Genomic DNA, 115,343 nt, shown 5'->3' on the forward strand with positions numbered 1-115,343 from the left:
TGCTGTAGAGTACGCTTTAACTGAATTGAGAATGGCTCACCAATCTCAAGACATTCCAGCTATTCAAACTGCTCTTGATAACATCAATGCAGCTTGGAAAACAGCTACAGAAGCTATGTATGCTCAAGGTGATCAAGGTCAACAAGCTGCTCCACAACAAGAGCAATCGCAAGGTGACAATGTTGAAGACGTTGAATTCGAAGAAGTAAAATAATTCTTCTTTAAACTATATGAAAAACCGAGTCAGAAATGGCTCGGTTTTTTTTTTATTCAAAACTGAAATGATTCCCATCAAAATGACAATTGTCATTTCCCATTCAGATTCTTTTTCGTAATATTACTATATAATTCATTTTGTGAATGAGAAAGATAAAATACAAGAAAGGGCGCAAGCTTCAACATATTACTTTAGAGTATACAGGAACGCACAAAGAGCATGAAACAGAAATGCAGCTTTTTGTATATGATGATGCCGATGTTATTGAATATGATAAATTTAGCATTCAGGCATTAAATACCTGTATTGATTATTCTAAAAATAACTGGCTCAATGTTCATGGCTTAAATGATATTGGTTTACTTAAAACCATTGGAACACATTTTAAAGTTGATGATTTTTTATTAGCCGATATTTTAAATACGACCAAAAGAACGAAGTTACAGGAACAGCAAGACATTTTATTTTTTAATATAAAATCACTTTTGCCTTCTGAATATTCAGATAATATTAGTGTAGAACAGCTTAGTTTTATTTTGAAAGACGGAATTTTAATTTCTTTTCAGGAAAAGAGAAGTGATTTTTTTACGCATATTAGAGAGCGACTTCGCACACATGCCGGAATTGTTCGAACAAAAAAAGTCGATTATTTACTGTATTTATTATTAGATGCCGTAATAGAAAATTTTTACATTACGATTGAAGACGAAGAAGATAAAATTGAAGAATTAATCAATTTAACCAAAAAAGGAGCAGATCCTGTTATTCTGGAAAAGATTGAAAACCATCGTGATAACTTTAATTTTTTAAAACGTTCTATTGTACCGCTTCGGGATTCGTTATATTATTTGAAAACGATAAAAGATGATGATACCAATAGTCTGATTCAAAAAGATACCTTTAATTTTTTCATTCGATTGCATCAAAAAAGCTTAGAACTTTTAGAACAGATAGAGTCGGATATGAGTTCATTGGAAAGCGCTTCTAATTTTTATTTTTCGGAACAAAGCCGAAAAATGAATGAAATTATGAAAACGCTGACTATTATTTCGGCCATATTTATTCCACTAACTTTTATTGTTGGTGTTTACGGAATGAATTTCGATTATATGCCTGAACTGCGTGCAAAAAACGGCTATTTTATTGTCATGGGAAGTATGATTTTATTGGTAATTGCCTTGATTATTTATTTCAAAAAAAGACGTTGGTTTTAGCGTTTACAGCATTAAAAATATAAATTATGAGTAAAGCAATATATATAGCCACGAGCGATCAAAATAGCGGAAAATCGATTGTTACACTCGGTTTAATGAGTATTTTGATTGGCAAAACGGCCAAAGTAGGCTATTTTAGACCTATCGTAGAAGATTTTGTTGATGGTGAATTAGACAATCATATCGAAACTGTTCTTTCGTATTTTAACCTTGATATTAAGTTTGAAGATGCTTATGCGATCACAAAAAGCAAACTGATCAAGAAAAAAAATAAAGGAAAAATAGGAGAGGTTTTAGATCTTATTATCGAGAAATACAAAAAGCTGGAAGAGCGTTTTGATTTTGTTCTCGTAGAAGGAACAAGCTTTACAGGCGAAGGAACTTCAATCGAATTGGATTTGAATGTTTTAATTGCCAAAAATCTTGGAATTCCAACCATAATTATTGGTTCAGGAGTTGGAAAAACACTCGAAGAACTTGTTGATAGTCTTTACCTGATTTATGATTCTTTTAAAGTAAAAGAAGTTGAGGTTTTATCTGTTATTGCAAATAAAGTTCAGCCTGAAAACATAGAATTGGTTACTAAAAGCCTGCAAAAAAGTTTGCCGGCGAACGTTTTGGTTAATACAATTCCCCTAATTTCGAGTTTAAATAATCCAACAATGCAGGAAATTGTTAATCAGCTTGATGCAAAAGTATTGTTTGGAAGCGCGTATTTAAATAACGAAATCGGGCATTTTAGCGTAGGAGCGATGCAGCTTCATAATTATCTGGTTCATTTACATGATAATGCTTTGGTAATTACGCCAGGCGATCGTTCAGATATTATTCTGGGAGCATTACAAGCCAATGAATCGGCAAACTATCCTACCATTTCAGGAATTATTTTAACCGGAAATATTATTCCCGAAGATAGTATTTTAAAGCTTATTGAAGGACTTTCGGCAATTGTTCCAATTATTGCAGTTGATGGCGGAACGTACCATATCACCAATAGAATTGGTGCTATTAAGTCTGAAATTTATGCCAACAACACGCATAAAATTGAAACCTCAATAACTACTTTCGAGAAATATGTAGATAATGATGCGTTATCTGAAAGATTAATCACTTTTATACCGGAAGGAATGACGCCAAAAATGTTCCAGTACAATATGGTAAAAAGAGCAAAACAGCATCGTAAACATATTGTTTTACCTGAAGGAAATGATGACAGGATTATTATCGCGACTTCAAGATTATTAGATATGGATGTGGTTGATATTTCGATAATTGGAGATAAAAAACAGATTGAAAATAAAGTTACTGAACTTGGAATAACTTTTGATTTTTCGAAAGTTAATATCATAAATCCTATCGAATCAAAACTATATGAAGATTATGCTAATACATATTACGAACTTAGAAAAGCGAAGAATGTAAGTATTACAATGGCAAGGGATTTAATGGAAGATGTATCTTATTTTGGCACCATGATGGTGTATAAAGGTCACGCAGACGGAATGGTTTCCGGCGCGGCACACACTACACAACATACTATTTTGCCGGCATTGCAATTCATTAAAACAAAACCAAATTCATCTGTAGTTTCGTCGGTATTTTTTATGTGTTTAGAAGACAGAGTTTCGGTTTTTGGCGATTGTGCCATTAATCCAAACCCGACAGCAGAACAATTGGCAGAAATTGCTATTTCATCGGCAGAATCAAGTTCAGCTTTTGGAATTGAACCAAAAATAGCCATGCTTTCTTACTCATCAGGTGCATCAGGAAAAGGGGATGAAGTTGATAAAGTAAGAGCAGCAACCGAAATTGTAAAACAAAAACGTCCTGATTTAAAAATAGAAGGCCCAATTCAGTATGATGCCGCTGTGGATCGCGCTGTAGGTAAAAGTAAAATGCCGGATTCTGAAGTTGCAGGGCAGGCGAGCGTACTTATTTTTCCGGATTTAAATACAGGAAATAACACCTATAAAGCAGTACAAAGAGAAACGGGAGCATTAGCAATTGGTCCAATGCTGCAAGGTTTAAATAAACCTGTAAACGATTTAAGCCGCGGCTGTACCGTAGATGATATTATAAATACAGTTGTAATAACAGCAATTCAGGCGCAGGGACTTTAAATAATTATCAATTATTAATTGTTAATTGTGAATTAAAAAGTAGAACGCGGATGATACTGATTCGCCAGCGCGAAAACGCAGATTTACACGGATTTTATTTTTGGTAGAATAAAAAATCCGTTTTAATCCTTGTCTTTACGAAGTAAATCAGCGTCATCCGCGTACTAGTGTCAACAACAAGAAATAAAAAAAATGAAAATATTAATTATCAATTCAGGAAGTTCATCAATAAAATATCAATTAATGGTTATGCCAACAAACGAAGTAATTTGTAGCGGTATGATTGATAGAATTGGGCTGGAAACTTCAAATATTACGTTTAAGACTTCCTCAGATTCAATAGAAGAATTACTTGCAATTCCTAATCATAAGGTAGGTTTGCAAAAAGTAGCCGATATGCTTTTAGATGCAGACAAAGGCGTGATCAAATCAACATCAGAAATTGGAGCAGTTGGGCATCGCGTAGTTCATGGCGGAAGTTATTTTTCCGATACAACAATTATTACTGATGAAGTTAAAGAAAAAATAAAAGAACTTTCAGAATTAGCTCCTTTGCATAATCCGGCGCATTTAGTTGGAATTACGGTTGCCGAAGAAATTTTTTCGGATGCAAAACAAGTCGCCGTTTTTGATACCGCTTTTCATCAAACGATTCCTGTTGAAGCTTATAAATATGCGATTCCTAATTATCTTTTAACCGAAAATAAAGTGCGCGTTTATGGTTTTCATGGAACGAGCCACAAATATGTATCTGAAAAAGCGATTGCTTATTTAGAAAACAATTCTAAAATAATCACAATTCATCTCGGAAATGGCTGTAGTATGACAGCAATTAAAGACGGAAAAAGTATTGATCATACAATGGGTTTTTCACCGTCAAACGGTTTAATTATGGGAACCCGTGCCGGAGATATCGATCAATCTGTGATTTTTTACCTAATTAAAAATTTAGGATATTCTGCCGATGAAGTAAATGCAATTTTACTAAAACAAAGCGGAATGTTAGGACTTACCGGTTACAGCGATTTGCGTGATATTGAAGCCGAAGCTGAAAAAGGAAATAAAGATTGTCAACTGGCTTTATTAATGAACGCCTACCGTATTAAAAAATATATTGGTTCTTACACAGTAGCTTTAAATGGTTTGGATGCCATTATTTTTACGGCAGGAATTGGAGAGAATTCCTCATATATGCGCAAATTAGTTTGTACTGATATGGATTATTTTGGAATTGAATTGGATGATGAAAAGAATCAAATTCGATCTAAAACGATTAGAGAAATCAATACACCAAATTCAAAAACAAAAGTTTTAGTTGTGCCAACAGACGAAGAATACGAAATTGCCAATCAGGTGTACCATTTGCTTGAAAAATAATTCTAAGAAATAATTTCAATTTAAAAAAGCTTCTCAATCGGGGAGCTTTTTACTTTATAGAAATTAAATATTTGTGAGTATCTTTGACTATAAATCCGAATACTTTGAAATCAATACTTTTAAAATCATTTTTTTTCTTTTTCATTGCTTTTCAAATCCAAGCACAAGAATTACTTCCTTTCGTAGAAAATTATAATAAATCAGATTATCAGGGTGACAACCAAATATGGAATGTGGCTCAGGGTAATGATAAAGCTATGTATTTTGCCAATAATCATTATTTACTGCGGTATGATGGCGTAACCTGGGAAAAATATGCTTTGCCAAATAAAACCATTATTCGCTCGATTATGATTGAAGGCGATAAAATCTATTCCGGTTCTTATAAGGAATTTGGTTACTGGTACAGAAAAGAGGGTAAAATGCGTTATGTTTCGATTACCAAAAACCTGCATTTATTTGATGAAAAAGACAATGAAGAAATCTGGAAAATTTTCAGGTTTAATGGTTCTATTTATTTCCAGTCTTTTAATGATATTTTTATTTATGACGGAACGCATATTCAGAAAATCAAATTTCCTTTTTTAATTTCCTATTGCTTTGTAATCAACAATAATGTTTATGTTGCTTCGGTTGAAAAAGGTCTTTTTAAAATGGATGGTTCAAAAATATCGAATCCAAAAGGATGGAATGTTTTGAAGAATACAGTGGTGCATGCGATTGAAAAACATCAGGACAAATATTATATTTTCACTCAGAAAAAAGGGATTTTTATTATTGAAAAAACAGGTTTAAAACCATGGAATAATCCTTTAAATGAAATTTTAAAAGCAGCAACAATCAACGTTGCCAAGTTTATTAAAGCAAATAAACTCGTTATAGGAACAGGAAACAGAGGCGTTTTTATTTATGATTTTAATACAGATACGTATAAAAATATCAATAGAAGTAATGTCCTGATGAATAACTCTATTTTGAGTATTGGTTTCGATAAGGAAAACGATTTATGGCTTGGACTTGATAACGGAATTGCACATGTTGAAGTAAATTCTCCAATATCGTTTTTTTATGATAACTCAGGAACTTTAGGATCTATTTATTCCGTTGCGACAACAAATAAAGGCTATTTAATTGCCTCTAATCACGGTCTTTTTGAATTTGATTCAGGCAAGTTTAAAATGATACCAAATACTCAGGGACAAGCCTGGAATATTACTAAAATAAATGATAAGTATATCATTGGACATAATGATGGTACATTTTCGTATGAGAATGGTTCTTTATCCAAAATTAACAAAGTAAGCGGCGGTTGGAATTTATCCAAAAGTAATATTAATAATATTTATTTTCAGTCAACATACAGTGGGATTCTTGTTTATGATAATCCTGCAGATCTGACGCAATACAAAATAATAAATAATCTTTCGAAGCCTATAAAATATGCCGCTCAGAATAAAAAAAATGAAATATGGGCAGCAGATAATTATCGTGGTTTGTATCGTGTTTTATACGACGATAATTATAAAACAAAAAAAATAGAGAATATAACACAGCAAAGTAAGATTAATAATGATTTTGGAGTTAAGATTTTTGAATTCAGAAATGAGATCCTGTTCTTGATTAATAATGCCTGGTATACCTATAATTCAATCACCAATCAACTTGAAGAGAGTGAGTTGTTTAATCAAAATTTCAAGAATGTTTCTGATGTTATTAGCATCGACGAAGATCATTTTATGGTACTTCAGGACGGAATTTTATATCATATATATGTCAAGGGAAATAAATTTGTGTGGAATATAATTCAGGAGAAATATTATAAAGGAAAACTAATCAACGATAATTTAAGAATTTTCAAAAACAAGAATCATTATCTGTTAAATCTCGATGATGGTTTTATTTCTCTGCAGTTAAAGTATGAAAACAAACAAAACACAGAAATAAAAGTTGAGGCTTTTAATGATGAAAATTTGATTCCTGATGATTCTAAAATTAAATATAATACAGAATTAAAAATCAATGTTATATCAGGAATTTATGGAGCCAGTAAACCTAATTTATTTTACAAACTTAATAAAAGCAAAGATTTTACTCCAATTTCAGATGGATTGATTTTGCTGAATAATTTAAGCAGTGGTTATCATGCTATAGAAATTTATAAACATGATGGAGCGAATTATGATAAAGTGTCCAATTTTGAATTTAAAGTAGCGCAGCCCTGGTATTTTTCTTTTTGGATGATTCTATTATACTTGCTGGTAATTGGAGGAGTTTTATTTTTCTATTATAAATGGAATAAACTTCGCTATATGCAGAAATTAAAATTGCAGGCAGAGGAATTAAAGCACCAACGAGAAATTCTTGAAATGGAGTTGAAGGCAGAGAACGAACTAAATATTCAGGAATACGAAAAACATATTTTAGAACTCGAACTGCAGACAAAATCATCAGAAGTTGCCGGAAAATCATTGTCTATAGCCAAGCAAAGTGAAATGATCGAAAATATTCAAAATATTCTGGATTCTGAAAAAGACTTTAATAAACTTAAAAGTGAAATCAAGAAAACCATTAAGATAAATGAAGTCAATAAACACGAATGGGAAATTTTTGAGACTAATTTAAATCAAATACATAATGAGTTTATCATTAACCTTTCAAAAAAGTTTCCAAATCTAACTCCAAAAGATATAAAACTCTGTGTTTATCTTAAAATGAATCTTTCTTCAAAGGAAATTGCACCTATGATGAACATCTCATTTAGAGGTGTAGAATTGCACAGATATCGTCTAAGAAAGAAATTAAATCTCGCTCAGGAAGAAAACCTGTCAAAGTTTTTATTAAGTCTGTAAGATTCGTATTTGTTTTTTACAGATTTTATATTTTTCCACATCATTTTTTATATAATTCAAATACATCATTACTACATCATAAGGTTATGTTAAGGAAATAAAATTAACATTTAAAATGTTGATTATTAGTAGTGTATATAAATGATTTAACATAATGATGTAGCTATGTAGTAGTGGTATTTGATGTACTACAACGTTGTAATTGTTTAATTTGGCTCTACTAACTTAAACGATTACGAACTGTATGAAAAATTTTATTTTTAGCTTTTTAGCACTCTTGCTGCTTCCGGCTTATATGTCTGGACAAGCAATTAAAGGAAAAGTAGTAGACAGTAGTGGAATGGGAGTACCTGGAGCTGTTATTAGTGCTCCAACTTCAAGAACTTCTGCTGATGCTGATTTTGATGGAAATTTTACAATAAACGCCAAAGAGGGTGAGATTATAAAAATCTCAATGTTGGGTTTTGATGCTGTCTCTGTGCCGGCAACAACAACACCAATGACAGTTACATTAAAAGAATCTGGTGATACAGCACTAAAAGAAGTAGTTGTAATTGGTTACGGAACCAGAAAGAAAATTGATAATACTTCGGCTGTAAGCTCAATTAAGTCTGAAGAAATTACTAAAATGAAAGTTGCTAATGCTTCGCAAGCCATACAAGGTAAAGCAGCGGGTGTTCAGGTATCAACTTCAGATGCTCCGGGAAGCACGCCTTCAGTTGTAATTAGAGGAGCCGGTACGGCATTAGGAGGAAGAAATCCTCTTTATGTTGTAGATGGTATGCCTACAGAAAACATCAATAACATTAATACTAATGATATAACATCTTATGAGATTTTAAAAGATGCTTCTTCCTTAGCTATTTATGGTACCAGAGGTGCAAATGGTGTAATCATGATTACAACTAAATCCGGAAAAGGAAAAATGAATGTAGAGGTTGAAAGCTTTGCAGGTGTTAGAACTCCTTTGAAAACAGTTAAAATGGCAAATAGCGAAGAATATGTTCGTTATAGTAATGCTGCTTTTAGTAATGATTTTCCACAAGGAAGATTCTCTGCTAATCAACCTTATAATACTGATTGGCTGGACGAGATCACAAGAACAGGATCTTATACTCAAAACAATATCGCAATCTCAGGATCTTCAGAAAATGTAAAATATTTTTTTAGTGTTGGAAATTACGAAGAAAAAGGAATCCTGAATGGATCTGATTACGGACGTACTACTATTAGAAGTAATAACGAGTTTAAGCTTTCAGATAAAGTTAGAATAAGCCAAAATTTAAGTGTAAGTACTATAAAAAACACACCAATGCCTTTGAGCGCATTTACTAATGCTTACAGACAAGCCCCAATTGTTCCTGTACGTTATGCCGATGGAAAATATGGTGTACCATTTGTTTCAAATGGAATTGTAGCTGAAACAGGAGCATCCTTTAACAATGTTGGAAATCCTGCTCCTCAATTAGATTATACTAATGAGCAGCAGCAAAGTGTTATTTTACAGGGAGGTTTGAAATTAGATTATGATATAATTAAATCATTAAAATTTACATCACAATTTAATGGTGAGTTTTATACTTACAAACAGTATAATTATGTTGATAATACAGCACTTTGGCTATCGGTAGACCCTACTCGTACAGAAGCAGATTATCCAACAAGTTTGAATATAAATACGTTAACCAGAGGTAGAGACCAATACTTCAATTGGAATTTATCTAACTATTTTACTTATAATAAAGTTTTTGCAGAAATTCACGACGTTGAAGTTACCGCAGGTATTGAGGCTAATGTTCAAGGAACGAGAGAGAAGTTAACGATTGATAGAAAAAATGTAAATCCAAATTCTAATTATTGGTCTTTAAAAGATGTAAATGTTGCAAGCTCTGTAACTGGTTATAAAGATGAAGCTTTGAATCAAAGAAGATTAGCATCTTATTTTGCACGTTTTCAATACAAATTGCTGGATAAATACTTGTTTACCGGAACAGTAAGACGTGATGGATCATCACAATTTGCTGAAGATAAACGTTGGGGAACATTCCCGTCAGTTGGTTTGGGTTGGATTATATCGAAAGAAAGCTTTTTAAGTAATGTTGAGCCAATTAATTTGTTAAAACTAAGAGGTTCTTGGGGTAGATTAGGAAATCAAAATGTACCGCTTAATACTCAGGTATTTACTTCTGGATTAGATTATCCGGATCTTGGTCCCGGTACCACAATTAATTCTCAGGTAGATCCTAATTTATCATGGGAAATTGTCGAGGAACTTTCAGGAGGTTTTGATTTTGAATTATTGAATAACAGATTAAAAGGGTCTTTTGATTTGTATGATAAAAAAACAACAAATACAATTTTAAATGTTACCCCGTATTCAACTTCAGGAATTACATTAGCGACACCGGCACATGTTGGAGAAGTTTCTAATAAAGGATATGAAATCGCGTTACGTTGGGATGATAAAATAAATGACAATTTAAGCTACTGGGTTGGAGGTAATTTTTCTCATAATAAAAATGAACTTACAAGCCTTAAAAATGTTAAACTATCTCCGATAATTGGAGGAAGTTTAGGAAACGGTCAAAATACCAAAATTCTTGATAATACTTCAGTAGGACATCCTTTAGGCAGTTATTTTATGTATGAATATGCAGGTATTGACCCAACAAATGGCCAAATGCTGTACTATAAAGCAAATGGAACAAAAGTTGTTCAAACAGCTTTAGATGAACTTGAAGACAAGAAATATGCAGGTTCACTTTTACCATCTTCTACTTACGGGGTTACTTTAGGATTAAATTATAAAAATATTGATTTTTCTGTTGACGGGTATGGAACAGGAGGAGCAAAAGTATATAATGGGAAGAAAGCACAAAGATTTGGAGGAGAAAACATAGAAGCATCTTTAGCTAATGATTTTTGGACACCTACAAATACAACAGCTTCTAATCCTGCACCTTCAAACGTGACACCATTTGCTTCAACTTATTATCTTGAATCAGCAGATTTCTTTAGAATCAATAACATTACTTTAGGGTATAAATTACCTCTTAAAGAAGATCAGTTTATTAGCTTTTGCCGAATATATGTAAACGCAATCAATCCGTTTATTTCTCAAAAATTCTCAGGATTTTCACCAGACGTTACAAGTGATGGTAAACTTGTTGAAGGCACTCAGGGGGTTGAGCTAGATGCTTACCCGTCATTGAGATCATTTGTTGTAGGTGTTAATTTAAAATTTTAATATTATGAAAAGATTATATATATCAATATTTGTGCTTTCTGGATTGTTTTTTTCCGGTTGCTCAGATGATTTCTTAGATGTAAACCCTACAGAGTCAGTTCCTGCAGATGTAGAGTTAGTAAATAATGATGCAGGAGCCAAAACTTTTGTAACAGCGATTTATAATCAGTTTTTAGGCTGGGATATGTCTTCTTTTGGTTGGAATGCCGTTTCAAGTATTATTTCAGATGATGCTGATAAAGGTTCAGATCCGGGAGATGCAGGTGGAGATAAAGATATTATCGATGCTTTAACCTATAACGCTTCAACTGCATCATTTCAATCTACGTGGAATGCTAATTATGCAGGAATAAACAGATGTAATCAGGCTTTAGCTATTTTTCCTAAGATGACTAAAGTTACACCAAGTTTAAAAGTAAGATTAGAGGGAGAGGCTAAATTTATGAGAGCTTTTATGTATTTTACTTTGGTAAGAGGATATGGTGGAGTTCCTATCGTTGACCACTTACCAGTTCCCGCATCAGAAGAAGACAGAATTATGCAGCTTACGCGTAAAACACCGGCAGAAGTTTATGCTTTTATAGAAAAAGATTTAACTGATGCGATTGCAAATTTGCCAGAGAAATCGGCTTATGGAGCAGAAGACAGAACACGTGTTTCTAAAGGTTCAGCTTATGCTTTACTGGCAAAAGTGAATTTATATCAAAAAAACTGGCAAAAAGTAATTGACAATTGTGATAAAGTTACAGGATATTCTTTAGTAGCAGATTACTCTTCTCAATATAAAAAAGAAGGAGAATTTGGTCCGGAATCTATTTTTGAGATTGATGGAATTGGAGGAACTTCTACTCGGGATTTGGAATTGGTAATTATTCAGTTTCTCAGGCTCCACGTGGTGCCGGAGGCTGGGGTTGGGGTTTTAATACGCCAACAGCAGGTTTAGCTAATGCTTATGAAGCAGGGGATGTGCGAAGAGCTGCGACTATTATTTTTAGAGGTTCAGTTTTATATGATGGAACACCAGTACCAGAATCTGTAGCAAATGCAAGATACAATTATAAAGCATATTCATCAGAATTTTATAATCAGGAATTTACAGATACTAATCTTAGATATTTAAGATATGCTGAAGTAATATTGATGAAAGCAGAGGCTTTGAACGAATTAGGACAAACACCATTGGCTATTCCGTTAATAAATCAAATTCGTAAAAGAGCAGGTTTAGGCGATACGCCTTTTACTTCTCAAGATGATATTAGAAAAGCAATCTATAAAGAAAGAAGATTAGAATTAGCTTTTGAACATGACAGATGGTTTGATATCGTTAGAACAGGTCAGGCTAAAGATGCCATGGCTGCAGATGGAAAAATATTCATTGTTGGAAAACATGAATTATGGCCTCTTCCAACTTCATTCATGAGAGAAGCGGATGGACTTTCGCAACAAAACCCTGGTGGTTACTAATTAAAATACTAAATCACTTCCTTCAAATCGAAGGAAGTGATTATTTATAAATTCCATAAATTTTTTATAATGATTAGAATTTCGGTTTTACTAATAGCTTTTACCTTTTTTGGTTGTGGTTCAAATACGGACAAATCAAAAGAGAATGCAGAAGGAAATACTGCTACTGAGAAATTATCTGATGAGCAACTTTTAAACGTGGTTCAAAAAGAAACCTTTAAGTATTTCTGGGATTATGCAGAACCAAACTCCGGATTAGCAAGAGAACGTTATCATCCTGATGGAGTTTATCCTGATAATGATGCAAACATTGTAACTACAGGAGGTTCAGGTTTTGGATTAATGGCTATTGTTTCCGGAATTTCACAAGGATATATTACCAAAGAACAAGGTGTTGAAAGACTAAACAAAATTGCTGATTTTTTAGGCAAAGCCGATCGTTTTCACGGAGCATGGTCGCATTGGATAGACGGAAATACAGGAAAAGTAAAACCTTTTGGAACCAAGGATAATGGTGGAGATTTAGTCGAAACTTCATTTTTGGTTGCAGGGATGATTACGGTTCGCGAATATTTAAAAGACGGATCCGAAAAAGAAAAAGCAGTAGCTCAAAAATATGATGCACTTTGGAAAGGTGTTGAATGGGATTGGTATACAAACAACAAAAACGTTTTATACTGGCATTGGTCGCCAACTTACGACTGGCAAATGAATTTTCCTCTAGAAGGATATAACGAATGCTTAATTACTTATGTTTTGGCTGCATCATCGCCAACACATACAATTGACGCTAAAGCATATCACGAAGGCTGGGCAAGAAGCGGCGGAATCGTTTCATCAAAAACAAAATATAATATTCCGTTAGTTTTAAAACACAACGGAGCAGAAGAATTTGGCGGACCATTATTTTGGGCTCATTATTCTTATGTTGGACTTGATCCAACGCAATTGAGCGATAAATATGCAAATTATTGGGATTTGAATGTAAATCAAACTAAAATCAATTATGAATATTGTGTAGAAAACCCAAAGAAAGGTTATAGTCCTGATTATTGGGGATTAAGTGCTTCATATTCAAGAAATCCTGACGGTTCGATAGGTTATAATGCACACATGCCAAGTAACGATCAGGGTGTTATGTCGCCAACGGCTGCAATAAGTTCAATTGTTTACACACCAAAAGAATCGATGGCTGTGATTCGTAATTTATATGATAATCATAAAAAAGAAACCTGGGGAACTGCCGGTTTTTATGATGCTTTGAGTTTACAGAATAATAACTGGGTTGCAAAACGTTATTTAGCAATTGATCAGGGCCGGAAGTTGTGATGATCGAAAATTATCGCACAGGATTATTGTGGAAATTATTCATGAATGCTCCCGAAGTAAAACAAGGTTTAGTAAAACTTGGATTTAAATCTGGAAAATACGGATTTTAATGGTGTTAAAAATTAAAAACAATATAGCGTTAATAATGCTTCTTTTTTCTGCGATGTGTTTTGCACAAAAAGAGACAAACGGAAAAATAAAAACAGTAATTGTAGCCAATTATGAATTAGGTTACGCTTTACATAAACCGGCTAATACAAAAGAGAAAAAGCCATTAATAGTTTTTATTTCCGGCGATGGAGAAAAAGGAACTGATATTGAAAAAGTAAAAATTCACGGACCTTTAAAATATATAAAAACGCATGCATTAGATGCTTATGTTTTAGCTCCGCAATGTAAAGAAGATGAAAAATGGAGCATTGAATCTATATATGAATTGATTTTAAAAATTCAGAAAGAGAACAAAATAGATCCTGACAGAATATATGTTACAGGTTTGAGTTCCGGAGGATGGGCAGCGTGGAATTTAGCGCTTTCATATCCTGAAAAGTTTGCTGCAATCGTGCCAATTTCCGGTTTTGTTGATTTGATAGAACAGGAAAACGCCTGTAAAATTGCCGCTATTCCAACCAGAATTTATCACGGATTATTAGACGATGTGGTAAAAGTAGATTATGCAATTTCGATTTACAAAGAATTGAAAAAATGCAATGCCAAAGATGTTCAATTGACCATTTTTGATGACGCAGGTCACGATAGCTGGACAAGAGTTTATGACAATCCTGAAATTTATGACTGGATGCTTAAACAGATTAAAACAAATACAAATAAATAAAAACAATAGAATGAAAAAGAAATTAGTCTTACTATTTTTAGGATGTGCTGTTTTGGGTTACGCCCAAAAAAGAACACTAAAAATGCCGTAAAAATTAAACCGAAATCTGAGTTTGTAGCCGAGTTACTTTCAAAAATGACTTTAGACGAAAAACTAGGGCAGTTAAATTTACCAACTTCCGGAGATATTACTACAGGACAAGCTAATAGTTCTAATGTTGCAAAAAATATTGCCGAAGGAAAAGTTGGAGGTTTATTCAACATAAAATCGGTACAAAAAATTAAAGAAGTTCAAAAAATTGCAGTTGAACAAAGCCGTTTAAAAATTCCATTACTTTTTGGTATGGATGTAATTCATGGTTACGAAACTACATTTCCAATTCCGTTAGGATTATCATGTACCTGGGATATGAATTTGATCGAAAGAAGTGCACAAATCGCAGCGCAGGAAGCAAGTGCCGATGGAATTAACTGGACATTTTCGCCAATGGTCGACATTTCTCGTGATCCGCGTTGGGGACGAGTTTCAGAAGGTTCAGGTGAAGATCCGTATTTAGGAAGCCAGATTGCAAAGGCAATGGTAAACGGATACCAACAACACGATCTTTCTAAAAACAACTCTATTTTAGCCTGTGTAAAACACTTTGCTTTATACGGAGCACCAGAAGGTGGACGTGATTATAATACGGTTGATATGAGTCATATCAGAATGTTCAACGATTATTTTCCACCTTACAAAGCCGCTGTTGATGCCGGTGTAGGATCAGTTATGGCGTCTTTTAATGAAATCGACGGAATTCCTGCAACAGGAAACAAATGGTTAATGACCGATGTTTTAAGAAAACAATGGGGTTTTAAAGGTTTTGTGGTAACAGATTTTACAGGAATTCCTGAAATGATCGAACACGGAATGGGTAATTTACAAGATGTATCCGCTTTATCTCTAAACGCCGGTGTAGAAATGGATATGGTTGGAGAAGGTTTTTTAACTACTCTAAAAAAATCATTAGACGAAAACAGAGTTACAATTTCACAAATAGACAATGCTGTAAAACTTATTTTAGAAGCAAAATATGACTTAGGATTATTTGAAGATCCGTATAAATATTGTGATGAAAAAAGAGCAAAAACAGAAATTTTTACAGCAAGCAGCAGAAAAGAAGCAAGATCAATTTCTGCACAGTCATTGGTTTTATTAAAAAATCAAAATCAGGTATTGCCTCTTAAAAAATCTGGAACTATTGCACTTATCGGACCATTGGCAGATGCTAAAGAAAACATGCCGGGAACCTGGAGTGTGGCGACAAAAATGGAAAATGCTATATCATTATTAGCAGGAATTAAAGAAGTTGCAGGAACTTCTACAAAAATATTATATGCAAAAGGAAGCAACTTAGATTACGATGAAACTTTTGAAACAAACGCAACAATGTTTGGTAAAACGTTACATAGAGATGGACGTTCTAAAGAAGAATTATTGGCAGAAGCTTTAAAAGTGGCAAATCAATCAGATGTAATTGTGGCAGCACTTGGAGAATCTGCAGAAATGAGCGGAGAATCAAGCAGCCGTACAAAATTGGAAATTCCGCAAGCACAAAAAGATTTATTAAATGCATTATTAAAAACAGGAAAACCAGTTGTTTTAGTATTATTCGACGGTCGTCCGTTAGTAATAACAGATGAAAATGCGACAGTTCCTGCTATTTTAAATGTTTGGTTTGCAGGTAGCGAAGCAGGTTACGCTATTGCCGATGTTTTATTTGGAGATGTAAATCCTTCCGGAAAATTGACTTCAACTTTCCCAAGAAGCGTTGGACAATTGCCAATTTATTATGCGCACAAAAATACAGGAAGACCACTTTCTAATACAGAAGGAAAATTTGAAAAATTCAGATCAAATTACATCGATGAAAGAAACGAACCATTATTTCCATTTGGTTTTGGTTTAAGTTATACATCTTTTGATTATTCAAACCTGAAAATTTCATCTGATAAAATGAACTTTAGCGGAAAATTAAAAGTAACTGTTGATGTTGCTAATACAGGAAATTACGACGGAAAAGAAACCGTTCAGTTATACATCAGAGATTTAGTTGGTTCAGTAACAAGACCGGTTAGAGAATTGAAAAACTTTCAAAAAATAACCCTTAAAAAAGGGGAGAAACAAACAGTAACATTTGATCTTACTGTTGAAGATTTAAAATTTTATAATTCTGATTTACAATTTGTAGCAGAACCGGGCTGTTTGATGTTTTCGTTGGAGGAAATTCAAATGCCGATAAGAAAGTTAGTTTTGAGTTAACTAAATAATTGGTTTGTTAATTAGTTATTGCCCTTCGTACTGGTTATACGGAGGGTTTTTTTATAGTTTTTTAGTCTGAAAATGTATTAAAAATAGTACGGATTTCAGATCAAATCTATGTCTTAATTTTTGCACCATTATCAATTTTAATTTTTGAAACACAAAACATAAAAAATAAAAGAAATGTATAAACTATCGTCTATATCGCTTTTGTTGCTTTTGATAGGATTTAATACCAATATCGCGGCACAAAAATCCAGTATTCCTGGCAAAACAGAATGGTTTGATCCTAATAAACCCGCATCAACGTATTGTAATCCAATCAATATTGGTTACAATTATACGACTTTTAATCACAACAGAATTCCGGAATCCCGACGTTCAAGTGCTGATCCTGTGATTATTACTTATAAAGGCGAATATTATTTATTTGCCACAAATCAGGCTGGTTTCTTTTGGAGTAAAGACATGTCTGACTGGAATTTTGTTTATGGAAGTTTTCAAAGACAGCCGGGAGATGATGATCAATGCGCGCCAGCTGCGTGGGTTGTAAACGACACTTTATTTTATGTAGGTTCAACATGGAAAAAAGATCATCCGGTTTGGAAAACAGCCGATCCAAAATCAGGAAAATGGGTACGACATGTTGATAAAGCAATGCTGCCAACCTGGGATCCTGCAATTTTTCAGGATGATGATAAAAAAGTCTATATGTATTATGGTTCAAGCGGAAAATTGCCTCTTGTAGGCGTAGAAGTAGATTATAAAACATGGCTTCCGAAAGGAAATCAAGCCGATTATGCACCATTATATGCCGCAACAGAAGTCGAAGATATTCAAAAACCATACGGTCAGGCAAAAGCAGTTGTTGGTTTAGACCCAACTTTGCACGGTTGGGAGCGTTTTGGACCAAATAATGATATGGAACCTGCGCCTTGGGGTAATTTTATTGAAGGCGCCTGGATGACCAAACACAACGGTAAATATTATATGCAATATGGCGCGCCGGCAACAGAATTTAAAGGTTATGCAAACGGAGTTCACGTTGGCGACAATCCGTTAGGACCATTTGTATATCAAAAACATAATCCGATGTCGTATAAACCCGGAGGTTTTGTAATTGGTGCCGGACACGGAAATACTTTTGCAGATAATTACGGAAATTACTGGAATACAGGAACATGCAAAATTTCGATAAAAGACCGTTTTGAGCGTCGTATTGATATGTTTCCTGCCGGATTTGATAAAGATGATGTAATGTATTCGAATACTTCTTATGGAGATTTTCCGATAACGCTTCCAACAAAATTGCGTAATCATGAACAGGGAGCTTCTTCGGGCTGGATGTTATTATCGTATAAAAAACCCGTGACAGTTTCGTCTTCTGAAGAATGTATGGAAGTGGAAACGCACAGAATGGATAACGGAGGAAAAAAAGTCTATGAAAAATTTTGCTACGGCGCGAACAATTTAACAGATGAAAATATTCAGACGTATTGGTCTGCAAAAACAAGTAATCCGGGCGAATGGCTGCAACTTGACTTAGGCAGAAAAATGCAAATAAATGCGTTGCAAATCAATTATGCCGATCACAAAGCAACGCAATACAATAAAGCAATGGATATTTATTATCAGTATAAAATCTATATGTCTGATGATGCTGTAAACTGGACTTTGGTGGTTGATAAATCTCAAAATGATAAAGATGTTCCGCATGATTATGTCGAATTATCAAAAGCAATTGAGGCCCGTTACATCAAAATGGAAAATATTCATAATGCTTCGGGATTATTTGCTGTTTCAGATTTCAGGGTTTTTGGCAACGGATTAGCCGCAAAACCAAAACCGGTTTCCAGTTTTAAAGTAAACAGAAATGCCAAAGATTCCCGTAATGCAATGATTACATGGAAAAAACAAAATGATGCCATTGGATATAATATTTATTACGGAATTGCTCCGGATAAATTATACAATACAATTATGGTTTATGATGAAAGTTTGTATGACTTTAGAGGTCTGGATAAAGGCACTACATATTATTTTACAGTTGAAGCCTTTAATGAAAACGGTATTAGTACAAAAACTAAACTTATTGAAGTAAAATAATTTTGTAACTAATTTTCAGAAAAAGGTTCACTAAATCTCCATGAGTTATTAAAAGAATTTTGTTCCTTTGTACAGCTATCAATAGCAGATTAAGTAACCTGAAAAAAGCCATTAACCTATGAAAAAAACGATTCTTTTAACTGTTTTAGTTTTAAACGGATTGACATCTTTTGCGCAATCAAATGATGAAAAAAACATTAAATTATTTTATAAAAAAGCCTTAACCGAGTCTAAATGTTATACTTGGTTAGAGTATTTGTCTAACGATATTGGAGCCCGTTTATCAGGATCTCAAAATGCACAGCTGGCAGTTAATTACACCAAGTCTCAATTAGAAAGTTTAGGACTTGACAAAGTGTATTTACAAGAAGTTATGGTGCCGCATTGGGTACGTGGTGAAAAAGAAACAGCTTATATTCTTGACGGAAAAATTAAAACTGTAGTGCCAATTTGCGCTTTAGGAGGTTCTGTAGCAACAGCAAAAACAGGACTTACGGCAGAAGTTATTGAAGTTCAGGGTATAAAAGAACTTGGTGAATTAGGAGATAAAGTAAAAGGTAAAATTGTGTTTTTTAACAGACCAATGGATCCGGAAAATATTGAAACTTTTAAATCATACGGAGCTTGTGTAGATCAGAGATTTGCAGGAGCAAAAGAAGCTGCAAAACTGGGAGCGGTAGGAACAATTGTTCGTTCTATGAATTTACGTTTAGACGATTTTCCGCATACAGGAGCTCAAAGTTATGGCGATTTGCCAAAAGAGCAATACATTCCAACAGCTGCAATAAGTACAAATGGAGCTGAGTTGTTGAGTAAATTCCTGAAAAGCAATCCGGCTTTGAAATTTTATTTCAAACAATCTTGCGAAACTTTACCTGATGCTTTATCATACAACGTAATTGGTGAAATAACAGGAACAGTAACTCCGGAGAATGTTATGGTAGTTGGCGGACATTTAGATTCTTGGGATTTGGCAGACGGTTCTCATGACGATGGAGCAGGGGTTGTGCAAAGTATGGAAGTAATTCGTATTCTTAAAAACTTAAACTACAAACCTAAAAATACGATTCGTGTTGTTCTTTTCATGAATGAAGAAAACGGCGGAAAAGGCGGTGCGAAATACGAAGAAGTTGCAAAACAAAAGAACGAGAATCATATTTTTGCTTTAGAAAGTGATTCAGGAGGATTTTCTCCAAGAGGATTTTCTATTCAGGCAGATGATGTAAACTTCAAAAAAATACAAGGGTTCAAAGACTTTTTTGAGCCTTACTTAGTTCATAGTTTTACAATTGGGCACGCCGGATCAGATATTGATCATTTAACGTCTAAAACGATCGTTAAAGCAGGTTTAAAACCAGATTCTCAACGTTATTTTGATTATCACCATGCAGCAAATGATAAATTTGATGCTATTAACAAAAGAGAATTAGAACTTGGAGCTGCAACAATGACAAGTTTACTTTATTTAATAGATCAAACAGGAATTGTACTTCCAACAGCGAATTAAGATTCTTAAAAAAAATAAACAAAAAGCCGTCTCAAATTATGTTTGAGACGGCTTTTTAATTGGATATTGATTATAATAATAGTCGTTTAAAATAGTTATAACTTCAAATTTAAGGCAATTTATATTTCTTCTTTTTAGTATTTATGTACTATTTATCCTATTTTTTTTATTTAAATTTGAAACATTTCTTTAGCGTTTTTCTATGATGACACGATTATTTTCTATATTATTTCTTCTTTCTTTTAGTATTCATTCACAGTCAACAAAAGAACTCATTGATAGCGTGAATAGTATCAGTGATCATCAAAAAAAGGTTGAACTGTGCAGTAAGATTGCATTAAGACTGCAAACAACAGATTGGGACAGAGCTATAAAGTACCTTGAATTAGCTGAAGCTGAAGCAAAAAAAACAAAGGAACCAGATCTCGCTTTAGCACAGGTTTACACTACGACGGGCAAAATGTATAATTCAAAAGATGTATTGGATATTGCTTTAAAATATTACCTAAAAGCATATGATATTTACAAAAATAATGATAACACTGAAGAAGTAGCAAAACTAGAAAACAATCTGGCGATTATTTATGCAGTAGGAAATAATAAAGAAAAAGCATTACAATATTTCTTAAATGTATATCGCTATCAACAATCTAAAAATGATTCGGTCAAGCTTATAAAAATATTAAACAATATAGGTACCTTATATCTAAAGAAAAATTTAGATTCTTCACTTTATTACTATCAAAAAGCTTATTTAATAAATAAGACGATAAAAGACAATGACCTAAAGGTCAATGTATGTACTAATATAGCACGTGCTTATGGTTTAAAAAAAGACAATAAAAATGCAGATTATTATTTTAATGAAGCCTTTTCTTTAGTAAACAAAGGGGTTAATAATACAGTAGAAGCTTTTGTATACGAGTCTTTTTCTGAATACAATCTAAAAGAAAAAAATTATGATGCTGTAATTGTAAATGCAAAAAAAGCACTGGAATTATGCAAAGAAAATCAGTACAGTTATTCCGGTTTAAACCTGAACAAAATACTGTATCAGGTATATGTTAGTAAAGAAGATTATAAAAATGCGGTTTATTATTTTCAGAAATACAATGCCATTAACGACAGTATAAATGTCGAAGAAAAGGCTGTAAACATAGAAAGAATAAAACTGGAGCAGGATTATAAAGTTCGAACTCAAATAAAAACACTTCTTGAACAAAAAAAGCGATTTAAGTATTATGTAGTTGGATTGATATTGGTTGTTGGCATATTGATTTTAATTATTTTACTGATAAAATTCCGAAACAGGAATATTAAAAATCAACTTGAAAAAGAGAAATTAAATACAAAGATGCAAGCCTTAAACGAAAGCCTTGAAGCCAAGAAAAAGGTTCTTATAGGGAAGGCAATGGCAGAAATACATCGTACCGATAATATTAATGAAATCCTTACTGATCTTAAACAGATTAAGCTTAAAACGGTTAATAAAGAAATGCAGCAAGCTATTGATATAGTTTTAAAGCGTTTGGAAAAGAATTTGAATACCGATATCTGGAAAGAATTTGAAATAAGTTTTGAACAGGTTCATAAATCTTTTTTTGACAAATTAACCGTCGATTATCCTTCACTAACTCCAAAAGACCGCAGGTTATGCGCGCTCTTATATCTCGATCTTACTACAAAAGAAATTTCTCAAATTACAGGGCAATCTTTTAAAGCTATTGAAAATGCCCGAACCAGACTTCGTAAAAAGTTTGATCTGACCAATGAAAAAGTAAATCTCTCTACTTATCTAAATACCATTTAGACCACATTAACTATCAATTTAAATTTAAGCTAAGTACTTGGTCTAGTTTGTTTTGTCTTATTTTGAGTGTTTTTTGGGTGATATTTTTTTGCCCGAGAGTGTTTTTGTAATAGTCCTTTTTTTCAAAAACCTATGCTGTCATTCTACATTTACTAAATCGATGTAAATAAAATTAGAATGAATCGGAAGAAAAAAAATAAACCTCCTAAAAGCTTAGAACAACTTTTAGAAGAAGCAAAAACAAAAAAGAAAACCCTCTTAAAGATTCTGGAAAAAATAACAAAAGGAAATTCTGAAAATCAACCTCCAAATTGATTTTCAGAAACCGCTTTTTTGGTTTTGCTATGAGCCATTGAAGTGTAATTAACCAAGCAAACTAGAATATTAATTTAAATTTAGAAAAATGAACCAAATTTACTACAAGACAAGGTATTTGTTTATTTTGTTAGGTTTCTTTGTCTGTTCCGTTGGAATGGCGCAGTCACCTTTACCAAATAAACTAAAAGGCAATGTAATAACAGCTCTAGGATCGCCTGTTACAAGCCAGAAAAAAACGGTTTCTACGAAAACCAATGATCCAAATTCGAATCAGAATAATAATCCAAATAATCTCTTTACTCAAAAAGAAGAAAAGATAAACGGAAAAGAACTTTCAGCCGAAGAAAGCGAATCAGTGTTGAAACAAGCACAACAAAGTCAAAATTTATTTGAGCAAAAACTAACGAATAGTATTGCGAAAACAAACGCACAAGATTCAGTTAATACAAAGGTGAGATCTTTTGCTAAATCATCAAATTTGACTGCAAAAAATATATTTGAAGTCAAAAAAGGAGAGTTTGATTTATCTGCATCTGATAAAATGCAGTTAAAATCAATTTCTGATAATCATGGCAGAACGCTGGCAACTTATCAGCAAATGCATAACTCAGTTCCTGTTGAAGGAGCAATATATAAGGTTAGAGAAAATAAAACTAAAATTGATGCATTTGGGGCTACAGCTAAGAAGTTGACTGTAAGCAGCAACTATAAAATAAGTGCAGCAGCAGGTTTAGAGATTGCCCTGAAAACGGTAAATGCCAAACAATATATTTGGGAAAGTAAAAAATTAGGAGCCTTATTAAATAAAGATATAAGCACGAAACCGAAAGGTGAATTGGTGTATGTTGGACCTAACTTTTCTTCTGAACTAAAAGATTATTATCTGACCTGGAAATATGATATTTATGCTATAAATCCACAATCGAGCCAGACCATTTATGTAGATGCAAACACAGGAAAAATAATTCTTATCATTGATTTAAACCGGGATTCAAGTATTAAAGGTTCAGTTCAAAGTATTGGAAAAGGTAAATCTCGATATGCCGGAGAAGTTACTTTTAATACGAAACAATATGCTGATGGATACCGATTAGAGGCGCTACAGGGAAAATACAATGTGCCAATTGTAACCTGGAATATGAATCATGCAAATCAGGCTTCAGATGAAGTAATCACGGAGTTTATTGATGACGATAATATTTGGAATGAACTGCACAATAAAGATAACGATGAAGTTGCCATCGATATTCATTGGGGAATGCAAAAAACCATAGAATATTATGGTGAAAAATTTAATCGAAATAGTATCGATAATAAAGGAATGACCATTATTGGTCTGGCACATTTAGGCACTAATGTTGAAAATGCTTCGTGGACTGGAGGCTGGGCACAATTTGGAGATGGTTACAACACGCCTTATGTTGGTTTAGGAATTACTGCCCACGAATTAACTCACGGTGTAACACGTTTTACAGCCGGTTTAATTTATCAGGGAGAATCAGGTGCTTTAAACGAATCTTTCAGCGACATCTTTGGCGTAGCCGTTGAATTTTATGTTGGGAGAGAATCAAGTAAAAATATTTGGCTGCTGGGTGATGAATTGTACACTCATGGAAGCATGAGAAATATGGCGAACCCAAAAGCGCAGGGTCAGCCTGATACTTACGGAGGTAAAAATTGGGCAAATCCGCTAGACATAACGTATGATAATGGAGGAGTTCACATTAACAGTGGAGTTACAAATTACTGGTTTTATCTTTTAAGTGAAGGAGGTCAAGGTGTAAATGATCTTAATAACAGTTATGATGTTAAGGCTATTGGTCTTGCAAAGGCAGAGAAAATTGCCTACATAACGCTTACGGAGTATTTGTCTCCGTCTTCAAACTTTAGCGATATGCGCCAGGCGACCTTAATGGTTACAGAAGATTTGTACGGATTAGGTTCTGAAGAATACAAACAAGTTACCAATGCCTGGTATGCTATTGGTGTTGGAACTGCTTTTACAGATAAGCAAATAGTAATTGTTTCAGTTGAGAATCCTGTTGAAACTTGTGGTTCTTTAAAAGGGAACGAACCTTTTTATGTTAAAATTAAAAATACGGGATCTGTTGTAATTAAAGCAAATGAGATTTTAAATTACAAATTGAGATTAATGATGATTGGTTTTGGCAACAGGCTGACTACTCAATACACTAACGATAGTACAATTAGCTTTGCTAAAGATCTGGCGATCGGTGAAGAAACTACCATAAAAATTCAGGAAAATATTCCTTACATAACAAGCGATACGAAGTTAAACTATGTTGAAGTTAAATTTGATTTTAATCCTGTTATAGAGTTTGGTGCAAAAGACGGAATTTCTTTTGTTTCAAGTTTTATGGTTATTTCTCCGCAAAAAGATTTCGATCTTAAAGTTGTGGGATTAAATCTTCCGTCATACTCCGGTACAGCATTGTCAGCAAAGCACGCATTATCAGTTACGGTTTATAATTTAGGATGTCAGGATTTACCTGCCGGATCTAAATTAAAAATAGGATATGCAAATACACTTGCCGGGAATGAAACAATCTGGAAAGAAATTACATTGAGTGATGTTTTTAAAGGAAACTCAGAAATGACAATTCCTTTTGATAGTACGATCGATTTATCACCAATGGGTTTACATACTTATGAAGCTTTTGTATCCTACAGTCAGGATCCTGTAGCAACTAATAACAGTGGCATAAGTGCTGTTTACAGCGGTATTGTAACTCAATTTCCATATACTCAGGATTTTGAAAGAACATCCGGAGGCTGGTATTCAAAATCGCTGGCTACAAATCAAAAATTTGTATGGCAGGCATCTTCTCATACGTTTAGAGACACTAAGTCTAAATATTTATGGGCGACTGTAAATCTTGCTAATCCTTCTGAAAGAATGGAACTAAATGCAGATTTTACATTGCAATCGCCAGTATTTGATTTTACGAATATTGCTTTTCCGTATGTTGAATTTGATATTGCCACTTTGTTTCATAACGGATATGATGGATTAGTTGTAGAATATTCTGAAGATAATCAAAATTGGAAAAAAGTTACAGGTATTGATTATCCTTCAACTTTACATTACGATGAAAAAGGTCTCTTGTCAGGACCATGGTTTACAGGAATTGAAATTGATTATAAGAAAATGCCAATTGGAATGCGTTTAAATGACCTTGCAGGTAAAAAAGGCGCTATTCGTTTTCGTGTTGCCACAGATAATTATAGGGATGGATTCATAGGTGCATATATAGACAATATTCATATAGATAATGCACCTTATGATTTAGTGCTTTTGGATGCAAGTATAGATGCTGGCAGTTGTAAAATTGATAATAATAATGCAAAAATAACGACCAAAATCATCAATAATTTTGCAACAGCGGCTGAACAGGTTAATTTTACAGTAAAAATTCTTGATAGTGCAAAAAATGAAGTTTTTTCAAAAACAGAAAAAGCATCATTAGTCTTTACTAAGTTTAGAGATACCATAACGTATTCTATTCCCAATATTGACTTAAAAAGCATTGGTGATAATACCATTACGGTTACTGTATTTCCTGATGATGTGACTCAGGATGTTAGACCACAAAATAATACTTATACCTTTAATTACGATAATTGGGACAATGAAGATATGAAAATATCGGTGCTTCCATATATAATGGATTTTGAAGATGTGACCAAATATAAAGGCTGGAGAACTTCTGAAAACAAAGGCGCTGCAGGCTGGAAACATGGAACATATTTAGAGTTAAGATCTCCAAGTTTTTTCTTAACAGAGCACACAAAATTTATGGCGAGTAACGATGATATTTGTAATTGTGACTCATCAAATGATATGCTAACCTCTCCTGTGTTAGATTTGAGCAATTATAAAGAAGCACACTTAACATTTGATGCTTTTGGAGATGGCGCGAGACTTTCAGACGGATATGTAAAAGTAAGTACAGATGGAGGTAAAACCTGGGAAACGGTTTTTAAAATGTATTATATCAATAATTGGATAGAATATCACGTAGATTTAACCCCGTATGCAGGAAAACCTTGTGTTCTTGTAGCATTTCAGCATGATGATAACGGATTATTTGCAGATGGTTTTGCAGTAGATAATATTAAGTTTACAGAGAAATCAGAATATTTGCAATTATCTAATTTAAGTGTACCTGAAACTGTTTATGAAGACTCACCTTCGCACCAATTTTTTATAGCGGCAAGAAATGTATTTTATAAAAAAGTAGAAAAAGCTGAAATCGAATATCAAATTACTCAAAATGGTAAAGCTATTGGTGAACCGGTTACGTTACAAAGAAATGATCAGATACAGCAATATCAAACTATTGTTTATACACTGGACAATATCCCGCAGTTAGCAGCAGGAAATTATGAAATTACGGTAAAAATAATTACAAACGGACAATCAAAAGCTGAGGCAGCAACCCTTACAAAATCTTTTGAGGTTATTGCAAAAGCACCAGGCTTAGATATTGAAACTTTCTCAAATGTAGCCCAAGGCTCACTATTTGGATCAAAAGGATATACATCAAATCAAAGTGATGAAAATTATCCTTGGAGAAATGTTACACAACCTGATAGTGCAACCGTAACGATTCCTCGAAAAGATCATACAGAAGATGCTTCTGCAATGATGCTTTACAGTCAGCTTGAATATTATGCTATGTACGGAGAATTAGTTTCTCCAATGTATAAGTTATCTGAAAATACAACTGCTTTAGAATTTTATTATGGAATGCAATGCAATTATATCAATTCTTTTGGTATCGATATTAAAACTGCAGGCGGCGAATGGACTGAAATATGGAAAGACTCTAAGCAAGGAAGTTATGTAGACACCGAATGGCAAAAAGGAGCAGTAAACTTAATTAAATATGCAGGAAAATCTGTGATGCTGCGATTTAGACATGCTAAAGAAGGTGGATATTCTTATATGGTGTTAGATGATTTAAAAATAATCAGCGAACCTGTTTTAGATGTATCAGTAGAAATATTGTCGCCAAGAGATGTATGTGGCGGATCTGAATTTAAAGTGAAGTTAACCAATGAAGGACAAATTGCAATTGCAGCAAATACAATTCAATTAGATGTAGAATATAGCAACACAAATGAAGCTATTTCAGAATCTGTTGAAGCTGGAATTCCGGTTGGCGGAAGCATAGAATATATTTTGAAAAAACAAATAAAACTTGATGATAGCGGAGACTCTCATGTATTTAATGTGAATGCAAAATTAGAGAATGATGCTATCCAGCAAAACAATGAAATAAAAAACTATATCTATCAGGGAGTACCATCAGATTTTAAAATATTTGATAATACGGTAATTCATGGGTATACAGGTAAAACTTTATATGTTGATGCTCAAACTAATATTAGTGCTAAAAAATTAAAAGCTGTTTCGTACAAATGGAGTACAGGTGATGTTTCCAACGGTATTGAAATAACCAAAGCAGGAGATTATACGGTAACATTAGAAATGAAAAATGGCTGTACACTTACCGAAACAATAACGGCAACATTCGACACTTTCGAATCTGAATTAGTAAGTGGAGTTGCTTGTGGTCCTGAAGTTGTTTTAAATCCTGGAAAATATAAATCGTACGAATGGTTTGATGGTTCAACGGAACCAACTATTACGATAACAAAAAGCGGGGATTATTTCGTAACGGTTTATAACGAAAATGGAATTGGTAAAACGTTTAGTACGACTGTTTCAATTGATGAAAACGTTGTACCTGAAATTCAGATTGCAGGCGATAAAAAACTAACCGCTTCCATTAACGCAGCTTCTTACCAATGGTTTTTAAATGACAGACCAATACCAAATGCAACTGAAAAATCGATAATTACAGTTTGGGAAGGAAATTACAGCCTACAGGTAACAACTAAAAACGGATGTAATAATGTTTCGGCTTCATTTGATTCAAAAGGAATGCTTCTTGGAAAAATAACAAACCTTTTCAGAGTGTTTCCTAATCCGGCTGTTGATATTGTAAACATTTTTCTGGCTGATAAAATTGAAGGAGAAATACAAATCAGCATTTACGCAATAGACGGTAAATCAGTGTGGAATAAAACGTATACGAGTTTACCATCAACTCTAAATATAACTGCTTTAAGTCCCGGAGTTTATGTTTTAGATTGCAGTATACAAGGGAAGAGATACACAGCCAAGATTATTAAGAAATAAAAATAAAGATAAAAGAATGGTAACTCTCATTTTTTGGAGTTACCATACTTAAACAAAGAAATACTATGAAAAAATCTATAATAATTTTATGCACACTATTTTTGAGTGTGACTGTTATAGCTCAGACCAAAAAGGTTAAACTGGGAGTAAAAGCAGGTTTAAATATTGCGAGTCTTACTTTTGATGAAAGCGAATTAAATTCATCAGGCAAAACAGGATTTAGAGCAGGAGTTATGGTCGAAATTCCTATGTCGAAAAACTTTTCGCTTCAACCAGAATTGTTGTACAGCCAGCAGGGAACAAAAGTTTCCTTTTCTGATCAGGACGTTACAAATTCAAACTATAAAAGCACCATTAAGCTTAACTATTTAAACATTCCGGTAATGTTAAAATATTACGTAATAAAAGATTTAAGTCTACAAGCCGGACCTCAGATCGGAATACTTTTAAAAGCCAATAATAAATACAAGGATAATTTTTTAGGGTATGAAAATCAGGAAAGTTTTAATTTAAAAGAGTATTCGAGTGGTATAGATACATCAGTAAATTTTGGATTGGGTTATCAATTTAAAGATAAATTTTATACAGATTTGAGATATAACCTTTCTTATTCTAATGTTTTTAAAAAAGGCGATATAAATCATTTTATTGACAATGATATGAAGAACAGAGTTTTTCAAATAACGATTGGTTACTTTTTTAAATAATGGATTATTATGTTTTGTGGAAAAGAAAGCCGTCTCATGAGACGGCTTTCTTCTTTTAATTACAGCTTCATTACGATCGTATAATACAAAAATGTAATAGGAATATTAGACAATAGAATTAGAATTTTAATGGCTATATCTTTTCTATATTCCGGCAAATAAATAAATTTATCAATAAGATGAAATAACATTATTGCGTTAAGAAGTATTGCAGCCGTAACAAATGGAAATGCAATAATCAAAACATTTGCACTGGCATTTGTAACAATATAAAGTACAAACAAAATGGTGCTGACAATAAAACTGCCAATAGCTAATTCTGTTGCTTGTTTTTCTTCAAAAGGTTCGTCAGTTGTTTCCATGATTTAAATATTAAATGTTTTTTGAATTGATTGAACAGGAATAGAAAGCATTTTCGAGAAATCAAGATAATGAAAGGGAAGTGCCCGTTTTCCCTTTTTGTATTGCTGAAAAAAGTAACGTATCTGACTTATATAAAAAGGAGTTCCGGAAATAATTACAACATACAAATACAAACTTTTCTTCCCGTTTCCTAAAAGATAATATTGCATTCCGATTTCCTCAGCGACCGAAATTCCAGTGTTTGTTAAAACATGAATAATGTCATGATCTTCCAGTTTTGGCTGCATATCAAAATGATTTTTGTTAAGAAATTGTCCTAATCCAAACCCAAGAGAATCTTTAGGATATTGCAATAATTCATCTTTGTCAATTTCCCACGGCGTACTTTTTTTAAAATACTTTTGATATGGTTTCCTGCTAACGTCATACATTTTTTCAACAATATAATCTCTCATAAAATTATTTTAAAAGTTCTTTGAAATTCAAAGTAAATTAAGAAATAAAAAAGCCAATTTAGATTTCAATCAGCTTTTTAGATTTTAATACGTATCGATTACGGTTTTTAATAAATTAGAATCGGCGAGGTTAGAAGGCGAGACCACTTTTTCGTCAAGCGGAATATCATTTCCATACCTTTCCTTTAATATTTTTTGTACTCTTTTGTCTTCCAAATTAAAATCCTTCAATTCTTGTAGCGGACACAATTCTACACCAGCTCCGGTTTTGTATATCTTCCAAACCAATTCAGAACAATAGATTCGATTATCCGTCCATTCAAAAAAGGCATCATATTCTTTACCGTTAAATTGCTGACCATAATCTTTCATTTTTTGCAATGTCGTCGGAGTCAAAACCTTTTCGGCATTTTTCAATCTTTTTACCACATATTTATGATCCTTTCCATGTGATATCCAATCTTCTAGTAGTGTTATTTTTACAGGCTGAACCGCTTCAAAAACAAATTGCCTGCCATTTATAAAAAAGATAATTCCGCAATGCGAAAACTTAGAATTTGTTGCAATTCTCACCGCTTCACATTGCTTAGATTCTGAAGTCTGAAAAATAATATCACCATCCTGAATTTTATCAAACAAAGCATTTTGAGGTTTTGCTCCTGAAAACGGATTATTAGGAAACACCAATGTCGCCACATACAAAGCGCAGCAAAAGCTAATTAAAAGCGTAGTTCCTAAAAAGATATACTTCATTTTTTTCATGTTGAATTTTTAGAATCTAAATATACTTTATTTTCTGGCATTTCTTAATTCAGTTCTCTGTATTAACTCAAAAAAAGAAATGATATATAAAGTACTTTGAATTGCAAAGTAAATAATAAAAAAAATAGTTACCAAATAAATGATAACTATTTTAAAATATATTTTTAAGAAATATTAGATTCTAAAAATTCCTCCAACAGCAATAATTCTTTGAAAGAATAAAAAGTGTTGCGAAGCCTTATCTTCATTACTTACCGTAGTTCTAATATCTTTCATGTCGATGTAACCACCTTTTAGCTCACCTTGTAAGTAAAAATACTTGAAGAAAGTAAAGTTGATTCCCGCCTTTGCAGATACACCAAAACCAGAAACGTGAAAATCATCATGACGTTCTTTTCCTAATAAAGTTGTATTTGTTTTTGGGTATAAAACTCCGGCACCTATACCTTCAGTTAAGTTAATCTGAACTTTATCTGTATTTGGCAAACCAAACCATTTCGAAATATCGTCATGTCTGGAAACCTCAGTATTAACATAGTTCAAACCATCTGTATGTTCGTACATTAAAAAAGCAGGAGGATTTCCCTGAGTAGCATCAGTACCACCTTCCTGAGCGCCATGTAGAGACATATCTACAGGTGTATTATTATAAAGTCCGTTGTAAAAAGATCCAGCTTCATCAGCAGGTAAATTAATATAACCGGTAACATTAGCCGTTTGATTCTGAGTCATCACATATTTCATGTGATCCCAACCGATAGAAACGCTATAATGATCGTTAATGAAATACCCTAATCTAAAATTAGTTTGAGGAATTGTCATGTTTGCCGGATTAATATAATCAATATGATATCCTTTTGGTTTATCATGCGCTTTCATGTCTGCTACAGTAAAGTTGTAATCTTTCCCTCTAAAGTTTACATCAGATTTAGTATAACTGTCTCTATTACCACCCCATGAAACGAAGAATTTACCTTTATTATGTGCTGTATATCTTTCTACTGTGATTTCTTCCTGAGCAAATGTGTTTAAGGAAACACATACTAAGAAGAAAAATAAAATTTTTGTTTTCAATGAAATAATATTAAAAATTAGAATGAATTAACTGTTTTTCTAATAGCAACCAACTTAGTCATTAAACCTTCAAAATAGTCTAAATGCAGCATATTAGCGCCATCACTTTTTGCGTTTGCAGGGTCAAAATGAGTTTCGATAAAAATACCGTCAACACCCACAGCAATACCCGCTTTGGCAACAGTTTCAATCATATCAGGTCTTCCGCCCGTAACACCGGCAGTTTGGTTAGGCTGTTGCAACGAGTGCGTTACATCAAGAACCGTAGAGGCATATTGTTGCATAGTTGGAATTCCTCTAAAATCAACAATCATGTCCTGGTAACCAAACATAGTACCACGATCTGTAACCATAACATTCTCATTATGACAGTCTAATACTTTTTGCACTGCATGTTTCATGCTTTCCGGACTCATAAATTGTCCTTTTTTCAAGTTTACCACTTTTCCGGTGTTTGCCGCAGCAACAACAAGATCAGTCTGGCGAACAAGAAAAGCCGGAATTTGTAAAACATCTACATATTGCGCAGCCATATCAGCATCTTCATTTGTGTGAATATCAGTTACAGTTGGAATATGAAAAGTTTCTGAAACTTTTCTTAAAATTTTTAATGCTTTTTCATCTCCAATTCCGGAAAAACTATCAATTCTGGAACGATTTGCTTTTTTAAATGATCCTTTAAAGACATAAGGAATCTGAAGTTTGTCGGTAATACCAACTAATTTTTCAGCAATTCTGAGAGCCATTTCTTCTCCTTCGATAGCGCAAGGTCCCGCCAATAAAAAGAAATTCCCACTATCAGTATGCTTAATTTGTGGAATATGTTGTATGTTCATAATATGATTTTTTGACAGTGCAAAGGTAGTCATGATTTATGAATACGAGATGAAGATTTAAGTTTTTTTTAAGAAGCTAATCGCGCTATCCGCTACAATATTTTTCTCTAAACCCTTTTTTTCTTGGTCCTTGCAGGAGCTTCCTCCGGTCGCTCTGCAAAAACCATAAAAAACAGGCTTTCTCAAAAAATGATTTTCGCTGCTATCACGGCTAAATTGGCGGTAGAATTACAGTTAACTGAATATTTTTAAAATGTTTTTAACTTTTCATCTGCTAGCGCGAGCGTCCCGCTCGTGCCCGCAGTCAAAATCAATTTAAGTCTATTTGTAAAAAATAGTATTAAAACTTAAAACCTAATCTCCTGCTAGCGCAAACGTCCCGCTTGTGCCCACAATCAAAATCAATTTAAGTCTATTTCTAAAATGGTATGGTTATTTTCGGAATAATTTTTAGCCGAACTATATTTCCAGTCTACAGCATCAGTAACAAACCCTGATTTTACGGGATTTTGATGAATATAATTAAGTTTTTGCTCAAAAACTTTCAATGATCAAATTTCAATTGAGTGGTTATCTTGTTGCCAAAATTGCAGATTTTTAACATTGCTATTCTTTTTTCCTGCACGCTCCATCATCCAAAGCATCCATTCCTTTCTGCTTTCCTGAGGATTTTCTTTAATGGCATGAAGAAGTTTTTTTGAAGTAAATCCTTTGAAATCTCTCATCAAACCTGATGGATCTTCATTTCCAGAACGAAAAATCAAATGAATATGATTAGGCATAATGCAATATCCATATATTTCCATTGCTTTATTTCTTCTGCAAAAATCCAGAGACTCAATTACAACTCCAAAATATTCCTCTCGTGTAAATACATCTATCCAATTTATAGTTGCAAAACTCACAAAATAAGCTCCTGTTTTTTCTCCAAATTTATATTTAATACTCATACTTGTATTTATTCAGTTTGTAGGCACGAGCGGGACGCTCGCGCTAGCGAAGCTTATTCGTTATGTTATAAAAACAAAACGAGACTTTTTAAAGTCTCGTTTTAATTAATTATAGCTTTTATAAATACTATTTATCTTTCAATACTCTTTCTAAATATTCTACTTTATCTTTTTCAGCCTGAACTAAACGTTCGTAAAGTTCAACTACTTTATCAAGAGGATTAAATGTGCAAGTATTGTTGTGGCTTCCAAAATAATTACCATGACTTTCGTTGAAGGTATTAAAATAGCTGATCATATTTTCTTCTGAAAAATTCTTTATTGCTTCTGTAGTTATACCTAGAGCATTTGCAATTTCCAGAAGTTTTTCTTCATCAACATTTTCGCTTCCTTCAATGTTAGAAACAGACTGCTGACTTAGACCAATTGCCATAGCAAGTGCTTCTTGTTTCATGCCTTTTAACTCTCTGATTCGGCTAATATTTCTGCCAATATGTTTTGGTTTTGTTTCTGTGCTCATAATTCAAAGATATTTAAAATTCTGTAATTTTTTCTCTTTTTGGTAAAATACAATACACTATTTGTAAGAAACCGATTTCTATATTTTCTTTGGCTGGCGCGAGCGTCCCGCTCGTGCCCGCAATCAAAATCAATTTAAGTCTATTTGTAATATAGGATTTAAACTCAAAAATCTACTCCTTCTTCAAACTCAATCCCATTGGAACCATTAAAATTCCTTTTTCATAAATATTCAAATAAAGTTTAATTGGCTTTTTTTGACCTTCCCATTTTAGTTCATAAACATTCAGGAATCCGGCTCCCATATCGCTTCGTTTAGTTGGGAAAGGGCAACAGGTTTCTAATCTTAAATAGGTGATTTTTTCACCGTTTGGTCCGGCTAAAGCATTTAAAAAACGAGTTTCGTTTAAAGCTTCATCTCTTGTATTTCTAAAAAAAATATTTACCGGATAATCAGGATCGTAGCCATATTTTTTATCGTTGCTAAAAAGCGTAATTACAAATGTATTGTCTTTTTTTAAAACTAAATCCGGAGCATTATCATCAACATTTTTCAAAGTCGATTTAGTACTTATACACGAAGTTGCAGTAATTAGTAAAACGATAAAAAGCGCTATTTTTTTCATGGTTATTTGGTATTAGTCGTACAAATGTAAAAGGTTTTTATGCCATAAATTTCACGAATTTCCGCAAATTTTAATTTATTAAAAAAAGTAAATCAGCTATTCTGCCTTTTTCGGATTCAATTTTAATATACCAGCCACAATCAGATATTGTGCCAAAAGATAAGTGAACATAATAATAAACGCGCTTCTTTCTATTGGCGCATGAAATTTATCAATAGCCAGAATACTATCAGAAATTACAAAAACTGCCGCACCTGTAAAAACATATTTGTTTCCGGGTTTTGACCACGTTAAAAAGCCATTAAGAGCAAATAAAAGCATGGTAGAAATCACAAAAGCATAAACAATAACCGGAATTTTAAGATCGCCCAAAGTTGGTAATAAAACCCAAAGCATACCAATTAAATAAACAACAATTACAATACATCCAACTCTAAAAACAATATTATTCCTGATTTGAGTATGATCTTGTTTATTGAAAAGTGTACAATATATAATGTGAGAAATCAAGAAAGAAACCAATCCAAGAATAAAATAGATTTCGGCAATATCAGCAAACAATAAAATAACGTCGCCAATCCATGAAAAAGCTAAAGCCGTTAAAAGTGTATTTCGCGACGGAAATCTTTTATAAGCATAAACAGCAAATCCCAATAAGGGAATTAAAACAGGTTTTAAATATAAATCCAGAAATTCATTTCCAGAAAGCAGAACGAGTAAATAAATAATACTAATTGCAATGTAAATTCTAAAAAATAAAGTGTGTTTCATAGTGGTGTTAAAAATTGATTGTTGGACTTGGGGGGAGAGTTTTAAAATCGATAATAACAAAATAAATTGTAGTTATAAATGAGAAACTTAAATAGCTTAAAATGATATAATTTGCAAAGGAAAAAAGCTGGTTTAATCCAAACCAATCTCCATAATACAGTATAATCGCAATAGCAATTATAAAGCGGAATCCTTCCCAAAAAACGGCATATTTACTTTTATCCATTAATTCAGAATAACTGTAAATCGTAATGAGAATAAAAAATCCATAAACGAAGATATTAGGCAAACCAATTTTGGCAATATTATCAAATAAATAAGTTACAAATAAAAGTGTAATTAGCATTTGAGCAACCGACCAATAAATTAATTTTTGAGAATTCTGGGTACCATATTTTTCAAAATTGTACACATTCTCAATTTTATGTACCGGATATTTTTCTTCAAAGTTTTCCGGTCTCCAGCCAGTTGGCTTAAACCAAATAGTGAGTTTGTCTTTCCATTTTTCGGCTCGCCAGGCATCTTTAATTAATAAGGTAAGATGCTGAAAATTAATTTTTATAGGATTCCAGGTTTGTGCCGGTCTTGTAATACCAAAAACAGGCGGAACATCATCCAGCTCAGCTTGAAAAGTACCAAAAAGTTTATCCCAAAAAATAAAAATCTGCGAATGGTTTTTATCTAAATATTCAGGATTTATTGCGTGGTGAACACGATGATGTGACGGAGTAACCAAAATGTGTTCTATAAAACCCATTTTTTTGATGTGTTTCGTATGATACCAAAACTGTAAAAATAAATGCAAAGGCAAAGTAATCGCAATTACAGTTGCAGGAACGCCCAATAAGGCAGCCGGAATCAATAAAAAAGTAAACAAATTAACCAGACTCGCAATAGGTTGACGCAGCGCACAGGCTAAATTAAATTCTTCGCTGCTGTGATGAATCGCATGTTTGTTCCAGAGAAAATTGATTTGATGTGCCAGTCGATGACTCCAATAGCCGTAAAAATCAATAACAAAAAAAGCAATACAAAAGGATAAAACAGAAGCTTCAAGATGAAAAACGGCAATTTTAGAAACCAGCCATTCATAAGAAATAAAAGTCAGACTTAAACCCAAAACATCCTTTACAGAATTAGTAATTCCGGAACTTATGCTTGATACACTGTCGATTAAAGGAGCAGTATCTTCTTTTTTATAGATGCCGTATATTTTTTCAATTATAATTAAAATTAAAAAAATAGGCGTAGCGATAATTAATATCTTTCCGTATTCTTCCATAAAAAAAATGTTATAAATTATCCAAATATAGAATAATTTATAACATTTTTTAAATTATTGACAATTAAACAATCTCAGCGCTTAGTCCGGCTTCTAAAAGTTGTGTACATTGTGGTTTAAGTTTGTCCATTGGACCAGTTTTTACTGTGCATTTTCCGTTGTAATGTACAATTAAGGAACATTGTTCTGCTTGTTCAGGCGTATGACTACAAACACGCATTAAAGTTTCAATAACGTGATCAAAAGTGTTTACATCGTCGTTATACACAATGATTTCATTATTAAAAGCCGTCGCTTCCTTTTCGCGAACTCTTTCTCTTACTTTTTCTTTAGTACTCATGTTTTTAGGTTTTTGTACTGTTGTAATTACTATCTAATTTACGTATTTTAATGAAACCCAGTTGTTTCTTTGAAACTTTTTAACATAAGTTAAACCTTTTTCTGTGCATGAAGCATCGATAAAAGGAATATCCTGTTCATAAAAACCACTAAAAAGTATAATACCTTTTGGGTTTAAAGAATCAACATAACTTTGCATATCGTTTAGCAAAATGTTACGGTTGATATTGGCAATAATCAAATCGTATTTTTTTCCCGCCAATAATGCTGCATCGCCTTCATAAACGGTAATATGTTTGCAATTATTGCGTTCAGCATTTTCAATAGAATTTAAATAACACCAATTGTCAATATCAATGGCATCAATAGGCTGAGCACCTTTCATTTCGGCCAAAATAGCCAAAATCGCAGTTCCGCAACCCATATCTAACGTTTTTAAACCCTCAACATCCATTTCTAATAAATGCTGAATCATCATGTGTGTAGTTTCATGATGTCCCGTTCCAAAACTCATTTTTGGTTCAATTACAATATCAAATTCGGCATCTGTTTTTAGATGAAAAGGAGCGCGAACATGACATTTTCCGTCAACATCAATCGCTTCAAAATTCTTTTCCCATTCTTCGTTCCAGTTTACCTGATCGATTTCTTCAACCGTGTATTCAATTTTAAATTCTTCAGATTGTAAAATATAAATGTCATCCAGAATATTCTCATCCCACAAATCTTTCTTTACATAAGCCGAAATTCCAGTTTCTGTTTCTGTAAAAGTTTCAAACGCTTTTTCGCCCAATTCAGCAATTAAAATTTCTGATCCCGGTTCCTTCGGTTCAATCGTAAAATGATATCCTAAATATATATTCGACATAAATAATTTTTTTTGCAAAGGTAAGAATCCAAAGTAGAAGTTCTTTAAAAATAAATCATATTCTCATGAAGATTAATGTTAATTTTGATTCAAATTTCTACTGATTTTAATTTATGAAAAATATCATTTATATTTTCCTTTTTGCGGTTTTAAACGGCGCTTCCTGCGAAAAAGAACACGAAGTAATCCGATCATTTTGTTATTGGAAAACCGATTTGAATTTTGAAAAAGAAGAAGATTCCTTAATCAGAGAATTAGATGTAAAACACCTGTATGTGCGTTTTTTTGATGTCGATTGGAATCCGTATGCCAAAGAACCTTTGCCTGTTGCAAGCATTAGAAACACAAGCTTAAACGAAAGTAATCCCGAAATTACGCCAAGTATTTTTATCACAAACGAAGTTGTTTTACAGGCAAATACAAAACAATTAGACAGTTTGGCTTCGAGAATTGCGCAGCGTGTCAAACAAATAGGAGAAAATATAAACCAAAGCAAAGCAGATAAAATTGCAAATTCAATAGTGTATCCAAAAGATTATTACAAACAAAAAGATTTTAAACGACTGAATTACGATTCTATAAAAGCAATAGAATTAGCAAAGCTGAAAGTTGATTTCAAAGAAATTTTAATTGATTGCGATTGGACAGAAAAATCAAAAAAGAACTATTTCTATTTATTACAGCAAATTAAAAAAGGATTTCCAACCTCAAAAATTGCTGCAACAATTAGACTCTGGCAATATAAGTTTGCTGAAAAAGCCGGAGTTCCACCGGTTGATAAAGGATTGTTGATGTGTTATAATTTGACAAAACCGGATGATTTTAAAACCAAAAATTCGATAGGAACAAGCGACGAATTGGCACAATATATTACACACAGCAATTACAAACTCAAACTTGATATTGCTTTGCCCTTGTATAGCTGGGCAGTTGTTTTTAGGGGAAATCAGTTTAAAGGAATTTTATCAGATTACGACCAATTGAGGAATGATTCGATTAAATTGAAAAAAGTATCTGATTCTAAATATGTTTTGCAGGATGATGTTTTGGTAAGTCAGACCTATTTGCGAAATGGAGATGAAATTAGGATTGAGAAAATTTCGGAAGACGAATTAGAGAAAATGATTTCGATTATAAAAGACAAAATAAAGATTGATAATCAAACCAAAATCACCTTTTTCTCGTTTGATAAAAAATACATCAACGATTACGGAACCCAAAATATAGCCAACTATTATGCGCGTTTTTAGCAGTTTACTTTTAGTTTTAAGTTTTCATATTTCGTTTGCCTGCGGATGGAGCGTATCGCCGGAAACAAGTCGTTTAGCATTGTTTAAAGCACAGCGTGAAGGGTTTTTTAAACTAACGCCGTTTTATTATTCTGCCGATTATTACTATTCGACCAATACAGTTTCAGACGTTGATAAGGAATTGAATTGTTTGGAATGGAAGAAAAAAATAAGCAGTCAAATTAATACAAAAGATGTTTATACAATTTTGTACAAAATAGATTCTGAGCAATTTGAAAATGCATACGAATCTAAAACCCTAAAAAAAGCATTCGAAAAAAACACCTTTATTGAAGCGTTGTTATTACCAAAAAACAAAGCCTTTTTAAATTATATTTTATTTGCTAAAAAAATAGAATACAATAATAATGTCGATGTAAAATGGGAATCCTGGGGAAAAGTTGGTTATAATAATCACGATCACCAACCGGCAGATTTAGAAAATTTTGAAAAGAAAATTAAAACCGCAAAAGATGCTTTTTTGAAACAGCGTTATGCCTTTTTAATTTTGAGATATAGTTTTTATGCACAAGATAAAAGTGAAGTAATTCGTTTGTACGATACTTATTTTGCCCAAAATAAAAACACAATTTTAGAACCTTGGGCTTTGTATTATAAAGCCTTATGTATAGAAGATTTTCCTTTACAAAACTATTTATTGAGTAAAGTTTTTGCTGCTTGCGAAGAAAAATCATTTGCCGTTTTACAGCATTACAATTGGAAATTAACGGCAGAAACTCTGGCTTTGGCACAAAATGACGAAGAACGAAGCGTAATTTTGTCTATTGAAAGTTTGCGTAATCCCGCTCCGGATTTAAAAACAATCAAAGAAGTTTACGAATTGAGTCCGAATAGTTTGTATTTGAGTTTTTTGATTGGCAGAGAAATAAACAAACTCGAAGATTGGATTTTTACACCTCAATATAGCAATAACGGAAGCCCTTCGGTTGTGTTTGAAGGCACCGATTGGTATGGAGATTACGCCAAAGCAAAAGAAGAAAACTTTACTAAGGATATTTTATATTTAAGAGAATTAAAATACTTTTTGATTGCTGTTCGTGAACAAACTTCTGGTGAGCAAAAAGACTATATAACCGCCGCAATTGCTCAGCTTTGTTTTATGGATGATGAAATTGATTTGGGAAAAAAATATACCAATATGATTTCTGATAAAGCCAATGCATCGATACAAATGCAAAAAAATATCCAATTGGCTTTGGTTTCCTTAAAGCAAGATGATTTAAAAAGTGAGAAAGTTCAAAACCAGCTTTTTAAATACTTTGATTCTGTCGAAAATTTGGTCGAAACAGATTATGGCTTATTCAAAAACTTATATAGTTTATACCGAATTGCAAGTGCGGATTTCTATAAAAAAGGCGATCGCGTTACAGCAGGTTTATTATTTATGAAATCAGACCTTAAAAACGAAGGCGAATATTCCGCTTACAATAATCCTTATTTCTATAGTTATATAGGTTATTTTGAGAGAACTGCAACTATTGAAGACGTAGATAAATTGATCGCTTTACAGCAAAAAGGAGATAAAACACCATTTGAAAAATACATTTGTTCCGGTACAATTGCACCAGATATAAATTATTACAAAGATTTAAAAGGAACAATCGCTTTTAGAAATAACAATTTAGAATTGGCTTATGAAACTTTTTCAAGTATGCCAAAAGATTTTTGGGAGAAGAATTATGCTTTTACAGATTATCTGAATGAGAACCCTTTTACGCCCAAAATTCTGCAAAAACAAGAAGAACGAAAATTTGATTATCGTTTTAATAAAGCGGAGTTTCTTGCAAAATTAATTCAGTTAAAAAAGCAAAATACAGCATCGGGTAATCTGCAATTGGCAAATGCGTATTTTAATGTTTCGTATTTAGGAAATTCATGGATGATGGTGGCTTACGATTGGACTTCGGGAGAATCGTATATTGATTATGTTTACGGAGATAATACAGAGAATGAAAAAACATATCAAAATGGCAATTATTATAATTTAACAATGGCGAAATTTTATTATGAAAAAGCCCTGAAAATGTCTAAAAACAGCAACGAAAAAGCCTTAGCCAGTTTAATGATTTTTGAATGTAATTATTACAATCATTACGCAAATATTGTTTCTGCGGAAGAAGAAGAAAAAAATCCGTTTAAAGCAGGCAAGGAGCTAATTAATTTTTATTCCTTATATAAAACAACACCAACTTTTAAAAAGTACAATTGCCCTTTATTAGAAGCATTTATTAATTAGTTATTTGTAAAAAGTAAATTGTGAAATGAAAATGGGATTATAATAAAAAAGCGTTCGCACAGCGAACGCTTTTTTATATAGTAAATCTAAAATCTAAAATCTAAAATCTAAAATCTAAAATCTAAAATCTAAAATCTAAAATCTAAAATCTAAAATCTAAAATCTAAAATCTAAAATCTAAAATCTAAAATCTAAAATCTAAAATCTAAAATTAAATTGCAGTTACAATAGCTAAAAAGTCATCAGCTTTTAAGGCTGCACCACCAATTAAACCACCGTCTACGTCTGGTTTACCAAAGATTTCTTTAGCATTATCCGGTTTTACAGAACCACCGTATAAAATAGAAACTTCATCAGCGATATCAGCTCCAAAAGCTTTACGGATTGTTTCTCTGATAAATTCGTGCATTTCCTGAGCTTGTTCCGGTGAAGCAGTTTCACCCGTTCCAATTGCCCAAACAGGCTCATAAGCTAAAACAACTTTAGACCATGATTCTTTTGCAATATGAAAAATTCCGTCACGTAATTGGTTCTCAACAATATTAAAATGATTTCCGGATTGACGATCTTTTAATTCTTCTCCAAAACAGAAAATTACAGTCAAATCATGTTTCAAAGCTGTATCAACTTTATTGGCGATTAAAGCATCAGTTTCGTGAAAAATAGCTCTACGCTCAGAGTGACCAAGAATTACCGTGTTTACACCAATACTAGTTAACATATCTGCAGAAATTTCTCCTGTAAAAGCGCCACCTTCAGCTTGGTGAACGTTTTGAGCAGCAACACCAATTGTAGTGTTTTTTACTTTAGCAACTGCCGCCTGTAAATTTACAAATGTTGGAGCTACAATAACCTGAGCAGTAGTTTGAGCCGGTATTTTAGTAATTAATTCGTTTAATAATTCTTCAGTTTGTGCTGCGTTTTTATGCATTTTCCAGTTTCCTGCAACAATCTTTTTTCTCATTTTGGTAGTTTTTATTTTTTTTGTTTTATTGAAGTAAAGTCAAAAATTGAAATTGATTTTTGACATTGATATTTTTATTGAAAATTATTTCAAGCTTTTTAAAGTTTCATTGATTTTATCAAAATCAGTTTCAATAGCGCGGTATAATGCGATTTTACCTGTTTTATCAACGATAATATATCTCGGAATCCAGTCTAAATCAATTGCTTTTCCAAAAACACCTTTCATACCATCGTTCATCATAAAATGATCGCCTTTTAATTCGTGTTTTTCAATTCCGATTTTCCATTTTTCAGCCGTTTTATCAGCAGAAAGGAATAAGTAGGAAACATCAGGATTATTGGCTTGTAACTCTTTTAGTTTTGGCATTGCTTTTACGCAATCACCACACCAGGAAGCCCAAACTTCGATAATCAAAGTTTTTCCTTTGTATTTTTTTAAAATATTTTTGAAAGAAGTCTGACCTCCATCAATAGTTAATAATTTTTCAGACAATGCTTCTTTAGAAAAACTTGTTTTCTGAGCTTGTGAGCATGAAAAAGTAATAAATGCAATAACGATTAAAGCTATTTGTTTCATATTATAATATAGTTTTTAAATATTATGAATTGCTTTGACGGAAATGAATCTGCAAATTCAAATCACCACAATTTCATAAATTAAGGTTCCCAACAAAGTTAAACAAACAAATTGAATGAGAAATGGAGATTAACAAAATTTGAAGACTCGTTTATTTTATCACAAAACAAGAAAATTCGGTTAGAAAAACAATAATGAAAACGTAATAGTTGGCTTGAAAAACAGGATTTTTTAAAAATATTTTTTTCAGGCAATAAAAAACAAACGTTTTTTTTACTTAACAAACAATTTCAGAAGCAAAAAAACGTCAGATTTATATAAAAAAGCCTTCAATAATTTATTTCTGAATTAGAAATTATTGAAGGCTTTTTAAAGTTATTTTTAGAATCTTAATTCAAATCATAATCACCATTTGCCCATTTTTTACTCGGAGCAATCCATGCATTTAAAGCTTTGAATAAAAAGCCATGTTTAAGATTAGTATGTAATTCGATTTGTTTGAAATGATTTATTTTTAGTTTTGAAGTTTCTTTTCGTTTACTGGCATCAACACCAAAAATATCAGATTCTTCATAAATCGTTAATATGTTTCCACAGTAATTAATCTCCGGAATTTCCTTAATATCTGAGTCTCGGAAACATCCAATAAAAACAAAATTTACATCGGGATTTGCCAGATAAGTAGAAACATATTGTGCAATATATCCGCCTTTTGAAGTTCCGATTACTGTAATTTTATTTGGAGAAATACCTTGTTTGATAAGCTTTTTAATTTGCTTCACAACCTTTTCGGCATATTTTGCCGCGTTTGTATTCTTCGATCTGATTTCACTAAAAACAATAAAATTATCTTTTTTATAAGAAGCTACTATTTCATTATATTCTGCCTTTCCGTATTCAGGATGTGCAACATCTAAAGCGTTTTCTTCGATGAATTTATTGTGCAGAAAGAAGATATAACGTTGATCTTTATTTGATGTCTTTTCCTGGCTAAAACATATAAAAACAGAAAGCACAGTAAATAAAAAAGTAACGGATAATTTTTGAAATTGTTTCATAAATAGCTTGTTTTAAAGACCATACGCAACATCAGATAACTTCAAATCATCAATGTCGTTATAATGAACTTTTTGCATTACGGTTCCGTTATGTAAAACAACGATACTTGGATTTGCTCTTTCGATTGTTTTTAAAGTCGTCGCATCGCAGAAATAGAAATCGACATCTAAACCATATTGTTTTTTAGCTTTTGCAATTTCTTCAGCTCCGGAAGCCGTCATTGCAATTACTTTATATCCTTTTGATTTCGCTTCTTTATTTAAATCTTCTAACTTTTTCATTCCGTCAGGATTTGATAATGCTAAATCGTACGTTACAAAAATTAGTAATTTTGGCTCTTTCAATAATTCTTCCTTGTAATCAGAATCATCTTTTGTCATCGAAAAATCGTGAATTGGCGGAACATAACCTTCCGTGATTACTTTATCTTTTCTGTCAACAAAAGTCGCGCCTTCAGGAATATTCATTAAATCTTTCTCCGTAAATTCCTTATCAACGCCTTTTACTTTATAGATAAAAACCATTTCAACTACAGATTTTGGAGCGCCTTCCGGAATTTCCATTCCTTTCTCGATATTGCTTCCGACTTTAAACGGACGGAAATCTTTTATAGGATTATGATTTAAAACCCAAACTGCCATAACAACACATAAAATTAAAGCAATTAGCGTGATAATATTGGTAACAGTATTGGAGAATAAAGGTTTTACCAGTTTTTTATTGATGAATAGAATCAGAATAAAGAAAAGTAAAACAATATCTTTTGTAAAGGATTGCCAAGGCGTTAAATGCAAAGCGTCTCCAAAACATCCGCAATCTTTAACTACATCAAAATAAGCAGAGTAGAAGGTAAGGAATGTAAAGAAAACAATTAAAAGCAATAAAGCCCAAATCGTCAATTTTGATTTGTAACCAACTAATAACATTACTCCCAAAACGACTTCCAGAATTACTAAAAAGATGGCTAAACCTAAAGCCAAAGGCTCTAAAAATGGCATATTAAAAACCGGTTCGCTAAAATATTCAGCCAGTTTATAAGAGAAACCAACAGGATCATTCAGTTTAATTAATCCTGAAATGATAAATAATACACCGACAAATAATCGGGAAAATTGAGTAATAATGTTTTTCATGGAAGTTATTTTAAAATGTTTTATTTGGCGGAATATTATTTTATTGGATTAAGAATAAGTGCAAAAACAGCATAATTAATCATATCCTGATAATTAGCGTCGATGCCTTCAGAAACTAAAGTTTTACCTTTATTGTCTTCTATTTGTTTTACGCGAAGTAATTTTTGCAAAATCAAATCGGTTAGGGAACTCACACGCATGTCGCGCCAGGCTTCACCGTAATCATGATTTTTGGCAAGCATTAACTCTTTGGTTAATTTAACTTTAGCATCGTATAATTCAGTTGCTTTTTCTACATCAAGATCAGGCTGCTCAACAACGCCCAATTCTAACTGAATTAGAGCCATAATCGAATAATTGATGATGCCGATAAATTCTCCTTTTTCATCTTCATCAACTTTACGGATTTCGTTTTCCTGTAAACTTCTAATTCTTTGTGCTTTTATGAATATTTGATCAGTAAGCGAAGGCAGTCTCAAAATACGCCATGCACTACCATAATCTTTCATTTTATTGATAAATAAAGTACGGCAAACCGCAATTACATTATCAAATTCAAGGGAAGTATTCTTCATTTATTGCTGTATATTTGCTAAAATTTCTTCAAAAATAAGGATAAATTTTGAAAGGTGTTTCAAGTTTCAAGTTTAAAGTTTCAAGTTAAGGTAGATTGCGTAAGCGCTGGAACTTGAAACGTGAAACAAGAAAAACCTGAAACTTGAAACAAATAAAACTTGAAACAAAAATGTTAATTAACTGCAAAGGCCAGCTTATTGATTTGTCGATTCCTAAAATAATGGGAATATTGAATGTGACGCCAAATTCTTTTTTTGATGGCGGAAAATATAGTAATGAAGATGAAATAATTTCGCAAGTAGGTAAAATGTTGTCTGAAGGAGCAACATTTATTGATATTGGCGCTTATTCGAGTAAACCAAGTGCAGAATTTGTTTCGGAAAAAGAAGAAATAGAAAGAATAATTCCTGTCATTGAATTGATTTTAAAGCATTTTCCGGACACATTACTTTCTATCGATACTTTTAGAGCCGAAGTTGCAAAAGCAAGTATAGAAAACGGTGCAGCAATTATAAATGATATTGCAGCTGGAGAATTAGATGATAAAATGTTTGATGTTATCGCAAAATATAATGTTCCGTATATTATGATGCACATGCGAGGCAATCCGCAAACAATGCAAAGTTTGACACAATATGAGGATATTGTAAAAGAAATACTTTTCTATTTTTCAGAAAAAGTAAACAAAGCAAGAAGTTTCGGAATCAATGATTTAATCCTGGATCCAGGTTTCGGATTCGCAAAAACAACCGATCAGAATTATGAAGTTTTGCAAAAAATGGAACTTTTTAATTTATTAGAATTACCTGTTTTAGCCGGAGTTTCAAGAAAATCAATGATTTACAAAACACTAAATAACACCGCACAAGATGCCTTAAACGGAACAACAGTTTTGAATACAATTGCCTTAACAAAAGGTGCAAAAATCCTGCGTGTTCACGATGTAAAAGAAGGAATGGAATGTATTACTTTGTTTGAAAAAATGAATTCAAATACTATTTAAACGCCCGGTTTTGTCATCTCGACAGAGGAGAGATCACACGAGAAACTCCGCGCTTAGAATCGCCAATCTTTGTAGAATTTCTAGTGTGATTTCTCCCTTCGGTCGAAATGACAAAGATTATGCTGAAAAAACAATAATAAATATGAAATACTTTACTCTAATTATCGTCTTCTTTCTTTTCTCCTGCGAGGAAAAAAAAGACGTTTTGCTTCCAAAATCAAATGTTTCGATTGTTAAAAATGTCGAGGATTTATCACCAATTTACATCTTCTTTAAAACCGAAGGAAAAGACACCATTGCAGAAGTAAACCGAAAAAACAGCATTATTTCAACCAATTGGATTTTCAATATCGACAAACGTTTGCCTTTAAAATTAGTAATTCCCGAAGTCATAAAACTTCAGGAAAAAAAGCGTGCTGAAAAAGCACACAAAAACGAAAAAGCCGAAAATTATTATTCCTACGCAGATTCTGTCGGGAAGAATTTAGCCTTTTTGCCTTTCACGAAAGTGTATTATAAAATGGGAAAACCAACTGAAAAAGATGCAATTATTATTCATTTTAAAAAACAAAGTGATTTTGTTTTGTTTGATACTACTGAAATAAAAAAGATAGAAATTCTAAATTACATTCACAGAATGGATTACGTTGTAGAGCCAAAGACAATCTTGGTGTTTGATAAAGACATGAATTATGAGGAATATATTCAAAATAAAATTTTAGTTCGTGAATTAGAAAATAAAGACAAAACAGAATTCATCTTCTAAACTTGAAACCTGAAACAAAGAAAACCTGAAACTAAAAAAAACAAAATTTACTGATGATGATAAGGTTCATTCCTTAAAATCGTAAAACCGCGATACAATTGCTCAATAAAAAACAACCGAACCATTTGATGCGAAAACGTCATTAACGAAAGTGAAATTTTCCCTTGTGCTTTGCTGTAAACGGTGTCTGAGAATCCGTATGGACCGCCAATTACAAAAACTAACGTTTTGATTCCTGAATTCATTTTCTTTTGTAATTCTTCAGAAAAACCAACGCTGGAGAAGTTTTTTCCATTTTCATCCAATAAAATTAATTGATCGGTTGGCGTTAATTTCGACAGAATTAACTCGCCTTCTTTTTCCTTTTGCTGACTTTCAGATAAATTCTTTACGTTTTTGATATCCGGAATAATCTCCAAATCAAATTTGATATAAAACGACAAACGTTTGGTATAATCGTCGATTAAAGTTTGAAGCGATTTATTATCTGTTTTGCCAATGGCGATAAGTTTGATATTCATAATTTTTTATTTTTTTGCCACAGATTAAAAGATTTTCACAGACAAATTTAAGGCGAATTAAAAAAAAATCTTTTTAATCCTTTAATCTGTGGCAAAATAAACTTAGTATTTTTTATTCTCAAAAACGGCTTCAAAAATCATATTACAAACCCATTTTTATCTGCTAAATCTGCGAGAAAAAATTATCTCCCGCAGATTTAGCATATTTGGCAGATTTTATTTTGTTTTAGTTCTTAGGAAATTTAGCTTCAAAAGCCTTAAATCTTGTATCTAAATCTTTCAGTAATTGTTTTTTTACCGATGTATCCTGAATAAAACTATAATTGATACTGTTGTAAACATATTGTTTTATAGTCGCGTACGAAACATCGGGATATCTTTTTGCCAGTAAAACATATTGTTCCGTCATATTCGTTCTTAAAATTCCGGCATCGTCTGTACTAATTACGATTGGCACATTAAATTCTTTGTAAAGTGTAAACGGATGTCTGTTTTCTTTCACTTTCAGAATAAATTCGTTACTCGTTAAATTAATCTCGATCGGAATGTTGTTTTTTGCCATGTAACGCAATAAATCGTATGAATTTGCTTCATAAGCGATATCAACTCCGTGTCCAATTCGGTTTGCTCCGGCAACATGAATCGCGTCGTTAATGTGCCACGTTAAATCTTCGGGCTGTACCAAACCTAGAGTCAATTCGCCTGCGTGAAGCGTATATTTTACGTCCGGATATTTAGCGTGACAATATTTAAACATAACCATATGTAACCAATAATCTTTCATGGAATTTTCGCCATGTTCCGGAGAAACGATGTTTACGCCAGCAACCAATTTGCTGTCGTTTGCAGAGATAAATGCAATCGTCAGGTTTTTGAATAAATCAACCGGATCCATAAAACGAAGCACAAAATTTTGATAACGCATTGTGAATTTCTCGTCATCAATTTTTAAGTCTTTGTGGAGTTTTGCTATGAAATTATTGTTGAAATCTGTCGCATATTTTTTGGCATCTTTTTGTTGAAGCGATTTATATAATTCGTCTAAAAGTTTTAAAACTGCCTTTTCATCTTTTTGAGTTGCTGCCTGACGTAGTTTTGAGTTGAAATCAGTTAAATCAGAAACATTCATATCGCACGGAATCGTAGATAGTTGCGTTTCGATATAGCTTACATTTTCAGCAATGGCACGTTTCTTTAATTCCAACATTCCTTCGGCAAAATGACCTTGGATTGTAGGTTCGAATTTCATAAAAGAGTCAAAAAATAAATCATCTGAAGGTACAGAACCATTATAATCTTTAGCCGACCAGGTTTGCATGACTTGCTGTTCGTAAAAAGCCAGTTTACCTTCGTTTTTAAGAGATGAGAATGTTTGCCAATTGCCTTTTGCAGGTTTGGTTTTAGAGACTTCCATCGTTTCCAGATTCAGATAAAAATCTTCTGCAATTGCTCTTTCTAAAAGAGGTTCTGCATAAATAGATCCCGAAAAATGATGGTGTAAATCGCCGCCTTTTGGCATTTGTTGAAAAAAAGCTGTTAAGAGAGCTTCGTTATTTCTGATTTTTTCTAAATAATTTTCAGCAGATTGAGAAAAGCCGATTTGCGCTATAAAAAAACAGAAAAGTGTAATTATCCTTGACATACTCTAAGTTTAAATTACATGCAAATGTAAGAGTTTTAGAGGACATTTAAAAATTTTGTTTTTGAGGGCAAAGGTTCAGAGGCGCAAAGGGACAAAGTTTAAAGAAATGTATGAAAAATAAAAAAGACGCACAACAGTGCGTCTCTTAGAACCTTAGCAACTCAGCATCTTAAAGAAAAACCTTTGCCCCTTTGCAACTTTGAACCTTATGTAAAAAGTACATCACGAATTTCTTCTACTTTATCAAAAACGCTTTTTGCAAAAGGACAAAGCGGAATTATTTTCAGATTGTTATTTCTGCCGTAATCAACTGCGGCCATGACTAATTTTTTGCCAACACCTTTTCCGTTAAATTCTTCATTTACTTCAGTGTGATCGATTATAAATTTAGAATCTCCAGCCCAGGTGTAAGTCATTTTTCCAGCTTCTTTTCCGTCTTCTATAGCTTCAAAATAACCTCTTTTTATATCGTTGATTTGTTGTATTTCCATGGTAAATTATATTAATGTGGTTTTGATTTCTATTGAATGTGTTAATGTTTTGTGTATTGGGCAGCTATTGGCAATGGTTTCTAATCGTTGTCTTTGCGTTTGATCGACTTCGCCAATTACTTCTATTTTTCTGGTAAATAAGGAAACATTTCGCTCCGAATCTCTTTCAAAATCAATTTTGACATTTATTTCAGAAACATCCCATTGTTTGCGATTGATGTACATTCGCAAGGTAATTACGGTGCAGGAAGCCAATGAAGCTGCCAAAAGTTCTGTAGGATTCAGTCCTAAATTTTTTCCTCCAATTTCCTGAGGTTCATCAGAAATTAGAATATTTCCGCTGGCTGATGTAATTTCCGTTCGATACAAACGGGTATCTATTTGTGCTGCTATAGTATCCATATATTATTTTATTCTTGGTTCAGGTAAAGGCACAAATTCAGTTTCTCCGGGAACTTTCGGAAAAGTCTGTTCGGTCCAGTCTTTTTTTGCTTTCTCGAGTAGGTTTTTATCCGAAGAAACAAAATTCCAAAAGATAAAATGTTCTTCGGGAAATGGCTGTCCTCCAAAAATATAAACGGTAGAATTTTCGGCTATTTCAAACTCGCAAAGTGTGCTGTCATTTGTAATTAAAATTTGTTTTGGATCGTAAACGTGTTCACCGCTTTTAATACTTCCTTCTAAAATATATAAGCCGCTTTCGCCGAATAAATCTTTACCAATATTGATTTTTTTAGCTTCGGTACTTTTGATCTCAATAAAATATAACGGGCTATAAACGGGAACTGGTGATTTTTTTCCAAATGCTTCTCCTGCAATTAATTTATACGAAACGCCGTCTTCTTCCCAACTTGGAATATCGCTGGCTTCAACATGCGCAAAATTCGGATCCATTTGTTCTAATTCTTTTGGTAAAGCGACCCAAATTTGCAATCCGTGAAGCATTTTATCCGAATGTCTTAAATATTCCGGCGTTCTTTCAGAATGTACGATTCCTTTTCCGGCGGTCATCCAGTTTACAGCGCCCGGTTTTATTTCTAATTCAGTTCCTAAACTATCGCGGTGCATAATGCTTCCTTCAAACAAAAATGTCAAAGTTGAAAGTCCGATGTGCGGATGCGGCGGAACATCCATATTTTGATATTGATTTAAATGTGCAGGTCCCATATGGTCGATAAATACAAATGGTCCAACAGCTCTTTTTTCGCGGAAAGGCAATAATCTCCCTACCATAAAGTTGCCAATATTGGCAGCACGTTCTTCGATAATTAAACTGATATTTGACATGGTTAATTTAATTTGATTGGAAAACAAAATTACAGTGGTAACAGGAATATGTAACTTAATTTAGATTAAGAAAGTTTTGATTTTTTGGAATATAAAAATAAGGAATTTGAACACATAGAAACATGGATTTTATGTTGTAGTTAAAGAATAAACTTTAAAATTTCATTTTCTGAATCCTTACTGCGTTTAGTATGGCGAGCAAAGCAACGCCAACATCTGCAAAAACAGCTTCCCACATTGTTGCCAAACCTCCTGCGCCAAGTATGAGCACGGCTGCTTTTACAACAAAGGCAAGAGTTATATTTTGCCACACAATTTGTTTTGTTTTTTTACCAATATTTATGGCTGTATAAATTTTTGTAGGCTGATCATTTTGAATCACAATGTCGGCGGTTTCAATTGTAGCGTCACTTCCCAAACCTCCCATTGCAATTCCGGCATGAGCAAGCGCCACAACAGGAGCGTCATTTACGCCATCGCCAACAAAGGCAATTTTCAGGTTTTTATCTTTTAGAAATGTCACTTTTTCGACTTTATCTTCGGGTAATAAATCGCCGTAAGCTTCGTCGATATTCAGTTCTTTTGCAACAGCATTTACGACTGCACTTTTATCGCCGGAAAGCATTACCGTTTTTACATTTATCTTATGTAAATTTTGAATTGCCTGTTTGGCATCTTCTTTAATTTCATCGGCAATTAAAAAGTATCCGGCATATTTTTGATTGATTGCAATGACAATTATGGTAAATGGCGTTGCATCAATTTCAGGATCATAATCAATATTAAATTTTTTCATTAATTTGATATTTCCTGCCAGAATTTCATTTCCGTCTACTTTTCCTTTTAAACCATGACCGGCAATTTCTTCAACATCAATAATAGTAACATCTTTTTCGGCACCATTTGCATATTCAATTATGGCAGTTCCTACAGGATGCGTTGATTTTGTTTCGAGTGCGGCGGTATATTTTACTAAATCGCTTTCTGAAATTTCGTTTGCAACTACTTTTTGAACTTTAAAAACTCCTTTTGTCAATGTTCCGGTTTTATCCATTACAACAACCTGAATGGCAGCCATTATATCCAGAAAAGTAGAACCTTTAAACAGGATTCCGTTTTTGCTTGCGGCACCAATTCCGCCAAAATAACCTAACGGAATTGAAATTACCAACGCACAAGGACATGAGATTACCAAAAACACCAATGCTCTGTAAAGCCAGTCTCTAAAAATATAATTGTCTATAAAAAAATAAGGCAAAAAACAGATTGCAATCGCTGCATAAACCACAAACGGTGTATAGATTTTAGCAAATTTTCGGATAAACAATTCAGTTGGAGCTTTTTTGGCAGTCGCATCCTGAACCATTTCTAAGATTTTAGATAATTTACTATCTTTATATAATGTTGTAACCCTAACTTCTGCAACTGAATTAAGATTAATCATTCCGGCAAGAACATTTTCGCCTTTGCTTTTTGTGTCGGGTTTACTTTCGCCTGTTAAAGCTGCTGTATTAAACGAAGCATTATCAGATATTAATTCGCCATCTAAACCTAATTTTTCGCCGGGTTTAAGCTGAATAATAGCACCAATCTGCACTTCTTTTGCTTTTACGATTTTCGGCTGATTATTTTCTAAAATCGTAACTTCATCAGGACGCTGGTCTAATAATGTTTTAATATTTGCTTTGGCTCTTGTAACCGCCAATGTCTGAAAATTTTCTCCAATGGCATAAAACAGCATTACAGCAACACCTTCGGGATATTCGCCAATCGCAAAAGCGCCAATTGTGGCAATAACCATAAGAAGAAATTCTGAAAAAAAAGATCCTTTTATCGCACTTTCCCATGCTTCTTTAACTACAGGAAGACCAACGGGCAAATAAGCAATTGCATACCAAATTATTCGTACAGATCCTGTAAACCAGGATTGTGGATAATAATTATCAAAAATAATGGCAATAATTAGTAAAATAAAGCTAATAATAGCCGGCGTAAACAATTGAAAAGTAGTTTTGTTTCCTATAGAATGATCGTGTCCGTCGTGGTCATCATGAGCTTCAATTTCGTCATGAGAACAACATCCTGAATGTGCTTTTTTTTGAACTGTTTTTTGTTCTGTTTCACAGCATTTTGTATCGCTAGTATGTATCATAATTTCTATTAATGTGTGTGTTCTCCGCCACCTTTCTGGGCAGATAATAAATAGAATGCGCCTTCTGTAACAATTTGGCTGTCAGCAGGAATTGAGGTTATAAATTTAACTTCGGTAAAACCCATATCTGTAGCACCCGGAATAACTTCTATTGCATTAAAATGTATTTCTTCGTGCTCTTTAGAATTCTGTTTTGTGTCTTTTTGCAAAAGCGTGTTTTCTTTTATAAAGATAAAAAATTTATCTCCATTTTTAACAATTGCGGCTTTAGGCAATGCTGGAACTGTTGCATTATTTAAATTGATATTGGCAGAAACATACATTCCTGATATTAAACCTTTTGCATCATCGGGATTAATTTTAGCATGAACGGCAACGGTTTTACTTTCATTAGAAAACGATTTATTGATACCAAATATTTTGCCTTTTATCGATTTATTAGATTGATTTGTTAGGATAAAATCGACTTCCTGACCAATTGAAATAGAACCGAGATCTTTTTCATAAACGTTTAAATCCAGGTGCATTTGGCTGTTATCGACAACTTCAAATAATGGGATTCCTGTTTCTGCAAATGCGCCTTTAGCAATATTAATATTCCCTACATAACCGCTTATTGGCGCAATAATAGGAATTAAGGCATTATTGCTCGATGTGCTTACATTTAATGCCTGCAATCTGTTTTTGGCGGCTTGTGCTTTTGCTCTTTCAACCGCTAATTTTGCTTTTACTTCCTGAAATGTTTTTCGTGGATTTACATTTTCATCAGATAATGTTTTCTGGCGATTATATTCTAATTGTAAATATTCGATATTGGCCGCCGCCGATTTATAATCTTCGAGCATGCCCACAACTTCAAGGTTTTGAATGGTTGCCAAAACTTTTCCTTTGTTTACAAATGTACCTTCCAAAACAAAAATATCTTTGACGGTTCCGCCCAGTAATGTTGCAATTTTCGCTGATTTTTGCGGCGGAACTGTTGTATATCCGTTTGCTTTTATAATCGTATTCAGGTTGCGGTTTTCTATTTTTCCAAATTTAATTCCAACCGTTTTAAATTGCTCCGGCGTTAAGGCGATTTCGCTTTCTGATTTTTCTTCTTCGTGTGTTTCTTCCGCTTTTTGTTTGTTGCATGACATTATTATTGCCATCAAAAAAGCAATAAAGAGCAGGGTAGAAGTACGGCTTATTGTGTATTTTATATTTTTCATTATGTTGAATATTAATTGTTTGGAATTGATGGAAACTGTAATCGAATGGCACTTTGATTATACGTATTCAAAGTTTCTGCATATTGTTTTTTAATATCAATTGCCTGATTTAAAAAACTGATATACGTCCAGTAACTCATATCGCCATTAGCATAACTTTTTTGTGCGGTCGAAATAATTTGTTCTGCATATTGCAAACCTTCCGTTTGATAATACGACAAGCCTTTTTCTTGTTTTTCAAATTCATTTTTGAGTTCCTGCATTTGCAATTCCAATGAAAACTGACTTTTTTCTAATTCCAGTTCTGATTGTGCCATACTTATTGAAGCTGCTTTGGCTTTAGCCGTATTTACTCCGCCAAACAACGGAATTTGTAATCCGGCTGTAAAACCCTGAAACAACGCTTTAGTTTCAATAGTTTGAGCAAAATAACCCAAACCTAATTTTGGCGTTCGCTGTGCGTTAAACGTATTGATTTCTTTTTGGTAAACCGAAATTTGCTGTTGATGATATGCATTCATCAAATCTTCTGCTTTTGATTTGTTCGAATCGTCAAGCGAAATAAATTGCAGCGAAGTCGTAATATCCGGAATTATATTTTCTTTGGTCTGCATAAAAAACTGTAATTGTTTTTGATAAATCGCCAAATCATATTCTAATTGTGCTTTTTGGGTTTCAATTTCTTTAACCTTTGCTTTTGCACTAATTACTTCAATGTTTCCGCTTTCTCCTGTTTTAAAACGGAGTTCTGCATTTTTTAAAAATAAGGCGTAAACACTTAATAATTCGGTATTTAATTTTTGAACAGAAACACCATATAAATATTGATAATAGGCTAATGTTACGGCTTTTTCGATTTCATATTCAGACAAAGCTTTTCGTTTTTCGGCCAATTTTACCAATTCTTCCTGCAATTGGCGATTGGCTTTTGTGATTTTTCCGATAGGAAAATATTGCTGTACAGAAACGTTACTGTCATAATCAACCGTATTAAATTGTCCGCCCTGATATTGCACCTGCAAAGGATCTGCCTGAAAAGCCGTTTTTTTAAGAACCGTTTGTTTTTCTATTTCCTTATCGGCAATTTTCAAATTAATACTATTCGATTTTGCCATTTCGATTGCTTTATCTAATGTTATGGGCTGGTTTTGTGCAAAAGAAAAGCTTGTTATTAATAATAAAAACACGGTTATTATTGGTTTTATCATCGTTGTTTTTGTTTTAATCTTCTGTTCAAATAATAAATAAAGTATGGGTAAAACAATCAGCGTTAATAATGTTGCCGAAAATAATCCGCCAATAACAACTGTTGCCAGCGGTTTTTGTACTTCGGCGCCGCCGCTTGTTGACAATGCCATTGGCAGAAAACCTAAAGAAGCTACTGCTGCTGTCATTAAAACGGGACGTAATCTTGTTTTTGTACCAATTAAAACACGTTGCAATGGATTTGTAATTCCTTCTTCGCGAAGCTGATTGAAATACGAAATCAATACAATTCCGTTTAAAACCGCAATTCCGAATAAAGCGATAAAACCAATTCCTGCCGAAATACTAAAAGGCATTCCGCGCATCCATAAAGCTAAGACGCCGCCAATTGCAGAAAGCGGAATTGCCGTAAAAATTAATGCAGCTTGTTTAACACTTTTAAAGGTAAAATAGAGCAGTACGAGAATTAAACCTAATGCGATTGGCAATGCAATCGAAAGTCGTTTGCTGGCTTCGATCAGGTTTTGAAATTGTCCGCCATAGGTTACATAATATCCTGCGGGAAGTTGGAAATTTTTGTCGAGTTTTTGCTGAATTTCTTCTACAACACTTTTTACATCACGTCCGCGAACATTGAGTCCAATTGTGATTCTGCGCTTTCCATCTTCCCGAATTACCTGCACCGGACCTTGTTCATAATCTACAACTGCAACCTGCGAAAGCGGCACTTGCTGTCCGTTTGGCAGCGGAATAAACAAATTACTGACGTCGTTAATATCGGTACGATTGTCTTTGTTCATTCGAACGACAATATCAAATCGTTTGTTTTCTTCATAAATTTTTCCTGCCGCTTCTCCCGCAAAAGACGAACGCAGGATTTTATTTAAATCCTCGATGTTTAAACCATACAGCGCGATTTTGTCATAATCGTATTTAATTGTAATTTGAGGCAAACCACTTACTTTATCGGCTTTTAGGTCGCCAACGCCTTCAATGTTATTGATTTTCTGGATTAGTTCATTGGCTTTTCTTTCGAGAACATCGAGATTATCACCAAATATTTTAATGGCAATATCGCTTCGGCTTCCGGTCATTAATTCATTAAAACGCATTTGAATTGGTTGGGAAACTTCGATATTGGCTCCGGGAATTTTCTCCATTTCTTCTTTCATCAAATGAGCCAGATCTTCCCAATTATCAGCGCTTGTCCAATCTTTTTTATCTTTTAAAACAATAATTAAATCACCGCTTTCTATAGGCATGGGATCTGTCGGAATTTCACCGCTTCCAATTTTGGATACTATGGTTTTAATTTCGGGAAATTTCGCTTTTAGCATTTTCTCGTATTGGGTTGTTGTTTTTATCATTTGCGATAAAGAACTTCCCGTCATAATTGTGGCATTTATTGACAAATCTCCTTCTTCAATTGTTGGAATAAATTCGCCTCCCATATTTTGAAAGATGATAAGTGCAAAAACAAAGAATGCAATTGCAATACCCAAAACCACTTTTTTAAAACGCAGTGCTTTCTCTAAAAATGATGCGTATGTTTTTTCGAACCAAGCCATCATTCGATCACTAAAATTCGATTTGTGTTCTGTTTTTTTAGATAAAAACATCGCACTCATCATTGGTACATACGTAAGTGACAAAATAAAAGCGCCAATAACTGCAAATCCAACTGTGAGCGCCATTGGTTTAAACATTTTTCCTTCGGTTCCAACCAAGGCTAAAATGGGCAGATAAACAATTAAAATAATGATTTCTCCAAACGCTGCACTATTTCTGATTTTTGAAGCTGAATTGTATACTTCTTCATCCATTTCAGATTGCGATAGTTCTTTTTTATTTTTCAGCTTTTGCAAATGATGCATTGTAGCTTCGACAATAATTACGGCGCCATCGACAATAATTCCAAAATCGATTGCTCCCAAACTCATTAAATTTCCGCTTACGCCAAAAGCATTCATTAATATTACGGCAAAAAGCATCGCTAACGGTATTACAGAAGCGACGATTAATCCCGCGCGAAGATTCCCCAGAAATAATATCAGTACAAAAATCACGATTAATGCGCCTTCGAGTAAATTTTTTGTAACGGTTCCTATTGCATTATCAACCAGTTTACTTCTGTCTATAAAAGCTTCGGCAACAACGCCTTCGGGAAGCATTTTATTAATCAGAATCATTTTTTCTTTTACACGTTCTACAACGGCTTTCGAGTTTTCCCCTTTCAGCATTAGCGTTAATCCGCCTACAATTTCTCCTTTTCCATCTTTGGTTGTTGCGCCAAAACGAATGGCGTTTCCTAATTGCACTGTGGCGACATCGCGAATTAAAATTGGAGTGTCACTTCTGTTTTTAACAACAATGTTTCCAATATCCTTAATTCCGGAAGCCATTCCAACGCCCCGAATAAAATAAGCAAACTCGTCTTTTTCGATATAAGCGCCTCCGGTATTCTGATTATTTTTTTCGAGCGCATCAAAAATTTCGGTAATCGTAACTCCCGCGCTGTTTAATCGGTTTGGATCGACTGCAATTTCATATTGTTTTACGCTTCCGCCCCAGGTACTTACTTCGGCAACGCCTTTTACACCTTGCAATTGCGGCACAATAATCCAATCCTGAATGGTTCTTAAACTTGTCGCATTATATTTATGTTCATAGCCTTTTTTTGCATAAACATCATATTGGTAAATTTCGCCAAGTCCGGTTGTAATTGGCGCCAATTCTGGTGTTCCGGCATATTTGGGAATATTTTCTTCGGCTTGTTTCAATCGTTGAAAAACTTGTTCACGTGCCCAATATGTATCGGCATCTTCTTCAAAAACAACGGTAACGACAGATAATCCAAAACGGGAAATACTTCGCAATTCGATTATTTTCGGAATCGTTTTTACAGCTTGTTCGAGTGGATATGTAATTAATTGTTCTACTTCCTGACTTGCAAGTGTTGGCGCGGTGGTAATAATCTGAACCTGATTATTGGTAATATCAGGAAGCGCATCAAGTGGTAAATTTTTAAGTGAAAAACTTCCCCAGATAATAAGTATCAGGGTAAGAAGCAGTATAATGAATTTATTCTTTATACTGAATTGTATAATTTTATCTAGCATTTTTAAGATATAATGAATGAGAAATCGGAACGGGAATCGTTCTTTTTTGTGGAAATACCACAATACTCAATTTACCCGTATCCCGAAGCGTCGGAACGGGCTACATTATACTATTTGGGGCGGCTGCCAGATACTTCCGTAGAAATTGGAAATAAGTATGGAATTATAAGTGGATAATGGTTTTTTAATAAGTGAAGAATCGATATTAAAAATCCATGAAATAACGGGGGCAGAATTTAGTACTTGTGTTGTACAGCAATTGCAGCTGCAAAATGGAGGGCAAAGATCGGAGCCTTTTTCGTGAGATTGTTCGTGTGACTGACTTACTATTTGTGTTGTATGCGATTTTGTTTCGCTTACCAGCGTATCTGCACATGGCAAACCCGATAGCACGATTAAGTAAATTGATAATATGATATTAATCCATTTCACGAGCGTAAAAATAGGTATAAAAGTCTGATGTTTTTAAAATCAAGTCTGTTTTTTAGTAGAATAATAACAAACTTTTATTACTCAATAAGTTCAAAATCTAAAGCTTCACTTTCAGTTCCGTTAATAATAATCGACAATTGATGCATTCCGGTATGAAAAACGCGAGTTGTAATTAATTTAAAAGATTGGTTTCTTTCGACTTTTGTCAATTGATGCGGCTGATAGATTTTTTCACTGATTTTAAAGACTTTTTTTGCCAAATGTCCTTTTGATTTTTTGTAATGAACCGCATATTCTAAACGAATTGTTTTGGGTTCGTCATTTTTATTATTTAAGTGAAATTGAAATTGTAAATAATCACCAATTTTTACTTTTGGAGTTTTTATTTCGAAAGCAGAAAGTTCAATATTGGTACTTTCCAAGCCATAATGACTCAGTATTTCGGGATGTCCTTGTTTTAATAAAGTACGACAGCCGTGTTTGATAATAGCGTCGGTTTCTTTGCTGATGCCGCGCCATTTTTTTGCAATTTCCAATACAATTTCGGGATTATCTTTTACAATATCATTTAAGTTATTGGCAACGCTTCTTCGAACATATTCTGATGGATCGTTTTTTAGGTTTTCTAAAATTGGGAGAATCGAAGCCGGGTCTTTTTTCAGGAACGGAATCGCCATTGCCCACGGTAATCTTGGTCGGCTTCCTTCGCTGGATAACCGGCGTACGTGGTGGTTTTCATGCAAGGACCATTTTGTCATTTCTTCAATCATTTTTTCTTTATATTTTAAAATGAAAGGGCGAACGGCAAATTCGCAGCTTATAAATTGTGTGATGGAAACAAAGGCTTTCGCAGAAGTTTTAAAATCATCTAAACCGTATTTTTCGATATAATCAGCAAAAAATATGAAGGCGAGATTTCCGTCAGTAAAATTGTTTTTCTTTAAATTTTCGATGATTTTATCTATTAACAAAACGGCTTCGGGAAAATGCTGAGGCATGAATTGATGAAAAACAACGGTTGTATGTTTCATTCGGTCTTTCCATTCTTTTTGGGCAAAATCGCCTTCGTAAATGGTTTCAATAAACTTTTGTTTGTCGAATGTTGGATGTACTTCGGCGACAGCCTGACTAAAATTTTTGTAAAAAGTAACGGAATATATATCTTTAATTAAGCCCATAATTTTGTTTGAATGAACTTCAAAGATATTTAATGTTTTTATTTAAAGATATAGATTTTGTGTAAAATTTAAACACATAGAAGCATAGAATTTTTAAATGGAATAGAAAGAATTTTTTTTAAAATCATGATTTTAACACATAGTATACTATTGTGAATTTATGTGGGAATGAAATGACTTTTTTACGCAATCAATACTATGTTTCTATGTGTTTAGATTTTTAAATGTTTTAATTGATTTTTTTGTGTTTAGATTTTTTTGATACTGGTTAAACTTTCAAATCCACAAAATATGTCCTACTTTAGCATCTTATAAAAATTAAGAAAAATGATTAGCGATATACAATTTCAAACTGAATTACAACTATTAATTAGCAACGCAATTCGCGAAGATGTAGGCACGGGAGATTACAGCTCGTTGGCTTGTATTCCTGAAACGGCGCACGGTCAGGCAAAATTACTGGTAAAAGATCAGGGAATTATTGCGGGTGTTGCGATTGCGAAAATGATTTTTGAATTTGTTGATCCAAAATTAAAAATCAAGACTTTTATTGAAGATGGAACGCGTGTCGAATATGGCGATATTGTTTTTGAAGTTTCAGGAAGTTCACAATCGATTTTAAAATCAGAAAGAGTTGTTTTAAATACCATGCAGCGTATGTCTGCAATTGCTACAAAAACAAATCAATACACACAGCTTTTAGAAGGAACGGGTGCAAAAATATTAGATACGCGTAAAACGACTCCAAATTTTAGAGTTGCCGAAAAGTGGGCTGTGAAAATTGGCGGCGGCGAAAACCATCGTTTCGCCTTGTATGATATGGTGATGCTGAAAGATAATCATATTGATTTTGCAGGTGGAATTACGCATGCAATTAAAAAAACAAAAGACTATTTGAAAGCTAATAATTTAGATTTAAAAATTATTGTTGAAGCCAGAAATTTAGATGAAATTCGTGAAATTTTATTGAGCGATGGCGTTCACAGAATTTTGATCGACAACTTTAATTATGAAGATACTAAAACTGCTGTAGCATTAATAGGCAGCAAATGCCAAACGGAATCGTCCGGAAATATTAATGAAAAAACGATTCGCGAATATGCTTTATGCGGCGTTAATTATATTTCTTCCGGAGCTTTGACACATTCTGTTTATAATATGGATTTGAGTTTGAAGGCTTTTTAAATTAATTATTAATTGTGAGTTATAAGTTATGAGTTTGTAAATGTAATCCTGATGTTTTTAGGATTAAATATAAAATCTGAACTCAATCCCGAGGCTTCGGGACTAAAATTATAAATATGTCTAAAGAGATAGAAGACCGGATTGAAAAAATTCCTGTAATTCGTTCAATAGTAAAGCTTTTAAAGAAAGTACAATTGCCCTGGCTGCAGGGTTTTTCGTTATACGATTTGCTGGAAATGTATACGCTTGGAATCCTTGAAGGTGCCTTTTCGTATCATGCGAGTGCAGTTTCGTTTAGCTTTTTTATGGCTTTATTTCCCTTTGCATTATTTATTTTAAACTTAATTCCTTTTATTCCTATTGAAGGATTTCAGGACGATTTTCTTCAGTTTGTACAGCAAGGAGTTCCGCCCAATACATACGATGCGATTAATAAAATTATCAGCGATATTTTAAATAATAGTCACTCCGGCTTATTATCATCCGGTTTTTTGCTTTCTATTTTTTTAATGGCAAACGGAATAAACGGAATTTTGAGTGGTTTCGAATCTTCAAAACATGTTTTTGATAAGCGTGGTTTTTTTAGCCAGTATGTAGTTGCACTTGCCATTTCGCTGGTTATGACCATTATATTGTTTGTAACGATTGCAACAATTGTTGTTTTTGAGGTATTTATTCAAAAAACAATCATTCAGGATGTACTCAGTGATCGTATTCCACTCATTATTTTAGGCCGGTATTTGTTTGTTGTGGCAATGATTTTGGTAACCACTTCTATATTATTGCGTTACGGAACAAAACAATATAGCAAAGTACCTTTTATCAGTATCGGTTCTGTTTTTACGACGATACTAATTGTTATATCTTCGTTCTTTTTTGGGATTTGGGTTATAAAATTTTCAAAATACAACGAACTTTATGGTTCTATTGGCACTTTATTAATTCTAATGTTTTATATTTGGATTAACTGTATGATTCTGCTTTTGGGGTTCGAATTGAACGCTACAATCAGAAAATTAAAACAAAAAAAATAAAAAAAAATAAAAAAAGTATGAAAAATTGGATGCTAACAGTTGGCTTTTTTTTTCTAACATTAGGTACAATTCAAAGCCAAAGTGTTATTGGAAAATGGAAAACAATTGATGAAGTAACGGGAGAAGCAAAATCAGTAGTAGAGATTTACGAAAAGTCAGGAAAAATTTATGGTAAAGTAGTTGATATTCTTCGTGCCGATCATAAAAAAGATGTATGTGTAAAATGTGATGGTGCAGATAAAAATAAACCTATTTTAGGCTTGGTTATCATTAACGGACTTAAAAAAGATGGTTCTGAATATAGCGGTGGAACAATTTTAGACCCTACAAACGGAAAAAAATACAAATGTTATATTGAACTTGAATCTGCAGATAAACTAAAACTTCGCGGTTACGTTGGAATTTCTATTATGGGAAGAACACAATACTGGGTAAGAGCGAAGAATTAATTTCATAAATAAAATGCGAAAATTAGCATCAATAATTTTATTCTTAGTAGTATCAAATACTTTTGCACAAACTAAGAATTCGCCATTACAAATAAGTCATCTTACAGGTGACTTTTATGTTTATAGAACGTTTCATGATTATAATGGAAGCCTGATTTCTGCCAATGCCATGTATCTCGTTACAGATAAAGGAGTTGTGTTGTTTGATGCGCCGTGGGACAGAACGCAATTTCAGCCTTTAATAGATACTATTAAAGCAAGGCATAATAAAGATATTGTGATGTGTTTTGCAACGCATTCTCACGATGACAGAGCCGGAGGTCTGGATTTTTACAGACAAAAAGGTGTAAAAACGTATTCAGGCAAACTAACAGATGATATTCTAAAAAAGAATGGCGAAAAAAGGGCTGAATATATAGTTCCTAATGATACTATATTTACCGTTGGTCAGCACACTTTTGAGGTTTATTATCCGGGAAAAGGACATGCATCTGATAATATTGTGGTTTGGTTTGATAAAGAAAAAGTACTTTATGGAGCTTGCTTTATAAAAAGTGCCGATGCAAAAGATTTGGGTTATCTGGCTGATTCTGATGTGAAAGAATGGGAAAAGTCAATTAAAAAAGTACAGACAAAATTTAAAAATCCAAAATATATTATTCCGGGTCATGAAGACTGGAAAAATACACAATCGTTGAATCACACTTTAAAATTGGTTCAGCAATATAATGCTGCTTCTGCTAAGGCATCAAATAAAAAGTAATTTTTGCTTATATTTGAAAATTAAATTAAGACTAATGAACTTTTTAGAAAATCATTTATCGGATATATCAAAACTTTGTAAAAGTCATAAAGTAAAGGCTTTATATGCTTTTGGTTCTGTACTTACTGAAAAGTTTGATGATAAAAGCGACATAGATTTAGTCGTTGATTTTCAAACTCTGGATGTTTTGGATTATGCTGATAATTATTTTGATCTGAAATTTTCATTAGAAGAAGTTTTAAAGCGACCAATTGATTTACTAGAAGAAAAAGCGATAAAAAACCCTTATTTCAAGCAAAATCTCGATAAACAAAGACAATTAATTTATGGATAATAATATTAAAACATGGTTGTTTGATATTTTGGGTTCTATAAATGAAATTGAAAGCTATTTTGCTGGTCAGCCAATGCAATTTCAAAAATATCAAAATGATTTACGCACTAAACGGGCAGTTGAAAGAAATATAGAAATCATTGGTGAAGCAATGAATCGAATTTTAAAAGAAAACAGTGAAATTCAAATTTCAGATTCCAGAAAAATTGTTGCGGTAAGAAACAGAATTATTCATGGTTATGATTCAGTATCTGATGATGTAATTTGGGGAATTGTTATTAAACAGCTTCCAATTCTTAAAACTGAAGTCGAAAAAATGCTTTCAGAATAATTTTTTATTCAAAATCCTATAAAATATCCACATGTTTTTTGTCGAAGTCGTTCTGCCGCTTTCCTTAGCTAAAACCTTTACATATCGTATTTCTGAAGCTGAATTTCATTTCATTAAAAAAGGAATGCGGGTTGCGGTGCCTTTTGGTAAAAGTAAAATTTATACGGCATTGGTAATTGATATTCATCAAAACGAGCCAAGCTTGTATGATGCGAAAGAAATTCATCAAATTTTAGACGAAAAACCTATTGCAACCGAAACTCAGATTAAACATTGGCTTTGGGTTGCCAATTATTATATGTGTGGTATTGGTGATGTGTATCGCGGTGCTTTTCCAAGTGGATTATTGTTGGAAAGCGAAACAATTATTTCGTATAAAATTGATGTTGTCGTTGATCAAAATGAACTTTCTGATGATGAATTTTTGGTTTATGAAGCTTTACAGCAACAAAGCTCTTTAAAAGTTCAGGAGATTATTTTGATCTTAAACAAGAAAAATATCTTTCCGATTCTTCAAAAAATGATAGCTAAAGATATTATTGTTTTAGAAGAAGAAATTAAGGAAAGCTACAAGCCTAAATTGATTCGGTATGTAAAATTACATAGTAAATACGAATCAAACGAAGGTCTAAATCAATTGCTTGAAATATTAAAAAGTGCCAATAAACAAAAGGAAATTGTTTTGGCTTTTTTTCAGTTACGTGCTTCAGAAAAGAAGCCTATAACGGTAAAAAAACTGGTGGAGGTTTCCAATTCAACTTCTGCAACAGTAAAAGCTTTAATTGATAAAGAAATTTTTGAAGAATATCTTTTGCAGCAAGACCGTGTTTCTTTTGATGGTAAAGCTTCAGAGAAACAATTGTTATTAAGTGAAGCTCAGGAAGAAGCTTTTAAAACAATCAAGCAAAATTTTGAAGAGAAAGAAGTTTGCCTTCTTCACGGTGTTACGTCAAGCGGAAAAACAGAAATCTATATTAAATTAATTGAAGAATATTTGGCAACTGGCAGGCAAGTTCTCTATTTACTGCCGGAAATTGCGCTTACAACACAATTGGTTTCTCGCCTCAGACTTCATTTTGGCGATAAAGTAGCTGTTTTTCATTCGAAATACAGTAATAATGAAAGGGTGGAAGTGTGGAAACAAACACTTGAAAATGCTGATAAAGCTCAAATTGTGATAGGAGCAAGGTCGGCTTTGTTTTTGCCTTTCAGCGATCTTGGTTTATTGATTGTAGACGAAGAACATGAGCAGACTTTTAAACAAACAGATCCGGCGCCTCGCTATCACGCCAGAGACGCAGCTATTGTTCTGGCTAATTTTCATAATGCAAAAGTACTTTTAGGATCTGCTACACCAAGTATTGAAACTTACTTTAATACTCAAAATGCAAAATATGGTTTAGTGACGCTTACAGAGCGTTACAACAATGTTCGAATGCCTGATGTTGTTTTGGTTGATTTAAAAGACAAACATTTCAGAAAAAAAATGACGGGGCATTTTAGCGACTTGTTAATCGAAGAAATTACGGAAGCTTTATCTTTAGGCGAACAGGTAATTTTGTTTCAAAACAGGAGAGGATATTCGCCTATAATAGAATGTTTAACTTGTGGGCACGTACCGCATTGTCAGCAATGTGATGTGAGTTTGACTTTTCATAAACATAAAAATCAATTGCGATGTCATTATTGTGGTTATTCTATTGCAAAACCAACGCATTGCCATAGCTGTTCGAGTATAGATTTGACAACGAAAGGTTTTGGAACTGAACAAATTGAGCAGGAATTGCTTTCTCTTTTTCCGAATGCAAAAACGTCAAGAATGGACCAGGATACAACGCGTGGCAAATATGGTTTTGAGAAGATTATTGACGCATTCAAAAACAGGGAAATTGATATTTTGGTGGGAACACAAATGCTTGCCAAAGGTTTGGATTTTGATAATGTAAGCCTGGTCGGAATCATGAATGCCGACAATATGCTGCATCATCCTGATTTTAGGGCTTTTGAACGTAGTTTTCAAATGATGACACAAGTCGCGGGAAGGGCAGGAAGATCTGAAAAGCAAGGCAAAGTTGTGATTCAGACTTATAACCCAAATCATAATACGATACAGCAGGTTACGATGCATAATTATATAGGTATGTATAAAGAGCAGTTGTATGACCGTCAGATTTATAAATATCCGCCTTATTTCAGGATTATAAAACTGACTTTAAAACACCGTGATTTTGATAAATTAAAGGAAGGTTCTATGTGGCTATATCAGGTTTTGAGTCAAAATTTGAATATGCCGGTTTTAGGTCCGGAAGAACCTGCAATTAGCAGAATCAGAAATGAATACATCAGGACGATATTAATTAAGATTCCGCAGGAACTGCATTTAGGAAACACAAAAAAAACTATTCAGAAAATGTTGAATAGTTTTGAAGTGGTTGCTCAATACAGAGCTATAAAGACGGTTATAAATGTCGATTTTTATTAAGACGGAGTAGATAAAGCTTTTACTAAATCTTCTTTTTTGTTCCGGCTTAGCGGAATTTTGGTAATTCCAATTTCGGCAAATTTGCTGTTAAAGCGTTCTACTTTATCAATATTAATAATATAAGATTTGTGTACACGAATAAATTTGTCTTTTGATAAATCATTTTCAAAAGATTTCATTGTCGAAAGCACCAAATTACTATCATCCTCAGTTACAACTCTTACATAATCTCCAAAAGCTTCAATCCATTTGATTTTTGCCGTGAAAATTTTAAGTTTTTTTAGATTACTTTTGATAAAAATATGTTCACCTTCTTCTTCTTTTACGTCTTTTTTGAGTAAATGCATATCAATTGCTCTTTTTACAGAGGCATTAAATCGATCTACTGCAATAGGTTTTTGAAGATAATCGGTAGCGTCATAATCAAAGGCTTTCAAGGCATATTCTGCCTTAGAAGTAATAAATATAATCTGAGGTTTAGATTTTAATCCGTCAAGGAAATCAAAACCATTAATAACCGGCATTTCTATATCAAGAAATATTAAATCTATATTATTTAGGGAAATACAACTTTTAGCTTCGATTGCGTTTGAAAAGTCACCAATTAAATGCAAACCTGGGTGATTATTGACTAATTTAGCAATAATTGTCCTCTGTATAGAACTATCATCTACAACAACACAGTTTAGTTTCATAACATTTAAATTTAAATAAAATCGGGATAGCAGTAGTAAATATATTATTATTTTAGGAAAAAAACTAAACTTGGCCTTTATTTTTTACATTACAACGAATAAACGTAAAAAAGAGTTGTTTATTTAAATATTATGGTTACTTTTGCACCCAATTTTAACAAATAAATATTGTATTTATGAATCATTATGAAACTGTTTTCATTTTAAATCCCGTTTTATCTGAGGTTCAGGTGAAGGAAACAGTAACGAAATTTGAAGAATTTCTTACTAGCAGAGGAGCTGAAATGGTATCGAAAGAGGATTGGGGTCTGAAAAAAATGGCTTACGAAATCCAAAACAAGAAAAGTGGTTTTTACCACTTGTTTGAGTACAAAGTAGCTGGAGAAGTCCTAATTGCTTTTGAAACTGAATTTAGACGTGACGAGAGAATTATGCGTTTCTTGACTGTAAGTTTAGACAAACATGCTATTTCTTGGGCTGAAAGAAGAAGAGCCAAATTAAAATCTACTAAAGCTTAATTATTATGTCTACAATAGAGCAATCTGCAAAAGGAAAAAAAGACGGAGATATCAGATATTTAACGCCTTTAAACATCGAAACTAACAAAACTAAAAAGTATTGTCGTTTCAAAAAATCAGGAATCAAATATATTGATTATAAAGATGCTGATTTCTTATTGAAATTCGTTAATGAGCAAGGAAAAATTCTTCCTCGTCGTTTAACAGGAACTTCATTAAAATACCAAAGAAAAGTTTCTGTAGCTGTAAAAAGAGCGCGTCACTTAGCTTTAATGCCATACGTGGCCGATTTATTAAAATAATTAAAAACTCTAGTCGCTGGTTTCTGTTATACAGAACCTAACTTCTAAAATATAAGGACAACAACATGGAACTTATTTTAAAACAAGACGTACAAAACTTAGGATTTAAAGATGATGTAGTATCAGTTAAAGCTGGTTACGGTCGTAACTTTTTAATTCCTCAAGGATTCGCGCAATTAGCTACACCTTCTGCAAAGAAAGTATTAGCTGAAAACCTAAAGCAAAGAGCACACAAAGAAGCTAAAGTTGTTGCTGATGCAAAAGCATTAGCTGAAACAATTAAAGCTCTTGAAATTAAACTTACTGCAAAAGCTGGTGGAGAGAAACTTTTTGGATCTATCACAAACATCGACATTGCTGAAGCTTTAGAGAAATCAGGTAACGCTATTGATAGAAAATTCATCACTAGTGGTATCGTAAAACGTACAGGAAAATATTCTGCAAGCATCCGTTTACACAGAGATGTTATTGTTGATTTACCATACGAGATTATCGCTGAAAAATAACATTTTGTTAACTTCTTGTTAATAAAATATAAAAACCACTCTTATGAGTGGTTTTTTTTTGCCTAATTTTGAATGAAATAACTCACTCAAAATCAGGAAAATGAAAAAAATCTTTGCATTATTGTTTTGTTTGCTGGCCTTAACCGTGGCTAAGGCGCAAACAACGACTTCGAGTATTAAGGGTATTGTAAAAAGTTCTGGGAATGAACTATTACCGGGTGCTACTATTTTAGCAGTCCATACTCCAACTGGCGGTAAATATTCAGCTGTTTCCAATGAAGATGGAAGGTTTAATATTTTGAATATGAGAATTGGAGGACCTTACAAAATTACTGTAACTTTTGTAGGCTTTCAAAATCAGGAATATAATGACATATATCTTGATCTGGGAAAACCTTTTAATATAGATGTAATCTTAGCTGATGCAAGCCAGGCTCTGGAAGAAGTAAAGATAGTGGCTAAAGACAAGGTTTTTAAAAGCGGAAAAACAGGTGCTGAAACTACAATTGGCAGAAGAGAATTAACTTCATTACCTACCATTTCAAGATCAGCGGAAGATTTTACGCGTTTGGAGCCAACGGCGAGCGGCGGATCTTTTGGAGGAAGAAATGATCAGTATAATAATTACTCTTTAAATGGTGCGGTATTTAATAATCCGTTTGGGCTGGATGCTGCAACTCCGGGAGGTCAAACAGGTGCTCAGCCTATTTCGCTGGATGCGATCGAACAAATTCAGGTGGCAACTGCGCCTTATGATGTTACTTTATCAGGTTTTACGGGCGCTTCTGTAAACGCTGTTACCAAATCAGGAACGAATGAGTTTCATGGTACGGCTTATGCTTTTTATAGAAATCAGGATTTGACTGGAAGCAAAATTAAAGGAGAAAAAATATTTGTACCAACATTAGAACAAACGCAGGCAGGTTTTAGTTTAGGCGCTCCAATTATCAAAGATAAATTATTCATTTTTGGGAATTTTGAAATTGATAAAAGAAGTGATTTGGGATCAAATTTCGTAGCCAATAATAATGATGGTGTTACAGGAATCAACGAATCCAGGGTTTTGGAATCTGATTTAATAGCGGTTTCAAATGCTTTGGCAAATTTAGGATATAATACAGGTGCTTATCAGGGCTTTATTCATGAATCAAATTCAAATAAAGGAATTATTAAAGTGGATTGGAATATAAATGACAATCATAAATTGGCTGTTATTTATAATTTTCTGGATGCATCAAAAGATAAACCGGCGCACCCAACGGCACTTGGTTTTAGAGGACCAAATGCGTCGATTTTGCAATTTCAAAATTCAGGTTATCAGATTAATAATAATCTGAGTTCTTTTTTAGTGGAGTTAAATTCAAAATTCAGCGAGAAAGTTTCGAACAAATTTCAGGCAGGATATTCTCATTTTAATGATTACAGAGTTCCGTTTTCTGTTCCTGCTCCTGTAATTACTATTCAGGATGGAGCGGGTTCTAATTATATTATTGCTGGTCACGAACCGTTTTCTATCAATAATACTTTAGATCAAAAAGTAATTCAAATCACGAATAATCTAACTTATACAATTGGAAAACATGCTTTTACTTTTGGAGCTTCGTTTGAAAAATTCGGATTTAAGAATTCATTTAACTTGGCAGGTTATGATAATTTCCGTGCTCCTGCCGATCCAGTTCCTTATTATGGTACTTTTAGGCCGTATGCAAGTGTAACTGACTTTTTAGCGGATGCAGCTTTACCATTTGCATCTAGTTCTTTGGCTCAAAATCTTCAACATGCACAAGATGTTTTTGATACTAAAAGTAATTTCGAAGTTGGAACTGATGGCGGATGGAAACTGGCTGAGTTAAACGTAGGTCAGTTAGCATTTTATGGGCAAGACGATATTAGTGTCAGTGATGATTTTAAATTATCAATAGGTTTAAGAGTTGATAAGCCTTTGTATTTTAATACGGCAGATTTGATTCAGAAATATATTGACACGGATAATGGCGGTTCTGGAAGAAATAATGATATTGATTATTTTGATCCGCAAACGGGGCAGGCGGTTAAATTAATTTCTACAGATTTACCAAGTGACAGAATTCTTTGGTCGCCAAGAATTGGTTTTAACTGGGATGTAAAAGGCGATGCAACTTCACAATTGCGTGGAGGCTCAGGCGTTTTTACCGGAAGGATTCCGTTTGTATGGTTAGGAAACCAGGTGAGTGGTGCTGATGACAGTTTCTTTCAGATTATGGATCCGGATTATAAATGGCCTCAGGTATGGAGAACAAGTTTAGGATACGATCACAGATTTGAAAGTAATTATATTGTTACGCTTGATTTATCGTATAATGAGGATATTAATGCGGTACAGGTTCAAAACTGGGGATTAAAGGATCCAACGGGAACTTTGGCCGGTGTTGATAACAGAGCAATTTATGTTGCGGCAGATCATGGAGCTAATAATGCGTATGTTATGACAAATTCTGATAAAGGAAGTGCTTTTAATGCATCGGTTAAAGTGCAAAAAACTTTTGAAAACGGTTTATATGCAAGTGTGGCTTATAATTATCTAAAATCAAAAGATGTAAACTCTATTGAAGCTGAGATTACGGGAGATGCTTTTTCTTTTAATCCTGCGTTAGGAAATGTAAACACGGCTGTGCTTTCGAATTCTAAATATGGAGATAATCATCGTTTTATTGGTGTTGCTTCTAAAAAATGGAAATATGGAAAAGATAAATGGGCTACAACGGTTTCAACTTTCCTTGAATATGCTCAGGGAGGACGTTTTAATTATACGTATGGAGGAGATATTAACGGAGACGGTTCCAGTGTAAACGATTTGATTTATATCCCTACAACGGCAGAAATTGCTTTAATGAATTTTAGTGCACCGGGACAAGGTGATGCTTTTGATAAATTTATTTCTCAGGATAAATATATGAGAGACAGGAGAGGTCAATATGCGGAGCGTTACGGAGCGATTTCGCCGTGGAGAGGAAGATGTGATATTAAATTATTACAGGATTATAATTTCAGGGTTTCATCGGCATCAGAGAAAAAGAACACGATTCAGTTTAGTATTGATATTTTGAATTTTGGTAATTTATTAAATTCTGATTGGGGCGTTGTTCAGGTTCCTACGAGTGTACAGCCTATTGGCGTGACTGTTGTTGGAAATACGCCAACATATACCTTTAATAATACCCAGACTAAAACGTTTAGTTATGACGCCAGTTTAACGTCAAGATGGCAGGCTCAATTTGGTATCAGATACATTTTCTAGTAAAGCAAAAAATGTTATAAATTTGCCCTCGCATTTGCGAGGGCTTTTTTATGGATTAATTCTACGTTTGACCCGTGTAATAGATAAAATTTAATTAAACACATAGAAACATATATTTTATGATTTTGTAAAAAAAGAAATCAAAAAGAAACTAGTTTCTCACACATAGATATGTGTGTTAATGTAAGTGAAACGCCTTTTTTGAGTCAATAGTTCTATGTGTTGAAAATAACACCCAACAGATTAAGTTGATAATCTGTATATACTTTTTAAAAAAAGATTAAATCAAAAAAACAATGAAATACGCAAGATTAACAAAAGAGCAATTTGATGAATTGCATGCAGAATTTGCCAGTTTTTTGGCTACACAGGCAATTGATAAAGCGGAGTGGGATTCTATTAAAGAAAGTAAACCTGAAGTAGCAGAGCAGGAATTGGATGTTTTTTCAGATTTAATTTGGGAAGGCGTTTTGACAAGGGCGGAATATCTGGAGCATTTTTCTAGAAACCATATATTTTTATTTCAATGTTTTGAAAAACATGTACAGTCTATCGTATTGAAATCACTGGTTCCGGAAACTGATTTTTTAACTAAAGAGGGGTTGCAATGGTTAAGTGATAACATGTTTACTGAAACAATTGAAATGAAAGTAGGTAAAAAAGTATTCACAGAAGACAGAAATGCCTCTATTTTTGAATTAATTCAGCAGGGCGCTTTTTTAAGCGACGGTCAATTGTTTAAGCAAATTAACTCGATTATAGAATCATAATCGTCAAATAGCATAATTAAAGAGGTAAACGGTTGATGTTAAATTGTTTACCTTTTTTTAGCTTATTTAACGTTTGTTTAAACTTTTATATTTTATTTACCCCGTATTTCTACGTGTTTATTTCGAATTATGCAAAGTTTTATATTTGTATTTATTTCTGTAAGTTTTACTTTTCAAATTTAATTTTTACCTTGTTTTTCAGTAGGTTACAAAACATAAAAAGTAATTAAAAACTTACATATTAACAGTTTTACAAAAAAATATGCATTTTTTTGTGATTTTTATAACACTTCATTTTCTATTGTAAAGCTTTGATTTTTAACAAGTTTTGGTGTTTTTTGATTTTATGAATTTTAGCTATTTTTAAAATATAGGAATTTTATGTTTGTTTTATATTTTAGTTTTTCTTAATTTTAGTTAAGGAAAAAAGTTAAACAAAATGTTTTTGTACTTTTTTGTAAAAGACACCAATAACATAATTAAGTTGTTTTATCAAATAATAGTAATTACTGTTTTTGATGTCTGATTAAAGTGAAGATTTTAATAATAACTTAATTCATGGCTTATGGAATTGACATTTACTCTCTTTATCAAGTTTGCATTAAGTATTCTTATTATTTTGGCTTTATATCTTATTATTTTGGAAAAAATCAAATTTCTTCCAAAAGTTAATTTTAATTCAAACGCAAATTTGTCCTATAATTTTAAACATATTATCCACTTTTTATTTCCAAACCCCAGTCGCGGATTTGTTAATAAGGAGCGTTGTTGCGTTTAATCTTTAAATTTATTTGCTTTTGCAGAAAAAATCATGATTCAATTTTAGAATCTTAATTCTAATAAACAAAGTTATAGATCGTCTAATCAGCTTTCTATGATATTGAATCATACATTATAATTGTTAATACAAATCCCCCCGTATTATCTAACTAAAATTTTCTTTTATGAAAATTGGTATTAGTACAAATCACTCCATTTGGAAGTATGATTCAGATCACTATTTCCTAAAATTTTTGAGACATCTTTTATTCGAAGGGATAAAAAATGCGCTTTGGTATATTTAAATATACACAATACAACATGATTTTTTTTAAGAAATCTAATTTAGAGTCTTAGGTAGAGGATTTTAAATTTCGGGTTTAACTAATTGATTATTAACGTTTTTTATAATTGCTAAGCATACGTGCTTATTGCAACAGGTATTTTATTGTCCATTTTCTAATCTTCCAAATTATGAAAAAATTCTTTACTTTTTGTGATCTCCTCTTTCAGAAGAGATTTTTTGGATTAGTTTTTTTATTACTTATTGGTAATAATGTAATTGCACAAACTTTTTGCAGACCAGTATCAAACACGAACAGTGTTTCTGGTATATGCGTTGGTTCGAGTGTAACTAATCCTACCGCAGCCTACAATAATGACGCAGGCTTAACGACATTTACAACTCTGAGCACAGTCGTCGGAGTTTTGTGTTCTGCTCAGGAGACTTTGGTTCTCAACCAAACTGCCAGGGCAGGCGATCAGATTGTTTTGTATATAGGTAATGGCGCGGGTTTACTTAACCTGTCCTTATTATCTTCAGGTACAATTCAGCCTAAATTAAACGGTGCAAATTCAGGAACAGCTTTGGCAATAAACAATCCACTCCTAAATCTGGCAATTTTACCGGGAAACACTATTGGCGTATTACGATATACGCTGACTGCTGACACAAATCAGGTTCAAATTCAGCTAGGCGGTCTTGTAAGTGTGCTAACTGATTTAAGGGTTTATGATGTTCGTTTAGAATTTGCTCCGCCAACAGTTTCCGGTGGTTTAAATCAAACGATTTGTTCGGGAACTGCAACTACGCTAACTGCAACTCCGGCTGCAGGAACTACTGTAGCATGGTATAGTTCGCCAACTTCTACAACGCCTTTGGTAACTGCAAATTCGTATACTACGCCAACTTTAACTGCTAATACAACTTATTATATAGGTGTTACCAGAGCGGCTGGTTGTGAAGGAAATGAAAGAGTGCCCGTTGTTATTAATGTATCAAATCCTGTTGCCCCTGCGATTAGCACAACCGGCACGGCAATTTGTTCGACCGGTGCAACGCAACAAACTACATTATCAGTAATTAATCCTATTCCGGGAACTACTTATAATTGGTATAATGTAGCTGTAGGAGGTGTGGCATTATCTTCAGGAACTTCTTATTCTCCAACAGTTCCACTAGGAACTACCAGTTTTTATGTAGAAGCTGCAATAGGTAGCTGTTTGAGTCCTGCAAGAACTCAGGTCGATGTAATTTCGAATGCTGTTCCTGCTGTTCCAACAGTTTTAACGCAAAGTGTTACTATTCAATCAGGACAAAATGCTATTTTAAATGCTGCAACTTCTCAAGCGGGAGTTACCTTAAATTGGTATGATGTTGCAACTGGCGGAACTGCACTTGCTTTAAACACCACAACATATACAACTCCGGTTTTAACGGCTACAAAAACTTTTTATGTAGAGGCTCAAAGCGCCGTAGGAAACTGTGTAAGCGCAACAAGAGTTCCGGTAACAGTAACTGTAATTCCATCAGCTTTAGGCGGTTGTTTAGAAGCCGGAAGTCAGCAAACACTTCAAAATGGTTTGTGTTTATTATGCAGCAGCACGAATCCGAATAATTCTGTTGACGGAAATCCTGCTACTTTCGCAAGGCTTACAGTTCCGGTTGGTTTAATAAACGGATGGGTTCAGCAAACTTTACAATTCAATAATCCGGGTAAAGCTGGCGATATTGTCGATGTAGATTTAGAATTACCGGGCGGTCTTGCCGATGTTCAATTATTAGGTGCTATTAGTTTGGCAACTTATAACGGAGCAACTTATAATAATGATCGAGTTTTAATTAATAACCCGCTGATAACTTTACAATTACTATCCGGTAATCGTTTTAGAGCGAGTGTAGTGGCAGGTGCTAATTTTGATCGTGTTGAAATTCGGTTAGGAGGTTTAGCAACTCTTTTAACAAGCGTAGATATTTATCAGGCAACGTATAGATATAAAGTACCAACTATTACAGGTGATACAACAATTTGCAGCGGACAAACCACTACTTTGGTTGCCAATATTGCGGTTGGTGAAACTATTAATTGGTATAACGTGGCTACTGGCGGTGCACCGCTTGTTAATACGGCATCTTATACAACTCCGGCATTAACGACTCCAACTACTTATTATATAGAAATAGCCAGAAATGGTTGTGTTAATAGTGTGCGTTTTCCGGTATCAATATTAATTGATAATCCTGTGGCTCCGGTTATCTCGACAGCCGGAACAGTAATTTGTAGCGGTCAAACCACGACATTAAATGTAGATACGCCAATTGTAGGTTCTGTATATACTTGGTATGATGCAGCTTCGGGCGGAAATTTATTATTTACAGGAAATTCTTTTGTTACACCAAATTTAACGGCAAATACAACTTATTATGTTGAAGCGGGAATTGGAAGCTGTACAAGTGCAGCACGTACTGCGGTAACGGTAACAGTTAATCCATTGCCTGTGGCTCCGGTTGCGGCATCATCAAATGTGGTAATACAATCCGGGCAAAGTGTTGTTTTGCAAGTATCAAGTCCGGATTCTAATGTTACATTCGATTGGTATACTGTACTAACAGGCGGGGCGGCAGTTGCAACGGCTACAACTACGTACACAACTCCGGTATTAACGGCAAATCAAACGTATTATGTTACGGCAAGAAATACAACAACCGGCTGTACAAGTAGTGCAAGAACCGCAATTAATGTAATAATAAGCAATACAATAAGTTCTTGTTTGCAGGTAAATGCTCAGGCAACTTCTAAAGGAGGACTTACAGGATGTTTATTATGCGGATCTTCAAATGAAGGAAATTCTATAGACGCCAATCCTGCAACAGCGGCAAATCTTACAGTTATTGCTGGTTTAGTAAATGATTACATACAGCAAATGCTGACATTTTCTACTCCGGGACATGCAGGTGATATTATAGATGTTGAATTAGGAATACCTGCCGGAATTGTAAATGTAACGGCTCTTTCTTATATTAGTTTAAGAAGCTATAATGGTTTAACTCCAAATGGTGATCAGACAAATATCGGAGCTTTGGTTGATATTCAGCTATTATCATCTACCCGTTTAAAAGCTAGTTTTGTAGCAGCTGGACCTTTTACGGCTGTCGAAGTTAGATTAGGAGGCGTGGCTACTGTAGCAACAAGTTTAGATATTTATGGAGCTTCATACCGATTTAATAATGCTACAGTTACAGGTACTGCGTCACCAATTTGTAACGGACAGCAAGCTACTTTATTAGCAAGCTCAACTATTCCTGGTGAAACATTTAGCTGGTATAATGCTGCAAGCGCCGGAACTCAGGTTTCGCCATCGGCATCGTATACTACACCAAATTTAACAGCAACAACAACTTATTATTTAGAAGCAACCCGTGGCGGAACTTGTATCAACAGTGTTCGTCAGCCGGTAACTGTTACTGTTGCTCCATTTGCAACAGCTGCAGATGTAACAATACCAAGTCCGCAGGAAGCTACTTGTGCGGGCGGAGTTGTATTATCTCCAACATCACCTTTAGCTGGAGCTCAATTTAGATATTATACAGATCAAAATAAAACACAGGAAATCATTACAGGATCTACTGTTGCAGCGCAGCCGGGCGTAACTTTTGCTAAAGATGCAACAACGGGCGCATTAACCATTAGTGGTCTTAGCGCCGCGGGAGCGCCTTACAATTATTATGTTTCTGTTGTAAATAGTGCTACTTGCGAAAATGATATCAACACATTAAAACAAGTAACGGTTACTTTTCCAACAGTTACGCCTTTAGTAGTAATTGGTACGCCTTTAACAGGTTGTGGAACTGTAAATTTAGCAAATGCTATTACAGGTTTTGATACAACAGGAAATACAACTTATACGTTTTATGATCCATCAAATAATATTTTGCCTGCAAATGCTGCGGCAAATGTAAATACGAGTGGCGTTTACTCAATTCAGGCTCAGGGTAACGGTGTTACATGTCCATCTGTTATACTACCAGTAACAGTTACGATTAACCCGTTGCCAAGTTTGACTGTACCGCCTTCGATTTCAGTAAATGTAGGTTCTACGGTAGCTTTAAATGCAACTTCAAACGGAACATTAGCATGGTTTGATCCGCAAGGAAACGCTTTAACCGGACCTCCGTTTACAACAGGTGTTTTAAATACGCCGGGAGTATATACGTACACAGTAGTTGCCACGAGCGCTCTTAATTGTACAGTAACCGGAACTGTTTCTGTCAATGTTATAAATCCAAATACGTGTCAATCATTGACAGAAAGAGTTTATGCAAATGCACAGACTTCAGGTTCAATTATACTAGGAGGTGTAACAAACGGAGGAAATGCTGTTGATGGAAATCCGCAGACATTTTCAACAATTACTACAGGTTTAGGACTTTTAGGAGTTGGTACTACATGGCAAACTTTAAGCTGGCCTGCAAATATTGCAAAAGGTACTCCGGTAACTATTAAATTAGGATCTGAGTATAGTGCAGTTGCGGTAGGGCAAAATCTATCAGTAGTTGGAACTTTAAACGGAGTTGATATTGGACCTTTACAATCTGTTTCAGGATCATTATTAAATTTATTATCCGGTGATAATAGTTTCGAATATACTTTTGTTCCGGCAGATGGTACAGGACCACAAGCGTATAACGGAGTTAGAATTCAGTCTGCATCTTTATTAAGTGTTGCTCAAAACACAAAAGTATTTGATGCGTATTATAACATATCGGTTCCAACCGTAACATGTACACCGGGAGATATTCAGGATGTTTATTATGGCGCTACAGATTTAGGTCTTCCAATAGGAGCATTAACGGCTACAGTTGGTGTTGCTGATTCATGGAATGTTGCCGATAATGATATTACAACTTTTGCCACAATGTATAGTGGAGTTGGGGCTTTGGCTGCAGCCGATTTAACAGTTGCATTTAAAACACCGGCTATTGCAAGTGATACATTACGAATAGTGGTTTCAAAACCGGGTGTTTTATTAGATGTAAATTTATTGACAGGATTTACCATTCAGCGTTATTTAGGTAATGTTGCAGTTGGTGCACCTATTCAAAATACAAGTACATTTTTAAGTTTAAGATTACTACCGGGAAATACAATGTCTATGGTACTTGTATCTTCTCAACCGGAACCTTACGATCGCGTTAGAATTCGTTTTGGAGGAGTTGCCGGAGTTTTACAATTTCTAAGAGTTCACACGGTTGAACGTGTAGGAAATACTAAAGTTATAGGCGGCGATATTAATAATAAAGTCACGGTTTGTCCGGGAACACCTGTGACATTGCAGATTCCGGCAGATGCCTGTTCAACTTATACCTGGTACGATTCACCAACAGGAGGTTCAGTTGTGGCAACTGGCGTAACGTATACAGTTCCAAGTACATTAGCGGCAGGAATTTATAAATACTACGTACAGCCTGTTCGTTATGGTTGTGAAACTTTTGCCAGAGGAGAAGTAACAGTTGAGGTTAGTGGTTCAACTCCAGAAAATGCTTTAACAGATATTACGTTAAACGGAGCTGCAACAACTTCAATTTGTTCTCCAACAGGAACAGTAACTTTAGCAACTACAGTAAGCGGAACAGTGCCTTTAACAAACCCAATTTACTACTGGTATAGTTTTGACGGAACAACAAGTCAGTTAATTCCGGGAGAAACCACACCGCAATTAGTTGTAACTGGTTTGGTTCCGGGAACATATACGTATTATGTTGGAGTTAGCTCAGATGAATTTTGTCAAACTGCAGAAGCAGACAGAAAACATATCACATTTACAATATTGCCTCCATCAAATGAAACTGATATTTCAGTAGATGATATAACAGTTTGTCATGATGTAGCTGCGGTATTAACGCCAACAGTAAGCATATTAACAAATCCGGTATTTACCTGGTATTTGGATAATGCTAAAACACAGCCAATTGCAAACGGAGCTGTAATAAATGGAGCAACTTATACCATTAGTGCAGCCGGAGTTTTAACAATAACCGGTTTAACACATGCGGTAAGCCCAATTACGTATTATGTTGGAGTTTCAAGTAATACTACTTGCGAAAATATCGCAGGAACACTTCAGGCTGTAACCGTGATTATAAACGATCCGCTTACGCCAACTACAACAGACGATACACAAGACTTTTGTTTGGTAAATGCGCCAACGGTAGCTAATATTCAGGTAAACGAACCAAATGTAGTTTGGTATAGTACAGCAACAGGCGGAACAGCAATTCCGTTAACAACTGCTTTAGTAAGTGGTGTTTATTATGGAGCTGCTTTAGATTTGGCTACAAGCTGCGAAAGTTCAGTTCGTTTAGCAGTAACAATTTCTATTAATGATCCGGGCACGCCAACTACAACAGATAATACACAAGATTTCTGTTTGGTAAATGTGCCAACAGTTGCAAATATTCAGGTAAACGAAGCAAATGTAGTTTGGTACAGTACTTCAATCGGAGGAATTGCAATTGCACCAACAACGGCTTTAACAAACAGCATTTATTACGGAGCCATTTTAGACCCTGTAACAAATTGTGAAAGCGCAACACGATTACAAGTAACCATTACAGTTACTGATCCGTTGACACCAACAACTATAGACAACACACAAGACTTTTGTTTAGTTAGCGCACTAACAGTTGCCAACATTCAGGTAAATGAGCCAAATGTGGTTTGGTATACAACAGCAACAGGCGGAACAGCACTTGCACCAACAACAGCTTTAACAAACGGCATTTATTACGGAGCAATTTTAGATTCTGTAACAGGTTGTGAAAGTTCAGTTCGATTGGCAGTAACCATTTCTGTAACTGATCCAGGCACGCCAACTACAACAGATAACACACAAGATTTCTGTTTAGTTAGTGCGCCAACAGTTGCTAATATTCAGGTAAACGAACCAAATGTAATTTGGTACAGCACTTTAACCGGAGGAACAGCAATTGCGCCAACAACGGCATTAACAAGCGGTATTTACTACGGAGCCATTTTAGATCCGATAACAAATTGTGAAAGCGCAATACGATTAGCAGTAACAATTTCTGTAAACGATCCGGGAACTCCAACAACTACAGATAACACACAAGATTTCTGTTTGGTAAATGTGCCAACAGTGGCTAATATTCAGGTTAATGAACCAAATGTAATTTGGTACAGTACTTTAACCGGAGGAATTGCAATAGCACCAACAACAGCTTTAACAAACGGAATTTATTACGGAGCCATTTTAGATCCGGTTTCCGGTTGTGAAAGCGCAACACGATTAGCAGTAACCATTACAGTTACCGATCCGTTGACACCAACAACAGCAGATAGCACACAAGATTTCTGTTTAGTTAGTGCACCAACAGTTGCCAATATTCAGGTAAACGAGCCAAATGTGGTTTGGTATACAACAGCAACAGGCGGAACAGCTCTTGCACCAACAACAGCTTTAGCAAACGGAATTTATTACGGAGCAATTTTAGATCCTGTAACAGGTTGCCAAAGTTCAGTTCGATTGGCAGTAACTATTTCTGTAACCGATCCGGGCACGCCAACAACTACAGATAATACACAGAATTTCTGTTTAATAAATGCATCAACAGTTGCTAATATTCAGGTAAACGAACCAAATGTTGTTTGGTATACAACAGCAACCGGAGGAACTGCTCTTGCACCAACAACAGTTTTACTAAACGGAATTTATTATGGAGCAATTTTAGACCCTGTAACAAATTGTGAAAGTGCTATAAGATTAGCAGTAACAATTACAGTTACAGATCCTGGTACGCCAACTACAACAGATAACACACAAGATTTCTGTATTTCTAATGCGCCAACGGTTGCTAATATTCAGGTAAACCAGCCAAATGTAGTTTGGTATAGCACACCAACAGGCGGAGCTGCAATACCTGCAACAACCGCTTTAACAAACGGAATTTATTACGGAGCCATTTTAGATCCGATTTCAGGTTGTGAAAGCACTGTAAGATTGCTGGTGACAGTAACGATAAATAATCCTACTGCAACGCCAACGACGTTAGATAATACACAAGATTTTTGTTCGATAAATGCGCCAACAGTTGCTAATATTCAGGTAAACGAAGCAAATGTAGTTTGGTACAGCACCGCAACAGGCGGAACTGCAATACCGGCAACAACAGCTTTAGCAACAGGAATATACTACGGAGCTATTTCAAGTGCAATAGGATGCGAAAATCCAGTACGATTAATGGTTACAGTAACGGTAAATACACCAGAAGTGGTAATTACAACAGATACAACGCAGGAATTCTGTTTATCAGCAGCACCAACAATTGCTAATATTCAGGTAAATCAGGCAAATGTAATATGGTTTAGTACAGCAACAGGCGGAACACCATTGGCAGCAAATACGCCACTTACTGCAACAACGTATTATGCAACAACCCTTAGCAATACAACAAATGGCTGTGGTAATGCAACACGTTTAGCAATAGCGGTTAGCTTTATAAATGATGCCTTGTTTCCTATAAATGCAAGTGATAATACGCCTTGTGTATTCCAGGGAATAACATATTCAGTTGCAAATGGAAAAGGAAACTATGTTTGGTCAATCACAAGCGGAACAGGAACTATAACAGCCGGTGGCGGAACTGCTGACGGATCTGCAACGATCCCTTGGGAAGATGTTGGCTCAGGTACAGTTTCAGTTACCTACACCAATACATGTGATGAAACCACTACAAAAACATTAAATGTAACAGTAGCAACATGTTCAGATCTTACCATAACCAATACAGTTAGTAATCCTACTCCTAATTTTGGCGATGAAATCATCTTTACAGTAACAGTAAACAATGTTGGCGAAGGAATTATCAAAAACATAATTGTTAGTGATTTAATTCCAAGCGGATACGAATTAGTATCAACTTCAACAACAACCGGAGTATATGATCCTTTAACAGGGCTTTGGACAATTCCAACCCTAAATGCGGGAGAAAGTGAAACACTCGAAATCAGAGTTACTGTAATGCCAAGCGGCGAATACACAAATGTAGCAGCGATCGAAATTTCAACTCCATTAGATGTTGATCCTACAAACAATACGGCTTCAGCTTTTGTAGAACCAATTTGTTTAACTGTTTATAATGAATTTACACCAAACAGTGACGGAGCAAATGATCTTTTCAGAATTGATTGTATCGAATCCTATCCAAACAACGAATTAAAAGTATATAACAGATATGGTTCATTAGTGTACAGTAAAAAAGGTTATGAAAACGATTGGGACGGAACAGCAAATGTATCCGGAGTTATAAATAGAGGAGATATGTTGCCTACAGGTACTTATTTTTATGTGATAGACATGGGAGACGGAAAGGTTAAAAAAGGATGGTTATCTATAATGAGATAAGCACCATTATTAATCCTCTAATTAATTAAACTAAATAAGTATCGTTATGAAACTATATATAAAATCATTAGAAATATATTTAATCTTAATATGTTCTATTATAACATTTAGTGCGCGTGCACAACAAGATCCGGAGTACACACAATATATGTACAACACAATGGCGGTAAACCCTGCTTATGCAGGGTCTACCGGATCATTAGAAGCAACACTTTTGTACCGTTCACAATGGATAGGAATTGATGGAGCACCAGAAACACAATCGTTCTCCATTCACGGACCGCTTGCCAACGAAAATATCGGTTTGGGATTAAGTGTCGTTAACGACAAAATAGGTCCATCTGATGAACTGTATCTTGACGGAAATTTTGCCTATTCAATACCTCTTGGATATGAAAAAAGATTAGCCTTTGGTTTAAAAGCCGGAATGCGAATGCTGAACATTGATTGGTCAAAAGGAAGATATTACAATAATAATGACGTTTTGTTAAATCAGAATATTGACAATCAGATGAAGTTAGCCGTTGGGGCAGGGATATATTATTATACAGATAAGTGGTATTTAGGAGTTTCAATTCCTAGTTTTATAGAAAACAGCTATTATGATGATGTACAGGAATCTATAGATTACGATCGACTACATTATTATTTAATGGGAGGGTATGTTTTTGATTTGAATCCGAATTTAAAATTCAAGCCGGCATTTCTTGTAAAAGCAGTAAGCGGAGCACCGCTTACAGCAGATGTTTCGGCGAATTTTATGATTGCAGAAAAATTTGTAATTGGTGGAGCTTACAGAACAGATGATTCTGTAAGCATACTGGCAGGTTTTCAAATCTCCAGAAGTTTTTACATCGGATATGCTTTTGATTACACTGTGAGCGACTTAAACAAATACAACGACGGCTCGCACGAAATCATATTGCGTTATCAATTTAACAAAGGCGAAAACAAAATTAAATCCCCTCGATTCTTCTAAAAAATAAACCTTATGAAAAAACTATATATCCTTAGTTTGGTATTGAGCTTCACGGTTTGTTTTGCTCAGACCACTAACCTAAAAAAGGCCGATGCACTGTTTAAAAACTATGCTTATACCGATGCTTCAAAAGCATACGAAGAAATTTTGGCGAATATCAAAAGTCCTTCGACACAAACTTTAAAAAATGCTGCCGACTCGTATTATTTTATTTCCGATTCAAGAAATGCATTAAAATGGTACAGAAAGTTATACGAAGCACAAGGAAATAATTTAACTGATATTTACTATTTGCGTTATATCCAATCGATGAAAGCCGTAATGGATTACGAAGAAGCAAATCGTGTAACCAAAGAATATCTGGATAAAAAAGGCGATAAAAACGAGATCAATAGATATCTGGTTCAAAAATTTCAATTGGATAGTCTCTCTAAATCAAAATCGCTTTATGAAATCAAAAATCTTGCTATAAATTCGACGAAATCTGATTTTGGAACAGCTTTTTTTCAGGATAAAATTGTTTTTACCTCGGCAAGAGATACAACAAAGTTTAGTGAAAAATTATACACCTGGAACAATCAGCCTTTTCTGAATTTATATGTTGCAGAACGAAATCCGGCTGATGCAAGTTTGTTTAACGAAACGATATTTCTGCCAAACGTAATGTCAAAATATCATGAAGCAACAGCCACTTTTGATGCCAGCGGAAAAACAATTTATTATACCACCAACATTGTTAAAAAGAACAAACTGGTTGTAGACGAAAGTAAAATCAATAATTTTCAAATTATAAAAGGAACTTTAGACGGAAATAAACTAGAGAATCCTCAAAAAGTGTTTTTTGACAATGATGATTATTCGGTAGGACATCCTTCTTTAAGCGAGGACGGAAAATGGCTTTTCTTTGCATCAGATATGCCGGGCGGAATTGGTGAAAGTGATTTGTATGTAGTGAAAATTGCTGATGACGGAACAATGAGTTCTCCTCAGAATCTGGGACCAAAAATTAATACAATTGGTAACGACGTATTTCCGTATTTCAGCAAAGGAATGCTTTATTTTTCTTCTGATGGACATTACGGATTAGGAGATCTTGATATTTATGAAAGCAAATTTTTCTCTGACGGAAGTTTCTCAGACCCAAAAAACTTAGGCACTCCCATTAACAGTAATAAAGACGACTTTGCCTATATCATTGACAAAACAGCTCATGCGGGTTATATATCTTCAAACAGAGAAGGAGGAAAAGGCGATGACGATATTTATTCCTTCACAAAAGGAGATCCGGTTTGTAACCAGACAATCTCAGGAATGGCAATAGACCGAAAAACAAAATTGCCACTTACAGATGTTGCCATTATGGGATATAACTCTTTTAATGATATTCTTGGTGAAACAAAAACCAATTACGAAGGTAAATATGCCTTAGTGGTTCCGTGTGGAAAAACAGTTAAAATGATCGCAGCAAAACCAAATTACAGCAGCGATGAAAAAACGGTAGAAACCACTTTAGAAAACGAAGGCGAAATTCCGAATATCAATTTTGAACTCAGCAATTATGATGATTTGGTTGTGAAGAAAAAAGGAGTGGAGAAAGTAGATGTCAACCCAATTTATTTTGATTACGATAAATATGATATCACGCCAAAAGCCGTAGAAGAATTAGCCAAAGTAGTTTTCGTAATGCAAAAATTCCCAAACATTCGTATCAAAATTGAGTCACATACAGATTCAAGAGGAAAAGATGCTTACAACCTGAAACTTTCTGACAACAGAGCAAAATCAACCCGTGATTATCTTATTTCGCAAAATATAGATGCTTCACGAATAGAGAGCGCTATTGGTTATGGCGAAAGCCGCTTAATAAATAAATGTAAAAATGGAGTAAAATGTACAGATGCGGAACATGTTTTAAACAGACGTTCTGATTTTATTATCATTCAAAAATAAACAAGATTATATTGAATGTAATGCAAAAAAAAACACACATAGAAACATAGTCCCGAAGCGTCGGGATGAACTCAAAAAAGACATTTCATTTGCATTAATACACATAGCTATGTGTGAAGAAACGAGTTTCTTTTTGATTTCCTTTTTTAAAGTATAAAATCTATGTTTCTATGTGTTTAAAAATAATTATAAACGTTTATTCTTAAACTTTTTTATCAGTCCTGATAAATGTTAAAACCATTTGGAAGTTGGTTTTTGTTTGATTCTTTTAAAGATTTATTGATTCTTTTTAAGAATAATGGACAAGAAGGAAATCAAGTTGCATCTTTTTGCAGCTTGATTTTTGATTTTTAAAACTTTCTGTTTTTAAGTACATTTCAACAAAAATATCCTAATTTTGAGGTTACCGTTATTCTAAATTACAATCAGCACTATTTTAATATTTTATGAGTATTCAAGAGACAATTCAGGCTTTACGAAACGAACTTAATCAACACAATTACAATTATTATGTACTTGATAATGCCACAATTTCAGATTATGATTTTGATATTAAACTCAAAGAGCTTCAGGAATTAGAAAACAAACATCCGGAATTTTTTGATGAAAACTCGCCAACACAGCGAGTAGGAGGAACTGTAACCAAAAATTTTAAAACCATAGCGCACCAATATCGCATGTATTCTTTGGATAATTCATATTCGAAAGAAGATTTGATCGATTGGGAAAACAGAATTCAAAGAGTTTTAGGAAATGTAGATTTGCAATATACCTGCGAATTAAAATACGACGGAGCTTCGATCAGTATTTCATACGAAAACGGAAAATTAGTTCAGGCTTTAACACGCGGAGATGGTTTTCAAGGCGATGAGGTGACCAATAACATCAAAACAATTAAATCTGTTCCGTTGCAGTTAAAAGGTGATTATCCCGATAAATTTGATATTCGCGGCGAAATCATTTTGCCTTATAAAGGATTCGAAAAAATGAATCAGGAATTAATTGAAATTGGCGAAACACCCTATTCAAATCCAAGAAATACAGCATCAGGAAGTTTAAAATTACAAGACAGCGCTGAGGTTGCCAAACGCCCGTTAGAATGTTTATTATACTTTGTAACAGGAAATAATTTGCCATTTTCCACCCAGTTTGAAGGCTTGGAATCAGCAAAAAAATGGGGATTTAAAGTACCAAACGAAGCAAAATTAGTGAATAACATGCAGGAAGTTTTTGACTTCATTGATCATTGGGATACACACAGACATAATTTACCGTATGAAACAGATGGCGTTGTAATAAAAGTAAACAGCATTCAGCATCAGGAAGAATTAGGGTATACCGCAAAATCACCACGTTGGGCGATTGCTTATAAATTTAAATCAGAACAGGTTTCAACCAAATTAAATTCAATAACCTATCAGGTTGGGCGTACCGGAGCCATTACGCCGGTTGCTAATTTAGTGCCAGTGCAATTGGCAGGAACCATTGTAAAAAGAGCCTCTTTGCACAATGCAGATCAAATCGAAAAGTTAGATATCAGAATAAATGATACCGTTTTTGTTGAAAAAGGAGGAGAAATAATTCCTAAAATTATAGCTGTAGATTTAGAAAAACGCCCTGAAAATTCAGAAGTAACCCAATATATATCCTATTGTCCGGAATGTCATACCGAATTGGTTAGAAATGTTGGAGAAGCCAATCATTACTGCCCAAATTTTTATGGCTGTCCGCCGCAGATAATTGGACGAATCCAACATTATATTTCAAGAAAGGCAATGGATATTGAAGGTCTTGGCGGTGAAACAGTCGCTTTGCTTTTCAAGAATGGATTAGTGCATAATTATGCCGATTTATACCAGCTAAAAGTAGATGACATTCTTCATTTAGAAAGAATGGCGCAAAAATCAGCCGAAAATCTGGTAAATGGCGTAGAGAAATCAAAAGAAATTCCGTTTCAAAGCGTTCTTTTTGCACTCGGAATTCGTTTTGTTGGCGAAACCGTAGCCAAAAAATTAGCCAAACATTATAAAAATATCGACGCACTAAGTCAGGCATCCTTAATGGATTTGATTTTAGTAGATGAAATAGGCGAGCGAATTGCCAAAAGCGTCATTGAGTTTTTTGAAAATGAAGAAAACAGAAAAATAATTGAACGATTAAAAAGTTACGGCGTTCAGTTTGAAATTGTCGAAAAAGTAAATCCCGATGCAACAGAAAAATTCATTGGAAAAACATTCGTAGTTTCAGGCGTTTTTGAGCAGTTTTCAAGAGACGATTTAAAGAAAACAATCGAAGACAACGGTGGAAAAGTAGGAAGTTCTATTTCTGCAAAAACAGATTTTGTAGTTGCCGGAGATAATATGGGACCAGCCAAATTAGAAAAAGCCACAAAGTTAAATATACCTATATTATCTGAACAGGATTTTATAAACAAACTAAATGAAAGCGAATAAACCGTCGTTGATCTTATACTTTTTAGCCTTGCTGTTTACAATTATTTTCGATTGTATGCAGCATGATGTTTTGGCAGTTTATGCAAAATCCATCGTGCTGCCGGCTATTTTTTTCTATTTTTTAATAAGCAGAGATTATAAAATAGGAAAAACCGAAGCATTGGTTTTCTTATTCTGCTTTGTAGGCCAGGTTTTTGAGCTGATGGATATAGAAATTTCTCCAATAGGTGGCGTATTAAGCTTTCTCGTCGTTTATATGCTGCTTATCAGGATTTTTATAGTAAGTCACGAAAAAATAAAACTGCAAAAAAGAGACGTTTTACCTATCTCAATAGTCGTAATATTTATTGTTTACTTATTGATTTCAGTCTTGAGTTTGCAATCAGATTCCATGAAAAAGTTTAATTTTTTGTATACTTTTTATGGAATCGTTTTAAGCCTTTTAAGTTATTATGCGTTTGTAAACTACATCACAAAAGGTACCTATGTATCTTTTTTAATGAGCTTAATGGCAATCTGTTATATCTTTTCAGACATTTTTTACATTTTCAGCGAATATTTCTCGTACTCCATTGTACTCGTTTTAATTCGTGATATCACACAAATACTCGCCTATTACTTTATGGTAGCCTATTTTATTGAAAAAACAAAATCGTATAAAAAAGTATTATACGATAATTGATTTTCCTTCATTGGTATGCGCTTTATTTTTATCGAAATAAAAATCTATTCGACCTAAATTTATTCCGTAGCAACCCACTTGATTTACCAAAACATTTTCGCCCACTTTGTTTTTCACAATAGTTGGTTTATCTAAAAAAGTATGCGTATGTCCGCCAATAATCAAATCGATATCCTGCGTTAAACCTGCGAATTTTAAATCAGAAATTTTAGAAGAATCCGCATCGCCGTATTTATAACCTAAATGCGAAAGACAAATAACCAAATCGCATTTTTCCTGTTTCTTTAACAATTGCGTCATATCCTGCGCAATTTCTACAGGATCATTATAAACCGTTTCCTTATACATTTGCTTGTCTACCAAACCGGCAAGCTCAATTCCCACACCAAAAACACCTACTTTGATTCCGTTTTTATTGAAAATTTTATAAGGTTTTACAAGCCCGTTCATCACCGTATTCTTAAAATCATAATTTGCATTGATGAACTCAAAAGTAGCGTGAGGCATTTGCGCATATAAACCATCAAGACCGTTATCAAAATCATGATTTCCTATCGTTGAAGCGTCATATTTCATCATGCTCATTAATTTGAACTCAAGTTCACCGCCATAATAATTAAAGTACGGAGTTCCCTGAAAAATATCGCCTGCATCAAGCAAAAGTACATTTGGATTTTCTTTACGAATAGTTTCAATAAGTGCCGCACGGCGAGAAACACCACCTTTATTTGCATTACGAGGATCATCAGCCGGAAAAGGATCAATATGGCTGTGAACATCATTCGTATGCAAAACAGTTAAATGTTTAATATCGTTAGTTTCAAAACTGCTTAATGACAAACCTAAACTTAATAAAGCAGTACTTGCAGCAGTTTTTTCGATAAATTCTCTTCTTTTCATTTTATATATTTTTTTCAGGAACGCTTATAATTTGCTAATGTTTTTTTTTGCCACTGATTAAAAGATTTACACAGATTTTTTTAATTCTTTAATCTTTGGCTAAATTTTTTCTGCACAGAGAAATGATCTGTTTTTAATCTGAATATGTGCTGCCTTTTTATTCTTCTGTAATTCGAATATCTCTTGGAACCGGAATTGTATCAACCTCTTTAAAATAATCAATAAATACATTTCGAAGCTTATAATTCAAATCAAATTTCTGAACACTTTTAGCGAAAAAATTCATGTTATCGCCGCCGTTAGCCAAATAATCATTTGTAGCAACATAATAAACTTTATTAAGGTCAAGAGGTTTTCCCTGAATTAAAATGTTTTTTGGAGTCTTGTCTTTTGCAATTGTAAAAGTCATACCAGACAATGGCTGCGGTTTTTTCTCTTTAATAATATAAGAAGCTATTTCAAGAATCTGATCTCCTTTTAATCCCATTACAACCATACTGTTTTCAAAAGGCATGATTTCAAAAGCATTTCTGCTGGTAACATTTCCTTTGGGTAAAATCGCTCTTATTCCGCCATGATTCAATAAACATAAATCGATACTTTTTTTCTCACGCGCCATAAAAACAAGATTTCCTCTTTCTACGCAAACATCAGCCATTAAATTTCCAATTGTAGTTTGCCATTTTCCCGTACTTTTGTCTAATGTTTCAGGACAATATGCCAAAACACTATCTAAATCTTTATTAATATGCTCTCTGTAAGGTTTAATGAAGTTCTCAATTTCAGGGGTTTGAGACTGTTTTTCGGTTATAGGAAGCTGTTTTCCCTCGATCTTAGTTAAATTGTAGTTTTTATTGCTGCAAGAAACTATAAAAAAAAGTGTTAAGAATATAACAAAAAGTTTTAAAACTCCGTTATACTTTTTTAGTTTTACCATCTTAAATGCGACTTAAATAATTAATTTTGTAATTTGTAAAAGTACTATGTTTTTAAATTATATAAGGGAATTTTTTGTAAAAAAATCATTAAATAATACCTTGCGTAAGGTAAAAAACGAAGTATTTACAAGTAATATACAAACAATTGGATTACTGGTTGATGAGAGTAAATTTAGACATTCTAATGACTTGGTCAATGCGTTAATCGGGCATGGAATTGCACCGCAAAACATAAAAATTGTTACGTATAGAGATAAAATTAAGAAGAAAAAAACATATTCTGAGACTACTTTTGGTAAAAAAGACATCAACTGGAAAGGCGGAATTAAAGTAGATTTTCTAACTGATTTTGTCGAGACAGAATTTGATCTTTTGATTAGTTATTATGAAATCGAAAAACCAATTTTGATGATGATAACAGGCAGATCAAAAGCAAGGTTTAAAGTTGGGTTTGCATCAGTCGACGATAAATTAAATCGATGGATGATAAATACCGATTTAGAGAATTATAAACTTTTCATATCTGAATTGTTTAAGTATTTAAAAAGTATAAAATAAAATAATAAGTAGAATATGCAATCATTAATAGGAACAGGCGTTGCACTTGTAACACCATTTAAAAAAGATTTCTCAATTGACTTTGAAGCATTACAGCGAATAGTTAATTTTTCGATTGATGGAGGAGTGGATTATCTTGTGGTTATGGGTACAACAGCAGAAAATGCGACCCTGACACAAGTTGAAAAAGAACAGGTTATTAATGCTGTAATTGATATTAATAAAGGAAGATTGCCATTAGTATTAGGAGTTGGCGGTAACAATACAATGCAGATTGTAGAAGAATTAAAAACAAGGGATTTTTCTGCTTTTGATGCTATTCTTTCAGTTTCACCTTATTATAATAAACCAACACAAGAAGGAATTTATCAGCATTTTAAAGCAATAGCCGAAGCGTCTCCAATTCCCGTAATTTTATACAATGTACCGGGAAGAACAGCTAGTAACATGTTGCCGGCAACAGTAATACGTCTTGCAAAAGATTTTAGTAATGTTGTAGCAATAAAAGAAGCAGCAGGAGATATGGCGCAGGCGATGCAATTGATAAAAAATGCACCAAAAGATTTTCTTGTAATTTCAGGAGATGATATGATCGCTTTACCAATTGTTTTGGCCGGCGGAGCAGGAGTAATTTCAGTAATCGGGCAAGGTTTTCCTAAAGAATTTTCAGAAATGATTCGTTTAGGACTGAATAAAAAAGTTAGTGAAGCGTTTAAAACACAATACTTTTTATCAGATTGTATCGATATGATTTTTGAGCAGGGAAATCCTGCGGGAATCAAACAAATCTTTCAAGCCCTTGGTATTGCTGAGAACACAGTTCGTTTGCCATTGGTTTCTGTAGACGATTCATTAGCAAAAAGATTAAATGAATTTGTTCAGCACAGTATCAAAGTAGAGCAGGATTAACGGTATTTTAATATACCAAAAAATATTTTGTAGTAGCTAAATTAATAACTAAATTTGCCACCGGAACTTCGGTGTGATTTTGCTTTGGCACAATTGTCTAAGAAATCATAATAAATAAGAAAATGAAAAAAATAGTATCTCTATTAATTGTTGTTGTCCTTTTTTGTTCTTGTAGTGATTACCAAAAAGCATTAAAAAATGATGATGTTGCAGCAAAATTTGAAATAGCAACAAAAATGTACGAGGCAGGAAAATATAACAAGGCGATTCGTCTTTTTGAGCAGTTAGCGTCTACATATAGAGGTAAACCTCAGGCAGAGAAATTATTTTACATGTTTTCTCAGTCTTATTATAAAACAAAACAATATTATTTAGCCGGTTATCAGTTTGAAAGTTTTGTTTCAGGATATCCACGAAGCGAAAAAGTTCAGGAAGCAGCATTTTTAGGAGCCTTTAGTTATTCAAAATTATCTCCGTCTTACAGCTTGGATCAAACAGATACAGTGAAAGCTTTAGAAAAATTACAAGCTTTTATAGATAATTATCCAAATTCAGAATACCTTCCTCAGGCAAATGCAGCTGTACAAATTTTGAACGGCAAGCTTGAGAAAAAAGCATATGAAAATGCAAAAGGATACAACACGATTTCAGATTATAAATCAGCATTAATTGCTTTTGATAATTTTATAGCTGATTTTCCGGGAACACCTTTTAAAGAAGATGCATTGTTCTATAAATACGATTCAGCATACCAATTAGCAATAAATAGTGTTCCTTCAAAAATGCAGGACCGTTTAAACGTTGCAAAAGCAGCTTACAATAACTTAATAAAGTTTAACAGCGCTACAAAATACAAAAAACAGGCAGACGAAATGAACGCCAGAGTTGAAACAGATTTACAAAAATTTACTAAATAAATAAAGTCATGGATTTAAAAAAGACGAATGCTCCTGTAAATACAATAACTTACAACAAAACAGTTATTGAAGAGCCAACAGGAAATGTGTATGAGGCAATTACCATTATGGCTAAAAGAGCAAACCAAATTAATTCTGAAATCAAAAAAGAATTAACTGAGAAATTAGAAGAATTTGCTACTTATAATGACAGTCTTGAAGAAGTTTTTGAAAATAAAGAACAAATTGAGGTTTCTAAATTTTACGAAAAATTACCAAAACCACACGCTTTAGCTGTTCAGGAATGGCTAGACGGTAAAACTTACCATAGAAGTTCAAACAAATAATATAGTATAATGTCAGTTTTAAACGGAAAAAAAATTTTACTGGGAGTTTCTGGTGGAATTGCAGCGTATAAAACAGCCACATTAGTACGACTTTTTATAAAAGCAGGTGCACATGTCCAAGTGATAATGACACCTGCTTCTAAGGATTTTGTAACCCCACTTACCTTATCAACGTTATCAAAAAATCCTGTACATTCCAGTTTCTTTAATCAGGATGATGAAGATGCAGTTTGGAACAATCACGTCGAATTGGCACTTTGGGCTGATTTGATGATAATTGCTCCTGCAACGGCAAATACATTATCTAAAATGACAACCGGAAACTGCGATAATCTTTTAATTGCTACTTATTTATCGGCTAAATGTCCTGTTTATTTTGCTCCGGCAATGGATTTGGATATGTATAAACATCCTTCGACACTATCTAGTTTTAAGGCTTTAAAACAATTTGGGAATGTAATGATTCCTGCAGAAAATGGCGAATTAGCCAGTGGTTTGTCAGGCGAAGGCCGAATGGCAGAACCTGAAAATATCATCGCATTTCTTGAAGCCGATTTAGAAAGCAAATTGCCATTAAAAGGAAAAAAAATACTAATTACAGCCGGACCAACATACGAAGCAATAGATCCTGTACGTTTTATAGGAAATCATTCTTCAGGAAAAATGGGTTTTGATATTGCAAATGCCGCAGCAAATTTAGGCGCAGATGTGATTTTGGTATCGGGACCAACACATTATAAAGTTAAAAATACTTCGATTAAATTGGTAAATGTGATTTCTGCACAAGAAATGTACGACGCCTGTCATGAATATTTTAATGATGTAGATGTTGCCATTGCCGCCGCAGCCGTTGCAGACTATAAACCGAAGACAGTCGCTTCTCAAAAAATTAAGAAAGATGCTGATGAATTTTCGATAGAACTCGAAAAAACAAAAGATATTTTGAAATCTTTGGGAGCAATTAAAAAAAATCAGTTTTTAATTGGCTTTGCTTTAGAAACCGAAAATGAAATTGAAAATGCTAAGCTGAAAATTCAGAAAAAAAACTTAGATTTGATAGTTCTTAATTCGTTGCAGGATGAAGGGGCAGGTTTTAAAAAAGAAACCAATAAAGTAACCTTTATTGATAAAAATTTTAAAATTGAACCAATGGAATTAAAAACAAAAGAATCAGTTGCTGAAGATATTTTAGGTAAAGTAATTTTACATTTTTCTTAAAGCAAACAGATCTAAAAACCGAATAAAAATAGCTGAATCGTATTGCGATAAAAGCAAATATTACCTTTGTATGAACAATAAAATAGTTACTCTTTTAGTATTTCTAATTTTTGGCTTTGCTCAGGCACAACAGCTAAATTGTACTGTAACTATAAATACAGAAAGACTCCCGAACCCTAATCAGCAGGTTTTTAAGACACTACAAACTTCTTTATCTGAGTTTGTAAACAAAACAGACTGGACGGGAACGCTTTTAAAACAAAACGAACGAATTAATTGTTCGATGTATATTACGCTTTCATCAAATAGTTCCGATCAGTTTACAGGTACTATTCAGGTGCAATCTTCCAGATTAATTTATAATTCCACCTATTCATCGCCGGTTTTAAATTATAATGACAAAGATTTCAACTTTACTTATACAGAGTATGAGCCTTTATTATTTAATCCAACCACTTTTGAATCAAATTTAGTCTCTGTAGTTTCTTTTTACAGCTATTTAATTTTAGGATTAGATGCCGATACTTTTCAAATGGGTGCCGGAAGTCCGTATTTTGAAACAGCACAGAATATTGCAAATGTTGCTCAACAAGGCGGTTATAAGGGATGGAGTCAGGCTGATGGAATTCAGAATCGTTATTTCTTAATAAATGATTTGGTTTCGCCAACATACAGCGATTTGCGTCAAACCAGTTTTTTATACCACACAGGTTTAGATAATATGACACAGGATTTAAAAGTATCTAAAGAAAAAGTAAAATCTTCGATCGTATTAATAGGAAAATTAAACTCAGTTAAACCAAACGCATTTTTAACGCGGGTATTTTTTGATGCAAAATCAGATGAAATTGTTTCTATTTTTTCTGGCGGACCAAGTATTCCGGTTACAGATTTAACGGAAGTCTTGAATAAAGTATCGCCGTTGAATTCTACCAAATGGTCACAAATTAAATTTTAATTGATTATTTCAATTTAAAACTTTCTTCATTAATTTTATTTTCACATATTTATCCTATGATAACTTCGCTGTCGATTAAAAACTATGCTCTGATTGAAAAATTGTCCATTGATTTTTCAAAAGGTTTTTCTATAATTACAGGTGAAACAGGAGCTGGTAAATCTATTATATTAGGAGCTTTAGGATTGGTTTTAGGAAAAAGAGCCGATCTGACTTCATTAAAAAATAAAGAGGAAAAATGTGTAATTGAAGCACAATTTGAAATCTCGAAATATAATTTAAAAGATTTTTTTGAAGCAAACGATATTGATTATGAAGACGAAACTATAATCAGACGTGAAATTTTACCTTCCGGAAAATCACGTGCCTTTATAAATGACAGTCCGGTAAATCTTCAGGAACTACAAGATCTAAGCTTGTTTTTGATAGATATACATTCGCAGCAGCAAACTCAGGAATTATCAGATGAAGGTGTTCAATTTAAAATAATTGACGCCATTGCTAATAATTTTGGTACCATTGCAGCCTATCAAAAATTATTAAAGACATACAAATCAGATAAATCAAAACTAAACGCTTTATTAAAAAAACAAAGCGATTCAGGAAAAGAGCAGGAATACAATACTTTTTTATTGAATGAATTGGTTGCAGCTAAATTAAAATCAGGCGAACAGGAAGAATTAGAATCTGATTTTGAAAAACTGAATAATGTAGAAATTATTAAAGAATCGATTGATAAATCCTTAGTGATTGCAAATGAAGAACAATTTGGAGTTTTTCATAATCTAAATGAAATTAAAGCTTCTTTGCAGAAAATTGCACCGTTTTCTTCTGAATATCAAAATTTATTTGAAAGAATTATAAGCGTAGCCATAGAATTTGATGATGTTTCGAGAGAATTGCAAAACGCTTCTGAAAAATTATTGAATGATCCTGAAAAACTTGAACTAACAAATCAAAAATTACAGCTAATTTATAATTTGCAGAAAAAACATCAGGTAAATTCTGTAGATGAATTAATTGAGATTCAGTCAAATTTAGAAAACTCAGTTCTGGAACTTGGCAATATTGAAGAAGAAATTGCGGTTTTATCAAAAGTAATTGAGGAAAAAACACAGCAATTAGATGCTTTTTCAGCAACAATTCACCAAAACAGATTAAATGCAATTCCGGTATTATCAAATCAGTTAATTTCGATTTTAGAAACTTTAGGAATGCCAAATGTTCGTTTTAAAATGGAACTTTTGCCATCAGAAACGTATTTTCAAAATGGAAAAGATGAGTTACAGTTTTTATTCTCTGCAAATAAAGGAACAGATTTTGGCTTGCTGAAAAAAGTTGCTTCAGGTGGAGAAATGTCACGTATTATGCTGGCTGTAAAAGCGATTTTAGCAAAGTACTCAAAATTGCCAACGCTTATTTTTGATGAAATTGATACAGGAGTTTCCGGAGAAATTGCCATTAGAATGGGCGAAATCATGAAAGAAATGAGCAATACAATGCAAATATTTGCTATTACGCATTTACCGCAGATTGCAGCAAAAGGCGATTCTCATTTTAAAGTTTTCAAATCTACAGTTGCAGATGATACACAATCAGAATTAAAACTTTTATTTCCGAATGAACGTATTATAGAAATAGCGCAAATGCTTTCAGGAGCAAATATTTCTGACTCAGCATTAAATCACGCAAAAGAATTATTAAATTAAGATAATAGGTATGGAAAGTCTTAGCTTCTATGAAAACCAATTTATTAAAGCAGATTCTTTAATTTCTGAAGGTAATATTGCCGACGGAAAAGAAATGCTTGAAGAAATACTATCTCAATATCCTGATTTTGGTAAAGCACATAACCATTTAGGATGGATTTATTATAATAAGTTAAGTAACTATGATAAAGGAATTTATCATTATAAACTGGCGATGAAATTCGAACCGAAATATCCTGCGCCATATTTAAATTATACATATTTGCTAATTGATATTGGTCGATATACAGAGGCAAAAGAACATATTGATTTTACATTTAAAAATCTTGAAAATGTTGATCATTCGTCATTTAATAGTGAATTGGGAAGAATGGCAGAATATGAAAATGAATATATTGCCGCTTACAACTTCTACAAATTAGCGAAGAAAAATGCTTTAAACCCAAACTTTATAGACAATATGAATGCCAACATGAAAAGGGTTAAGGATAAAATGTCTATTTTTGAAAAATTAAAACTGAAATTGAATTAATACAATAAATAATTACAAGATGATTATAGAACCTAGAATGCGAGGATTTATTTGTTTGACTGCACACCCAAAAGGAAGCGAGCAAAATGTAAAAAATCAAATAGAATATATAAAATCAAAAGGTCCAATTGACGGAGCAAAAAAAGTACTGGTTATTGGTGCTTCAACAGGTTTTGGATTGGCTTCAAGAATTACAAGCGCTTTCGGATCTAATGCAGCGACAATTGGAGTGTTCTTTGAAAAACCACCAGTTGAAGGAAAAACAGCTTCGCCGGGTTGGTATAATTCAGCAGCTTTTGAAAATGAAGCGCATAAAGCAGGTTTATATGCAAAAAGTATCAATGGAGATGCTTTTTCAAACGAGATAAAAAGAGAAACGTTAGATTTAATAAAAGCAGATTTAGGACAAGTAGATCTTATCATTTACAGCTTGGCATCGCCGGTTCGTGTAAATCCAGTTACAGGCGTTACGCACCGTTCAGTTCTAAAACCAATTGGACAAACATTTACAAACAAAACAGTAGATTTTCATACAGGAAATGTGACTGAAGTTTCTATTGCACCTGCAAATGAAGATGATATAGAAAATACCGTTGCCGTAATGGGCGGTGAAGACTGGGCTATGTGGATTGATGCTTTAAAAGCGGAGAATTTATTAGCAGAAGGAGCTGTAACAGTTGCTTATTCGTATATCGGACCATCATTAACAGAAGCAGTTTACCGTAAAGGTACAATTGGTCGTGCAAAAGACCATTTAGAAGCTACTGCATTCTCTATTACAGACAGTTTGGCATCGTTAGGTGGTAAAGCTTATGTCTCTGTAAACAAAGCGTTAGTTACACAAGCAAGTTCTGCAATTCCTGTAATTCCATTATATATTTCTCTTTTATATAAAATCATGAAAGAAGAAGGAATTCATGAAGGTTGTATCGAGCAAATTCAACGTTTGTTTCAGGACAGATTATATTCAGGATCAGAAGTTCCGGTTGATGATAAAGGAAGAATTAGAATTGACGACTGGGAAATGCGTGATGATGTTCAGGCAAAAGTGGCTAAACTTTGGTTAGAAGCAACTACTGAAACTTTACCTCAAATTGGTGATTTAGCAGGATATAGAAACGATTTCTTAAACCTATTCGGATTTGAATTTGCAGGAGTTGATTATAAAGCGGAAGCAAACGAAGTTGTAGAAATTGACAGTATTAAATAAATATAAATTAGCCTTATAAATAAAAACCATTCGTTACGGCGAATGGTTTTTTTATTAATATAACATATCTTTGTTAAAATTTTGAAATTTAAAACAATCGATACTTTAAAAACGCATATTCCATTATGATTTTTTCTTTAATTATACCCGTGTATAATCGTCCGGATGAAGTTGATGAACTTTTAGAAAGCCTTACAAAATCAGACTATCAGGAAGCTTTTGAAATTGTTCTTGTAGAAGATGGTTCTTCAATTCCTTGCAAAGATGTTGTCATGACATATCAGGGAAAATTGAATATTTCCTATTATTTTAAGGAAAATTCAGGCCCGGGAGATTCACGCAATTTTGGTATGCAAAAGGCCAGAGGTGATTATTTTATCATTTTTGATTCAGATTGTATAATTCCTCCAAATTATTTAACCGAGGTTAAAAAAGAATTAGACAAAAGTTATGTAGATTGTTTTGGAGGTCCGGACAGAGCTTTAGCCAGTTTTTCGGATATTCAAAAAGCAATTAATTTTGCCATGACATCTTTTCTTACAACTGGCGGAATTCGCGGTGGATCTGAAAAAATCAATAAATTTCAGCCTCGTAGTTTTAATATGGGAATTTCTAAGAAAGCTTTTGAAGCTTCAAATGGTTTTGGTAACATTCATCCTGGCGAAGATCCTGATTTATCGATCCGTTTATGGAACCTTGGTTTTGAAACCAGACTGTTTCCAGAGGCTTTTGTATACCATAAACGCAGAATTGACTGGGAAAAATTCGCTGTTCAGGTAAATAAATTTGGCAAAGCAAGACCAATATTAAATAGCTGGTATCCAGAACATAATAAGTTAACTTTCTTCTTTCCAACCGTATTTATATTAGGATTATTATTAGCTTTTTTACTATTAATTTTCAATATTGATATTTTATTACAATTATATTTTGTATATTTCGTTATAATTTTTCTTACAGCGAGCATTCAGAATAAAAGCATTAAAATTGGATATTTATCTGTTATTGCTGTGTGGAAACAATTTTACGGTTACGGAATAGGTTTTTTAGAATCTTTCATAAAAATTATCATTTTAAAGAAAAAACCACAAGAAGCTTTTCCTCGTATGTTTTTTAAAGTATAGTATGACAAAAGTTATTGGTTTAACGGGAGGAATTGGTAGTGGAAAAACAACCATTGCGAATTATTTTCAAGAAATGGGAATTCCTGTTTACATTGCTGATGACGGAGCCAAAAGAGTAATGCAGTCTGAAGAAATTATTGATCAGATAAAAACAGCATTTGGAGAAGCCTTATTTGAAAACAATATTTTAAATCGTGCTAAACTTGCTGAAATTGTATTCAATGATAAAAACAAATTGGAACAATTAAATGCAATTGTACATCCGGCTGTAAAAAAGGATTTTGAGGTATGGTTATTGCAACATAAAAAATATCAATATATAATTTATGAAGTTGCCATTTTATTTGAAAGTGGGCGATATAAAGATTGTGATCTTATTATAACAGTCACTGCACCGGAAGAAATAAGAATAAAAAGAGTTTTAGAGCGCGATAATACTACAAGGGAGCAGGTTTTAAGCCGAATGAAAATGCAATGGAATGATGAAAATCGAATTTCAAGAAGCAATTTTGTTATTAATAACGATAATCTTAAAAATGCTAAGGAAGAAGTTGTTAAAATTCTTAAAATTTTAGATATTAAACAAAATCAGTCTTAAATGTTAATATTTGGTTAATGTATTATTTAGTATATTGTTAAAATATTAATTTTGTTTCGATGAATAAATTATTTTTTAGAATACTTGTTTTATTGATGAGCTTGTCCTTAATAGGGATAATTCTGGTTCAGGTATTTTGGTTCAATTCTTCGTTCAAAAATAATGACGAACAATTTAAATACCACGTTACCCAGGTAATTGGAAATGTTGCTGATAAACTTGAACAGCAAGAGGAGTATAGCTTTTATGACAAATACAATCGTATAAAAGACAGTACAGGCAAAATTCCTAAAAAAGAAGACTTACTTGAAGTTTTATACGTTCAAAGAAATACAAAGACAAATAAAACAATAGTTTATTCAAATACACTTACATCTGAAGATTACGATATAAGTGGATCACTTTTTAACAAAAAGTTTAGCAGCGAAAGATTTAAAAATTTTAGCTCAAAACGAGTAACTGAAGTTTATAATAACAATAATAATATCGATAATAATACTTTAGGACAAAGTATTATACCAGATTTAAAAATAGAAAAATCAGGCAGCTTAGATATTCTAAATAAAGTTCAACAGCAGATTCAATACAAAGATATTGCTTCACTTACTCCGATTGAAGGAAGAATTACAAAAGATAAGTTACAAAAACTATTAAAAAAAGAATTAGAAGAATATGGCGTAAAAACCAAGTTCGAATTTGGCGTTCTTAATAGTGGTTTAGCAACAAAAATAAAATCGGATGGTTTTCATTACGATAAAGATGCAAGTTATCACATACCAATATATACTGATAATGAAGGAAATAGTAAATATGAATTATTTATAACTTTTCCTCACAAGAAAAAATTTCTATTGTCAGAGTTATTAAGTATAACCATATTATCGATCATATTTACACTGATCATAATAATAGCTTATACAAGTGCATTGAACCAATTGTTGCGTCAAAAGCATATTTCTGAAATCAAAACAGATTTTATAAATAATATGACGCATGAGTTTAAAACGCCAATTGCAACAATAAACTTAGCATTAGATGCGATCAGAAATCCAAAAATTATAGAAGATAAAGAAAAAGTTTTCCGCTATCTTCAAATGATAAGAGATGAAAATAAACGAATGCACGCTCAGGTAGAAAATGTTCTTCGAATTTCGAAATTAGAAAAAAGAGAACTGGATATTACAAAAGAGCCAACAGCCATTCATGATATAATTGATGATGCAATCGAACACGTAAATCTAATTTTAGAAGATAGACACGGATCTGTTGTAAAACATCTAAATGCCGCGAGAACAACATGTTTGGTAAATGAAGTTCATTTTACAAATGTCTTGGTAAATATTTTAGAAAATGCAATAAAATATTCTCCGGATGTTCCAGAAATTGAAATTTTTACAGAAAACGTTAAAGACATGATTCTGATAAAAGTTAAAGATAACGGACTTGGTATGAGTAAGATAGCTCAAAAAAGAGTTTTTGAGAAGTTTTATAGAGAACATACAGGAGATTTACATAATGTAAAAGGACACGGTTTAGGTCTGGCTTATGTAAAAAGAATAGTTGAGGATCACAATGGTCAAGTATATGTTGAAAGCGAAAAAGGAAAAGGTAGCACCTTTATAATAAAAATACCATTAATAAATTAAAATATGGAAAATAATAACAAAAGAATACTTTTAGTAGAAGATGACCTTAATTTTGGGGCAGTTCTTAAAGATTATCTAATGTTAAATGACTTTGAAGTTACTTTAGCTAAAAACGGTATGGAAGGTTTCGAGAAATTCAAGAAGGACGTATATGACTTATGCATTCTTGATGTAATGATGCCTTATAAAGATGGTTATACTTTAGCCAAAGAGATTAGAGAAAAAAATAGCGAAGTGCCAATTATATTTTTAACAGCAAAATCTATGAAAGAAGATGTGTTAAAAGGGTATAAAGCCGGTGCTGATGATTACTTGAATAAACCTTTTGATTCAGAAGTGTTATTGATGAAAATCAAAGCTATTATCCAAAGAAAATCGGCAGATACAAAAGCAGAACAAGTTCAGTTTGAGTTTAATATTGGTAAATTCCACTTAAATTCTAAACTTAGATTTTTAACTTTTGAAAACGACGAACCAATTAAGTTATCTCCAAAAGAGAACGAATTGCTTAAAATGTTAATTCTTCATGAAAATGATTTAATGCCAAGAGAATTAGCGTTAACAAAAATCTGGAGAGATGACAACTATTTTACTTCAAGAAGTATGGATGTTTACATCGCTAAATTAAGAAAATATCTAAAATCTGATGAAGATGTTGAAATTCTTAACATTCACGGAGAAGGTTTCAGATTAGTTGTTAAAAGCAAAGTAACTGAATAAGTATCTAATACAAACTAGTTCATCCAAAAAATAGAAAGCCCTGAGAAATCAGGGCTTTTTTTATGTTAATCTGTGGCGAATAAATTATTTCCAATGTAATTCTAAAGCAAAACACGTCTTTTCGCCTTTTGTAATACTAAATGTTGCTGTAGTATGATCATCATCTTCACTTTCATGAATAACGACATTATCTTTAAGAGAAAGCTCTTTCATAAAGTTCATTTCAAAGCTTTTTACCTCTTGTTTTAATATTCGTTTTTCATCAACATGATCAAGGCACCATTCTAAATACTTGACATTATTAACATGATTTACAATATCTAAATCTGATAAATAAACTGTTTTTTCAAAAATCGCTCCTTTTTCGTGATTGATGTTTATTTTTGAAAATCCTTCCTTTGTAGCACGATTTTCAGGAAACAATTCAAAATGTTCGTATGGTAAAGCCAACGCTTCAGGACGACGCATTTGTGTATTAAAAACCGCCCAATACGTTTCGCAGCCTACTATTTTTTTACCATTTACGTACATTTCCAAAGCACGAACCGAACGCGAATTTTCTAAACTATTGATCCATGTTTTTACAGTAACAATATCCTGCCATTTTGGTAAAGCGCTAATTTCAACACGCATTCTGCTTAAAACCCAAGCCTGGTGAAATTCCTGCATATCAAAAAAACTGATGCCGCCAACTTCAGAATGTGCGGCCGCAGTTAGTTGCAAAATATTACATAAGTCAGTATATTTTAAGAAACCATTTGGCGTGCATTGTGTAAAATTGATTTCCCAGTCTTTACTTAAAACTGAAGTGAAATTTAGTGATATTGGCATTTTTTAATTTTATATTTTTTTGATATTATATTTTAGATTGAATAAACGAAATGATTTCGTTTTTTGGTGTAGCATAATCAAACCATTTTGTGGTTTCATTTCGCTTAAACCAGGTAAGTTGTCTCTTAGAAAAACGTCGGGTATTTTTTTTGATTTCTTCAATTGCGAATGGCAACGAAAAATCTCCGTCAAAATAACTAAATAATTCTCTATAACCCACAGTTTGCAGCGCATTTAACGCTTTATTTGGATACAAAGCTTTTGCTTCATCTAATAAACCTTCGTTCATCATGATGTCAACACGTTGATTAATACGGTCGTAAATGACGTGTCTGTCAGCTTCCAGACCAATTAAAACAGGAGTGAAGTTTCTGTTATTTTTCTTTTGATTTAAGAAGGATGAATATGGTTTTTGTGTTCCGATGCAGACTTCTACGAAACGCATCATTCGTTGCGGATTTTGTAAAGTCTGTGGATTTTCTTCCGTTATTTTTTGAAAATATTCCGGATCTAAAAGCTGTAATTGTTCTTGTAGATAATTGATTCCGAGTTTTTCGTAGTTTGAATTTACTTCAGTTCTTATCGAAGAATCAATTTCAGGAAATTCATCAAAACCTTTTAAAATAGCATCGACATATAATCCTGAACCGCCAATTAAAATAGCGTAATCTTTGTTCTGAAATAATTCTTCTAATTTAAGAAGCGCTTCTTTTTCGTAATCGCCAACGGTATAATTTTCGAAAATTGATTTATTTTGAATAAAATGATGTTTGGCTGAATTAAGTTCTTCCTGATTTGGAACGGCTGTACCAATAGTCATTTCTTTAAAAAACTGACGACTGTCACAAGAAATTATTTCACATTTAAAATGTTGTGCCAAAGCAATACTCAAGGCTGTTTTGCCTATAGCTGTTGGTCCGACAATGGTAATTAAGTATTTCATATTTTTTAGCCCAGATGGAAATAAAAACAACAAACGTAAGAATGAGTTGTAATGTACAGCTGGAATAGCTTCTTAAATTAATTGGGTAATTCTGTTCCGCATTCATAACAATATTTTGCGTTATCAAAATGAATTTGCGCATGGCATTTTTTGCAGCTTTTTTTTCCGCTAACTGAATTGTTTTTTAGGCTGCTTTTTGCAAATTCAGCAGTTACGATTCCGGTTGGTACAGCTATAATTCCGTAACCTAAAATCATTACTAATGCCGCAATGAATTGTCCTAATGGTGTTTGTGGAGAGATATCGCCATAGCCAACAGTAGTTAAAGTTACAATTGTCCAGTAAATACTCATTGGTATGCTGGTGAATCCAGATGTTCTGCCTTCGACTAAGTACATAATTGAACCAATTATTATAGTGCTAATGAGAACAAAATAGATAAAAACCAGAATTTTTTCTTTGCTGGCTTCGATCGCCTCACGAAGTTGTATGGATTGATGTGAGATTTGTGGAATATGTAAAATCTTGAACAATCTAAAGAAACGCAGTGCTCTTACAATAGATAAAATGCTCGCTCCTGGAAAAAATATCGATAAATACATGGGTAATACAGCAAGCAGATCAATGATTCCGTAGAAGCTGAAAACATATTTTACCGGTTTTTGTATTGAAATAATGCGTAAAATATATTCAATGGTAAAAAACACAGTTATAACCCATTCACAGATAATAAGTTGCGAATGATATTTTTGATTAATTCCCTGTACTGTTTCCATCATGATTAACAGAACACTCAGCAAAATTAGTCCAAGAAGTACTAAATCAAACATTCTTCCTAAAATGGTATTGGTACCATATAGAATGATTTTGATTTTTTCCCGAAAGATTTCGTATTTTGATTTCACTTTACCCATATCGACAAAGATAATGAAAGTTTAGTTGTGTTAAAAATGAAGAATTTTAACTGATTTACTTTTACGGATGTATTGCTGGATAATGTTTTTAACATCCCGATTGTTTTGCATTGGAATTAATATGTTTTTTAAGATATCGATATTCGTAATCTGATAATTCAAATCATAATAGGCGTATCCTTTATATTGTCCGTTTTCGATTAATACGGCGCTGCGTTCGTTTATGTTTCGGCCTCTGTCAATAATAATCATGCTTTTGTTTTCAAAACTATTTTCAGAGATAAATTCCTGCACGCGGGCATTATATATTTCGGGTGTGATTTCGCCAATGCAGGCGCCGTCACATTCTTTTATTTTATATTGAAAACATTCTTTTTTACTTTGATATAAACCTGTCAGTTTTTGGCATAAATGATATTTCGCAGTGAATTTGAAAAGCATATTTTTTCCTTCCTGTAAAGAAATAAAAGATGTAATTTCTTTTTTACGGCCATCTGCTTTTTGAAGTTTTAAATTCAAATATCCGTTTGAATCTTTTTCTGTATATAAGGCAAACGGAAAAAAAGTTTTTTTCTGTGAGCGATTGTGCCTTGGGCGGTTTACTTTTATTTCCTCGCTTTCTTTCAATAAAGCAATTAATTCGCTTCCGGTTTCATCATAAGTAATGGTAAAAACTTCTGCCTGAATTTTTTTACTTTTGGTTGTAATCCCTGTAAAATGCTGGTTTACTCTTTTCCGAATATTTTGGCTTTTGCCGATGTAAATTAATGTACCGCCTTCATTATAAATATAATAAATGCCGGTTTTAGAAGGCATTTGTCCTACCAAATCCATTAATTTTGGAGAAATTCCTTTTTCAACTTCCAGCTTTATAAAATCTTTTACGATTGTTTTTTCCAGATCTTTTTCAAGAAGCATTTTGAAAAGTTTTGTAGTTGCCATTGCATCTCCGCTGGCACGATGTCTGTCTGCCATTGGAATTCCAAGTGCTCGAACTAATTTTCCTAAGCTATAAGAAGGTTGTTCCGGAATTAATTTTTTAGCAAGTTCTACGGTACAAAGTGTTTTGGCTTCAAAATCGTAGCCCAAACGTCTGAATTCGGTACGTAAAATTCTATAATCAAATGAGGCGTTATGAGCAACAATAATGCAGTCAGAAGTAATTTCAATAATTCGTTTCGCAACTTCAAAAAACTTTGGTGCCGAACGTAACATGGCATTATTGATCCCCGTTAATTTTACCACAAAGGGCTGAATCGGAATTTCAGGATTAACAAGACTAATAAATTGGTCAACTACTTCGTGTCCATCAAATTTATAAATGGCGATTTCGGTAATTCCTTCTTCATTAAACTGGCCTCCAGTAGTTTCTATGTCTAGTATTGCGTACATTTTCAATGTCAATATCAATAACAAAAATCAATTACAATGTCAAAAATCAATATTTAAAATTGAATTTTGTTATTGATATTATGATTGTCATTGAAAATTATTTTTTATTTATTATCATTTTTGATGAAATTGCTACAAGTTGTTCAACTTCAATTAGAAGTTTATTTCTTTTATCGTTATCATCTTCTTTAATATAATCTAGAATTTTTAATGAGTTTCTTGACTCTTTTAACTCTTTTACGACTAATGAAACTTTAAAAATAAAATCTTTATCGGTAATTGTGCCTTGTGCTTCCCCAAAATTTAAGGATGCACTTCCAGATGATCTTATTAATTGATTTTTATAATATTCATTTTCAAATAATCTTTCTAATTGTCTTGTAAAAAAAATGCATTCTCCTGCAAAGCGAACTAATCGATCTTCAAAATTGAATATTTTTTCCATTTAATTATTGATTTTTGACTTTTGCAATTGACATTGATTTTTTTGATTAACGACCTCCAAAAATGCTGCTTCCAATACGCACCATTGTGCTTCCGCATTCTATAGCAAGTTGGTAATCGCCGGACATTCCCATGGAAATAGTATTCAGTTTGCAGTTTTCAGTCTGCAAAGTTTTAATTGAATCAAAAATCGACTTTAAATGTGTAAATTCTTTTTTAATTTGATTGTGGTTTTCTGTAAATGTTGCCATTCCCATTAAACCTAAGGTACGAATATTTTTCAGTTCTTTGAACTCAGATGAAGAAATAAGTACATTTAATTCATTTTCGTCTAAACCAAATTTAGTTTCTTCCTCGGCAATATGTATTTGAAGCAAACAATCGATAATTCTATTGTTTTTGAGAGCTTGTTTGTTGATTTCCTGCAATAATTTCAAACTATCAACACCATGAATCAAACTAACAAATGGTGCCATATATTTGACTTTATTCGTTTGCACATGACCAATCATATGCCATTGAATATCTTTAGGCATTTCTTCCCATTTCTCAGCCATTTCCTGGATTTTATTTTCTCCAAAAATGCGCTGACCTGCTTCATAAGCTTGCATCAAGTCTGAAACGGGTTTTGTTTTAGAAACGGCAACGAGAGTTACATTTTCAGGCAAACTGGCCTTAATAGTATTTAAATTCGATTGAATTGACATGGTATTTCTTTTTTATGAAAGAATAAACTGCTTAGATATTTTCTCTGCTTTTTTACTTTCACTATAATCATAAAAACCTTCACCGGATTTTACTCCTAATTTTCCGGCTCTAACCATATTTACTAATAATGGGCAAGGCGCATATTTTGGATTTTTAAAACCTTCGTACATTACATTTAGAATAGCCAGACAAACATCAAGACCAATAAAATCAGCAAGTTGAAGCGGTCCCATTGGGTGCCCCATTCCTAATTTCATTACAGTATCAATTTCATAAACTCCGGCAACTTTATTATATAACGTTTCGATTGCTTCGTTTAGCATAGGCATTAAAATTCTGTTTGCTACAAAACCCGGATAATCGTTTACTTCAACAGGCGTTTTTCCTAATTTTACAGATAAATCCATTATAATTTTAGTGACTTCATCGCTGGTATTGTATCCGCGAATGATTTCGACTAACTTCATAATTGGCACGGGATTCATAAAATGCATTCCGATAACACGCTCAGGATGTGTAACTACGGATCCAATTTGTGTAATTGAAATTGAAGAAGTATTAGTCGCCAAAATTGTATTATGAGAACAAGCTTCGTTTAATTGTTTAAAGATATTCAGTTTTAACTCTACATTTTCTGTAGCAGCTTCAACAACCAAATCAACACCAACCACACCGTCTTTAATATCAGTATAGGTAATAATATTGGTAATGGTTTTAGCAACATCTTCCTGAGTAATAGTTCCTTTAGACAACATTCTGTCTAAATTGGCGGCAATAGTTGCCATTCCTTTATCTAATGATTTTTCAGAAACATCGATAAGTTTTACGGTAAAACCACTTTGTGCAAAAGTATGAGCAATTCCGTTACCCATTGTTCCTGCACCAATTACAGCTATAGTTTTCATTTTTCTATTGGTATTATATTTATGATTTAGCCACGAATTCACTAATTAAGCAGTGAATTCGTGGCTAATTTTATTTTTAAAATTATATTATTTATCGAAGCAATCAATAATTTGATACGCTACTCTTAAAGCATCTGTAGCTTGTTCTAAAGTTACAACCGGAGTAGTATCTGTATTAATAGCATTTGCAAAAGATTCTAATTCGTCAAGAATTGCGTTGTTTTGCTCAACATCAGGATTTGTAAAGTAGATTTGTTTTTTTACACCTTCGGCATTTTGCAGAATCATATCAAAATCTCCGGGAACTTCCGGTGCGTCTTTCATACGAACGACTTCACATTTTTTCTCTAAAAAGTCAACAGAAATGTAGGCATCTTTTTGAAAAAAACGTGTTTTACGCATGTTTTTCATCGAAATTCTGCTTGCTGTTAAATTGGCAACACAACCATTTTCGAATTCAATTCGTGCATTGGCAATATCGGGAGTATCACTAATTACAGAAACTCCACTCGCATGAATATCTTTTACTTTTGAATGAACAACACTCAAAATCGCATCAATATCGTGAATCATTAAATCTAGAACCACAGGAACATCTGTTCCACGGGGATTAAACTCGGCCAAACGATGCGTTTCTATAAACATTGGGTTTTCGATCATGTTTTTTGTGGCAATAAACGCAGGATTAAAGCGCTCAACATGACCAACCTGACCTTTTACATTATACTCTTTTGCTAAAGCGATAATTTCTTCGGCTTCTTCAACAGTATTGGCAATTGGTTTTTCTATAAAGATGTGTTTTCCTGATTTAATCGCTACTTTAGCACATTTATAGTGCGAAAGTGTTGGCGTTACAATATCGATTACATCGACAGCGTGGATTAATTTTGCAATTGTGCTGAAGTTTTTATAGCCAAATTCTTTTGAAATTCTTTCGGCATTTTCCTGATTTTCGTCGTAAAATCCAACTAATTCGTATTTGTCAGATTGTTGTAATAAGCGTAAATGTATCTTACCTAGATGACCAGCACCTAAAACTCCTACTTTTAACATGAGAATGTATTTTAAACAAAAATATAATTTATTTGTTGAAAGTAAAAGTTAATGTAATAAAGATTTAGCGATTTAATAATTAAAAATCAATATTTGATTTAGTATTTAGTTTCTTAATTTTACCAAAATAAAATAAACCAATTTTGAAAGATACTGCCAAACATCAAGGACTTCGTAATCAATTAGTAAGCACTTTAGAACAAAAAGGAATTACTGACAGAGCGGTTTTGGATGCGATAAAGAAAATCCCGAGACACCTTTTTTTAAATTCAAGTTTTGAAGATTATGCTTATCAGGATAAGGCATTTCCTATAGGAGCGGGGCAAACTATCTCGCAGCCTTATACAGTTGCATTTCAATCGCAATTGTTAGAAGTAAAAAAAGATCACAAAATTTTAGAAATTGGTACAGGATCAGGCTATCAAACTGCTGTTTTGTTTATGCTTGGCGCTAAAGTTTATAGTATTGAGAGACAAAATGAATTGTTTAAAGCAACTTCAAACTTGTTTCCAAAATTAAATATTCGCCCAAAACATCTTTCGTTTGGAGACGGTTACAAAGGTTTGCCAAATCATGCACCGTTTGATAGTATTATTGTTACAGCCGGCGCACCGTTTATTCCTCAGCCATTAATGGCACAATTAAAAATAGGAGGAAGGCTTGTAATTCCGTTAGGAGAAGATGTTCAGATTATGACTTTATTGATTCGTAAAAACGAAACGCAATTCGAAAAACACGAGTTTGGAGAGTTTCGATTTGTTCCTTTATTAGAAGATAAAAATTAAAAACAAAACCCACTAATTATTTAGTGGGTTTTGTTTTTATTGAGCAATAATACCAATATATCTTTCTAAACTTTCTTTCTCAATTTGAGCAATAAACATTAAAAAATCTTCTTTATTGTTTTTAGTCTGAGCAGTTTCAAGAGATTGATAATATTGCATTCTGTTTTCGTAATCTCCTTTTATATTGGCTATTAGATACCCTTTTTGCATTAAAATTAAATTCATAATCAAGCGTGAGGTTCTACCGTTTCCATCAATAAAAGGATGAATGGTCACCAGTCTTTCATGCATTTCGGCAGCCAGAATAACAGGATGTAATTTGTTTTTATTGATTTCGTACCAAATAAAATAATCTTCCATTTCTTTAGCAACCATAAAAGGCTGTGGCGGCATATGCGTACTTCCTTTAATCATCACCTGAACTTTTCTATATCGACCTGCATCTTCCGGAATTATTCCTCTAAGTATTAAATTATGAATTGATAAAAGATCACGCTCATTTATAGAATTATTTTTACTCATTAAATCCTTTATAAAACCAATTGCTTCCTGATGGTTTATAGCCTCCAGATGCTCTCTCATACTTTTTCCTGAAATAGTCAAACCTTCATTGATAACTAAATCTGTCTCGCGAAGTGTCATTGTATTTCCTTCAATTCTATTACTTTCAAAAGTGTATTCGAGTTCAAGTGCCTGAGCAACTTTATAACTGTCAAATTGCCTGTAATTATCCAATTTTTCTTTTAGGACATCAATTTCCTGTAGAATTTTTTCTAAAGTATTTGATATCTTTAATTTTGAGATCGTTTTGTTATATTTAATTTCCTGCTCAGCAACCATAAGGGCTTTTAGCGCAAACTCATCGTCTCCTATTTCATATAAAATTTTTTCCTTTAACCATGCAATCATTAAAGTTTCGTAATCTATTTCTAAAAGCTGCGCTAATTTAGAAACCTGCTCTTTAGTTGGCTTTCGTGTACCGCTTTCAAATTTGCTTACTAAAGCCTGATCTATACCCAAAAGCTGTGCAACTTCACGAGTTTTTAATCCTTTTTGTTCGCGGGCATTTTTAAGAAGCGTTTTCATTTTTAATGTTTTTAAATGTCTTGACAAATTTAGTCATTTTTATTGGTAAAAAAAAGCAATACTTAAATATTGCTTAATTTTTATCTATTTTGGAGGCAATGAGCCGTCTTTTCTCATTTCTTTAACCACAGCCTGCATAATCGCATCAACTGTTTGTCCGAGATCTGTGACATAATCAGATTTTGTTGTTCCTGTCCAGATTAATTTATTTTCTTTTAATGAAAAAATATTGGTTTCTACCATATACGAAGTGGTTTCCTGATAATATCCCGGATCATAAAAGCTAGGCGAGTACATTCCGTACCAGTTTCCAAAACCGTAACCGTACATTCCTGTGTACATCCCATCAAAACCACCGTAATACATTCCTGTATAAGTTCCGGGAACGTAATTTGTTTCTTTTTCAGTACTTACTAAACGCATTGTGATAACTCCGTCAAAATTTTCATCTTGCAGAATTTTTAATTTTTGTTCTTTTGTAAGTTGTGCTGTAGTTTCGTTTAAATATTGATAGGAAGTTTTAAAAATTTCATTACCGGCAGCAATTCTATTTTCGGCTACTCTTCTCGAAGCTTCGTCTTTCACCAATACTACAACCAAAACTTTTTTAAAATGTTCCTGAGCTATTGTTATTTTTGGATCTCTCCAACTATTTACAATCGAAGTGTTACTGCTGCAACCCGAAAGTATAATTGCAGTTAATAGAATTAGGTACTTTTTCATTTCTTCTTATTTTAAATTAAATTGTAGTAAAAATAAGAATAAAATATTAAAAAATGTTCTTTTACAGTAAATTAAGATTTAGTTGTATGCCTTTTTAATACGATCAAGATCTCGTTTTGTATCTTGTTCTTTTAAAGATTCACGTTTGTCGTAGTTTTTCTTTCCTTTACAAAGACCAATTTGCAGTTTTGCAAGACCTTTTTCGTTAGTAAATAGCTTTAACGGAACAATAGTTAATCCTTTTGCCTGTACACTTTTATGAAGACTTTTTAATTCTTTTTTGTTTAAAAGCAATTTTCGTTCACTTCTTGATTTATGATTAAATTGATTTCCAAAAGAATATTCTTCAATATAAGTATTAATGGCAAAAAGTTCCAGATTACTAAATTCGCAAAAACTCTCTGTAATATTAGCTTTTCCTAAACGTATAGATTTAATTTCGGTACCGGATAAAACGATTCCGGCTGTATAAGTGTCGATGATTTCATAATCAAATCGAGCTCTTTTATTAAGTATATTGACTGTTTTTAACATAGTGTGACAAATTTAGTAACAAATAAACGAAAGAGCAATTGTTTTTACATAAATGATATAAATTTGCATTATGGAAAAGCAAGCATCTAAAGATCCGTTACACGGAATTACACTTCAAAAAATAGTAGAATCTCTGGTAGAATATTATGGTTTTGATACATTATCAGAATTAATTCCCATAAAATGTTTTCTTTCAAATCCTAGTGTAAAATCCAGCTTAACTTTTTTAAGAAAAACCGATTGGGCTCGTA

Annotated in this window: 87 protein-coding genes and 5 pseudogenes (2 of these 92 only partly in view); 51 read left to right on the forward strand and 41 right to left on the reverse strand. The window is 33.3% G+C overall.

The annotated features are described in order from the left end of the window. From dnaK to OLM54_RS03060, 15 genes and pseudogenes are all read left to right on the forward strand, one after another. Positions 1 to 214 (forward strand): annotated as a pseudogene (gene dnaK / locus OLM54_RS02990) (molecular chaperone DnaK); it begins 1,669 nt to the left of the window's first position. Between the two features lie 146 nt (positions 215 to 360). Beyond that, positions 361 to 1,431 (forward strand): magnesium/cobalt transporter CorA, encoded by a 1,071-nt coding sequence (gene corA, locus OLM54_RS02995; protein ID WP_264537125.1) that lies wholly within the window; start codon positions 361 to 363, stop codon positions 1,429 to 1,431. A 26-nt stretch (positions 1,432 to 1,457) separates the two neighbouring features. After that, positions 1,458 to 3,551, forward strand: a complete 2,094-nt coding sequence (pta, locus tag OLM54_RS03000) for a phosphate acetyltransferase (RefSeq protein ID WP_264537126.1) — start codon at positions 1,458 to 1,460, stop codon at positions 3,549 to 3,551. 192 nt (positions 3,552 to 3,743) lie between these two features. After that, a complete protein-coding gene (locus OLM54_RS03005; RefSeq protein ID WP_264537127.1) occupies positions 3,744 to 4,928 on the forward strand; it encodes an acetate/propionate family kinase in 1,185 nt (394 codons plus the stop codon). A 104-nt stretch (positions 4,929 to 5,032) separates the two neighbouring features. Beyond that, entirely contained in the window at positions 5,033 to 7,777 is a 2,745-nt protein-coding gene (locus tag OLM54_RS03010; RefSeq protein ID WP_264537128.1) for a LuxR C-terminal-related transcriptional regulator, read from the forward strand. A 244-nt stretch (positions 7,778 to 8,021) separates the two neighbouring features. Continuing rightward, positions 8,022 to 11,024: a SusC/RagA family TonB-linked outer membrane protein gene (locus OLM54_RS03015; RefSeq protein ID WP_264537129.1), complete on the forward strand. Its 3,003-nt coding sequence runs from the start codon at positions 8,022 to 8,024 to the stop codon at positions 11,022 to 11,024. A 4-nt stretch (positions 11,025 to 11,028) separates the two neighbouring features. Further along, a pseudogene (locus OLM54_RS03020) lies at positions 11,029 to 12,488 on the forward strand (RagB/SusD family nutrient uptake outer membrane protein). A gap of 69 nt (positions 12,489 to 12,557) precedes the next feature. After that, positions 12,558 to 13,927, forward strand: a pseudogene (locus tag OLM54_RS03025) (glucoamylase family protein). A 35-nt stretch (positions 13,928 to 13,962) separates the two neighbouring features. After that, positions 13,963 to 14,652 carry a prolyl oligopeptidase family serine peptidase gene (locus OLM54_RS03030; protein ID WP_264537130.1) on the forward strand — a complete coding sequence of 230 codons (690 nt, stop codon included), beginning with the start codon at positions 13,963 to 13,965 and terminating at the stop codon, positions 14,650 to 14,652. 42 nt (positions 14,653 to 14,694) lie between these two features. After that, positions 14,695 to 16,961 (forward strand): annotated as a pseudogene (gene bglX, locus OLM54_RS03035) (beta-glucosidase BglX). Positions 16,962 to 17,136: 175 nt separating this feature from the next. Continuing rightward, the gene (locus tag OLM54_RS03040) at positions 17,137 to 19,059 is read left to right on the forward strand and encodes a family 43 glycosylhydrolase (RefSeq protein WP_264537131.1); all 1,923 of its coding nucleotides are present in this window, start codon (positions 17,137 to 17,139) and stop codon (positions 19,057 to 19,059) included. A 118-nt stretch (positions 19,060 to 19,177) separates the two neighbouring features. Further along, complete coding sequence (locus OLM54_RS03045; protein ID WP_264537132.1) at positions 19,178 to 20,566, forward strand: M20/M25/M40 family metallo-hydrolase; 1,389 nt, start codon at positions 19,178 to 19,180, stop codon at positions 20,564 to 20,566. A gap of 283 nt (positions 20,567 to 20,849) precedes the next feature. After that, on the forward strand, positions 20,850 to 22,376 hold the full coding sequence (locus tag OLM54_RS03050; RefSeq protein ID WP_264537133.1) for a tetratricopeptide repeat protein: 1,527 nt from the start codon (positions 20,850 to 20,852) through the stop codon (positions 22,374 to 22,376). A 403-nt stretch (positions 22,377 to 22,779) separates the two neighbouring features. Continuing rightward, positions 22,780 to 28,923 (forward strand): M4 family metallopeptidase, encoded by a 6,144-nt coding sequence (locus OLM54_RS03055; protein ID WP_264537134.1) that lies wholly within the window; start codon positions 22,780 to 22,782, stop codon positions 28,921 to 28,923. 65 nt (positions 28,924 to 28,988) lie between these two features. After that, positions 28,989 to 29,630: a porin family protein gene (locus OLM54_RS03060; protein WP_264537135.1), complete on the forward strand. Its 642-nt coding sequence runs from the start codon at positions 28,989 to 28,991 to the stop codon at positions 29,628 to 29,630. A gap of 59 nt (positions 29,631 to 29,689) precedes the next feature. On the opposite strand, the gene OLM54_RS03065 is transcribed toward OLM54_RS03060, so the two are convergent. From OLM54_RS03065 to prmA, 12 genes and pseudogenes are all read right to left on the reverse strand, one after another. Further along, positions 29,690 to 29,992: a hypothetical protein gene (locus OLM54_RS03065; RefSeq protein ID WP_264537136.1), complete on the reverse strand. Its 303-nt coding sequence runs from the start codon at positions 29,990 to 29,992 to the stop codon at positions 29,690 to 29,692. Positions 29,993 to 29,995: 3 nt separating this feature from the next. Next, the gene (locus OLM54_RS03070) at positions 29,996 to 30,448 is read right to left on the reverse strand and encodes a hypothetical protein (protein WP_264537137.1); all 453 of its coding nucleotides are present in this window, start codon (positions 30,446 to 30,448) and stop codon (positions 29,996 to 29,998) included. An 84-nt stretch (positions 30,449 to 30,532) separates the two neighbouring features. Further along, positions 30,533 to 31,210 carry a YiiX family permuted papain-like enzyme gene (locus OLM54_RS03075; protein ID WP_264537138.1) on the reverse strand — a complete coding sequence of 226 codons (678 nt, stop codon included), beginning with the start codon at positions 31,208 to 31,210 and terminating at the stop codon, positions 30,533 to 30,535. 174 nt (positions 31,211 to 31,384) lie between these two features. Next, positions 31,385 to 32,284, reverse strand: a complete 900-nt coding sequence (locus OLM54_RS03080) for a hypothetical protein (RefSeq protein WP_264537139.1) — start codon at positions 32,282 to 32,284, stop codon at positions 31,385 to 31,387. 17 nt (positions 32,285 to 32,301) lie between these two features. Beyond that, entirely contained in the window at positions 32,302 to 33,120 is an 819-nt protein-coding gene (gene kdsA / locus OLM54_RS03085; protein ID WP_264537140.1) for a 3-deoxy-8-phosphooctulonate synthase, read from the reverse strand. Positions 33,121 to 33,521: 401 nt separating this feature from the next. Then, positions 33,522 to 34,070, reverse strand: a pseudogene (locus OLM54_RS03090) (REP-associated tyrosine transposase). Positions 34,071 to 34,197: 127 nt separating this feature from the next. Continuing rightward, the gene (locus tag OLM54_RS03095) at positions 34,198 to 34,590 is read right to left on the reverse strand and encodes a helix-turn-helix domain-containing protein (RefSeq protein ID WP_264537141.1); all 393 of its coding nucleotides are present in this window, start codon (positions 34,588 to 34,590) and stop codon (positions 34,198 to 34,200) included. 172 nt (positions 34,591 to 34,762) lie between these two features. Then, positions 34,763 to 35,215 carry a 2-dehydro-3-deoxyphosphooctonate aldolase gene (locus OLM54_RS03100; RefSeq protein WP_264537142.1) on the reverse strand — a complete coding sequence of 151 codons (453 nt, stop codon included), beginning with the start codon at positions 35,213 to 35,215 and terminating at the stop codon, positions 34,763 to 34,765. A gap of 96 nt (positions 35,216 to 35,311) precedes the next feature. Beyond that, positions 35,312 to 35,986, reverse strand: coding sequence for a lysoplasmalogenase (locus tag OLM54_RS03105; protein ID WP_264537143.1), 675 nt, complete (start codon positions 35,984 to 35,986; stop codon positions 35,312 to 35,314). Positions 35,987 to 35,993: 7 nt separating this feature from the next. After that, positions 35,994 to 37,268, reverse strand: a complete 1,275-nt coding sequence (locus tag OLM54_RS03110) for a sterol desaturase family protein (RefSeq protein ID WP_264537144.1) — start codon at positions 37,266 to 37,268, stop codon at positions 35,994 to 35,996. 64 nt (positions 37,269 to 37,332) lie between these two features. Continuing rightward, the gene (locus OLM54_RS03115; RefSeq protein WP_230700632.1) at positions 37,333 to 37,608 is read right to left on the reverse strand and encodes an ATP-dependent Clp protease adaptor ClpS; all 276 of its coding nucleotides are present in this window, start codon (positions 37,606 to 37,608) and stop codon (positions 37,333 to 37,335) included. Positions 37,609 to 37,641: 33 nt separating this feature from the next. Next, positions 37,642 to 38,475, reverse strand: a complete 834-nt coding sequence (gene prmA, locus OLM54_RS03120; RefSeq protein WP_264537145.1) for a 50S ribosomal protein L11 methyltransferase — start codon at positions 38,473 to 38,475, stop codon at positions 37,642 to 37,644. 113 nt (positions 38,476 to 38,588) lie between these two features. Between prmA and OLM54_RS03125 the strand changes: the two genes are divergently transcribed. Both OLM54_RS03125 and OLM54_RS03130 read left to right on the forward strand, forming a co-directional pair. Beyond that, positions 38,589 to 39,725 carry a hypothetical protein gene (locus OLM54_RS03125; RefSeq protein ID WP_264537146.1) on the forward strand — a complete coding sequence of 379 codons (1,137 nt, stop codon included), beginning with the start codon at positions 38,589 to 38,591 and terminating at the stop codon, positions 39,723 to 39,725. After that, positions 39,712 to 42,021, forward strand: coding sequence for a hypothetical protein (locus tag OLM54_RS03130; RefSeq protein WP_264537147.1), 2,310 nt, complete (start codon positions 39,712 to 39,714; stop codon positions 42,019 to 42,021). Before OLM54_RS03125 ends, OLM54_RS03130 begins: the two co-directional genes overlap by 14 nt. 211 nt (positions 42,022 to 42,232) lie before the next feature. On the opposite strand, the gene tpiA is transcribed toward OLM54_RS03130, so the two are convergent. From tpiA to OLM54_RS03155, 5 genes are all read right to left on the reverse strand, one after another. After that, positions 42,233 to 42,985 carry a triose-phosphate isomerase gene (gene tpiA, locus OLM54_RS03135; RefSeq protein ID WP_264537148.1) on the reverse strand — a complete coding sequence of 251 codons (753 nt, stop codon included), beginning with the start codon at positions 42,983 to 42,985 and terminating at the stop codon, positions 42,233 to 42,235. A gap of 84 nt (positions 42,986 to 43,069) precedes the next feature. After that, entirely contained in the window at positions 43,070 to 43,564 is a 495-nt protein-coding gene (locus OLM54_RS03140; RefSeq protein WP_264537149.1) for a TlpA family protein disulfide reductase, read from the reverse strand. Between the two features lie 389 nt (positions 43,565 to 43,953). Beyond that, positions 43,954 to 44,622 (reverse strand): YqiA/YcfP family alpha/beta fold hydrolase, encoded by a 669-nt coding sequence (locus tag OLM54_RS03145; protein WP_264537150.1) that lies wholly within the window; start codon positions 44,620 to 44,622, stop codon positions 43,954 to 43,956. Positions 44,623 to 44,634: 12 nt separating this feature from the next. Continuing rightward, complete coding sequence (locus OLM54_RS03150) at positions 44,635 to 45,756, reverse strand: BT_3928 family protein (RefSeq protein WP_264537151.1); 1,122 nt, start codon at positions 45,754 to 45,756, stop codon at positions 44,635 to 44,637. 35 nt (positions 45,757 to 45,791) lie between these two features. Beyond that, positions 45,792 to 46,331 (reverse strand): DUF1599 domain-containing protein, encoded by a 540-nt coding sequence (locus tag OLM54_RS03155; RefSeq protein ID WP_264537152.1) that lies wholly within the window; start codon positions 46,329 to 46,331, stop codon positions 45,792 to 45,794. Between the two features lie 170 nt (positions 46,332 to 46,501). Here OLM54_RS03155 and folP point away from each other — a divergent pair, with 170 nt between their 5' ends. Beyond that, a complete protein-coding gene (gene folP, locus OLM54_RS03160) occupies positions 46,502 to 47,335 on the forward strand; it encodes a dihydropteroate synthase (protein WP_264537153.1) in 834 nt (277 codons plus the stop codon). A 142-nt stretch (positions 47,336 to 47,477) separates the two neighbouring features. Continuing rightward, positions 47,478 to 48,101 carry a hypothetical protein gene (locus OLM54_RS03165; protein WP_264537154.1) on the forward strand — a complete coding sequence of 208 codons (624 nt, stop codon included), beginning with the start codon at positions 47,478 to 47,480 and terminating at the stop codon, positions 48,099 to 48,101. Positions 48,102 to 48,148: 47 nt separating this feature from the next. Here OLM54_RS03165 and rlmH read toward each other — a convergent pair whose 3' ends face one another. The 10 genes from rlmH to OLM54_RS03210 all read right to left on the reverse strand — a co-directional run bounded on the left by rlmH (position 48,149) and on the right by OLM54_RS03210 (position 61,340). Further along, a complete protein-coding gene (rlmH, locus tag OLM54_RS03170; RefSeq protein ID WP_029269532.1) occupies positions 48,149 to 48,622 on the reverse strand; it encodes a 23S rRNA (pseudouridine(1915)-N(3))-methyltransferase RlmH in 474 nt (157 codons plus the stop codon). Positions 48,623 to 48,848: 226 nt separating this feature from the next. Continuing rightward, positions 48,849 to 50,264, reverse strand: a complete 1,416-nt coding sequence (locus OLM54_RS03175) for an adenosine deaminase (protein WP_264537155.1) — start codon at positions 50,262 to 50,264, stop codon at positions 48,849 to 48,851. Positions 50,265 to 50,470: 206 nt separating this feature from the next. Next, on the reverse strand, positions 50,471 to 50,755 hold the full coding sequence (locus OLM54_RS03180; RefSeq protein ID WP_264537156.1) for a GNAT family N-acetyltransferase: 285 nt from the start codon (positions 50,753 to 50,755) through the stop codon (positions 50,471 to 50,473). Positions 50,756 to 50,761: 6 nt separating this feature from the next. Then, positions 50,762 to 51,157: an OsmC family protein gene (locus tag OLM54_RS03185; RefSeq protein ID WP_264537157.1), complete on the reverse strand. Its 396-nt coding sequence runs from the start codon at positions 51,155 to 51,157 to the stop codon at positions 50,762 to 50,764. 3 nt (positions 51,158 to 51,160) lie between these two features. Next, the gene (locus OLM54_RS03190; RefSeq protein ID WP_264537158.1) at positions 51,161 to 52,042 is read right to left on the reverse strand and encodes a pirin family protein; all 882 of its coding nucleotides are present in this window, start codon (positions 52,040 to 52,042) and stop codon (positions 51,161 to 51,163) included. 154 nt (positions 52,043 to 52,196) lie between these two features. Continuing rightward, a complete protein-coding gene (locus OLM54_RS03195) occupies positions 52,197 to 54,194 on the reverse strand; it encodes a heavy metal translocating P-type ATPase (RefSeq protein WP_264537159.1) in 1,998 nt (665 codons plus the stop codon). 8 nt (positions 54,195 to 54,202) lie between these two features. Beyond that, complete coding sequence (locus OLM54_RS03200; protein WP_264537160.1) at positions 54,203 to 55,405, reverse strand: efflux RND transporter periplasmic adaptor subunit; 1,203 nt, start codon at positions 55,403 to 55,405, stop codon at positions 54,203 to 54,205. 11 nt (positions 55,406 to 55,416) lie between these two features. Then, entirely contained in the window at positions 55,417 to 59,730 is a 4,314-nt protein-coding gene (locus OLM54_RS03205; protein ID WP_264537161.1) for a CusA/CzcA family heavy metal efflux RND transporter, read from the reverse strand. 105 nt (positions 59,731 to 59,835) lie between these two features. After that, positions 59,836 to 60,162 (reverse strand): DUF6660 family protein, encoded by a 327-nt coding sequence (locus tag OLM54_RS21610; RefSeq protein WP_319802307.1) that lies wholly within the window; start codon positions 60,160 to 60,162, stop codon positions 59,836 to 59,838. 77 nt (positions 60,163 to 60,239) lie between these two features. Continuing rightward, positions 60,240 to 61,340: a DNA alkylation repair protein gene (locus OLM54_RS03210; protein WP_264537162.1), complete on the reverse strand. Its 1,101-nt coding sequence runs from the start codon at positions 61,338 to 61,340 to the stop codon at positions 60,240 to 60,242. Between the two features lie 327 nt (positions 61,341 to 61,667). On the opposite strand from OLM54_RS03210, the gene nadC reads away from it, so the two are divergent. The 7 genes from nadC (at position 61,668) to priA (ending at position 67,918) form a co-directional block, all read left to right on the forward strand. Beyond that, positions 61,668 to 62,525 (forward strand): carboxylating nicotinate-nucleotide diphosphorylase, encoded by an 858-nt coding sequence (gene nadC / locus OLM54_RS03215; protein WP_264537163.1) that lies wholly within the window; start codon positions 61,668 to 61,670, stop codon positions 62,523 to 62,525. 116 nt (positions 62,526 to 62,641) lie between these two features. Further along, entirely contained in the window at positions 62,642 to 63,559 is a 918-nt protein-coding gene (locus OLM54_RS03220) for a YihY/virulence factor BrkB family protein (RefSeq protein ID WP_264537164.1), read from the forward strand. Between the two features lie 17 nt (positions 63,560 to 63,576). Next, positions 63,577 to 64,008, forward strand: a complete 432-nt coding sequence (locus tag OLM54_RS03225; RefSeq protein ID WP_264537165.1) for a DUF2147 domain-containing protein — start codon at positions 63,577 to 63,579, stop codon at positions 64,006 to 64,008. Between the two features lie 13 nt (positions 64,009 to 64,021). Continuing rightward, complete coding sequence (bla-B1-FLAV, locus tag OLM54_RS03230; protein WP_264537166.1) at positions 64,022 to 64,771, forward strand: subclass B1 metallo-beta-lactamase; 750 nt, start codon at positions 64,022 to 64,024, stop codon at positions 64,769 to 64,771. Positions 64,772 to 64,805: 34 nt separating this feature from the next. Continuing rightward, positions 64,806 to 65,105 (forward strand): nucleotidyltransferase family protein, encoded by a 300-nt coding sequence (locus OLM54_RS03235; protein ID WP_264537167.1) that lies wholly within the window; start codon positions 64,806 to 64,808, stop codon positions 65,103 to 65,105. After that, on the forward strand, positions 65,098 to 65,436 hold the full coding sequence (locus OLM54_RS03240) for a DUF86 domain-containing protein (protein WP_264537168.1): 339 nt from the start codon (positions 65,098 to 65,100) through the stop codon (positions 65,434 to 65,436). Before OLM54_RS03235 ends, OLM54_RS03240 begins: the two co-directional genes overlap by 8 nt. Positions 65,437 to 65,467: 31 nt before the next feature. Continuing rightward, positions 65,468 to 67,918, forward strand: coding sequence for a primosomal protein N' (gene priA, locus OLM54_RS03245; protein ID WP_264537169.1), 2,451 nt, complete (start codon positions 65,468 to 65,470; stop codon positions 67,916 to 67,918). Here priA and OLM54_RS03250 read toward each other — a convergent pair. Further along, positions 67,915 to 68,613: a LytR/AlgR family response regulator transcription factor gene (locus tag OLM54_RS03250; RefSeq protein WP_264537170.1), complete on the reverse strand. Its 699-nt coding sequence runs from the start codon at positions 68,611 to 68,613 to the stop codon at positions 67,915 to 67,917. The genes priA and OLM54_RS03250 overlap by 4 nt on opposite strands. A 176-nt stretch (positions 68,614 to 68,789) precedes the next feature. Here OLM54_RS03250 and rpsF point away from each other — a divergent pair, with 176 nt between their 5' ends. The 10 genes from rpsF (at position 68,790) to OLM54_RS03300 (ending at position 90,511) form a co-directional block, all read left to right on the forward strand. Further along, positions 68,790 to 69,131, forward strand: a complete 342-nt coding sequence (gene rpsF, locus OLM54_RS03255) for a 30S ribosomal protein S6 (RefSeq protein WP_029269562.1) — start codon at positions 68,790 to 68,792, stop codon at positions 69,129 to 69,131. Positions 69,132 to 69,136: 5 nt separating this feature from the next. Continuing rightward, the gene (rpsR, locus tag OLM54_RS03260; RefSeq protein WP_002987043.1) at positions 69,137 to 69,433 is read left to right on the forward strand and encodes a 30S ribosomal protein S18; all 297 of its coding nucleotides are present in this window, start codon (positions 69,137 to 69,139) and stop codon (positions 69,431 to 69,433) included. Positions 69,434 to 69,498: 65 nt separating this feature from the next. After that, positions 69,499 to 69,939 (forward strand): 50S ribosomal protein L9, encoded by a 441-nt coding sequence (gene rplI / locus OLM54_RS03265; RefSeq protein WP_264537171.1) that lies wholly within the window; start codon positions 69,499 to 69,501, stop codon positions 69,937 to 69,939. Positions 69,940 to 70,039: 100 nt separating this feature from the next. Beyond that, positions 70,040 to 73,216 (forward strand): carboxypeptidase regulatory-like domain-containing protein, encoded by a 3,177-nt coding sequence (locus OLM54_RS03270; protein ID WP_264537172.1) that lies wholly within the window; start codon positions 70,040 to 70,042, stop codon positions 73,214 to 73,216. Positions 73,217 to 73,512: 296 nt separating this feature from the next. Next, positions 73,513 to 73,986, forward strand: coding sequence for a DUF6495 family protein (locus OLM54_RS03275; protein ID WP_264537173.1), 474 nt, complete (start codon positions 73,513 to 73,515; stop codon positions 73,984 to 73,986). A 1,233-nt stretch (positions 73,987 to 75,219) separates the two neighbouring features. Continuing rightward, a complete protein-coding gene (locus OLM54_RS03280) occupies positions 75,220 to 84,447 on the forward strand; it encodes a gliding motility-associated C-terminal domain-containing protein (RefSeq protein ID WP_264537174.1) in 9,228 nt (3,075 codons plus the stop codon). A 46-nt stretch (positions 84,448 to 84,493) separates the two neighbouring features. Next, positions 84,494 to 85,426: a type IX secretion system membrane protein PorP/SprF gene (locus tag OLM54_RS03285; RefSeq protein ID WP_264537175.1), complete on the forward strand. Its 933-nt coding sequence runs from the start codon at positions 84,494 to 84,496 to the stop codon at positions 85,424 to 85,426. 12 nt (positions 85,427 to 85,438) lie between these two features. Next, positions 85,439 to 87,376, forward strand: coding sequence for an OmpA family protein (locus OLM54_RS03290; protein ID WP_264537176.1), 1,938 nt, complete (start codon positions 85,439 to 85,441; stop codon positions 87,374 to 87,376). A 446-nt stretch (positions 87,377 to 87,822) separates the two neighbouring features. Continuing rightward, positions 87,823 to 89,829, forward strand: a complete 2,007-nt coding sequence (gene ligA / locus OLM54_RS03295) for an NAD-dependent DNA ligase LigA (protein WP_264537177.1) — start codon at positions 87,823 to 87,825, stop codon at positions 89,827 to 89,829. Further along, positions 89,816 to 90,511 carry a lysoplasmalogenase family protein gene (locus OLM54_RS03300; protein ID WP_264537178.1) on the forward strand — a complete coding sequence of 232 codons (696 nt, stop codon included), beginning with the start codon at positions 89,816 to 89,818 and terminating at the stop codon, positions 90,509 to 90,511. Before ligA ends, OLM54_RS03300 begins: the two co-directional genes overlap by 14 nt. Here OLM54_RS03300 and OLM54_RS03305 read toward each other — a convergent pair. Together OLM54_RS03305 and OLM54_RS03310 are read right to left on the reverse strand one after the other, a co-directional pair. After that, on the reverse strand, positions 90,497 to 91,411 hold the full coding sequence (locus OLM54_RS03305) for a bifunctional metallophosphatase/5'-nucleotidase (RefSeq protein WP_264537179.1): 915 nt from the start codon (positions 91,409 to 91,411) through the stop codon (positions 90,497 to 90,499). The genes OLM54_RS03300 and OLM54_RS03305 overlap by 15 nt on opposite strands. Positions 91,412 to 91,568: 157 nt before the next feature. Then, positions 91,569 to 92,348: a 5'-nucleotidase C-terminal domain-containing protein gene (locus OLM54_RS03310; protein ID WP_264537180.1), complete on the reverse strand. Its 780-nt coding sequence runs from the start codon at positions 92,346 to 92,348 to the stop codon at positions 91,569 to 91,571. Between the two features lie 46 nt (positions 92,349 to 92,394). Between OLM54_RS03310 and OLM54_RS03315 the strand changes: the two genes are divergently transcribed. From OLM54_RS03315 to OLM54_RS03375, 13 genes are all read left to right on the forward strand, one after another. Next, a complete protein-coding gene (locus OLM54_RS03315) occupies positions 92,395 to 92,907 on the forward strand; it encodes a DUF6913 domain-containing protein (protein WP_413614463.1) in 513 nt (170 codons plus the stop codon). 15 nt (positions 92,908 to 92,922) lie between these two features. Continuing rightward, a complete protein-coding gene (dapA, locus tag OLM54_RS03320) occupies positions 92,923 to 93,816 on the forward strand; it encodes a 4-hydroxy-tetrahydrodipicolinate synthase (RefSeq protein WP_264537182.1) in 894 nt (297 codons plus the stop codon). A 122-nt stretch (positions 93,817 to 93,938) separates the two neighbouring features. Beyond that, positions 93,939 to 94,733 (forward strand): outer membrane protein assembly factor BamD, encoded by a 795-nt coding sequence (locus OLM54_RS03325; RefSeq protein ID WP_264537183.1) that lies wholly within the window; start codon positions 93,939 to 93,941, stop codon positions 94,731 to 94,733. An 8-nt stretch (positions 94,734 to 94,741) separates the two neighbouring features. Further along, positions 94,742 to 95,059, forward strand: coding sequence for a DNA-directed RNA polymerase subunit omega (locus OLM54_RS03330; RefSeq protein WP_008463064.1), 318 nt, complete (start codon positions 94,742 to 94,744; stop codon positions 95,057 to 95,059). A gap of 9 nt (positions 95,060 to 95,068) precedes the next feature. Next, the gene (gene coaBC / locus OLM54_RS03335; protein ID WP_264537184.1) at positions 95,069 to 96,277 is read left to right on the forward strand and encodes a bifunctional phosphopantothenoylcysteine decarboxylase/phosphopantothenate--cysteine ligase CoaBC; all 1,209 of its coding nucleotides are present in this window, start codon (positions 95,069 to 95,071) and stop codon (positions 96,275 to 96,277) included. A 70-nt stretch (positions 96,278 to 96,347) separates the two neighbouring features. Next, complete coding sequence (locus OLM54_RS03340; protein WP_264537185.1) at positions 96,348 to 97,235, forward strand: DUF4835 family protein; 888 nt, start codon at positions 96,348 to 96,350, stop codon at positions 97,233 to 97,235. Between the two features lie 56 nt (positions 97,236 to 97,291). After that, positions 97,292 to 98,944: a DNA repair protein RecN gene (gene recN, locus OLM54_RS03345; protein ID WP_264537186.1), complete on the forward strand. Its 1,653-nt coding sequence runs from the start codon at positions 97,292 to 97,294 to the stop codon at positions 98,942 to 98,944. 10 nt (positions 98,945 to 98,954) lie between these two features. After that, positions 98,955 to 99,476 carry a hypothetical protein gene (locus tag OLM54_RS03350; RefSeq protein WP_264537187.1) on the forward strand — a complete coding sequence of 174 codons (522 nt, stop codon included), beginning with the start codon at positions 98,955 to 98,957 and terminating at the stop codon, positions 99,474 to 99,476. Positions 99,477 to 99,495: 19 nt separating this feature from the next. Continuing rightward, positions 99,496 to 100,686, forward strand: coding sequence for an enoyl-ACP reductase FabV (gene fabV, locus OLM54_RS03355; RefSeq protein WP_264537188.1), 1,191 nt, complete (start codon positions 99,496 to 99,498; stop codon positions 100,684 to 100,686). A gap of 125 nt (positions 100,687 to 100,811) precedes the next feature. Then, the gene (locus OLM54_RS03360) at positions 100,812 to 101,810 is read left to right on the forward strand and encodes a glycosyltransferase (protein ID WP_264537189.1); all 999 of its coding nucleotides are present in this window, start codon (positions 100,812 to 100,814) and stop codon (positions 101,808 to 101,810) included. 1 nt (position 101,811) lies between these two features. Then, on the forward strand, positions 101,812 to 102,408 hold the full coding sequence (coaE, locus tag OLM54_RS03365) for a dephospho-CoA kinase (RefSeq protein ID WP_264537190.1): 597 nt from the start codon (positions 101,812 to 101,814) through the stop codon (positions 102,406 to 102,408). Positions 102,409 to 102,467: 59 nt separating this feature from the next. Beyond that, complete coding sequence (locus OLM54_RS03370; protein ID WP_264537191.1) at positions 102,468 to 104,054, forward strand: sensor histidine kinase; 1,587 nt, start codon at positions 102,468 to 102,470, stop codon at positions 104,052 to 104,054. Between the two features lie 3 nt (positions 104,055 to 104,057). Next, positions 104,058 to 104,774 carry a response regulator transcription factor gene (locus tag OLM54_RS03375; RefSeq protein WP_154781780.1) on the forward strand — a complete coding sequence of 239 codons (717 nt, stop codon included), beginning with the start codon at positions 104,058 to 104,060 and terminating at the stop codon, positions 104,772 to 104,774. Positions 104,775 to 104,858: 84 nt separating this feature from the next. Here the strand turns inward: OLM54_RS03375 and OLM54_RS03380 are convergent, their stop codons facing one another. From OLM54_RS03380 to OLM54_RS03415, 8 genes are all read right to left on the reverse strand, one after another. Continuing rightward, the gene (locus OLM54_RS03380) at positions 104,859 to 105,605 is read right to left on the reverse strand and encodes an acyl-[acyl-carrier-protein] thioesterase (RefSeq protein ID WP_264537192.1); all 747 of its coding nucleotides are present in this window, start codon (positions 105,603 to 105,605) and stop codon (positions 104,859 to 104,861) included. 25 nt (positions 105,606 to 105,630) lie between these two features. Then, positions 105,631 to 106,548 carry a tRNA (adenosine(37)-N6)-dimethylallyltransferase MiaA gene (gene miaA, locus OLM54_RS03385; RefSeq protein WP_264537193.1) on the reverse strand — a complete coding sequence of 306 codons (918 nt, stop codon included), beginning with the start codon at positions 106,546 to 106,548 and terminating at the stop codon, positions 105,631 to 105,633. A 77-nt stretch (positions 106,549 to 106,625) separates the two neighbouring features. Next, positions 106,626 to 107,462: an ion transporter gene (locus OLM54_RS03390; RefSeq protein ID WP_264537194.1), complete on the reverse strand. Its 837-nt coding sequence runs from the start codon at positions 107,460 to 107,462 to the stop codon at positions 106,626 to 106,628. Positions 107,463 to 107,492: 30 nt separating this feature from the next. After that, positions 107,493 to 108,854, reverse strand: a complete 1,362-nt coding sequence (locus tag OLM54_RS03395) for an exonuclease domain-containing protein (protein WP_264537195.1) — start codon at positions 108,852 to 108,854, stop codon at positions 107,493 to 107,495. 97 nt (positions 108,855 to 108,951) lie between these two features. Beyond that, the gene (locus tag OLM54_RS03400) at positions 108,952 to 109,299 is read right to left on the reverse strand and encodes a four helix bundle protein (protein ID WP_264537196.1); all 348 of its coding nucleotides are present in this window, start codon (positions 109,297 to 109,299) and stop codon (positions 108,952 to 108,954) included. Between the two features lie 46 nt (positions 109,300 to 109,345). Beyond that, positions 109,346 to 110,005 (reverse strand): YggS family pyridoxal phosphate-dependent enzyme, encoded by a 660-nt coding sequence (locus tag OLM54_RS03405; RefSeq protein WP_264537197.1) that lies wholly within the window; start codon positions 110,003 to 110,005, stop codon positions 109,346 to 109,348. 12 nt (positions 110,006 to 110,017) lie between these two features. Beyond that, positions 110,018 to 110,911 (reverse strand): 3-hydroxyacyl-CoA dehydrogenase family protein, encoded by an 894-nt coding sequence (locus OLM54_RS03410; RefSeq protein ID WP_264537198.1) that lies wholly within the window; start codon positions 110,909 to 110,911, stop codon positions 110,018 to 110,020. 87 nt (positions 110,912 to 110,998) lie between these two features. After that, positions 110,999 to 111,964 carry a Gfo/Idh/MocA family protein gene (locus OLM54_RS03415; RefSeq protein WP_264537199.1) on the reverse strand — a complete coding sequence of 322 codons (966 nt, stop codon included), beginning with the start codon at positions 111,962 to 111,964 and terminating at the stop codon, positions 110,999 to 111,001. Positions 111,965 to 112,107: 143 nt separating this feature from the next. On the opposite strand from OLM54_RS03415, the gene OLM54_RS03420 reads away from it, so the two are divergent. Next, positions 112,108 to 112,749, forward strand: coding sequence for a protein-L-isoaspartate(D-aspartate) O-methyltransferase (locus OLM54_RS03420; RefSeq protein WP_192184989.1), 642 nt, complete (start codon positions 112,108 to 112,110; stop codon positions 112,747 to 112,749). Positions 112,750 to 112,785: 36 nt separating this feature from the next. Here OLM54_RS03420 and OLM54_RS03425 read toward each other — a convergent pair whose 3' ends face one another. The 3 genes from OLM54_RS03425 to smpB all read right to left on the reverse strand — a co-directional run bounded on the left by OLM54_RS03425 (position 112,786) and on the right by smpB (position 115,092). Continuing rightward, a complete protein-coding gene (locus tag OLM54_RS03425) occupies positions 112,786 to 113,835 on the reverse strand; it encodes a Fic family protein (protein WP_264537200.1) in 1,050 nt (349 codons plus the stop codon). A gap of 84 nt (positions 113,836 to 113,919) precedes the next feature. Beyond that, positions 113,920 to 114,558, reverse strand: coding sequence for a hypothetical protein (locus OLM54_RS03430; protein WP_264537201.1), 639 nt, complete (start codon positions 114,556 to 114,558; stop codon positions 113,920 to 113,922). 78 nt (positions 114,559 to 114,636) lie between these two features. Further along, the gene (gene smpB / locus OLM54_RS03435; RefSeq protein ID WP_073393742.1) at positions 114,637 to 115,092 is read right to left on the reverse strand and encodes an SsrA-binding protein SmpB; all 456 of its coding nucleotides are present in this window, start codon (positions 115,090 to 115,092) and stop codon (positions 114,637 to 114,639) included. A 70-nt stretch (positions 115,093 to 115,162) separates the two neighbouring features. Between smpB and OLM54_RS03440 the strand changes: the two genes are divergently transcribed. Continuing rightward, positions 115,163 to 115,343, forward strand: the 5' portion of a protein-coding gene (locus tag OLM54_RS03440) for a VF530 family protein (protein WP_264537202.1). It continues 50 nt past the right edge of the window; 181 of the gene's 231 nt are visible here — the first part of the coding sequence; it begins with the start codon at positions 115,163 to 115,165; its stop codon lies off the right edge, out of view.

Source organism: Flavobacterium sp. N1736 (genome assembly GCF_025947065.1).
Lineage (GTDB): Bacteria > Bacteroidota > Bacteroidia > Flavobacteriales > Flavobacteriaceae > Flavobacterium.

What these genes read in the sequence shown, in the direction of transcription:
- corA (WP_264537125.1), top strand. Translation starts at nt 361, where the DNA reads ATGAGAAAGATAAAATACAAGAAAGGGCGCAAGCTTCAACATATTACT.
- pta (WP_264537126.1), top strand. Translation starts at nt 1,458, where the DNA reads ATGAGTAAAGCAATATATATAGCCACGAGCGATCAAAATAGCGGAAAA.
- OLM54_RS03005 (WP_264537127.1), top strand. Translation starts at nt 3,744, where the DNA reads ATGAAAATATTAATTATCAATTCAGGAAGTTCATCAATAAAATATCAA.
- OLM54_RS03015 (WP_264537129.1), top strand. Translation starts at nt 8,022, where the DNA reads ATGAAAAATTTTATTTTTAGCTTTTTAGCACTCTTGCTGCTTCCGGCT.
- OLM54_RS03030 (WP_264537130.1), top strand. Translation starts at nt 13,963, where the DNA reads ATGCTTCTTTTTTCTGCGATGTGTTTTGCACAAAAAGAGACAAACGGA.
- OLM54_RS03040 (WP_264537131.1), top strand. Translation starts at nt 17,137, where the DNA reads ATGTATAAACTATCGTCTATATCGCTTTTGTTGCTTTTGATAGGATTT.
- OLM54_RS03045 (WP_264537132.1), top strand. Translation starts at nt 19,178, where the DNA reads ATGAAAAAAACGATTCTTTTAACTGTTTTAGTTTTAAACGGATTGACA.
- OLM54_RS03055 (WP_264537134.1), top strand. Translation starts at nt 22,780, where the DNA reads ATGAACCAAATTTACTACAAGACAAGGTATTTGTTTATTTTGTTAGGT.
- OLM54_RS03060 (WP_264537135.1), top strand. Translation starts at nt 28,989, where the DNA reads ATGAAAAAATCTATAATAATTTTATGCACACTATTTTTGAGTGTGACT.
- OLM54_RS03065 (WP_264537136.1), bottom strand. Translation starts at nt 29,992, where the DNA reads ATGGAAACAACTGACGAACCTTTTGAAGAAAAACAAGCAACAGAATTA.
- OLM54_RS03070 (WP_264537137.1), bottom strand. Translation starts at nt 30,448, where the DNA reads ATGAGAGATTATATTGTTGAAAAAATGTATGACGTTAGCAGGAAACCA.
- OLM54_RS03075 (WP_264537138.1), bottom strand. Translation starts at nt 31,210, where the DNA reads ATGAAAAAAATGAAGTATATCTTTTTAGGAACTACGCTTTTAATTAGC.
- kdsA (WP_264537140.1), bottom strand. Translation starts at nt 33,120, where the DNA reads ATGAACATACAACATATTCCACAAATTAAGCATACTGATAGTGGGAAT.
- OLM54_RS03095 (WP_264537141.1), bottom strand. Translation starts at nt 34,590, where the DNA reads ATGAGCACAGAAACAAAACCAAAACATATTGGCAGAAATATTAGCCGA.
- OLM54_RS03100 (WP_264537142.1), bottom strand. Translation starts at nt 35,215, where the DNA reads ATGAAAAAAATAGCGCTTTTTATCGTTTTACTAATTACTGCAACTTCG.
- OLM54_RS03105 (WP_264537143.1), bottom strand. Translation starts at nt 35,986, where the DNA reads ATGAAACACACTTTATTTTTTAGAATTTACATTGCAATTAGTATTATT.
- OLM54_RS03110 (WP_264537144.1), bottom strand. Translation starts at nt 37,268, where the DNA reads ATGGAAGAATACGGAAAGATATTAATTATCGCTACGCCTATTTTTTTA.
- OLM54_RS03115 (WP_230700632.1), bottom strand. Translation starts at nt 37,608, where the DNA reads ATGAGTACTAAAGAAAAAGTAAGAGAAAGAGTTCGCGAAAAGGAAGCG.
- prmA (WP_264537145.1), bottom strand. Translation starts at nt 38,475, where the DNA reads ATGTCGAATATATATTTAGGATATCATTTTACGATTGAACCGAAGGAA.
- OLM54_RS03125 (WP_264537146.1), top strand. Translation starts at nt 38,589, where the DNA reads ATGAAAAATATCATTTATATTTTCCTTTTTGCGGTTTTAAACGGCGCT.
- OLM54_RS03130 (WP_264537147.1), top strand. Translation starts at nt 39,712, where the DNA reads ATGCGCGTTTTTAGCAGTTTACTTTTAGTTTTAAGTTTTCATATTTCG.
- tpiA (WP_264537148.1), bottom strand. Translation starts at nt 42,985, where the DNA reads ATGAGAAAAAAGATTGTTGCAGGAAACTGGAAAATGCATAAAAACGCA.
- OLM54_RS03140 (WP_264537149.1), bottom strand. Translation starts at nt 43,564, where the DNA reads ATGAAACAAATAGCTTTAATCGTTATTGCATTTATTACTTTTTCATGC.
- OLM54_RS03145 (WP_264537150.1), bottom strand. Translation starts at nt 44,622, where the DNA reads ATGAAACAATTTCAAAAATTATCCGTTACTTTTTTATTTACTGTGCTT.
- OLM54_RS03150 (WP_264537151.1), bottom strand. Translation starts at nt 45,756, where the DNA reads ATGAAAAACATTATTACTCAATTTTCCCGATTATTTGTCGGTGTATTA.
- OLM54_RS03155 (WP_264537152.1), bottom strand. Translation starts at nt 46,331, where the DNA reads ATGAAGAATACTTCCCTTGAATTTGATAATGTAATTGCGGTTTGCCGT.
- folP (WP_264537153.1), top strand. Translation starts at nt 46,502, where the DNA reads ATGTTAATTAACTGCAAAGGCCAGCTTATTGATTTGTCGATTCCTAAA.
- OLM54_RS03165 (WP_264537154.1), top strand. Translation starts at nt 47,478, where the DNA reads ATGAAATACTTTACTCTAATTATCGTCTTCTTTCTTTTCTCCTGCGAG.
- rlmH (WP_029269532.1), bottom strand. Translation starts at nt 48,622, where the DNA reads ATGAATATCAAACTTATCGCCATTGGCAAAACAGATAATAAATCGCTT.
- OLM54_RS03175 (WP_264537155.1), bottom strand. Translation starts at nt 50,264, where the DNA reads ATGTCAAGGATAATTACACTTTTCTGTTTTTTTATAGCGCAAATCGGC.
- OLM54_RS03180 (WP_264537156.1), bottom strand. Translation starts at nt 50,755, where the DNA reads ATGGAAATACAACAAATCAACGATATAAAAAGAGGTTATTTTGAAGCT.
- OLM54_RS03185 (WP_264537157.1), bottom strand. Translation starts at nt 51,157, where the DNA reads ATGGATACTATAGCAGCACAAATAGATACCCGTTTGTATCGAACGGAA.
- OLM54_RS03190 (WP_264537158.1), bottom strand. Translation starts at nt 52,042, where the DNA reads ATGTCAAATATCAGTTTAATTATCGAAGAACGTGCTGCCAATATTGGC.
- OLM54_RS03195 (WP_264537159.1), bottom strand. Translation starts at nt 54,194, where the DNA reads ATGATACATACTAGCGATACAAAATGCTGTGAAACAGAACAAAAAACA.
- OLM54_RS03200 (WP_264537160.1), bottom strand. Translation starts at nt 55,405, where the DNA reads ATGAAAAATATAAAATACACAATAAGCCGTACTTCTACCCTGCTCTTT.
- OLM54_RS03205 (WP_264537161.1), bottom strand. Translation starts at nt 59,730, where the DNA reads ATGCTAGATAAAATTATACAATTCAGTATAAAGAATAAATTCATTATA.
- OLM54_RS03210 (WP_264537162.1), bottom strand. Translation starts at nt 61,340, where the DNA reads ATGGGCTTAATTAAAGATATATATTCCGTTACTTTTTACAAAAATTTT.
- nadC (WP_264537163.1), top strand. Translation starts at nt 61,668, where the DNA reads ATGATTAGCGATATACAATTTCAAACTGAATTACAACTATTAATTAGC.
- OLM54_RS03220 (WP_264537164.1), top strand. Translation starts at nt 62,642, where the DNA reads ATGTCTAAAGAGATAGAAGACCGGATTGAAAAAATTCCTGTAATTCGT.
- OLM54_RS03225 (WP_264537165.1), top strand. Translation starts at nt 63,577, where the DNA reads ATGAAAAATTGGATGCTAACAGTTGGCTTTTTTTTTCTAACATTAGGT.
- bla-B1-FLAV (WP_264537166.1), top strand. Translation starts at nt 64,022, where the DNA reads ATGCGAAAATTAGCATCAATAATTTTATTCTTAGTAGTATCAAATACT.
- OLM54_RS03235 (WP_264537167.1), top strand. Translation starts at nt 64,806, where the DNA reads ATGAACTTTTTAGAAAATCATTTATCGGATATATCAAAACTTTGTAAA.
- OLM54_RS03240 (WP_264537168.1), top strand. Translation starts at nt 65,098, where the DNA reads ATGGATAATAATATTAAAACATGGTTGTTTGATATTTTGGGTTCTATA.
- priA (WP_264537169.1), top strand. Translation starts at nt 65,468, where the DNA reads ATGTTTTTTGTCGAAGTCGTTCTGCCGCTTTCCTTAGCTAAAACCTTT.
- OLM54_RS03250 (WP_264537170.1), bottom strand. Translation starts at nt 68,613, where the DNA reads ATGAAACTAAACTGTGTTGTTGTAGATGATAGTTCTATACAGAGGACA.
- rpsF (WP_029269562.1), top strand. Translation starts at nt 68,790, where the DNA reads ATGAATCATTATGAAACTGTTTTCATTTTAAATCCCGTTTTATCTGAG.
- rpsR (WP_002987043.1), top strand. Translation starts at nt 69,137, where the DNA reads ATGTCTACAATAGAGCAATCTGCAAAAGGAAAAAAAGACGGAGATATC.
- rplI (WP_264537171.1), top strand. Translation starts at nt 69,499, where the DNA reads ATGGAACTTATTTTAAAACAAGACGTACAAAACTTAGGATTTAAAGAT.
- OLM54_RS03270 (WP_264537172.1), top strand. Translation starts at nt 70,040, where the DNA reads ATGAAAAAAATCTTTGCATTATTGTTTTGTTTGCTGGCCTTAACCGTG.
- OLM54_RS03275 (WP_264537173.1), top strand. Translation starts at nt 73,513, where the DNA reads ATGAAATACGCAAGATTAACAAAAGAGCAATTTGATGAATTGCATGCA.
- OLM54_RS03280 (WP_264537174.1), top strand. Translation starts at nt 75,220, where the DNA reads ATGAAAAAATTCTTTACTTTTTGTGATCTCCTCTTTCAGAAGAGATTT.
- OLM54_RS03285 (WP_264537175.1), top strand. Translation starts at nt 84,494, where the DNA reads ATGAAACTATATATAAAATCATTAGAAATATATTTAATCTTAATATGT.
- OLM54_RS03290 (WP_264537176.1), top strand. Translation starts at nt 85,439, where the DNA reads ATGAAAAAACTATATATCCTTAGTTTGGTATTGAGCTTCACGGTTTGT.
- ligA (WP_264537177.1), top strand. Translation starts at nt 87,823, where the DNA reads ATGAGTATTCAAGAGACAATTCAGGCTTTACGAAACGAACTTAATCAA.
- OLM54_RS03300 (WP_264537178.1), top strand. Translation starts at nt 89,816, where the DNA reads ATGAAAGCGAATAAACCGTCGTTGATCTTATACTTTTTAGCCTTGCTG.
- OLM54_RS03305 (WP_264537179.1), bottom strand. Translation starts at nt 91,411, where the DNA reads ATGAAAAGAAGAGAATTTATCGAAAAAACTGCTGCAAGTACTGCTTTA.
- OLM54_RS03310 (WP_264537180.1), bottom strand. Translation starts at nt 92,348, where the DNA reads ATGGTAAAACTAAAAAAGTATAACGGAGTTTTAAAACTTTTTGTTATA.
- OLM54_RS03315 (WP_413614463.1), top strand. Translation starts at nt 92,395, where the DNA reads ATGTTTTTAAATTATATAAGGGAATTTTTTGTAAAAAAATCATTAAAT.
- dapA (WP_264537182.1), top strand. Translation starts at nt 92,923, where the DNA reads ATGCAATCATTAATAGGAACAGGCGTTGCACTTGTAACACCATTTAAA.
- OLM54_RS03325 (WP_264537183.1), top strand. Translation starts at nt 93,939, where the DNA reads ATGAAAAAAATAGTATCTCTATTAATTGTTGTTGTCCTTTTTTGTTCT.
- OLM54_RS03330 (WP_008463064.1), top strand. Translation starts at nt 94,742, where the DNA reads ATGGATTTAAAAAAGACGAATGCTCCTGTAAATACAATAACTTACAAC.
- coaBC (WP_264537184.1), top strand. Translation starts at nt 95,069, where the DNA reads ATGTCAGTTTTAAACGGAAAAAAAATTTTACTGGGAGTTTCTGGTGGA.
- OLM54_RS03340 (WP_264537185.1), top strand. Translation starts at nt 96,348, where the DNA reads ATGAACAATAAAATAGTTACTCTTTTAGTATTTCTAATTTTTGGCTTT.
- recN (WP_264537186.1), top strand. Translation starts at nt 97,292, where the DNA reads ATGATAACTTCGCTGTCGATTAAAAACTATGCTCTGATTGAAAAATTG.
- OLM54_RS03350 (WP_264537187.1), top strand. Translation starts at nt 98,955, where the DNA reads ATGGAAAGTCTTAGCTTCTATGAAAACCAATTTATTAAAGCAGATTCT.
- fabV (WP_264537188.1), top strand. Translation starts at nt 99,496, where the DNA reads ATGATTATAGAACCTAGAATGCGAGGATTTATTTGTTTGACTGCACAC.
- OLM54_RS03360 (WP_264537189.1), top strand. Translation starts at nt 100,812, where the DNA reads ATGATTTTTTCTTTAATTATACCCGTGTATAATCGTCCGGATGAAGTT.
- coaE (WP_264537190.1), top strand. Translation starts at nt 101,812, where the DNA reads ATGACAAAAGTTATTGGTTTAACGGGAGGAATTGGTAGTGGAAAAACA.
- OLM54_RS03370 (WP_264537191.1), top strand. Translation starts at nt 102,468, where the DNA reads ATGAATAAATTATTTTTTAGAATACTTGTTTTATTGATGAGCTTGTCC.
- OLM54_RS03375 (WP_154781780.1), top strand. Translation starts at nt 104,058, where the DNA reads ATGGAAAATAATAACAAAAGAATACTTTTAGTAGAAGATGACCTTAAT.
- OLM54_RS03380 (WP_264537192.1), bottom strand. Translation starts at nt 105,605, where the DNA reads ATGCCAATATCACTAAATTTCACTTCAGTTTTAAGTAAAGACTGGGAA.
- miaA (WP_264537193.1), bottom strand. Translation starts at nt 106,548, where the DNA reads ATGAAATACTTAATTACCATTGTCGGACCAACAGCTATAGGCAAAACA.
- OLM54_RS03390 (WP_264537194.1), bottom strand. Translation starts at nt 107,462, where the DNA reads ATGGGTAAAGTGAAATCAAAATACGAAATCTTTCGGGAAAAAATCAAA.
- OLM54_RS03395 (WP_264537195.1), bottom strand. Translation starts at nt 108,854, where the DNA reads ATGTACGCAATACTAGACATAGAAACTACTGGAGGCCAGTTTAATGAA.
- OLM54_RS03400 (WP_264537196.1), bottom strand. Translation starts at nt 109,299, where the DNA reads ATGGAAAAAATATTCAATTTTGAAGATCGATTAGTTCGCTTTGCAGGA.
- OLM54_RS03405 (WP_264537197.1), bottom strand. Translation starts at nt 110,005, where the DNA reads ATGTCAATTCAATCGAATTTAAATACTATTAAGGCCAGTTTGCCTGAA.
- OLM54_RS03410 (WP_264537198.1), bottom strand. Translation starts at nt 110,911, where the DNA reads ATGAAAACTATAGCTGTAATTGGTGCAGGAACAATGGGTAACGGAATT.
- OLM54_RS03415 (WP_264537199.1), bottom strand. Translation starts at nt 111,964, where the DNA reads ATGTTAAAAGTAGGAGTTTTAGGTGCTGGTCATCTAGGTAAGATACAT.
- OLM54_RS03425 (WP_264537200.1), bottom strand. Translation starts at nt 113,835, where the DNA reads ATGAAAACGCTTCTTAAAAATGCCCGCGAACAAAAAGGATTAAAAACT.
- OLM54_RS03430 (WP_264537201.1), bottom strand. Translation starts at nt 114,558, where the DNA reads ATGAAAAAGTACCTAATTCTATTAACTGCAATTATACTTTCGGGTTGC.
- smpB (WP_073393742.1), bottom strand. Translation starts at nt 115,092, where the DNA reads ATGTTAAAAACAGTCAATATACTTAATAAAAGAGCTCGATTTGATTAT.